Annotated in this window: 104 protein-coding genes and 1 pseudogene (1 of these 105 running past the window's edge); 60 read left to right on the forward strand and 45 right to left on the reverse strand. The window is 71.2% G+C overall.

Annotated elements, in window-relative coordinates:
* The 3 genes from CP983_RS23565 to CP983_RS23575 form a co-directional block, all read left to right on the forward strand.
* Positions 1–600: the 3' portion of an NADH:flavin oxidoreductase gene (locus CP983_RS23565; RefSeq protein ID WP_107906074.1), read on the forward strand. It extends 528 nt beyond the left edge of the window; only the last 600 of its 1,128 coding nucleotides appear in the window; its start codon lies off the left edge, out of view; the stop codon is at positions 598–600.
* Between the two features lie 28 nt (positions 601–628).
* Positions 629–1,489 (forward strand): metallophosphoesterase family protein, encoded by an 861-nt coding sequence (locus CP983_RS23570; protein ID WP_150501601.1) that lies wholly within the window; start codon positions 629–631, stop codon positions 1,487–1,489.
* A gap of 168 nt (positions 1,490–1,657) precedes the next feature.
* Positions 1,658–3,136, forward strand: a complete 1,479-nt coding sequence (locus tag CP983_RS23575; protein WP_125524024.1) for an MFS transporter — start codon at positions 1,658–1,660, stop codon at positions 3,134–3,136.
* 3 nt (positions 3,137–3,139) lie between these two features.
* Here CP983_RS23575 and CP983_RS23580 read toward each other — a convergent pair whose 3' ends face one another.
* From CP983_RS23580 to CP983_RS23595, 4 genes are read right to left on the reverse strand one after another with little or no spacing between them, the layout of a single operon-like run.
* Entirely contained in the window at positions 3,140–3,715 is a 576-nt protein-coding gene (locus CP983_RS23580) for a hypothetical protein (RefSeq protein ID WP_150501603.1), read from the reverse strand.
* A 38-nt stretch (positions 3,716–3,753) separates the two neighbouring features.
* Complete coding sequence (locus CP983_RS23585) at positions 3,754–4,287, reverse strand: DinB family protein (protein WP_150501605.1); 534 nt, start codon at positions 4,285–4,287, stop codon at positions 3,754–3,756.
* A gap of 26 nt (positions 4,288–4,313) precedes the next feature.
* Positions 4,314–4,517, reverse strand: a complete 204-nt coding sequence (locus CP983_RS23590; RefSeq protein WP_150501607.1) for a DUF397 domain-containing protein — start codon at positions 4,515–4,517, stop codon at positions 4,314–4,316.
* Entirely contained in the window at positions 4,501–5,340 is an 840-nt protein-coding gene (locus CP983_RS23595; RefSeq protein ID WP_150501609.1) for a helix-turn-helix domain-containing protein, read from the reverse strand. The genes CP983_RS23590 and CP983_RS23595 overlap by 17 nt, the downstream gene beginning before the upstream one ends.
* Positions 5,341–5,456: 116 nt before the next feature.
* Between CP983_RS23595 and CP983_RS23600 the strand changes: the two genes are divergently transcribed.
* Positions 5,457–5,720, forward strand: coding sequence for a hypothetical protein (locus CP983_RS23600; protein WP_107906067.1), 264 nt, complete (start codon positions 5,457–5,459; stop codon positions 5,718–5,720).
* Here the strand turns inward: CP983_RS23600 and CP983_RS23605 are convergent.
* Genes CP983_RS23605 through CP983_RS23615 form a run of 3 tightly spaced genes read right to left on the reverse strand, consistent with a single transcriptional unit; the run spans position 5,709 to position 8,461 of the window.
* Positions 5,709–6,539 (reverse strand): aldo/keto reductase, encoded by an 831-nt coding sequence (locus tag CP983_RS23605; protein WP_150501611.1) that lies wholly within the window; start codon positions 6,537–6,539, stop codon positions 5,709–5,711. The two genes, CP983_RS23600 and CP983_RS23605, sit on opposite strands and share 12 nt — an antisense overlap.
* 25 nt (positions 6,540–6,564) lie before the next feature.
* A complete protein-coding gene (murQ, locus tag CP983_RS23610) occupies positions 6,565–7,500 on the reverse strand; it encodes an N-acetylmuramic acid 6-phosphate etherase (RefSeq protein ID WP_150501613.1) in 936 nt (311 codons plus the stop codon).
* A 58-nt stretch (positions 7,501–7,558) separates the two neighbouring features.
* Entirely contained in the window at positions 7,559–8,461 is a 903-nt protein-coding gene (locus CP983_RS23615) for a MurR/RpiR family transcriptional regulator (protein ID WP_107906064.1), read from the reverse strand.
* 55 nt (positions 8,462–8,516) lie between these two features.
* On the opposite strand from CP983_RS23615, the gene CP983_RS23620 reads away from it, so the two are divergent.
* The 4 genes from CP983_RS23620 (at position 8,517) to CP983_RS23635 (ending at position 12,111) form a co-directional block, all read left to right on the forward strand.
* Entirely contained in the window at positions 8,517–8,903 is a 387-nt protein-coding gene (locus tag CP983_RS23620; protein WP_107906063.1) for a hypothetical protein, read from the forward strand.
* Positions 8,900–9,166 carry a DUF4031 domain-containing protein gene (locus CP983_RS23625; protein WP_268256227.1) on the forward strand — a complete coding sequence of 89 codons (267 nt, stop codon included), beginning with the start codon at positions 8,900–8,902 and terminating at the stop codon, positions 9,164–9,166. The genes CP983_RS23620 and CP983_RS23625 overlap by 4 nt, the downstream gene beginning before the upstream one ends.
* Positions 9,167–9,397: 231 nt before the next feature.
* Entirely contained in the window at positions 9,398–9,826 is a 429-nt protein-coding gene (locus tag CP983_RS23630) for a hypothetical protein (protein WP_150501615.1), read from the forward strand.
* Between the two features lie 65 nt (positions 9,827–9,891).
* Complete coding sequence (locus tag CP983_RS23635; protein ID WP_150501617.1) at positions 9,892–12,111, forward strand: tetratricopeptide repeat protein; 2,220 nt, start codon at positions 9,892–9,894, stop codon at positions 12,109–12,111.
* Positions 12,112–12,657: 546 nt separating this feature from the next.
* On the opposite strand, the gene CP983_RS23640 is transcribed toward CP983_RS23635, so the two are convergent.
* From CP983_RS23640 to CP983_RS23650, 3 genes are all read right to left on the reverse strand, one after another.
* On the reverse strand, positions 12,658–13,131 hold the full coding sequence (locus CP983_RS23640; protein ID WP_107906062.1) for a carboxymuconolactone decarboxylase family protein: 474 nt from the start codon (positions 13,129–13,131) through the stop codon (positions 12,658–12,660).
* Positions 13,132–13,244: 113 nt separating this feature from the next.
* Positions 13,245–14,351 (reverse strand): GNAT family N-acetyltransferase, encoded by a 1,107-nt coding sequence (locus CP983_RS23645; RefSeq protein ID WP_189748790.1) that lies wholly within the window; start codon positions 14,349–14,351, stop codon positions 13,245–13,247.
* Between the two features lie 27 nt (positions 14,352–14,378).
* On the reverse strand, positions 14,379–15,029 hold the full coding sequence (locus CP983_RS23650; protein ID WP_150501619.1) for an HD domain-containing protein: 651 nt from the start codon (positions 15,027–15,029) through the stop codon (positions 14,379–14,381).
* Between the two features lie 325 nt (positions 15,030–15,354).
* On the opposite strand from CP983_RS23650, the gene CP983_RS23655 reads away from it, so the two are divergent.
* Both CP983_RS23655 and CP983_RS23660 read left to right on the forward strand, forming a co-directional pair.
* Positions 15,355–16,029 (forward strand): maleylpyruvate isomerase family mycothiol-dependent enzyme, encoded by a 675-nt coding sequence (locus CP983_RS23655; protein ID WP_150501621.1) that lies wholly within the window; start codon positions 15,355–15,357, stop codon positions 16,027–16,029.
* A gap of 291 nt (positions 16,030–16,320) precedes the next feature.
* A complete protein-coding gene (locus CP983_RS23660) occupies positions 16,321–17,016 on the forward strand; it encodes a copper homeostasis protein CutC (protein ID WP_150501623.1) in 696 nt (231 codons plus the stop codon).
* Between the two features lie 66 nt (positions 17,017–17,082).
* Here the strand turns inward: CP983_RS23660 and CP983_RS45315 are convergent.
* A pseudogene (locus CP983_RS45315) lies at positions 17,083–18,035 on the reverse strand (helix-turn-helix transcriptional regulator).
* 242 nt (positions 18,036–18,277) lie between these two features.
* Between CP983_RS45315 and CP983_RS23670 the strand changes: the two are divergent.
* Positions 18,278–18,676 (forward strand): ANTAR domain-containing protein, encoded by a 399-nt coding sequence (locus tag CP983_RS23670; RefSeq protein ID WP_150501625.1) that lies wholly within the window; start codon positions 18,278–18,280, stop codon positions 18,674–18,676.
* 79 nt (positions 18,677–18,755) lie between these two features.
* Here the strand turns inward: CP983_RS23670 and CP983_RS23675 are convergent, their stop codons facing one another.
* On the reverse strand, positions 18,756–20,804 hold the full coding sequence (locus CP983_RS23675; protein ID WP_150501627.1) for a HelD family protein: 2,049 nt from the start codon (positions 20,802–20,804) through the stop codon (positions 18,756–18,758).
* 293 nt (positions 20,805–21,097) lie between these two features.
* Between CP983_RS23675 and CP983_RS23680 the strand changes: the two genes are divergently transcribed.
* Positions 21,098–21,277 (forward strand): hypothetical protein, encoded by a 180-nt coding sequence (locus CP983_RS23680; RefSeq protein WP_107906281.1) that lies wholly within the window; start codon positions 21,098–21,100, stop codon positions 21,275–21,277.
* 45 nt (positions 21,278–21,322) lie between these two features.
* Here the strand turns inward: CP983_RS23680 and CP983_RS23685 are convergent, their stop codons facing one another.
* Complete coding sequence (locus tag CP983_RS23685; RefSeq protein WP_107906057.1) at positions 21,323–22,966, reverse strand: DNA repair helicase XPB; 1,644 nt, start codon at positions 22,964–22,966, stop codon at positions 21,323–21,325.
* Positions 22,967–23,116: 150 nt separating this feature from the next.
* Here CP983_RS23685 and istB point away from each other — a divergent pair, with 150 nt between their 5' ends.
* On the forward strand, positions 23,117–24,337 hold the full coding sequence (istB, locus tag CP983_RS23690; protein WP_150501629.1) for an IS21-like element helper ATPase IstB: 1,221 nt from the start codon (positions 23,117–23,119) through the stop codon (positions 24,335–24,337).
* Here istB and CP983_RS23695 read toward each other — a convergent pair.
* From CP983_RS23695 to CP983_RS23700, 3 genes are all read right to left on the reverse strand, one after another.
* Positions 24,315–24,530: a hypothetical protein gene (locus CP983_RS23695; RefSeq protein ID WP_150501630.1), complete on the reverse strand. Its 216-nt coding sequence runs from the start codon at positions 24,528–24,530 to the stop codon at positions 24,315–24,317. The genes istB and CP983_RS23695 overlap by 23 nt on opposite strands.
* A 74-nt stretch (positions 24,531–24,604) precedes the next feature.
* Positions 24,605–24,733 (reverse strand): hypothetical protein, encoded by a 129-nt coding sequence (locus CP983_RS44980; RefSeq protein WP_093746457.1) that lies wholly within the window; start codon positions 24,731–24,733, stop codon positions 24,605–24,607.
* 186 nt (positions 24,734–24,919) lie between these two features.
* Positions 24,920–27,580 carry a helicase C-terminal domain-containing protein gene (locus tag CP983_RS23700; RefSeq protein WP_150501632.1) on the reverse strand — a complete coding sequence of 887 codons (2,661 nt, stop codon included), beginning with the start codon at positions 27,578–27,580 and terminating at the stop codon, positions 24,920–24,922.
* 208 nt (positions 27,581–27,788) lie between these two features.
* On the opposite strand from CP983_RS23700, the gene CP983_RS23705 reads away from it, so the two are divergent.
* From CP983_RS23705 to CP983_RS23715, 3 genes are all read left to right on the forward strand, one after another.
* The gene (locus CP983_RS23705) at positions 27,789–29,429 is read left to right on the forward strand and encodes a substrate-binding domain-containing protein (protein ID WP_150501634.1); all 1,641 of its coding nucleotides are present in this window, start codon (positions 27,789–27,791) and stop codon (positions 29,427–29,429) included.
* A gap of 74 nt (positions 29,430–29,503) precedes the next feature.
* Complete coding sequence (locus CP983_RS23710) at positions 29,504–30,514, forward strand: hypothetical protein (RefSeq protein WP_150501636.1); 1,011 nt, start codon at positions 29,504–29,506, stop codon at positions 30,512–30,514.
* Positions 30,515–30,668: 154 nt separating this feature from the next.
* Positions 30,669–31,295: an HAD family hydrolase gene (locus tag CP983_RS23715; RefSeq protein WP_107906051.1), complete on the forward strand. Its 627-nt coding sequence runs from the start codon at positions 30,669–30,671 to the stop codon at positions 31,293–31,295.
* On the opposite strand, the gene CP983_RS23720 is transcribed toward CP983_RS23715, so the two are convergent.
* On the reverse strand, positions 31,271–31,522 hold the full coding sequence (locus CP983_RS23720; RefSeq protein ID WP_030958132.1) for a hypothetical protein: 252 nt from the start codon (positions 31,520–31,522) through the stop codon (positions 31,271–31,273). The two genes, CP983_RS23715 and CP983_RS23720, sit on opposite strands and share 25 nt — an antisense overlap.
* A 165-nt stretch (positions 31,523–31,687) precedes the next feature.
* Between CP983_RS23720 and CP983_RS44985 the strand changes: the two genes are divergently transcribed.
* Positions 31,688–32,071: a cold-shock protein gene (locus CP983_RS44985; RefSeq protein WP_107906050.1), complete on the forward strand. Its 384-nt coding sequence runs from the start codon at positions 31,688–31,690 to the stop codon at positions 32,069–32,071.
* Between the two features lie 40 nt (positions 32,072–32,111).
* Here the strand turns inward: CP983_RS44985 and CP983_RS23730 are convergent, their stop codons facing one another.
* The 4 genes from CP983_RS23730 to CP983_RS23745 all read right to left on the reverse strand — a co-directional run bounded on the left by CP983_RS23730 (position 32,112) and on the right by CP983_RS23745 (position 35,650).
* Entirely contained in the window at positions 32,112–32,960 is an 849-nt protein-coding gene (locus CP983_RS23730; protein ID WP_189748787.1) for a 1,4-dihydroxy-6-naphtoate synthase, read from the reverse strand.
* Positions 32,950–33,651 carry a futalosine hydrolase gene (locus CP983_RS23735; RefSeq protein ID WP_150501638.1) on the reverse strand — a complete coding sequence of 234 codons (702 nt, stop codon included), beginning with the start codon at positions 33,649–33,651 and terminating at the stop codon, positions 32,950–32,952. Before CP983_RS23735 ends, CP983_RS23730 begins: the two co-directional genes overlap by 11 nt.
* Positions 33,621–34,094, reverse strand: coding sequence for a DUF2771 domain-containing protein (locus CP983_RS23740; protein ID WP_176576617.1), 474 nt, complete (start codon positions 34,092–34,094; stop codon positions 33,621–33,623). Before CP983_RS23740 ends, CP983_RS23735 begins: the two co-directional genes overlap by 31 nt.
* Positions 34,095–34,222: 128 nt before the next feature.
* Positions 34,223–35,650 (reverse strand): MFS transporter, encoded by a 1,428-nt coding sequence (locus CP983_RS23745; protein ID WP_107906047.1) that lies wholly within the window; start codon positions 35,648–35,650, stop codon positions 34,223–34,225.
* Between the two features lie 291 nt (positions 35,651–35,941).
* On the opposite strand from CP983_RS23745, the gene CP983_RS23750 reads away from it, so the two are divergent.
* Together CP983_RS23750 and CP983_RS23755 are read left to right on the forward strand one after the other, a co-directional pair.
* Complete coding sequence (locus tag CP983_RS23750; protein ID WP_125524981.1) at positions 35,942–36,868, forward strand: DUF3027 domain-containing protein; 927 nt, start codon at positions 35,942–35,944, stop codon at positions 36,866–36,868.
* Between the two features lie 146 nt (positions 36,869–37,014).
* Positions 37,015–37,746 (forward strand): DUF7873 family protein, encoded by a 732-nt coding sequence (locus CP983_RS23755; RefSeq protein WP_030967569.1) that lies wholly within the window; start codon positions 37,015–37,017, stop codon positions 37,744–37,746.
* 470 nt (positions 37,747–38,216) lie between these two features.
* On the opposite strand, the gene CP983_RS23760 is transcribed toward CP983_RS23755, so the two are convergent.
* Genes CP983_RS23760 through CP983_RS23770 form a run of 3 tightly spaced genes read right to left on the reverse strand, consistent with a single transcriptional unit; the run spans position 38,217 to position 41,493 of the window.
* Complete coding sequence (locus CP983_RS23760; RefSeq protein ID WP_150501641.1) at positions 38,217–38,873, reverse strand: contact-dependent growth inhibition system immunity protein; 657 nt, start codon at positions 38,871–38,873, stop codon at positions 38,217–38,219.
* A 24-nt stretch (positions 38,874–38,897) separates the two neighbouring features.
* Positions 38,898–39,383 (reverse strand): hypothetical protein, encoded by a 486-nt coding sequence (locus tag CP983_RS23765; RefSeq protein ID WP_150501643.1) that lies wholly within the window; start codon positions 39,381–39,383, stop codon positions 38,898–38,900.
* A gap of 7 nt (positions 39,384–39,390) precedes the next feature.
* On the reverse strand, positions 39,391–41,493 hold the full coding sequence (locus CP983_RS23770) for a PrsW family intramembrane metalloprotease (protein ID WP_229914811.1): 2,103 nt from the start codon (positions 41,491–41,493) through the stop codon (positions 39,391–39,393).
* Between the two features lie 280 nt (positions 41,494–41,773).
* Between CP983_RS23770 and CP983_RS23775 the strand changes: the two genes are divergently transcribed.
* From CP983_RS23775 to CP983_RS23785, 3 genes are all read left to right on the forward strand, one after another.
* Positions 41,774–44,896 carry a sacsin N-terminal ATP-binding-like domain-containing protein gene (locus CP983_RS23775; RefSeq protein ID WP_150501644.1) on the forward strand — a complete coding sequence of 1,041 codons (3,123 nt, stop codon included), beginning with the start codon at positions 41,774–41,776 and terminating at the stop codon, positions 44,894–44,896.
* Positions 44,897–45,079: 183 nt separating this feature from the next.
* Entirely contained in the window at positions 45,080–45,943 is an 864-nt protein-coding gene (locus tag CP983_RS23780; protein ID WP_107906043.1) for a DUF5707 domain-containing protein, read from the forward strand.
* Positions 45,944–46,134: 191 nt separating this feature from the next.
* Positions 46,135–47,034, forward strand: a complete 900-nt coding sequence (locus CP983_RS23785; RefSeq protein WP_150501646.1) for a hypothetical protein — start codon at positions 46,135–46,137, stop codon at positions 47,032–47,034.
* Between the two features lie 68 nt (positions 47,035–47,102).
* Here CP983_RS23785 and CP983_RS23790 read toward each other — a convergent pair whose 3' ends face one another.
* A complete protein-coding gene (locus CP983_RS23790) occupies positions 47,103–49,514 on the reverse strand; it encodes a cation-translocating P-type ATPase (protein WP_107906041.1) in 2,412 nt (803 codons plus the stop codon).
* 104 nt (positions 49,515–49,618) lie between these two features.
* A complete protein-coding gene (locus CP983_RS23795) occupies positions 49,619–49,918 on the reverse strand; it encodes a DUF2530 domain-containing protein (protein WP_107906040.1) in 300 nt (99 codons plus the stop codon).
* A 118-nt stretch (positions 49,919–50,036) separates the two neighbouring features.
* On the opposite strand from CP983_RS23795, the gene CP983_RS23800 reads away from it, so the two are divergent.
* Entirely contained in the window at positions 50,037–51,488 is a 1,452-nt protein-coding gene (locus CP983_RS23800; RefSeq protein WP_150501648.1) for an NCS2 family permease, read from the forward strand.
* 6 nt (positions 51,489–51,494) lie between these two features.
* Here the strand turns inward: CP983_RS23800 and CP983_RS23805 are convergent, their stop codons facing one another.
* The gene (locus CP983_RS23805; protein WP_150501650.1) at positions 51,495–51,677 is read right to left on the reverse strand and encodes a ribbon-helix-helix protein, CopG family; all 183 of its coding nucleotides are present in this window, start codon (positions 51,675–51,677) and stop codon (positions 51,495–51,497) included.
* A gap of 119 nt (positions 51,678–51,796) precedes the next feature.
* Between CP983_RS23805 and CP983_RS23810 the strand changes: the two genes are divergently transcribed.
* Complete coding sequence (locus CP983_RS23810; RefSeq protein ID WP_030951488.1) at positions 51,797–52,234, forward strand: MarR family winged helix-turn-helix transcriptional regulator; 438 nt, start codon at positions 51,797–51,799, stop codon at positions 52,232–52,234.
* Between the two features lie 27 nt (positions 52,235–52,261).
* A complete protein-coding gene (locus tag CP983_RS23815; RefSeq protein ID WP_125524991.1) occupies positions 52,262–53,611 on the forward strand; it encodes an MFS transporter in 1,350 nt (449 codons plus the stop codon).
* Positions 53,612–53,664: 53 nt separating this feature from the next.
* On the opposite strand, the gene CP983_RS23820 is transcribed toward CP983_RS23815, so the two are convergent.
* On the reverse strand, positions 53,665–54,183 hold the full coding sequence (locus tag CP983_RS23820) for a GNAT family N-acetyltransferase (protein WP_107906037.1): 519 nt from the start codon (positions 54,181–54,183) through the stop codon (positions 53,665–53,667).
* A gap of 25 nt (positions 54,184–54,208) precedes the next feature.
* Between CP983_RS23820 and thpR the strand changes: the two genes are divergently transcribed.
* Positions 54,209–54,781 (forward strand): RNA 2',3'-cyclic phosphodiesterase, encoded by a 573-nt coding sequence (thpR, locus tag CP983_RS23825; protein WP_125524993.1) that lies wholly within the window; start codon positions 54,209–54,211, stop codon positions 54,779–54,781.
* 131 nt (positions 54,782–54,912) lie between these two features.
* Here the strand turns inward: thpR and CP983_RS23830 are convergent, their stop codons facing one another.
* From CP983_RS23830 to CP983_RS23840, 3 genes are all read right to left on the reverse strand, one after another.
* Complete coding sequence (locus tag CP983_RS23830) at positions 54,913–55,908, reverse strand: aldo/keto reductase (protein WP_150501652.1); 996 nt, start codon at positions 55,906–55,908, stop codon at positions 54,913–54,915.
* A gap of 50 nt (positions 55,909–55,958) precedes the next feature.
* Positions 55,959–56,549 (reverse strand): Uma2 family endonuclease, encoded by a 591-nt coding sequence (locus CP983_RS23835; protein WP_150501654.1) that lies wholly within the window; start codon positions 56,547–56,549, stop codon positions 55,959–55,961.
* A 125-nt stretch (positions 56,550–56,674) separates the two neighbouring features.
* Positions 56,675–57,364 carry an SGNH/GDSL hydrolase family protein gene (locus tag CP983_RS23840; protein ID WP_125524996.1) on the reverse strand — a complete coding sequence of 230 codons (690 nt, stop codon included), beginning with the start codon at positions 57,362–57,364 and terminating at the stop codon, positions 56,675–56,677.
* 99 nt (positions 57,365–57,463) lie between these two features.
* On the opposite strand from CP983_RS23840, the gene CP983_RS23845 reads away from it, so the two are divergent.
* The 3 genes from CP983_RS23845 to CP983_RS23855 all read left to right on the forward strand — a co-directional run bounded on the left by CP983_RS23845 (position 57,464) and on the right by CP983_RS23855 (position 59,698).
* Entirely contained in the window at positions 57,464–58,432 is a 969-nt protein-coding gene (locus CP983_RS23845; RefSeq protein WP_107906032.1) for a WD40 repeat domain-containing protein, read from the forward strand.
* Positions 58,433–58,523: 91 nt separating this feature from the next.
* The gene (locus tag CP983_RS23850) at positions 58,524–59,150 is read left to right on the forward strand and encodes a hypothetical protein (RefSeq protein WP_150501656.1); all 627 of its coding nucleotides are present in this window, start codon (positions 58,524–58,526) and stop codon (positions 59,148–59,150) included.
* On the forward strand, positions 59,147–59,698 hold the full coding sequence (locus tag CP983_RS23855; protein WP_150501658.1) for a hypothetical protein: 552 nt from the start codon (positions 59,147–59,149) through the stop codon (positions 59,696–59,698). The genes CP983_RS23850 and CP983_RS23855 overlap by 4 nt, the downstream gene beginning before the upstream one ends.
* Positions 59,699–59,744: 46 nt before the next feature.
* Here the strand turns inward: CP983_RS23855 and CP983_RS23860 are convergent, their stop codons facing one another.
* Positions 59,745–60,524 carry a TetR/AcrR family transcriptional regulator gene (locus CP983_RS23860; RefSeq protein ID WP_150501660.1) on the reverse strand — a complete coding sequence of 260 codons (780 nt, stop codon included), beginning with the start codon at positions 60,522–60,524 and terminating at the stop codon, positions 59,745–59,747.
* A gap of 87 nt (positions 60,525–60,611) precedes the next feature.
* On the opposite strand from CP983_RS23860, the gene CP983_RS23865 reads away from it, so the two are divergent.
* The 4 genes from CP983_RS23865 (at position 60,612) to CP983_RS23880 (ending at position 65,262) form a co-directional block, all read left to right on the forward strand.
* Complete coding sequence (locus tag CP983_RS23865; protein ID WP_229914791.1) at positions 60,612–61,658, forward strand: ATP-binding cassette domain-containing protein; 1,047 nt, start codon at positions 60,612–60,614, stop codon at positions 61,656–61,658.
* The gene (locus CP983_RS23870; protein ID WP_107906028.1) at positions 61,655–62,476 is read left to right on the forward strand and encodes an ABC transporter permease; all 822 of its coding nucleotides are present in this window, start codon (positions 61,655–61,657) and stop codon (positions 62,474–62,476) included. The genes CP983_RS23865 and CP983_RS23870 overlap by 4 nt, the downstream gene beginning before the upstream one ends.
* A 211-nt stretch (positions 62,477–62,687) precedes the next feature.
* On the forward strand, positions 62,688–64,235 hold the full coding sequence (locus CP983_RS23875) for a cellulase family glycosylhydrolase (protein WP_150501662.1): 1,548 nt from the start codon (positions 62,688–62,690) through the stop codon (positions 64,233–64,235).
* A 64-nt stretch (positions 64,236–64,299) separates the two neighbouring features.
* On the forward strand, positions 64,300–65,262 hold the full coding sequence (locus CP983_RS23880) for an RpnC/YadD family protein (RefSeq protein ID WP_150501664.1): 963 nt from the start codon (positions 64,300–64,302) through the stop codon (positions 65,260–65,262).
* A gap of 66 nt (positions 65,263–65,328) precedes the next feature.
* Here the strand turns inward: CP983_RS23880 and serC are convergent, their stop codons facing one another.
* The gene (gene serC, locus CP983_RS23885) at positions 65,329–66,447 is read right to left on the reverse strand and encodes a phosphoserine transaminase (protein ID WP_107906026.1); all 1,119 of its coding nucleotides are present in this window, start codon (positions 66,445–66,447) and stop codon (positions 65,329–65,331) included.
* Between the two features lie 182 nt (positions 66,448–66,629).
* Between serC and CP983_RS23890 the strand changes: the two genes are divergently transcribed.
* From CP983_RS23890 to CP983_RS23900, 3 genes are all read left to right on the forward strand, one after another.
* Positions 66,630–69,542, forward strand: coding sequence for an FAD-binding and (Fe-S)-binding domain-containing protein (locus tag CP983_RS23890; protein WP_150501666.1), 2,913 nt, complete (start codon positions 66,630–66,632; stop codon positions 69,540–69,542).
* A gap of 298 nt (positions 69,543–69,840) precedes the next feature.
* Positions 69,841–70,965 (forward strand): lipid II:glycine glycyltransferase FemX, encoded by a 1,125-nt coding sequence (locus CP983_RS23895; RefSeq protein WP_150501668.1) that lies wholly within the window; start codon positions 69,841–69,843, stop codon positions 70,963–70,965.
* A gap of 143 nt (positions 70,966–71,108) precedes the next feature.
* Positions 71,109–72,050 carry an EamA family transporter gene (locus CP983_RS23900; RefSeq protein ID WP_150501670.1) on the forward strand — a complete coding sequence of 314 codons (942 nt, stop codon included), beginning with the start codon at positions 71,109–71,111 and terminating at the stop codon, positions 72,048–72,050.
* Between the two features lie 163 nt (positions 72,051–72,213).
* Here the strand turns inward: CP983_RS23900 and CP983_RS23905 are convergent, their stop codons facing one another.
* Positions 72,214–73,098 (reverse strand): hypothetical protein, encoded by an 885-nt coding sequence (locus CP983_RS23905; RefSeq protein WP_229914790.1) that lies wholly within the window; start codon positions 73,096–73,098, stop codon positions 72,214–72,216.
* A gap of 204 nt (positions 73,099–73,302) precedes the next feature.
* Here CP983_RS23905 and CP983_RS23910 point away from each other — a divergent pair, with 204 nt between their 5' ends.
* From CP983_RS23910 to CP983_RS23945, 8 genes are read left to right on the forward strand one after another with little or no spacing between them, the layout of a single operon-like run.
* Positions 73,303–74,097 (forward strand): TIGR03084 family metal-binding protein, encoded by a 795-nt coding sequence (locus CP983_RS23910; protein ID WP_150501672.1) that lies wholly within the window; start codon positions 73,303–73,305, stop codon positions 74,095–74,097.
* Positions 74,094–75,797, forward strand: a complete 1,704-nt coding sequence (locus tag CP983_RS23915; protein WP_150501674.1) for an acyclic terpene utilization AtuA family protein — start codon at positions 74,094–74,096, stop codon at positions 75,795–75,797. The genes CP983_RS23910 and CP983_RS23915 overlap by 4 nt, the downstream gene beginning before the upstream one ends.
* A complete protein-coding gene (locus CP983_RS23920) occupies positions 75,794–77,392 on the forward strand; it encodes an acyl-CoA carboxylase subunit beta (protein WP_150501676.1) in 1,599 nt (532 codons plus the stop codon). The genes CP983_RS23915 and CP983_RS23920 overlap by 4 nt, the downstream gene beginning before the upstream one ends.
* Before the next feature lie 10 nt (positions 77,393–77,402).
* Positions 77,403–79,247 carry an acetyl/propionyl/methylcrotonyl-CoA carboxylase subunit alpha gene (locus CP983_RS23925; protein ID WP_150501678.1) on the forward strand — a complete coding sequence of 615 codons (1,845 nt, stop codon included), beginning with the start codon at positions 77,403–77,405 and terminating at the stop codon, positions 79,245–79,247.
* A gap of 55 nt (positions 79,248–79,302) precedes the next feature.
* Positions 79,303–80,442, forward strand: coding sequence for an acyl-CoA dehydrogenase family protein (locus CP983_RS23930; RefSeq protein WP_150501680.1), 1,140 nt, complete (start codon positions 79,303–79,305; stop codon positions 80,440–80,442).
* A gap of 37 nt (positions 80,443–80,479) precedes the next feature.
* Positions 80,480–82,057 carry a 4-coumarate--CoA ligase family protein gene (locus CP983_RS23935; protein ID WP_150501682.1) on the forward strand — a complete coding sequence of 526 codons (1,578 nt, stop codon included), beginning with the start codon at positions 80,480–80,482 and terminating at the stop codon, positions 82,055–82,057.
* The gene (locus CP983_RS23940; RefSeq protein WP_150501684.1) at positions 82,054–82,788 is read left to right on the forward strand and encodes an enoyl-CoA hydratase family protein; all 735 of its coding nucleotides are present in this window, start codon (positions 82,054–82,056) and stop codon (positions 82,786–82,788) included. Before CP983_RS23935 ends, CP983_RS23940 begins: the two co-directional genes overlap by 4 nt.
* Positions 82,776–83,390, forward strand: coding sequence for a TetR/AcrR family transcriptional regulator (locus tag CP983_RS23945; protein ID WP_150501685.1), 615 nt, complete (start codon positions 82,776–82,778; stop codon positions 83,388–83,390). The genes CP983_RS23940 and CP983_RS23945 overlap by 13 nt, the downstream gene beginning before the upstream one ends.
* Positions 83,391–83,426: 36 nt before the next feature.
* On the opposite strand, the gene CP983_RS23950 is transcribed toward CP983_RS23945, so the two are convergent.
* Positions 83,427–84,947, reverse strand: a complete 1,521-nt coding sequence (locus CP983_RS23950; RefSeq protein ID WP_268256225.1) for a serine/threonine-protein kinase — start codon at positions 84,945–84,947, stop codon at positions 83,427–83,429.
* A 227-nt stretch (positions 84,948–85,174) separates the two neighbouring features.
* Positions 85,175–86,275, reverse strand: a complete 1,101-nt coding sequence (locus CP983_RS23955; RefSeq protein WP_107906014.1) for a citrate synthase 2 — start codon at positions 86,273–86,275, stop codon at positions 85,175–85,177.
* 356 nt (positions 86,276–86,631) lie between these two features.
* Here CP983_RS23955 and pdxH point away from each other — a divergent pair, with 356 nt between their 5' ends.
* Both pdxH and CP983_RS23965 read left to right on the forward strand, forming a co-directional pair.
* Entirely contained in the window at positions 86,632–87,321 is a 690-nt protein-coding gene (gene pdxH, locus CP983_RS23960; RefSeq protein WP_373309830.1) for a pyridoxamine 5'-phosphate oxidase, read from the forward strand.
* Between the two features lie 446 nt (positions 87,322–87,767).
* Positions 87,768–88,064 carry a hypothetical protein gene (locus tag CP983_RS23965; protein ID WP_107906013.1) on the forward strand — a complete coding sequence of 99 codons (297 nt, stop codon included), beginning with the start codon at positions 87,768–87,770 and terminating at the stop codon, positions 88,062–88,064.
* Between the two features lie 42 nt (positions 88,065–88,106).
* On the opposite strand, the gene CP983_RS23970 is transcribed toward CP983_RS23965, so the two are convergent.
* Positions 88,107–89,012 (reverse strand): LysR family transcriptional regulator, encoded by a 906-nt coding sequence (locus tag CP983_RS23970; protein ID WP_150501687.1) that lies wholly within the window; start codon positions 89,010–89,012, stop codon positions 88,107–88,109.
* A gap of 72 nt (positions 89,013–89,084) precedes the next feature.
* Between CP983_RS23970 and CP983_RS23975 the strand changes: the two genes are divergently transcribed.
* The 3 genes from CP983_RS23975 (at position 89,085) to CP983_RS23985 (ending at position 91,506) form a co-directional block, all read left to right on the forward strand.
* Entirely contained in the window at positions 89,085–89,495 is a 411-nt protein-coding gene (locus tag CP983_RS23975) for a RidA family protein (protein WP_150501689.1), read from the forward strand.
* The gene (locus CP983_RS23980; protein ID WP_373309828.1) at positions 89,488–89,928 is read left to right on the forward strand and encodes a GNAT family N-acetyltransferase; all 441 of its coding nucleotides are present in this window, start codon (positions 89,488–89,490) and stop codon (positions 89,926–89,928) included. Before CP983_RS23975 ends, CP983_RS23980 begins: the two co-directional genes overlap by 8 nt.
* A gap of 135 nt (positions 89,929–90,063) precedes the next feature.
* Positions 90,064–91,506 carry a PAS domain-containing protein gene (locus CP983_RS23985; RefSeq protein ID WP_150501693.1) on the forward strand — a complete coding sequence of 481 codons (1,443 nt, stop codon included), beginning with the start codon at positions 90,064–90,066 and terminating at the stop codon, positions 91,504–91,506.
* 46 nt (positions 91,507–91,552) lie between these two features.
* Here CP983_RS23985 and CP983_RS23990 read toward each other — a convergent pair whose 3' ends face one another.
* Positions 91,553–92,308, reverse strand: coding sequence for an SIS domain-containing protein (locus tag CP983_RS23990; RefSeq protein ID WP_150501695.1), 756 nt, complete (start codon positions 92,306–92,308; stop codon positions 91,553–91,555).
* Positions 92,309–92,657: 349 nt separating this feature from the next.
* Here CP983_RS23990 and CP983_RS23995 point away from each other — a divergent pair, with 349 nt between their 5' ends.
* Positions 92,658–93,350, forward strand: a complete 693-nt coding sequence (locus CP983_RS23995; RefSeq protein ID WP_004000347.1) for an iron-dependent transcriptional repressor DtxR — start codon at positions 92,658–92,660, stop codon at positions 93,348–93,350.
* Between the two features lie 692 nt (positions 93,351–94,042).
* Entirely contained in the window at positions 94,043–94,912 is an 870-nt protein-coding gene (locus CP983_RS24000; protein WP_030967445.1) for an alpha/beta fold hydrolase, read from the forward strand.
* Positions 94,913–95,041: 129 nt separating this feature from the next.
* Here the strand turns inward: CP983_RS24000 and CP983_RS24005 are convergent, their stop codons facing one another.
* From CP983_RS24005 to CP983_RS24015, 3 genes are all read right to left on the reverse strand, one after another.
* A complete protein-coding gene (locus CP983_RS24005; RefSeq protein ID WP_150501697.1) occupies positions 95,042–96,634 on the reverse strand; it encodes a transporter in 1,593 nt (530 codons plus the stop codon).
* Complete coding sequence (locus CP983_RS24010; protein WP_150501699.1) at positions 96,631–97,407, reverse strand: ABC transporter ATP-binding protein; 777 nt, start codon at positions 97,405–97,407, stop codon at positions 96,631–96,633. Before CP983_RS24010 ends, CP983_RS24005 begins: the two co-directional genes overlap by 4 nt.
* A 108-nt stretch (positions 97,408–97,515) precedes the next feature.
* On the reverse strand, positions 97,516–98,178 hold the full coding sequence (locus CP983_RS24015) for a bifunctional DNA primase/polymerase (RefSeq protein ID WP_125526825.1): 663 nt from the start codon (positions 98,176–98,178) through the stop codon (positions 97,516–97,518).
* Between the two features lie 318 nt (positions 98,179–98,496).
* Here CP983_RS24015 and CP983_RS24020 point away from each other — a divergent pair, with 318 nt between their 5' ends.
* Both CP983_RS24020 and CP983_RS24025 read left to right on the forward strand, forming a co-directional pair.
* Complete coding sequence (locus CP983_RS24020; RefSeq protein ID WP_150501701.1) at positions 98,497–99,882, forward strand: NsdA family TPR-like regulatory protein; 1,386 nt, start codon at positions 98,497–98,499, stop codon at positions 99,880–99,882.
* Between the two features lie 201 nt (positions 99,883–100,083).
* Entirely contained in the window at positions 100,084–101,934 is a 1,851-nt protein-coding gene (locus CP983_RS24025; protein WP_150501703.1) for a hypothetical protein, read from the forward strand.
* Positions 101,935–101,988: 54 nt separating this feature from the next.
* Here the strand turns inward: CP983_RS24025 and CP983_RS24030 are convergent, their stop codons facing one another.
* Complete coding sequence (locus CP983_RS24030) at positions 101,989–103,296, reverse strand: ABC transporter substrate-binding protein (protein WP_107906001.1); 1,308 nt, start codon at positions 103,294–103,296, stop codon at positions 101,989–101,991.
* A gap of 117 nt (positions 103,297–103,413) precedes the next feature.
* Here CP983_RS24030 and CP983_RS24035 point away from each other — a divergent pair, with 117 nt between their 5' ends.
* Both CP983_RS24035 and purU read left to right on the forward strand, forming a co-directional pair.
* Positions 103,414–103,914: an SCO4402 family protein gene (locus CP983_RS24035; RefSeq protein WP_107906274.1), complete on the forward strand. Its 501-nt coding sequence runs from the start codon at positions 103,414–103,416 to the stop codon at positions 103,912–103,914.
* An 82-nt stretch (positions 103,915–103,996) separates the two neighbouring features.
* Positions 103,997–104,878 (forward strand): formyltetrahydrofolate deformylase, encoded by an 882-nt coding sequence (gene purU, locus CP983_RS24040; RefSeq protein WP_030957250.1) that lies wholly within the window; start codon positions 103,997–103,999, stop codon positions 104,876–104,878.
* Positions 104,879–104,976: 98 nt separating this feature from the next.
* Here purU and CP983_RS24045 read toward each other — a convergent pair whose 3' ends face one another.
* Positions 104,977–106,236: a zf-HC2 domain-containing protein gene (locus tag CP983_RS24045; protein WP_150506834.1), complete on the reverse strand. Its 1,260-nt coding sequence runs from the start codon at positions 106,234–106,236 to the stop codon at positions 104,977–104,979.
* Between the two features lie 137 nt (positions 106,237–106,373).
* Positions 106,374–106,958 carry an RNA polymerase sigma factor gene (locus tag CP983_RS24050; protein WP_125526821.1) on the reverse strand — a complete coding sequence of 195 codons (585 nt, stop codon included), beginning with the start codon at positions 106,956–106,958 and terminating at the stop codon, positions 106,374–106,376.
* A gap of 357 nt (positions 106,959–107,315) precedes the next feature.
* Between CP983_RS24050 and CP983_RS24055 the strand changes: the two genes are divergently transcribed.
* Both CP983_RS24055 and CP983_RS24060 read left to right on the forward strand, forming a co-directional pair.
* Positions 107,316–107,696 carry an STAS domain-containing protein gene (locus CP983_RS24055; protein ID WP_107905997.1) on the forward strand — a complete coding sequence of 127 codons (381 nt, stop codon included), beginning with the start codon at positions 107,316–107,318 and terminating at the stop codon, positions 107,694–107,696.
* Positions 107,697–107,857: 161 nt separating this feature from the next.
* Entirely contained in the window at positions 107,858–108,370 is a 513-nt protein-coding gene (locus CP983_RS24060) for an EF-hand domain-containing protein (RefSeq protein WP_107905996.1), read from the forward strand.
* A gap of 2 nt (positions 108,371–108,372) precedes the next feature.
* Here CP983_RS24060 and CP983_RS24065 read toward each other — a convergent pair whose 3' ends face one another.
* A complete protein-coding gene (locus tag CP983_RS24065; protein ID WP_150506836.1) occupies positions 108,373–109,881 on the reverse strand; it encodes a class I adenylate-forming enzyme family protein in 1,509 nt (502 codons plus the stop codon).
* A gap of 163 nt (positions 109,882–110,044) precedes the next feature.
* Between CP983_RS24065 and CP983_RS24070 the strand changes: the two genes are divergently transcribed.
* The 3 genes from CP983_RS24070 to CP983_RS24085 all read left to right on the forward strand — a co-directional run bounded on the left by CP983_RS24070 (position 110,045) and on the right by CP983_RS24085 (position 113,057).
* The gene (locus tag CP983_RS24070) at positions 110,045–111,178 is read left to right on the forward strand and encodes an acyl-CoA dehydrogenase (protein ID WP_150501705.1); all 1,134 of its coding nucleotides are present in this window, start codon (positions 110,045–110,047) and stop codon (positions 111,176–111,178) included.
* Between the two features lie 3 nt (positions 111,179–111,181).
* Positions 111,182–112,087: an acyl-CoA dehydrogenase family protein gene (locus tag CP983_RS24075; protein WP_150501707.1), complete on the forward strand. Its 906-nt coding sequence runs from the start codon at positions 111,182–111,184 to the stop codon at positions 112,085–112,087.
* Positions 112,088–112,595: 508 nt separating this feature from the next.
* Positions 112,596–113,057 (forward strand): ATP-binding protein, encoded by a 462-nt coding sequence (locus CP983_RS24085; protein ID WP_125526830.1) that lies wholly within the window; start codon positions 112,596–112,598, stop codon positions 113,055–113,057.
* Positions 113,058–113,306 lie beyond the last annotated feature (249 nt).

The following is a 113,306-nucleotide window of genomic DNA, read 5'->3' on the forward strand; positions in this document are numbered from 1 at the left end:
GAGATCCACGGCGCCCACGGCTACCTCGTCGACCAGTTCCTGTGGGAGGGCACCAACCGCCGCACGGACGCCTACGGCGGTGACCCCGTCGCCCGTGCGGCCTTCGGCGCGGAGATCGTGGCCGCCGTACGCGAGCGCGTCTCCCCGGACTTCCCCGTCATCTTCCGCTACTCGCAGTGGAAGCAGGAGGCCTACGACGCCCGTCTCGCCGAGACCCCCGAGGAGCTGGAGGCCATTCTGGCCCCGCTCGCCGCGGCCGGCGTCGACGCCTTCCACGCCTCCACCCGCCGCTACTGGATCCCGGAGTTCGACGGCTCCGACCTCAACCTCGCGGGCTGGACCAAGAAGCTGACCGGCAAGCCCGCCATCACCGTCGGCTCGGTCGGCCTGGACGGCGAGTTCCTGGGCGCCTTCGCCGGCCAGGGCTCCGGGCTCAAGGGCATCGACGACCTCCTGGACCGTCTGGAGTCCGAGGAGTTCGACTTCGTCGCCGTCGGCCGCGCGCTGCTCCAGGACCCCGAGTGGGCGGCGAAGGTGCTGGACGGCCGCTTCGGCGAGCTGGCGCCGTACGACGCGGCGTCGCTGAAGACCCTGAGCTGAGCCCCGACTCGCGGCTAACGTCGGAGAGATGAGGATCCTTCATCTCTCCGACACCCATGTGGAGAAGTCCGACGCCCCCAACAAGTACGGCGTCAACGCCACCGACTCGCTCCGGCTGATGCTCGCCGAACTGAGGCACCTGCGGGCCGTCGACGCGATCGTCGTCACGGGGGACATCGCGGACGACGGCGCCGTGGAGGCGTATACGGCGGTACGCGAACTGGTGGGCGAGTTCGCGCGCCCGCTCGCCGCACCGGTCTTCTACACGACCGGCAATCACGACGAACGCGTGGCCTTCGGCAAGGTGCTCGGCAGCGGCCATGCGGAGCCGGAGCTGGTGCTCGACTCCGAGGCCGGTGAGCGGGCGGCCGTGACCACGGTCGGGGGCGTGCGGTTCGTGACCCTGGACTCGCTGGTGCCGGGCAAGGTGCACGGCCATCTGGGCGCGGACCAACTCGACTGGCTGAAGCGTGTGTTGAGCACCCCGGCCGAGCGGGGCACCGTGCTCGCCCTCCACCACCCGCCGATCGCCCTCGACATCTCGGCGACCCAGCCGGTCTTCGGCCTGCGCGACCCCGGCGACCTCGCCGAGGTGATCCGGGGCAGCGACGTACGCCTCGTCCTGGCCGGGCACTACCACCTCCAGCTCTTCGGCTTCCTGGCCGCCGTGCCCGTCTGGGTCACCCCCGGCGTCGTCAGCCGCGTCGACCTGACGACGGCACCCGGCACGGAACGCGTGGTGCGCGGCGCGTCGGCGTCCCTCCTTGAGCTGGACGGCCCGGACGGCCCCCTGTTCCACACCTTCCATGCCCGCGACCCCCGGGCGCACGAGACGGTGTACGAGCTGGACGAGGGCCAGGTGCGGGCGCTCATCGAGCGGGAGGGCTGAGCCGGCCCGGGTCCCGCCTCCGGCCCTGGATGCGCCCCGCATCCGTTCGGGCAGGGGGCGTGACCTGCGTCGCTTGAGTAAGTCAATCAACTGACTTAAGGTTGCCCAGGTCAATCAGTCAGTTCGATCAGGCACCCTTCCTGCTCGTACGCCCACGGAGGCCCCGCCATGTCCCACGCCCCTGCTCCTCCCGCCGAGGCGGGGGCCGGCGCCCCGCCCCGGTCGAACGCCGTGGTGGCGGTGCTGGCCTTCGCCGGAATCGTCGTCTCGCTGATGCAGACGCTGGTCATCCCGATCGTCCCGGAGCTGCCGAAGCTGCTGGACGCCCCGGCCTCCGACACCGCCTGGGCGGTCACGGCGACGCTGCTCGCCGCCGCCGTCGCGACACCCGTGATGGGCCGTCTCGGCGACATGTACGGCAAGCGGCGGATGCTGCTGGTCAGCGTCGTCATGCTGATCGGCGGCTCGGTGGTCTGCGGCCTGAGCGACGCCCTGGTCCCGATGATCGTCGGACGGGTGCTCCAGGGTCTGGCCTCCGGTGTGATCCCGCTCGGCATCAGCATCATGCGCGACGAGCTTCCCGCCGAGCGCCTCGGCTCGGCCACCGCCCTGATGAGCGCCTCCCTCGGCATCGGCGGCGCCCTCGGCCTGCCCGCCGCCGCGCTCATCGCCGACAACTTCGACTGGCACGTCCTGTTCTGGACGTCGGCCGGTCTGGGTGTCGTGGCCCTCGGGTGCGTGCTGCTGTTCGTGCCCGAGTCGAAGGTGCGCACCGGCGGGCGCTTCGACCTGGTCGGCGGCATAGGTATGGCCGTCGGGCTCGTGTGTCTGCTGCTCGGCATCTCCAAGGGTGCCGACTGGGGCTGGACCAGCGGCACGACGCTCGGTCTGTTCGTGGCGGCCGTGCTGATCCTGCTCGCCTGGGGCTGGTGGGAGCTGCGCATCGAGCAGCCGCTGGTCGACCTCCGTACGACGGCCCGCCGGCAGGTGCTGGTCACCAACCTGGCCTCGATCGCGGTGGGCTTCGCGATGTTCGCGATGAGCCTCGTCCTGCCGCAGCTCCTCCAGCTCCCCGCCCAGACCGGCTACGGCCTCGGCAAGTCGATGCTGGTCGCGGGCCTGTGCCTGGCGCCGTCCGGCCTGGTCATGATGGCCACGGCCCCGGTGTCGGCGGCCATCTCCCGGGCCAAGGGCCCCAAGGTCACACTGATGATCGGTGTCCTGATCGTGGCCGCGGGCTACAGCCTCAACATCGTCCTGATGTCCCAGGTCTGGCACTTCATCCTGGTCGCCTGCGTCATCGGCGCGGGCATCGGCTTCGCCTACGGCTCCATGCCCGCCCTGATCATGGGCGCGGTGCCCGCGTCGGAGACGGCCGCCGCGAACAGCCTCAACACGCTGATGCGCTCCCTCGGCACGTCCACCGCGAGCGCCGTCGCGGGTGTGATCCTCGCCCAGATGACGACGGACTTCGGCGGCTACGCCCTCCCGTCCGAGAACGCCTTCAAGGTGGTCCTCGCGGTGGGCGCCGGCGCGGCACTGCTGGCCTTCGTCGTGGCGTCCTTCATCCCGCGCCAGGGGTCGGCCGCCGCCGGGGCGCCCGTGGCACAGCCGGCGTCGGAGCCGGCGCGAGCGACGGCGAAGTAGCCGCTACAGATTGCCCAGCGGCTCGATGTCGACCTTCACCGGAGTGCCCCACACCCGCAGCACCTCGTAGTCGGTGAACTCGTGCACGAGCCGGTAGGCCATCGCGGGACGCGGGCCGCGACGCTGGGCGGCGATGTACAGCTCGGCCTCCCGGCGGTCGCGGCGCGGCGTCCCGCACAGCTGCCACTCCTGCCCGTTCCACAGCTCCGGCAGCCAGCGCTGCTGGGGCTGCGGGCGGTCACCGCGGACGCCGTAGCGGGACGGCACCGGGTGCTCGGGCGCCTGCGGGGCCGCCGGGCCCGAGCCGCCGTACTCGGAGCGGCGGGCCGATCTGCGCCGGGTCTCGCACAGCAGGCACAGGTCCGGCGCCGCGGGGTCCACCGGGCCGCCCGGGTGCTCCGGACACCGGGTCGTCCGGGCGGCCGTCGAGACGCTCTCGTCGAGCAGATCGATGGCGCGGCGCAGATCCGCCTTGACCTCGTGCAGCCGGGCGTCCGGCGTGTCGGCGGTCAGGGCCTCGCCGTGCTCGCCGAGCAGGCGGAGGGCTCGGCCCAGTGCCGTCAGTTGGGCGTGGTTCATACGACCCAGTGTGCAGCCCCACGCCCGTACACCGTCCGTCAGCCCATGCTCTTCGCGCCGTCCAGGGACTCCCGGATGATGTCGGCGTGGCCGGCGTGCTGCGCCGTCTCGGCGATGATGTGCAGCAGCACCCTGCGGGCCGACCAGCGCGCGCCGGGCTCGAACCACGGGGCCTCCGGCAGCGGGTGGGAGACGTTCAGGTCGGGCAGGTCCGCGACCAGCTTGTCGGTCACGGCGGCCACTTCCTCGTACGCCGCCAGGACGCCCTCCAGCGTCTCGCCGGGCAGCATCCGGAAGTCGTCGGCCCGCTTCGCGAAGTCCGCCTCGGTCATGTTCTTGAAGTCGCCCATGGCCGCCGGGCCCCGCTGGATGAATTCCGCCCAGTTCCGCTCCGTCGACGTGACGTGCTTGATCAGGCCGCCGACACACAGCTCACTGGCCGTGCTCCGCTGCCCCGCCTGATAGTCGGTGAGGTCCCGGGTGGTGAACCGCAGGAAGTGCCGGTGCTTGGCCAGCGTCTCCAGGAGGTCGGAGCGCTCGTCGGTGACGGTGTTGTTCGAGGTCTCGTTCATGACCCCTACGGTAGGAACCGTTTAGGTCAGATCCTGACCGCATTGACGAAGGCGGCCCAAACGGATGCGGGAAATATGAGGGCTGGGCCGTGGGGGGTCTTGGAGTCGCGGACGGGGACGACGGTGGGGAAGTCGTGGGTGACTTCGAGGCAGTTGTCACCCCCGCCGCCGCTGTAGCTCGACTTGTGCCATGTGGCGGCGCTCAGGTCGTGGTCAGGGATGCTCGTCATGGGAGTAATCCTGGGCCAACGCATCGATCAAGGCCAGGGACTTCTCGGGCGAGAGTGCTGCGGCCGCGAGGAGTTCGTAGGTGAACTTCATGTGGGCGACGGTGGCCGGGTCGTCCTCCAGTCGTCCGGTGCCGACCCCTTCGAGGTAGGCCAGTGGAGGGGCGTCCTCGAACTCCATCAGCTTCAGGGGCCCCTTCATCGCGGCGTGCGCACCAGCGCTGAACTGCAGCACCTGCACGATGACCCGGTTCCGGCGAGCCAGGGCCGCGATGTGGCGCAGGGCTTCGGCCATGACGGAACGGCCGCCGGTCACCCGGCGCAACGCCGCCTCGTCGAGCACGGCCCACAACAAGGGCTTTGTTGGGTGATCGAGCAGCCGGGTCCGCGCCATCCGACCCTCCACCCACTCCTCGATGATCTCCTCCGGCGCGATGGGGTCGTACGCCCGGTTCACGGCCCGTGCGTACGCGGGCGTCTGGAGCAGTCCGGGGATCAGCAGCGGTGCGTACTCCCGGATGGCCGTTGCCTCGGTCTCGGCTTCCGCGGCCTCCGCGAAGTGCTCCGGATACTTCGACTTCGACGCGGCCCTGAAGTTCCGCTGGAAGAAGTCCCCCGTACCCAGTGCTTCGTCCAACAAGCGGGCCTGTTCTGGCTGGATCCGCCGCGTGCCTGCCTCCAGTTGCCCGACGAACGAGCCGCTGGCGAACAGCAGTTGGCCCAGCTTCTCCTGGCTGAGGCCCGCCTTCTCGCGGGCGTGCCGCAGCTCCGCGCCCAGCAGCGCGCGCGGCGATGAGGATGGATCCAGGTCCTTGGGTCCCGGCACGGCAACTCCCGGTCGTACAGCAGAGATTGTTGGGGCGCCCCCTCTGGCCAGGTTAGAGGCGAGATCGCCACGCTGTGTTGTGAACGGTGAACTCTGCGTGGAGAGGTGGATGAGGCGTGCGGTCGACCGAAGAAGTCGTGGCGTTGCTGCGGGAGGCCCTCGGGGGCGTGGGAGTCGTGTTGCCGTCCCTGTGCGTGGACCCGGTGACCGGCGCCGGTGAGGAGCCGTTCGCCCTGGTGCAGTTGGGGCGGTGCAATGTGCGCACGGCGGAGCGGCTCGTGGCGGTGTTGCGCGGGGAGCCGTTGGAGCCGGCGCCGGCGAAGGAGGAACTGCTGGAACGGGTCCGGCGGGTCAACCGGGCCGGGAGGTTACCGCGTTAGGCGGTCGTACTGGTCCTGGCCGAGGTGTACGGCGGCCGCTCCGAGGTTCTCCTCCAGGTGCGCGATGCTCGACGTGCCGGGGATCGGGACGATCACCGGTGAGTGGGCGAGGAGCCAGGCGATGGCGACCTGGGTCGGGGTGGCGTCGAGTTCCTTCGCGATCGTGGCGATCTGCTCCGACTGCGCACCGGAGGCGCCGGCCGCCACCGGCCGCCACGGCAGGAAGGCGATACCGGCTTCCTCGCACACCTTGAGGACGGGCTCGTGCTCGCGGTCGAGGAGGTTGTACCGGTTCTGGACGCTCGCGATGTCCACGACGGCGCGGGCGGCGGCGAGTTCGCCCTCGTCGACCTCGGAGAGACCGATCCGGGCGATCTTGCCCTCGTCGCGCAGGTCGCGGAGGGCGCCGAGCTGGTCGGCCAGGGGGACGCCGGGGTCGAGGCGGTGGAGCTGGAGCAGGTCGATCCGGTCCAGGCGGAGGCGGCGCAGGGCCTCGTCGACCTGTTCGCGCAGTTCGTCGGGGGCGCCGGCGTACCGCCAGCCCTGGTCGGTGGTGGTCTGACGGAACCCGACCTTCGTGGCGATGGCGAGGTCGTCCGGGTAGGGGTGCAGGGCCTCGGCGAGGAGATCCTCGTTGGCGCCCCAGCCGTACATGTGGGCCGTGTCGATCAGCGTGACGCCGAGTTCCACGGCCCGCCGGGCGACCGCGACGGCGGCGGCCCGGTCCTGCGCGGGCTCCGGCCGCAGATGCATCGCCCCGAACCCGAGCCGTCGTACTTCCAGATCGCCGCCGATGAGGAACGTCTCCGATGCCGTCATGTGGCCACGCTAGCAGCGGAGTTGGTCATTCCCCCGCCGATTTCAGAGCCGCTCGCAGATGGCCGTCGGAGTCGGTCAGGAGCTGGGTCGCGGTGGGTCCGTCCGTGTCGGCGAGGAGGATCAGGATGGCCGTCTTCACCTCGCCGCCCGCCTCCGTCAGGGCCCGTTCGATGTCGGGGTCGGTCGCGCCGGTGGCGAGGGCGACGATACGGCGGGAGCGGGCGCGGAGCTTTTCGTTGGAGGCGCGGACGTCGACCATGAGGTTCCCGTAGGTCTTGCCGAGCCGGATCATCGTGATCGTCGACAGCATGTTGAGCACGAGCTTCTGGGCGGTGCCGGCCTTCAGCCGGGTCGAGCCGGTGAGCAGCTCCGGGCCCACGACGACCTCGATGCCGTGCTCGGCGGCCGCGGCGAGGGCGCTGCCCGGGTTGCAGGACAGGCCGATGGTCAACGCACCCTGGCGGCGGGCGTGTTCGACGGCGCCGACGGCGTACGGGGTGCGGCCGGAGGCCGAGATGCCGACCACCGTGTCGTCGGGGGTGAGTACCAGGGCGTCGAGGTCGGTGCGGGCCAGGTCCTTGGAGTCCTCGGCGCCCTCGATCGAGGTGACCATCGCCTCCGGGCCGCCCGCGATGAGGCCGACGACCTCGGTGGGGTCGGTGTTGAAGGTGGGCGGGCACTCGGAGGCGTCGAGGACCCCGAGGCGGCCGGCGGTGCCGGCACCGGCGTAGACGAGCCGCCCGCCGCGTGCCATGCGCTCGGCGACGGCGTCGATGGCGGCGGCGATCTCGGGCAGCCGCGAGGCGACGGCGGCCGGCACGGAGGCGTCCTCGCCGTTCATGAGCCGGGCGATGTCGAGAGTGGGGAGCTGGTCGATCTCGGCGAGCTCGGGCCGGAACGCCTCCGTGGTCAGGGTGTCCAACTCGGCACGGAGGTTGCGGGGGGTGGGTGCGGAGGTCATGGGACAGACGGCTCTTTTCGACTTCGGTGCGGTGACCCGCAACCGGCGGACCTACGGTCTAACGACGATGCCGATGCGCCAGTGCCTCGTAGGACGCGGCGAGCGCCGGCGCCGCCGTGTCGTACGTCCGCTGGGCCACCCCCACGAACAGGCAGTCCACGACGAGCAGTTGACTGGTCCGGGACGACATCGCGGCGGGCCGCAACTCGCTCTCCCGGGCCGTCGAGGTCGTGAGGATGTGGTCGGCGTACTGGGTCACCGCCCCGTCCGGCCGCCCGGTGATCGCGACGGTCGTCGCCCCGTGCTCGAAGGCGACCCGCAACGGCTCGATGACGTCACCGGTGGACCCGGAGTGCGTGATGGCGATGGCCACGTCACCGGCGCGCAGCTGCACAGCGTTCGTCACGGCGAGATGCGGATCGCTGTGCGCGTGGGCTATCAGGCCTATCCGCAGCAGCTTCTGCGCCAGATCCTGCGCGACGAGCCCCGACGCCCCGACGCCGTACACGTCGATCCGGCGGGCCGTGGCGGCGGCCGACACCGCCGCGCCCAGCTGGACCGTGTCGAGCCCGGCGGCCGTGTCGGCGAGGGTCTGCTGCTCGTCGTAGGCGAGCTTGGCGACGACGTCCGCGATGGGGTCGTCCACCGCGATGTCGGTCGTGATGGCCGGGGCGCGGCCCGACTGCTGCTGGGCGGCGAGTCCGGCCAGGGCGAGGCGCAGGTCACGGTAGCCGGGGTAGCCGAGGAGGCGGGCGGTGCGCACGACCGTGGCCTCGCTGGTGCCGGTGAGTTCGGCGAGGCCGGTGACGGTGAGGGCCGCGCAGCCCGCCGGGTCGTTCGCGACCGCTTCGGCGACGCGCTGCATGGAGCGGGTCATCGACGGGGCGAGCGTGCGGACCTTGGCCGCGAGGGCGGCGGGCGCGGGAGCGCGGTCGAAAGTTTCCTTCACTTCATGAGGCACACTTGAAAGGTATTTTCAGATCCGGGGCGTGGTCAAGAGTGCGCACAATAGGAGCATGGAACCCGTCACTCCGCTGGAACAGGCGCTGCACACCGCCCGCGCCCTCGTGCTCGCCGACCTGGTCGCGGGCGAGGCCGCCGAGGCGGACGTCGTGTCGCTGGTCGAGGAGGCGGTCGTACAGCGGCGCTGGTGGGTGGAGCAGTGGCCGGACGGCGTGGAGTACGTGGCGGGGCTGGTCGCCCAGGACGTACAGGACGCGCTGCTGGACCGGTTCGGGCGCTGGCCGCTCTGCCCGGTGTGCGGTGACGGCGACCCGCACGCGCTGGAGGTCGAGCCGGAACTGGGGCCCGATCCGCACTGGGTGTGCCATCAGGCGGGCGTGAAGGTCGCGGCGGTCGGCTCGCTGGGTCCGGCGGCCGCGGGCGGGACGCCGGCCTCGTGATCTACATCGACCCGCCCACCTGGCCGGGACACGGCCGGATGTGGTCGCACCTCGTCAGCGACCTCTCGTACGACGAACTGCACACGTTCGCCGAGAAGTTGGGCGTGCCGAGGCGGGCGTTCGAGCGGGACCACTACGACATACCCTCGCACCGGTACGCCGACGCGGTGCGCGCCGGCGCGGTGGAGGTCAGCAGCCGTGAGGTGGTGCGGTTGTTGCAGGGGGCGGGGCTGCGGAGGCCGAAGGGGCGGGACTGGGGCTGACGCCTCCTCGCCGCAGGCCCGGCCGGTGTCCAGCGCGGCTCGCCGCAGGCGGGCCCATGCACCGCCGGTCGGGCATGTGAACGAGACGGATCCCATTCCGAGTCGCGCCCATTGGTGCTCCTGGCAGTCCGCTTCTGAGGGGATTCAGACAGGTGAATGATGGCATGTACATAAAAGCCCGACATCTGTACGGGAATGGTTTCCTGTGTGGATAATCGGACGAGGGGTGCCATGGACGCAGTCTTGTCGGCAACAGGCGCCGCAGTCGTCCGAGCGATCAGCCAGGACAACGGGGACCGGCTGAGCCAGGCGGTGGTGGAGCTGTGGCAGAGGTTCAGGCCGCATGAGGCGGCGGGGATCGAGGCGGACCTCATGGAGTTACGACAGGCCGCCGCAGAAGTCGGCTCAAGCCCGGATGCCTCCGGGTGGCGCGCCCTGGAAGGCCTTTGGCGGCTCAGGTTCCGGCAACTGGCGCAGAGCAACTCCGCCGGCACAGCCCAACTGCTCCGCTTCCTCGATCAGCGACTCGCTCCGCTGCTGGCTGCCGCTGAGCGAGAAGCGCCGCACCCTGTGACGCTCGAGGCCCGTGCCTCGGGCCATGCGGTGGTCTTTCAGGCAGGCCGGGATCAGCGTGTCACCTACAGGGATTCCGACTCGTGACGCGGAGTCCTGATTCCGGACGGCCGGCCTCGGTTCGTCTTGACGGTGCGGCCGACGGTCGCGGAATGGTCTTCCAGGCTGGGCGGGACATGTACGTCCGCCTCGATGCCGCGTCCCGGTCCACTGCGGTGGTTCTGCCCGTGGTCCCTCTCCAGGACGCGGTTCAGCCGCTCTTCATCGGGCGCGGCGGTGAACAGCAGCAGTTGGAGAGCCTGTTCAGCTCTTCTTCGGAGTCCACCGCCATCGTGGTGTCGGGACTCGCGGGTGTGGGGAAGACGGCTCTGAGCTGGCACGCGGCAGCCCGCGCGGTCGAACGGGGGCTGTTTCCGGGTGGTGCCGTCATGGTCAATCTGCACGGCTACGAACCAGAGCTGGCGCTGGAGGCGGCGCAGGTCTTCGGCCCGCTGTTGCGTGCGCTGGGCCAGTCACCCGCGGACATCCCCGCACGAGCCGGTGAACAGGCTGCGGCCTACCATCACTTGCTGGCGCAACGTGCCGCGGGCAACGAACCCGTCCTCCTGATCTTGGACAACGCGTCCAAGGCGGGCCAGATCACGGATCTCCTACCCGTTTCGGCGACGCACCGTGTCGTGGTGACCTCACGCGACCTGCTCGCCCCGCGCATACGCGGCGCGCGCAGTGTGCGGCTGACAGCTCTTCCACCAGCGCAGGCGGCCGAGCTGCTGGCTGCATCGGTGATCCGGCACACTGCGGACAAGGTGATGCCGGCGCACCAGGAATCGATCTCCGCTTTGGCCGCTCTGTGCGGAAACCTTCCCCTGGCCCTCGAAATCGTGTCGGCGCTACTGGCCGAGGCCGCCGACCCGGGACAACTGGTCGAAGACCTTGCGGACACCCATACGAGACTGTCTTTTCTGGACGACGGTGAGCGAGCTGTCCGGGCCGCCTTCGACCTGTCGTTTGTCCGCTTGAACGGCGATGAGGCGACCTGCTTCACCTTCCTGTCGCTGAATCCAGGACCGGAGCTGGCGACTGATGCCGCGGCGGTTCTCTTCGACCGCCCACAGCTGCAGACACGACGGGCGCTGTCGGCTCTGCGCCGGGCTCACCTGTTGGAGCCGGGCACGACGTCCGACCGCTGGAGCATGCACGACCTTCTCCGTCTGTACGCAGCTGAAGTGCTCGCTCAACGTGAGACGGCGCAGACCCGTGACGAGGCGTTGGAAAGGATTCTGCGGCACTACAGCGCGCGTGTGCGGACCGAGGAACGGTGCTTCTATCCACCGCAGCAAACAGGCGCCGTTCACGACGAGCGATGGGTGACGCGGCGTCAGCAGGCTATCGACTGGTTCGACATTGAGCTGCCCAACCTCGTCGGAGCGGTCAGCCGTGCGGCCGCCATGGGATTCGCCGACCTGTCGGTCCGGACCGCTGCCCATCTCTTCCACTACTTCGATCACTACCGTCTGTGGCCGGAGTGGGAGGCGACGCACCGGGCAGCTCTCGTCGCCGCGCGCCAGAGCGGTGACGAGGTCGGGCAGGCTCAGCTGCTCTGCAGCCTGGGACTGCTCCTGCGTGAACAGCATCGAACAGAAGAAGCCCGACAGGCACAGAGCGAGAGTCTGGAGCTGGCCCGCCGTACTTGTGACACCGTGCGGGAGGGATGGGCCGCCGTCCACCTCGGAGGTGTCCTGCACGACATGCGCCGCTACGAGGACGCTGCCACCATCCTTGGCGAAGCGGTCAGCGTCTTCGCCGGGTTGGGCGACGCTCATGGCGAAGCCTGGGCCCACCAGAACCTGGGCTCGGTGCATGCCGCCCTGGGACGGACGAACGATGCCATTATCGCGTACGAAGGGAGCATCCGCGTACGGGCGGAGGCGGGCGACTCCTACGGCGCCGTGTTCACCTGGACCCAGCTCGGGGCCGCGTACGCGGCGGCTGGTCAGCTGGAGCAGGCCGGCGACTGCCTGCAGCGCAGCATGGATCTCTGTCGACATCTTGGCTATGACGACGAACTTGCCTTGGCCCAGGGCCTGATGAGCAGTGTATGCACCTTCATGAAGCGTTCTGAAGAGGCGGACGAACACCGCAATGCCTCCTTCGCGTCCATCCGCGCGGTGTCCGATCTGCACAAGAGCGTCATCGCCTTCAGCGAGTTGGCCGCGCAGCAAGCGGCTGTCGGAGACACATCGGGAGCCGGGTTCTCCTATCGGGAGGCGCTTGACCTGCTGGGGGTCGAGGAAGATCCGCAACGGAGCCTCAGTGATCAGGTAGCCGACGAGATACACCGAGCCGAGATTCGTACGACGTCAGCGACGTGAGGAATCCCTTCAGTGTTCCTTCAGGAGGCACAGATGGCAGCTCATCCGGTCCGGTGGACGATCGCCGTAGTGGCAAGCGTGACGGTGTTTTGCTTGTGCCTATGGGGGGCGCATGCTGTACGTCTCGGCTGGATGCCCAGTGACGAGACGGACCGATGGAGCATCGCGGCGACATTCGCCACCGTGAGTGCCACTGTCGTCGCCGCCGCACTTGGCTGGTGGGCCCAGTACAAAGCGCCGTCTCCCGGTGCAGCGCCGCCCCGGATCGCGCAGCGGGCGAAAGTCGTGGGGCAGGGCCACGTGGAACAGGTCGGCGGCAGCCGGAACATGCCCCCGGGCTTGTCTCGCAGCCCGGAACCACCTCATCAGGTCGAGCAACACGCAGAAGCTTCCGGCAGCGGAAGGATCTCCCAGGCCGGAGGCGATCAATACATCGACGCACCTGGTCCAGTGCAGCCCTGACAGAAGCGATCTGGTCCTCCTCCGGGAAGAGGAGGACCAGAGGGCTGCGGCAGGCCGGGCCTCAGGTCTTCTGGCCGACGGGTCCTAGGCGAACTGGCCGGGCTGGTAGGAGCCCGCCGGCTGCTGGACGATGACGTTCATCCGGTTGAAGGCGTTGATCAGCGCGACCAGGGACACCAGCGCGCCGAGCTGCTCCTCGTCGTAGTGCTTGGCGGCGTTCTCCCAGACGTCGTCCGGTACGCCGCCGGCCGCGTCGGCGATACGGGTGCCCGCCTCCGTCAGCTCCAGCGCCGCGCGCTCGGCCTCGGTGAAGACGGTGGCCTCCCGCCAGGCGGCGACGAGATTGAGACGGACGGTGTCCTCGCCGGCGGCCACGGCGTCCTTGAAGTGCATGTCGGTGCAGAAGCCGCAGCCGTTGATCTGGCTGGCGCGCAGGGTCACCATGTTCTGCGTCGCGACGGGCAGCGACGAGTCGTGGATCACCTTGCCCGCGGAGGCGATGTACTTCACGAACTTGCCGACGGTCGGGATCTCAAGGGCGTTCAGACGTGCGCTCATGGTGAACTCCTCAGCCGTTGCTGGTAGCCGTTGTGGGTGGTTACACAGCTATGACGGAGGGGTCCGGCCCGTTGTGACCGGAAGAAATGTGACCTGGGTCACTACCTCTGGCGTCAGGCGCTCCGGCGGACGTAGAGCCTGAGTTCGCGGTCCATGTCCCGTTCCTCGTACGCCGTGCGCTCCTCCTCGACGCTCGCCCGGACATAGCCCGCGCGGGTGGCGACGCCCTGCGAGGGGGCGTTGTCCTCGTGGATGGCCGCGATGAGTCCGTGTGCCTCGTCGCCCGTCAGCGAGTGGTCCGACAGGGCGCGCAGGGCCTCGGTCGCGTAGCCCTGGCCGCGGGCGGCCTCGGTGAGGTCGTAGCCCACCTCGGCATGGCCCTCCTCGTCCGGTACACCGTGGAAGCCGATGCCGCCGATCGCGCGGCCGTCCTCCCGGCGTACGAGAACGAACAGCCCCCACTCGGGCCGGTGCACTCCCTCCCCGTACGCCTTCACGACCATGCCCGCCGCGTCCCGCGTGCCCTGGAACGGGCCGCCGTCGACCCACTCGAAGCCGCCGTCGCCGCCGGTGTGCAGGTCGGTGGCGGCGGCGGGGGTGACGCCCTGGAGGGTGAGGCGGTCGGTGGGGATGACGAGGTTGTTGTTCCAGCGCCACTCGGTGACGGGCGGACGGCCCGGGAGGTCGCCGCGGCCGGTGGCCCACAGCAGGGTGCGCCAGTGGTCCGGGCCGGGGCGGACGTGCGGGAAGATCGTCGTGAGGACGAACTCGGCGAGTTCGGCGGGCGGTTCGTACGTCAGCCCGAGGCCCTCGGCGATGTCGTGCGTGTGCAGCAGCACCTCTGCGATCCCCATCGCGGCGTAACCCTCGCGGTTCGCGCTGCGGAAGGGGTACGGGTGGAAGGCGCGGACCTCGTGGGGCGTGGCGCGGATCGCGGCGGAGAACAGGGCGCCGCCCATCTCGACGACCTGGATCAGGCCCTCGTTGTCCGTGCCCTCGTCGAGGGTGATCTCGAAGGGCACGTACGCGTCCTGGGCGCGGGCCGCCAACTGCCCGGCGTAGCCGACGAGGTCCTCGGCGATGTGGAACGCCGTCCTGTGACAGCTCCACTTCAGCCGCCCGGCCGGTACGGCCTCCCAGTCGCGGTCCGCCGCGGAGCGCAGCAGTGCCACGCAGCTCGCCACGGCCTCGGTCACGCGTTCCCCGCCCATGTGTCGCATGTGCGGCAGGCTACGGGCCCTCATCGGTCAGGGCGACAGCATTTCCAGCTCGCCGGCGAGGTTGTAGCGGGCCGTCGCCTCCCACTCCTTCCTGCCGTGCGGGGTGCGGAACAGGCTCGGCAGGTCGAGGAGTTGGCGCAGGATCGCGGCACGCCCCTCGCGGAAGGCGTCGCTGGGGACGAAGTGGTACTCCTCGCGGACGGCGGCCGTGTAGGCGGCGTACGTGGAGGGCGGCGCGGCGAGGATCGCGAGGTCCGCGTCGCACAGGACCTGGCCGTCGCGGTCGTCCGGCGCGGGGTCGTGGGTGACGGTGAGTCGCACGAGCCGGGCGACCTCGGCGGTGCGGTCCGCTGGGACGCCGGCCTCGGTGAGCGCGCGTTCGGCGAGCCGGGCGGAGCGTTCCTCGTTCTCCGAGCGGTCGGGGAGGTAGACGGCGTCGTGGAACCAGGCGGCGAGCCGTACGACGTCCGGGTCGTCGGCATACCCGGCCAACTCGTCGACGCGGTCGAGAACCGCGGTGAGGTGGGCGAGGGTGTGATACCGGCGCTGGGGTTCCTGCCAGCGGGTCAGAAGGGCGTCGGCGTAGGGGGTGGGGGCGGGGGCGGTGAGGGGGGAGCGGGCCGAGTCGAGGGTGCGGGTGAAGCGGGTGCGGAGGGCGTCCGTGTCGAGGTCGGGCATGGGGTCATTGTGGTGGGTCGGGGGCGGGGAGGGTCGTGTTCGGGTGCGGGTGGGTGGGGGCTGGTCGCGCAGTTCCCCGCGCCCCTGGGGGGTTGCGGGGCCGTCGGTTGTTTGGTTGGCGCTTCGATGGCGGCCGTGCGCGGTTCCCCGCGCCCCTGGGTGGGTCGACTCACGTGGGTCGGGGCGGTGCCGCTCGCGTGCCGGTTCGTGAGCGCCGCAAGGGGCGCGGGGAACTGCGCGACCGGCCACGACGGACCCGCGGACGACCGACGGGCGGTCGCGGCACCGCTGCGGTGCTGTCGGTGGAGCACCTAGCTTGGAGGGCATGACTTCTGCTGACGTGCACGACGTACGGGATCCCGGGCTGCCGGGGCGGCTGCTGGTCGTCGAGCGGGATGCGCTGGTGCCGCTGTTGCGGGGGAGGCCGGCGGCGGATTTCGCGCTGCCGACGGTCGCGTGTCCGGGGTGGTCGGTGCGGGATGTGCTGGCGCACTGCTCGGCCGCGTTGATGCGGGTGGTCGAGGGGCGGTTCGAGGAGGGGGTGTTCTCGCCCGAGTGCAACGACCGGGACATCGCCGAGCGGGCCGAGTGGAATGACGCGCGGGTCGTGGACGAGCTGGAGCGGGGGATGACCGAGGCGGGGCCGGTGATCGCCGGGGCGGGCGGGGCGCTGGACGGTGTCGCGCTCGGGGAGTGGGTGCATGCCGGGGATGTGCGGGAGGTGCTGGGGGCGCCGGGGGCGTATGCGGGGGACGGGCTGCCGGACGCGCTGCGGCTGCTCACGTGGCTGACCCGGGAGCGGCGGCTCGTTCCGGTCCATGCGGACGTCGACGACGTCGATGAGCCGTTGCGGCTGGGCGACCCGACGGCGCCGCGGCCTCCGGCCCGGTACATCGGGGATGCGGCGACGCTGGTGCGGCTGTATGCGGGGCGGGCCGTGGAGGGGGCGGGGTTCGAGCTGGTGGGGGTCGAGGCGAAGGAGTTGAACATCTTCGGGTGAGTGAGGAGAGGTTCGGGGGGTGCTGGTCGTTGCGGGCTGCGGGTGGGTGGGGGCTGGTCGCGCAGTTCCCCGCGCCCCTGGGGGGTTGCGGAGCCGTTGGTTGATGGCTCGGCCGTTCCCGGCGTCCATGGGGGGGGTGCGGAGCCGTCGGTTGATCGGTTGGCCCGGCAATGGTGGCCGCGCGCGGTTCCCCGCGCACCTGGGGTGATTATTCGAGGCGTAGGGTGGGATTGGACTAGACCTGTTTGGGCTAGACCTTTAGCGTCGTCCAATGCCGAGGAATGGGGTCCCATGAGCAAGCGTGCAGTCCTGGAGGTGATCGCCCTCGGCGTCGAGGACGCGGTCGCCGCCCAGGCCGGAGGTGCGGATCGGCTCGAACTGGTCACCGACATGGCGGCCGACGGGCTGACCCCGCCGGTGGAGACGTTCGCCGGCATCCGTGCCGCCGTCGACATCGACCTGCGCGTGATGCTGCGGCTGGCGGACGGTTTCGCGGTCGGGGACGTCGAGCGGGTGGTGCGGACGGCACGCGCGATGCGGGACGCCGGCGCCGACGAGTTCGTGCTCGGGTTCCTCGACGCCGACGGCGGGGTCGATCTGGAGGCCGTCGAACGGGTCGTGGGCGTGCTCGGCGGCTGCCGGTGGACCTTCCACCGTGCGATCGACCGCGCCGCCGACCGGGACGCCCTGCGCAAGCAGCTGGACGGGATGCCGGGACTGGACACCTACCTGACGGCCGGCTCGGCCGAGGGCGTGGACGACGGTCTGCCCACTCTCCTCGCCGAGGCGGTCAGGGGCGGCGAGCCCGGGTACGAGCAGCGGATCCTGGTCGGCGGCGGCCTGCGCCTCGACCACGTCCCGACCCTTCTGGACGCCGGCATCGACGCCTTCCACATCGGCGGCGCGGCCCGCCCGGAGGGCTGGACCGGGCCGGTGTCGGCGACGGCGGTGGCGGAGTGGCGAGCGGTGCTGGACGGGGGCGCGTAGCCGATCGCGGTGGAAACCGGTCGCTCGATCCGACGCCCTCGGCTTGGGTGCCGTGCCCCCGGCGCGTCAGGAGCCGTGCAGGGTGCGGTGCGGTGAGTGGCCGTAGCACTCGCGGTAGAGGGCGGCGAAGCGGCCCGGGTGGTGGAAGCCCCAGCGGGCCGCGATCTCGGTGACCGTGACGCCCTCGCCCGGGTCGGCGGCGAGCAGGGCCTCATGGGCGTGCGAGAGCCGCACCGTGCGCAGATGGGCGAGCGGCGTGGTGTCGAGGTGCCGGCGGAAGGCGTACTGCAGCGCCCGGACGGTCACATGGGCCGCCTCGGCGATCTCGGCGACGGTGACGGGCCGGTCCGCGTGGTCGTCGATGTGAGTCAGCGCCCGGCGCAGCGCTGCCGGGTGGGCGTCCTGACGGTCGGAGCCGGTCGGCTCGGTCAGCGCCGAGTTCGGGAAGGTGGCCAGGAGCTCGCGGCGAGGTGCTGGGCGGCGGTGGAGGCGACCAGCGGCTGGTCGGCGACGGCGGGCACGGCCAGCACGTGATCGCGCAGATGGACGATGGTCTGCCGCAGCCGGTCCGCCGCCTCCCGTGAATGCGGCCGGTGGCCGGTCAGCCGGACCGCACCGCCCCCGGTCGCCCCTGCGGCGACCTGGCTCAGCAGGGCCGGGTCCAGCATGGTGATGTTGTAGCGGGCACCGCAGACCCGTCCCTCGTACGGCAGCTCGGGAGGCGCGAAGTACACCACGTCACCGGGTCCGAAGGAGTCCCGTACACCGTGGACCGTGTGGTCCTCGATGGTGCCCTCGTGCATGAGGCACAGACAGATCCGGCCCAGGGGGGTGACCGAGTAGCTCATGTCGAAGTCCAGATCGAGCTCGTCGACACTGACCGACTCGATGGCATTGCGTTCGATGCGGGCCCGGCCGGCCCCGGTGCTGCCGTTGCCGATGCGCATCCTGGCGTAGGCGCGGCTGAGGAACTCCTCGGTGCGCCCCATGTCGTCACTGTCGAATGTGAGCGTCTGCACGCGCTGCCCATTCACTCGCCACGGATCGTCCTTCCCTCGCAGGCGACGTCGGTCCGATTTCTCGTACCCGCGTTCCGGCCCCGGACGCCCGCCCCGGTCCTTTCGTTTTCCGGACGGCCGGCCGTGATGTCGTTCGCTGCGCGGCTGGTGGCAGCCGTACCTGACGACGGAGGGTGGAAAGGATCGGTGCCGTCGCCCACGGGCCACCGCTCGGCGGGCACGGGAAGGCGGAGCGGACGTACATGACGGACAACAAGGACCTGCTCGACAAGATCGCGGCACTTCAGCGGGAAGTCGAACAGCTGCGCCACGCCCTGGTCTCGCACGCCGTCGTCGACCAGGCCATCGGCGTACTCCGCGCGGTGCACGGCCTGGACGGCCAGGAGAGTTGGGACGTGCTCCAGCGGGTCTCCCAGAACACCAACGTCAAGCTGCGGGAGGTCGCCGAGGACGTCCTGCGGTGGGCCGCCTCCGGGCGGCTGCCGGACGGGATCGACCCGGCCCTGCGCGAGGCGGTGACCGCCGTGGGCCCCACCCTGCGCAGGCCCGTGCTCGCCCCGGGACACCGAGGTCCGCGGGGAACCGCGCGACCGGCCCCCAGCGGCGCCGAACAATGGGCCGACGGGGCTGCAACCCCCTAGGGGCGCGGGGAACTGCGCGACCAGCCCCCACGCACCCGCACCTCACCACTCTCCGGCACCACCCCAGACCCCCCGGCCGTCACCCCAACTGCACCGGCAACCCCGCCCCATGCACCACGACCAGCCCCGACACCGCCCTCGTCAGCGCGACATACAACCGTCGCAGCCCCGTCCGCTCGTCCGGCTCCCCGTCCACCACCGCCTGGGGCTCGTCCAGGAGGACGTAGTCGTACTCCAGGCCCTTCGCCAGCGACGCGGGGACCAGGGTCAGGCGGGTCTGCCGGGTCGTCTCCTCGCCGGGGGCGAGGTACGTGAGGCCCGCCTCGGCCAGGGCCTCGGACAGCGCCGGAATCCGGGCGTCCGCGGCGATCAGGCCGATCGACCCCTCCTGGCGCAGCAACTCCCCGCAGGCGGAGACCACTTCGGCCGTCCCCGAGACCTCCCGGACCTCGAAGAACCCGGGGTTCTCACGGATCGACGCCACCGGCGCCAGCCCCGGCGCGATGTGCGGGAGGAGACGCGAGGCGTACGCGATCACGTCCGTCGGGACACGGAACCCGGCCGTCAGCTCCTCGATGACCCCCTCCGACTTGCCGAGGTGGGCCAGCGCCTCGTCCCAACTGCGCGTCGCCCACGGTGTCGTGCCCTGCGCCAGATCGCCGAGGATCGTCGCCGAACCGGTCGTGCAGCGACGCCCCACCGCCCGGTACTGCATGGGGGAGAGGTCCTGCGCCTCGTCGAGGACGACATGGCCGAGCGAGGCCGTGCGGGACACGAGGTCGTTCACCTCGTCGATCAGCACCGCGTCCGCCGCCGACCACTTCGCGGACTTCACCGACCGCACCGGCTTCGCCCACAGGATCGTCTTCTGCTCCTCCTCGGAGAGGATCTCCGCGGCGTGCCCGGCCAGGAAGTCCGCGTCCGTCAGCAGCCGCAGCACCAGCTTCGCCGGGTCCACCGGCGGCCAGATCGCCTTCACGGCCGCCTTCACCGCGCTGTTGCGGGCCACCGCGTCCTGCACCCGGTCGTCCGGCGCCTCACCGGACCGCTCCATCTGCACCAGCACGGCGTGCGCGATGCGCTGCGGAAGCGCCTCGCGGGCGGCGCCGTACCGGATGCCCCGGTCCAGCAACTCCCTCACGGTCTCTTCAAGTTCGTACGCCGGGACCCGCCACCGCCGCGATCCCCGTACGACGACAACCGGCTCCGTCGGCACGGTCACGTGCGAATAGACCGCGCGCCGCAGCACCTCCGCCATCCGCGCGTCCCCCTTGACCACCGCGGCCGTCGCGTCGTCCGCGCCGCGCACCTCGACATGGGCGACCAGGTCGTCGACCGTGGCCTGGCGGACCGACAACTCGCCCAGCGCCGGGAGCACCTGCTCGATGTAGTGCAGGAAGGACTTGTTCGGCCCGATGACGAGGGTGCCGGTGCGGGCGAGCCGCTCGCGGTGGGCGTAGAGGAGATAGGCGACCCTGTGCAGGCCGACCGCCGTCTTCCCGGTGCCCGGGCCGCCCTGCACGCACACGGTCCCGCCGAGCCCGGACCGTACGATCTCGTCCTGCTCCGGCTGGATCGTCGCCACGATGTCGCGCATCGGGCCGACGCGCGGGCGCTCGATCTCCTGCTGGAGCAGCTTGCTGGTGCGGGCCGCCTCGGCGGGGTCGGAGAGGTGCTCGTCCTCGTACGCTGTGAGATCGCCGCCGGTGTACCCGAAGCGGCGGCGCAGCCCGATGTCCAACGGGTCCTTCTTGGAGGCCCGGTAGAACGGCTGTGACACCGGCGCACGCCAGTCGATGACCATCGGGTCGCCCTCGGCGTCGTGCACATGCCGGCGCCCGATGTAGAAGCGCTCGCCCTCGGCCCCCTCCGCCTGCTCGGCGCCGGGTGCGTGCAGGTAGTCGAGGCGGCCGAAGAACAGCGGGGTGTCGCTGAGGTCGGCGAGTGCCTTGATGCGGTCGTCGATCTGGCGGGCGAGGACCTCGGCGTTGACCCAGTTCGCGGTGACGTCGCTGATGTCGAGGGACTCGACGTCCTCCCGCATGGCGCGCAGGGCGGCGCGGGAGCCGGCGAGGTGGGAGCGCTCTCGGGACAGCGGATCCAGGGGGTCGTCGACGGGCGTGGACAAGGGGGTGCCTCCGGAGGACCTGCGTGATGGGTGAGAGAGCCGGCCGGTTTCCGTCCGGTCGGCAGCACTCCGTGAACGGAGGCGGGCAAGAGCGGAGATTTTAGGTGAGTGCGCGAGTCGGACGCCAATGAGTTTTCGGCCCCTCCGGACCCTGTACCCATGCTCCGACCCCTAGGGGACGCGGCCCTCCTCCTTGGGGGTACGCGGTCCGTCCCGAGACGTACGCGGACGGTGCGCGGCTTCGGTCCGCAGGCCGATGCGGCCTTTATGTCCGCGAACGCATCATGGAAGACATGAGCGCAGCAACCATTCACCCAGCCCCCGCGGGCGCCCGCGGAGCGACCGCGCTCCAGGGGAGCCACCGTCATCGCTTCGGCGAAGCCCTGCGCGCCGTCAGGGTGTTCGCGGGCGCGGCCTTCGACGTGATCGTCCTCGGCGAGTACGGAGAGGAAGCGGGCGTCCGCCATAAGTGACCGTCCGCGTCAAGTGACCGTCCGGCGGGCGCCCGTCCCGGCCCGCTATCCCTCCGCGAGGATCTCGTCGGCGTCCACGATCCGGTACGCATAGCCCTGTTCCGCCAGGAAGCGCTGGCGATGGGCGGCGAAGTCCTGGTCGATCGTGTCGCGGGCGACCACCGAGTAGAAGTGCGCCTTGTGGCCGTCGGCCTTGGGACGCAGGACCCGGCCGAGGCGCTGTGCCTCCTCCTGGCGCGAGCCGAAGGTGCCCGAGACCTGGATCGCGACCGTGGCCTCCGGCAGGTCGATCGAGAAGTTCGCGACCTTGGACACCACCAGGACGCTGATCTCGCCCTCCCGGAAGGCGCCGAAGAGCTTCTCGCGCTGCGCGTTGGAGGTCTCGCCCTTGATCACGGGGGCGTTCAGATGCTCCCCCAGCTCGTCGAGCTGGTCGATGTACTGGCCGATGACCAGGATCTGCTGTCCCGCGAACCGCCGGACGAGGGCCTCGGTGACCTTCCGCTTGGTGTCCGTCGTCGCGCAGAAGCGGTACTTCTCCTCCTGCTCGGCGGTGGCGTACGCCAGCCGCTCGGACTCGGTGAGATTGACGCGCACCTCGACGCAGTCGGCGGGCGCGATGTACCCCTGCGCCTCGATCTCCTTCCACGGCGCGTCGAACCGCTTCGGGCCGATCAGCGAGAACACGTCCGACTCGCGCCCGTCCTCCCGGACCAGGGTCGCGGTCAGGCCGAGCCGGCGGCGGGCCTGGAGATCGGCGGTGAACTTGAAGACGGGCGCCGGGAGCAGGTGCACCTCGTCGTAGAGGATGAGGCCCCAGTCGCGGGAGTCGAAGAGCTCCAGGTGCGGATAGACACCCTTCCGCTTCGTCGTCAGCACCTGGTACGTGGCGATGGTGACGGGCCGGATCTCCTTGCGCGTCCCGCTGTACTCGCCGATCTCCTCCTCGGTGAGCGACGTCCGCTTCATCAGCTCGTGCTTCCACTGCCGGGCCGAGACGGTGTTCGTGACGAGGATGAGCGTGGTCGACTTCGCCTGCGCCATGGACCCGGCGCCGACGAGGGTCTTGCCCGCGCCGCAGGGCAGGACGACCACGCCGCTGCCGCCGTGCCAGAAGTTCTCCACGGCCTGCTTCTGGTAGGGCCGCAGCGCCCAGCCGTCCTCGTTCAGCTCGATCGGGTGCGCCTCGCCGTCGACGTAACCGGCGAGGTCCTCGGCGGGCCAGCCCAGCTTCAGCAGCGTCTGCTTGATCTGCCCGCGCTCGGAGGGGTGCACGGCCACGGTGTCCGGGTCGATGCGCGGCCCGACGAGCGGTGCGATCCGCTTCGAGCGCAGCACCTCCTCCAGCACCGGCCGGTCGGTGGAGGTCAGGACGAGGCCGTGCGTGGGGTGCTTGGAGAGCGTGAGGCGGCCGTAGCGGTCCATCGTGTCGGCGATGTCGACCAGCAGCGCGTGCGGCACGGGGTAGCGGCTGTACGTCACCAGCGCGTCCACGACCTGCTCGGCGTCGTGCCCGGCCGCGCGCGCGTTCCACAGCCCGAGCGGGGTGACCCGGTAGGTGTGGATGTGCTCGGGAGCCCGCTCCAGCTCCGCGAACGCCGCGATCGCCCGACGGCACGCGTCGGCCTGCTCGTGGTCGACCTCCAGGAGCAGGGTCTTGTCCGACTGGACGATCAATGGTCCGTTCACGTGGGTCCGTCCTTCCGCTCACCACTCGACCAAACGTCCAGTGTGCCTGATCGTTCCCCAAGCCCCGCAGGAGTCCTGCGGAGTCCTACAGGATGTCTTTTCATTCCTGTGAGTGGTGTGGTTTCACCTATACGGCGGCGGCTGCGAAGAATGCCGAACGTGCAGGCCATCGATCGTGAACCGTCCCCGCCGACCACCACCCTCGGATTCGCCCTGTTCGCCACCCGCTGGTTGCAGGCACCGCTCTACTTCGGCCTCGTCGCCGCTCAGGGGGTGTACGTCTACAAATTCTTCAATGAACTCTGGGCCTTAATTCTCCGCTGTGTGACCGGGCAGGCCACTGAGACGTACGTCATGCTCGCCGTGCTCAAACTCGTCGACGTCGTCATGATCGCGAACCTGCTGATCATGGTGATCGTCGGCGGCTACGAGACCTTCGTGTCCCGCATCGGCCTCCAGGGCCACCGCGACCAGCCCGAATGGCTCTCGCACGTCAACTCCAACGTACTGAAGGTCAAGCTCGCCACCGCCATCGTGGGCATCTCCTCCGTCCATCTGCTCCAGATGTTCGTGGACGTCCACCGCACCTCGCACCACTCGCTGATGTGGGGCACGGTCATCCACATGGCGTTCATCGCCTCGGCGGCGATCCTGGCGTACATGTCGGGGCCGATGGCCGCGCAGGCCGAGCGGGCCCATCAGCAGACCCCCCACCACGAGCCCGTCCCCGAGGCGCCCGCCGCGAAGGTCTTCGTGCCGGCGCAGTCCGGCCCGCGCGAGGACGCGCCGAGCGCGGAGGAGCGGCTGCGTGCCGCCGGGTTCCCCGCCCGCAAGCTGCTTGAGGACTTCGACTCCGAGCACCCGCGCGCCTTCGACCGGGAGACCGTCGCCCGGCTCGGCAAGCTGGACTTCGTCACCGCCGGACGCAACGTGGTCTTCGTGGGAGCGCCCGGCACCGGCAAGACACACCTCGCCGTCGGGCTCGGGGTGCGGGCCTGCCAGGCCGGGCACTCGGTGCTGTTCGCGAGCGCGGCCGAGTGGGCCGCAAGGCTGGCCGCGGCCCGGGACGCCGGACGGCTCGCGCGGGAGCTGACCGCCCTCGACGCGCACGCCCTGCTGATCGTCGACGAGGTCGGCTACACGCCCTTCGACCCGGAGACCGCGGCGCTCTTCTTCCAACTGGTCGCGCACCGCTACGAGCGGGCCTCGCTCATCGTGACCAGCGACCGCCCGCTCGCCCGCTGGGACGAGGTCTTCGGCGGCCCCTCGGCCCTGGCGATGGCGGACCGGCTGGCCCACCACGCCGAGCTCGTACGGATCGAGGGCGAGAGCTACCGGATGCGCCGCGCTACCTCAGCGTGGGCAGACTGACGTTGTTGATCAGCGGTCCTTCGATGGTGAGTCCCTCGGTGACCAGGGACTCCCCACCGGCCACCGGGAGCGGCAGCGGCAGCGAGGGTGCCGCGGCGGCCGCGGGCGCGAGGGCCGTGACCAGGGCCGCGGCCGTCGAGAGAACGGCGACGGACAGGGCGGTGCGGCTGCGGGCGGTGCGCTCGGAACGCATGGGGACCTCAGAACCTTTCGGTGGGGGGAGGGCGGGCCGGCCCTGGTTCGCCGGGACCGGCCCCATGGAGTGCGTCAGACCTGCGGGGTCTCGACCACCAGCCCGGCGATGTCGACGCTGACCGCGGCGGCCTGCGTGGTGAAGGCACCGATCATCAGGGCCGCGGCGGCCAGGACGGTGGCGAGACGACGCGCTGTGCGCATGGGACAACTACCTCTCTGTTGCGCTCACTTGAGCGTGATCAGGACACCGGGTGGCTGCCCTGCGCCATGCGTCGCAATGCGGAAAGATCCGAAAGGTCCCTCAAGAGTCGGAAAAGCTCGGCGTGGCGTGCATGAGTCGCCGCGTACGCCCGGACGAGTGAGCCGGGCGGGCCGGCCCGGCCGTCCTCAGATCTGGTCGTCCGCGAGTTCGGCGACGCCCGTGATCCGGTGCAGCGGGTACGTCCGCACCTCGTCCGCCGTGTGGTCGTACGCCGTCACGAACCCGCCCTCGACCCGTACCGGCGCGATCACCCGCTGGCTCGCGGAGCCCTCGGCGTTGACGTAGCCGATCCACAGCGACTCGCCGGTCAGGACGGCGGCCTGCATGGTGGCGAGGGTCTCGGCGGGGGTGGTGCGGGGCAGCTCGCCGCCGGTCATCGCGGTGGCCGCCCCGCTCGGCTTGCGCGGTGTCGTGGAGGCGAGGTCGCCCGCCCGGATCGCGCGGACCGCGGCGGCCAGCAGCGTGGCGTCCGGCGTCGGCGGGCCGTCCGGGACCGGCTCGGGGGCCGAGCGCGGCGGGGTGCGGTGGGCGTCGGCGCGGGTGATCAGGACGTCGCCCTCCGCCGACTCTGCGGCCGGCGCGAAGCCCATCGCGCGCAGGCCCTCCAGCAGGCCCGCCGGGTCCGCCTGGGCGGCCAGCACGGTCGGCGCCAGCCGGCGCAGCCGCAGACCGGCGGCCCGCTTGTCGGCGAGGATCTCGTTCAGCACCGCGTCGTCGTCGCAGCGGACGTACGCCGACGCGGCGCCCACCCGCAGATGGCCGTGCCTGCGCGCCACGTCGTCGATCAGATACGCCAGCGGCTGCGGCACCGGGGTACGGGAGTGCTCGGCGAGGAAGGCGTGCAGGTCGGAGGCGCTGCGCCCGGCGTCAAGCGCGCGGCGCACCGAGCCCGGCGTGAACCGGTAAACCGTCGCGCCGCCCTTGGACTCGACGTCCGCGAGCACACCCAGCGTGTCGGCGAGCGGCCGCCGCAACGGCCCCGGCGCCACGGCCGTCAGGTCGGCCTGGAGCAGGACGTGGTCCAGCGGCTCGGGCAGCAGCGGGGCGAGCAGCCGGGCCGCGGCAGCGGAGGCGACGGCCTGCTCGACGGGAGAGAGCGGCTCGGACGGGCCCGCCGGGCGGGGGTGCTCGTGATGGACGGGGAGCTTGTCGCCGGGGCCGGTGGAGGCGCCGGCGGGCGGGGTCGGCCCCGCGGGGGTGGCGTCGTGAGTGGTCGCCGTGGTCGGGTCGGTGGTTGCCCCGGTCGGGCCGGTGGCCGACGGCCCGGTGCTCCGGCCCCGGCCTCCCGGCTGCCCGCCGGGCCCCGCCTCGGGCGCCCCCAGCAGCGCCCGCCCCTGCGCCGACAGTGCCCCTCGGCCCGTCACGCCGAGCAGTTCCGCCTCGTTCAGCGTCCACCGGGCGAGCCGGGCGCGCAGGTCGTCGTCGCGCTGCGGGCCGCGCAGCGGACGCTCCCAGCGCAGCCGGGCCAGCACCGACTCGGGCGCCGGGGACGCGCCCTGCGGCAGTCCGGCGAGCAGCGTCAGCACCCGGTGCCGCACCTCGGGCGCGGCGGAGCGGTCCAGGCCGGGGCCCAGCGCCGACAACGTACGGTCCTTGGCGTCCCGCCCGCCGACCACGCCCGCCGTCCGCGTCGCCGCGAGCCACGACTCCGCGAGCCGGGCCCAGCGCTCGGCGGCGGGCTGCTCCAGCCACTCGTCGTAGGCGGGCGTCGCCGCGAACCGTTCGTCGGCCTCGCCGTCGGAGGCCAGCAGGCCCGCCGCGTAGGCGAGTTCGGTCCAGAAGGCGGCCACCGGCTCGGGCACGTCGAGGGCGACGGCGGTGCGCTTGAGGTCGCGCACGCTCAGACCGCCGGCGCGCAGCACCGCGGGCCCGCCCTCGTGCCAGTCCTTCAGCAGCTCCTCGACGGTGGCCAGCGCGGTGTACGCCTGCCCCGCCGCCGTCGTGTCCACAACCTGTGGACCGTGCGTCGAGGCCGGCTCGACGGGCGGCGGCAGCGGCTCGGTGGCGCGGTGCGCGCGGCCGGAGCGCAGGTGCAGGGCCACCTCGCGGGGGAGTACGACCGTGCCGGGCGCCGTCGGCAGCAGGAGGCCGCGGTCGAGGAGCCAGCGCAGGCGGGCCGCGGGGTCGGCGGTGACCTGGCCGTACGGCGGCCCCCAGACCAGCCGGGCGAGGACCTCGCGGGACTCCTCCGGGGCGTGGGCGAGCAGCGCCGTCATGCGTGTGCGGTCGGTGAACAGCGCGGTGAGCGCCGACACCGCGGACACCGCGTCGTGGGTCGACGGCAGCCCGGCCGTGGTGACGATCTCCTGGATACGGCCCGGCGACATGCCCGCCGTCGCCTCCTGCACGGTCGGCCCGAGGCCCGTGGGGGAGGGGTGCTGCGGGGAGGGCGTGAGCAGCTCGCGCGCCGTGCGCACCAGGCGCAGCCGGTCGTCGGCGCCCCACACCAGGGCCTGCTCGCGCAGGGTGCCCAGGGCGTGCGGCAGCGCTCCGGTGACCACCGGGTCGCCCTCGTCGCCGGCCATCAGGGCGAGCAGCTCGTCGTAAGTCGCCGGGTCCGTCGCCACGGCCAGCGCCTCCGCCGTCTGCAACGCGAAACGGTCCAGCCGCTCCAGGGCGCGCACCACCGAGGCCCGGGTGCCGGCGCGGGTCGCCAGCTGGGTCAGGTCGGTCGGGACGGGGGTGATGAGGTCGGGCCGGCTGCGCAGAAGCATGGTCAGCGAGGCGTCGTCCCGCACACGGAGATCCTCCGCGAGGGAACGGGGCGGTGTGGCCGGGTCGCTCATCCTGCCCACGTTAGCGGGTCGCCTCCGGCGGTCGGGCCCACGACTGCGAGGCCGGATCGGGTCCCCCGGGCGAACAGAACGTTTCGCAGATGACCCCCGGATGAACATCGTCCGGAGGATTCCAGTGTCCCTGGCAACACCTCGCCCCCACTGGTCACGCTGGGCTCCCGGTCAACTACTTCACGGCTCAAGGGAATTGGGGGACGCCATGAGCGAGCAGGCCGAGCAGTGGATCGCGATCCTGAGTCTCGCGTTTCCCGTGGCCGCGTTCCTGTGGGAGTTCGCCGTCGTCGGCCGCAAGCGGCTCGGCTACCGGGTGCAGATGGACACCCTCGCCGCGGACGCGGCCGACAAGCCGTACGCCGACGTGCTCGGGGACATGCGGCACGACGGCCACCAGCTCAAGGATCCCTCGTTCGTCCTGCTGCGCATCGAGAACGCCGGATCGACCAAGATCGTCTCCGAGGACTACCTGGCCGACCCCGCCGACCCCTACGGCATCAAGGTCACCTTCCGCGACCGCCGCGTCGCCGCCGTGGTCCTCACCGACCCCAGCAACAACGCGCTGCGCGACTTCTTCTTCGAGGAGGTCACGGAGGGCGACAGCGTCCGCACCGTCGCCAAGCCCGGCTTCCGCCGCAACAACAACGCGGTCGACCGCACCGGCACCATCAGGCTCCCGAAGGTGACGCTGCCCCGCGGCGCCGAGTACAAGGTGCTCGTCGTGCTGGAACGCTGGCCCGCGGACACCGGCACCGACCCCTTCCCGGACCCCGTCGTCCAGGGCACCGACGGACAGGAGCGCTGGTACGACCCGCTGATCCGGCTGCTGAGGCTGAAGGCGACCAGGACCGAGAGCCATGTCTTCGCCTCCCGGCCCGCCTGGTGGGTCATCTGGATCCTGATCGCGGCCGTCGCCGTACAGGCCAACTTCACGCTCTTCGTCCGCGAGGACAAGCGGCCCCCGCTGGACTGCGTCAAGGGCACCCTGTACCTGCACGGCTCCACCGCCTTCGCGCCCGCGGTCAGGGCCGCCGCCCAGGACTACCTCGCGCGGTGCGACGGCGCGGACGTGCACATCCCGCTCGCCGACGACACCTTCAAGGGCAGCACCGACGGCGTCACCGACCTCGACAAGGCCGGCAAGGAGGCCGGGATCCCCGTCGGAGAGGGCCTGCGCGACCACCTCGCCTTCACCGACGGCCTCGCCTCCGACGGCCACCCCCGGCTGATCCCCAGACCCGTCGCGCTCTCCGTCTTCACCCTCGTCGTCAACAAGGACGCCGGCGTGGAGAACCTGAAACTGGACCAGATACGGGACGTCTTCGCGGGCCGCGTGAAGAACTGGTCCGACATCGGCGGCAACGACGTACCCGTCCACCTGGTCAACCGCGACCCCGGCTCGGGCACCCGCAGCACCCTCGTCGCCAAGGTCCTCGCCGGCAAGGAACCGCCCCAGTTCACCGAGACCGACTGCGCCGCCCTCGACCCGAAGCGGTACGGCCGCTGCGAGGTCACCAGCACCGACACCATGCTGAACACCACCGCCTCGACCCCCGGCGCCGTCGGCTACAGCGAGGCCACCGCCGTGGCCGGCCACCGGGCCGCGGACGGGCTGGTCAAGGTCACGATCGACGGCAGGCAACCGACCGCGGAGGGCGTCGGGGCCACCAACTACCCGTACTGGCAGACCGAGTTCGCCTACACCTACGGAGAGGCCCCGGCCGGCTCCGTCGCCGCGGCCTTCCTGAACTTCCTCACCCAGCAGAGCGGCCGCGACATCCTCCGCGATCACGGCCACGGCCTGTGCTCCGAAGTGCAGAACTCGGGCGAGTGCCGCCCGGCCTGAGCCACCTCACCTGTCCTGTCCTGCGCTAACGTCGTCCCCCGGGCATCCAACGCACGCACCCCGGAGGGGACTTCGTGGGGATCGAGAGCGACCAGGTCGTCTACGAGTATCTGAGCCGCGTCGGCGACGTGGCGCAGCAACGGCAGCTGCCGTCGTCCACCCGTATGCGCCTGGTGAACGAACTTCGCGGCGAGATCGACCGGCGGCGTGCCAAGGCGCCCGTCGACAACCCCGCCGCCGTCCGCCGCATCATCGCCCGCCTCGGCACCCCGGACGAGGTCGTCACGGCCGCCGGGGGTACCTCCTCAGGGGGAGGCACCGCCTCCGCCCCGCGGCCGCCGGTCGCCCCCGTGCCCGTACAGCCGACGAGCCGCGACGAGGACGCCGGTGAGAGGCGCCCCAAGGGGCGGCTGCGCCGGATCGTGCCGCGCCCGCGGCCCGCCGAGCCCACCGCGGCCCGCGACGACGCGCCCGCGCCGCCTCATCTCGCGAGCACCGCGGACCTCGGCGACAGCGCCGTCCAGCCGGACTGGTGGCGGGTCGACAGCAGCCCCTTCGGCCCCGGCGAGGACGTCCCGGGGTTCGTCGGCGGCATCGAGATCCCGGAGATGCTCAGGCGCCCACCCGCGAAGGACGAGACGCCGAGGAAGCCGGAGCCCGTCGAGGAGCCGGCCGCACTGGAGAAGGCCGAGGAGGACGAGTCGAAAGGCCGCCGCCGCTTCCTCCGCCGGCCCACCCTGCCCTCCGGCCGCTGGAGCAACCCGCTCCTGCTCATCGCCGCCGCCCTGCTCGTCGCCGGCGCCGTCCTCGGCAACCTCCTCGCCCTGCTCCTCGGCTGGCTCATCGCCTGGGGCTCGCGCCGGCTCAGCGACGCCGAGACCAAGTGGGCGGTGATCATCCTGCCCGCCCTCTCCCTCACCGCGGGCGTGGTCTGGCTCTGGGGCCGCACCAACGACCGCTGGGGTGCCCCCATCACCGAGGGCCACACGAACACCGCGATCGCCGAAACCTGGCCCTGGGTCCTGAGGGCCGCGGCGGTGGCATCGGCCCTGTTCATCGTCTGGCGCTCACAGAAGCAGCGGTAACTCTCCGACGGGGGTCGAGGTGGCCCACCCAGGGGCGCGGGGAACTGCGCGACAAGCCACGAATCACCCGCAGCCGCCATGCGACGAGCAGGCCCGAGGCGCTGGGCGCACATCACACCCACCCGGCGTCTGCCGACACGGCCACCTGGGCACAATGGCCCATATGGCACTCACCGTCGGCTTCGACCTCGACATGACCCTCATCGACTCCCGCCCCGGCATCCACGCCTGCTACGTCGCGCTGGCCGAACGCACAGGGACATACATCGACGCCGACCTGGCGATCACCCGCCTCGGCCCGCCGCTGGAGGAGGAGCTGATCAACTGGTTCCCCGCGGAGCGGACCGCGGCGATCGCCGACCAGTACCGCGAGATGTACCCGGCGATCGCCATCACCGCGACGCCCGCCATGCCCGGCGCCCGTGAGGCGATAGCCGCCGTACGCGCCGCCGGCGGCCGCGCGATCGTCGTCACCGCGAAGTACGAGCCGAACGCCAAGCTGCACCTGGAACACCTCGGCATCGACCCGGACGCGGTCATCGGCAACCTCTGGGCCGAGCAGAAGGCCGAGGCCCTGCGCGAGTACGGCGCGAGCATCTACGTCGGCGACCACCAGGGCGACATCCGTGCCGCCCGCGCCGCCGACACCCTCGCGGTCACGGTGGCGACCGGGCCGTACAGCGCCGAGGAACTCGGCGCGCTCGGCGCCGATGTCGTCCTCGCGGATCTCACGAAGTTCCCGGACTGGCTCGCCGGTTACCTCGAGGCGCCGCGCGCCTGACGCCTTCCGGCCGCGATCGATCGGAACACTCCGGCGCCGGCGACGAGGAATCCGACGCCCATCAACATGCTCAATCCGAACATGTATGTCGGAAATGGCGTCGTGCCGAGCAGGAACGGGGCCACCGTGACCAGAGTGGCCACAGCACCGATGAAGAACAGGACCGCGCCGGCACGGATCAGTCGGTCGCCGGGAGCGGCGGAATTCGTTTGGGTTTTGTCACGCACCGGACCAGGGTAGTTCCCTGCGCGAGGGAACTACCGGGCGACGTCTTGTCACCCGCCCGGGGACCATTAGCCTTGGTACCGGCGGGTCGTGGTCGACCCGCTGTAGTGCTATCAAGAGCCGTTTTCCGAAGCAGTTTTCCGACGAGTACGAGGACGAGGACAGACGTGCCTACCGGCAAGGTCAAGTGGTTCAACAGCGAGAAGGGCTTCGGCTTTCTCTCCCGCGACGACGGCGGTGACGTCTTCGTTCATTCCTCGGTCCTCCCCGCCGGAGTTGACGGACTCAAGCCGGGACAGCGGGTGGAGTTCGGAGTCGTCGCCGGTCAGCGTGGTGACCAGGCACTCTCGGTCGTCATTCTCGATCCGACCCCGTCCGTCGCGGCCGCCCAGCGCAAGAAGCCGGACGAGCTCGCGTCCATCGTCCAGGATCTGACGACCCTCCTGGAGAACATCACGCCGATGCTGGAGCGGGGCCGCTATCCCGAGAAGACCGCCGGCAAGAAGATCGCCGGTCTGCTTCGCGCGGTCGCCGACCAGCTCGACGTATAGAGCGAGGACCCGCCGGGAACCTGGCGGATTCCAGGGATTTCTAGAGGAAATCCAGTGCACCCGGGCCGAGGGGCGGTACCAGTCCCTCGGCCGCGGCACGTGTGAGCAGTCCGCGTACGGCGGCATAGCCGTCCTCGCCGAGGTCGGCCGTGAACTCGTTGACGTACAGGCCGATGTGCTGGTCCGCGACGGCCGGGTCCATCTCCTGGGCGTGCTCCATGACGTAGGCGCGGGAGGCCTCGGGGTCGTCCCAGGCGGCGCGCACCGACGTACGGATGGAGTCCGCGAGACCGGTCAGCGTCCCGGCTCCCAGCGACCGCTTGGCGATGATCGCCCCCAGCGGGATCGGCAGCCCGGTGGTGTCCTCCCAGTGCTCGCCCATGTCGGCAAGCTTGTTGAGCCCGTAGTTCCGGTACGTGAAACGCGCCTCGTGGATGACGAGTCCCGCGTCGACCTTCCCGTCCCGCACCGCCGGCATGATCTCGTGGAACGGCATCACCACGATCTCGCCGACCCCGCCGGGGATCGTGTCGGCGGCCCACAGCCGGAACAGCAGATACGCCGTCGACCGCTCGCTCGGCACCGCGACCGTGCGGCCCGTCAGATCGACGCCCGCCTCCCGCGTCAGCACCAGCGGCCCGCAGCCCCGGCCCAGCGCACCGCCGCAGGGCAGCAGCGTGTACTCGTCGAGGACGTACGGCAGCACCGCGTACGACACCTTCAGCACGTCGAACTCGCCGCGCTCGGCCATGCCGTTGGTGATGTCGATGTCCGCGAAGGTGACGTCCAGCGCGGGGCCGCCGGGGACGCGGCCGTGCGCGAGGGCGTCGAAGACGAAGGTGTCGTTCGGGCAGGGGGAGTACGCGATCTTCAGCGGCTCACTGGTCATGTGGGTTCCAACTCTCCAGTACGGGCGCGAGCTTCCCGAAACCGTCCGCCAGCGCGGCCAGCGCGTCGCCGATGCGCCACACGGCGCGGTCGCGGGGGCCCACCGGGTTGGAGATCGCGCGCAGCTCCAGCACCGGCGTGCGGTGCGCGCCCGCGGCCTCGGCGACGCCGAAGCCCTCCATGGCCTCGGCCAGGGCGGTGGGGTGGCGCTCACGCAGCCACGCGGCCCGCACGGCGGTGCCGGTCACGGTGGAGACGGTGAGGACGGCGCCGGGGCGGGCGGCGGTGGCGGCCGCGATCTCCCGTACGAGTGCTTCCGGCGGACGGTGGGTGACGGTGCCGAAGCCCAGCTCGGTGACCGGCAGGAAGCCGTCCGGGGTTTCCGCGCCGAGGTCGGCTGCCGTGATCTCGTCGGCGACGACGAGCGAGCCGAGGGGGGCGTCGGGGGCGAAGCCGCCCGCTATGCCGGCCGAGACCACCAGGTCGAAGGGGGCGCCTTCGAGGGCGGCCCGGGTGAGGGCGGTGGCCGTGCCGGCGGCCGCCAGCGCGGGGCCGACACCGGCGGCGATCACCTCGGCGCCGGGCAGTGCGAACGCCCCGGCCACCGCGTCCCGCTCGGCGGGGACCGCGGTGGCTACGAGAACACGGACGACAGACGTGGTCAGCTGTCCTTTTCCAGCTTGAAGGACCACAGGCCCGTCACGTTCTGCTCGCCCTCCTTGATGGTCACCAGCGTGGAGTCGCCGCTGGCGCCGTACTGGGCGTTGAAGAACACGCTGCCCGGGACGGTGCGGTAGGTCTTGGTGCTGGAGTCGGTGAGCGGCTGGCCGTTCATCAGGATCGTCCAGCCCTCGTCGGCGATGTCCGGGTCGACACCGAAGCGCACGGTGTCGTCCGGGTCCACCTTGATGGACTCGATGTCCTTGTCCTTCAGGCACTGCGCCAGGTCCGTGGTCTTGAGGGTCTCGCCCTCACCACCGCAGGTGGCCTCCGAGTGCACGGAGGCGGTGCCGACGGTGACCGTGGCCAGCGGCGTCGGCTTGTCGCAGGCCGACAGGACGAGCAGTCCGGCGGAAACGGCGCCGGCGGCGGCGAGCGCGCGGCGGCGTCGCACAACGGATTGCAGCGTGGTCATGGGCGAAGGCTATCGGGCGCGTGCAGCCGTCCGACTACGTGGGGGGCGGCGTGCCGTATGTCACGACGGTGCCGGGGTGTGCGTCACCGTGCCGCCGCGACCGTGCCTCACCGCGTCGCCGGGACGCGTCAGCTCACCGGTGGGCGCGCGTGGCCGCCGTGCCGGGCCGAGCCGAGCAGGCCCTTGACGGTGGTCAGCCAGCCCGTGGCGACGATCGCGGCGCCGACCAGCAGCCCCAGCGAGCCCTTCAGCGGCAGCACGATGCCGATGGCGCCGCCGAGCACCCAGCACACCTGGAGCAGCGTCTCGGAGCGCGCGAAGGCCGACGTACGCACCAGCTCCGGCACGTCCCGCTGGATCAGCGCGTCCAGGGACAGCTTGGCCAGCGCCTGCGCGAACCCGGCGACCGCCGCGAGGCCGGCCACCATGACGGCGCCGAAGAAGATCGCGGCCGTGATCGCCACGGCCACCACGAAACCGACGACGGTCACGATGATGATCTCCGGCGCCCGGGACCGCAGCCACGCCCCGACCGACGTGCCCAGCGCGTTGCCGGTGCCGGCCGCGACCGCGACTATGCCCAGCGACACGGCGGCGCTCTGGCCGGACATCGGGTGCTCGCGCAGCAGGAACGCGAGGAAGAAGATCAGGAAGCCGGTGAGGCAGCGGATGGAGCAGTTCGCCCCGAGGGCGTGGGTGACGGCGATGCCGACCGTGCGCAGGCCGGGCCGCTTGACCGGCTGGCGGTGCGGCCCGTGCAGATGCTGCTCGTCGGCCGCGAGGAGGGCGGTGTCCTCGCCCTTGGCCGAGTCGACCTTGTGCGGCAGCGTGAAGGACAGGAACGTACCGGCGATGAAGATCACGAAGGCGCCGTACAGCGGCCAGCGCGGTCCGATCGCCTGGAGCCCCGCGCCGATGGGCGCGGCCACACCGGTGGCCAGGAGGCCGCCCAGGGTGACTCTGGAGTTCGCCTTCACCAGGGAGAAGCGTGGTGGCAGCAGACGGGGCACCACGGCGCTTCTGACGACCCCGTACGCCTTCGAGGCGACCAGCACCCCGAGAGCGGCCGGATAGAGCTGCAGATCGCCGCTGACGACCGCGCTGGACAGCACCAGGGCGAGCAGCGCCCGGGCCAGCATCGCGCCCGCCATGGCCGCGCGGCGGCCGTGCGGGAGGCGGTCGAGGAGAGGACCGATCACGGGGGCGAGGAGCGTGAAGGGTGCCATCGTGATGCCGAGGTAGAGCGCGACGCGCCCGCGGGCCTCGTCGGTGGGGACCGAGAAGAACACGGTGGAGGCGAGGGCGACGGTGATCATCATGTCCCCGGCGCCGTTCACGCCGTGGAGCTCGATCAGCTTGCCGAGGCCGGACTCGCCGGCGCCCTGCGCGTGCGTGGCCTTGCGGATTCCGCGCGCGGGGCCGGTGAGCGGGAAGTGCAGGGCACGGCCCACCGCGCGGAGGGAGCCGCCGATCCGGCCCGTTCCGCCACCTCGATTGCGGCCGCCCTTGGCCCCACCGACACCGGTGGCTCCCTGGGGCGACCTCGCGGTTGCCACGACGCAATAGTGCCCCGAGATGGGGGTGGGTAGTGCGGTTACGGCGCGTATGGAGGTCAAGCTCTCCTGCTCGGCGGGCGCCGCGGAGCGCCGAGAAGCAACGTCGGTGTAGGCCCAGCGGCCGCGAACAGGTAGCGTGCGTATCTCAGCCATCCCGCACAATGGATGACGTAGGTGCGCCCGAGCGCGATTCGGACGCGGACGTCGACGCGGCCCACAGGTCCGCTCCGTTCGCTCCGCCGCCTTCAGGCAGCCGCACCCGAGAGACGGCGTAGGAGAGAAGCGATACCTGTGAGCGCAGCGACAACGCGAAGCCGCACCCCCGACCGTCTGTGCGCCGAGGCCGTCGACCTCGCCCGCAGTGCCGCCGAGGAGGCCGCCGCGCCCGGCGTGGTGGGCGAGCACGCGGGACTGTCCTCCGAGGGCGACCGCGTTGTCACGCACTTCTTCGAGTGCAAGGAGCTCGGGTACCGGGGCTGGCGCTGGGCCGTGACGGTGGCGCGGGCGTCGCGGGCGAAGTTCGTGACGCTGGACGAGGTGGTCCTGCTGCCCGGCCCGGACGCCCTCCTCGCGCCCGAGTGGGTGCCGTGGAGCGAGCGGCTGCGTCCCGGCGACATGGGCCCCGGCGATCTGCTGCCCACGGACGCCGAGGACCTGCGCCTGGAGCCCGGCTACACGGGCGAGGACGAGCCGGCACCGAACGCGCCCGTCTCGGAGGAGATGGCGGAACTGGTCGAGGCGGAGGACGCCGAGGTCACCGCCGGCGCCCCCGCGAACCTGCCCATGGCCCCCTCCCGTGGCTCGATCACCTCGGTCGCCGAGGAGCTGGGCATGCGCCGCGCCCGCGTCCTGTCCCGCTACGGCCTGCACGTCGCCGCGGACCGCTGGGAGGAGTCGTACGGCGCGAAGACCCCCATGGCCCAGGCCGCCCCCGCGTCCTGCGTCAGCTGCGGCTTCCTCACCCCGATCGGCGGCTCCCTGGGCCAGGCCTTCGGTGTGTGCGCGAACGAGTTCTCCCCGGCGGACGGCCGGGTCGTCTCCCTGACCTACGGCTGCGGCGGCCACTCCGAGGCAGCGGTCATGCCCAAGCCGCCGCGCCCGGCTCCGCCGGTGATCGACGAGACCCGCGTCGACCCCTTCCCGCTGCGCCCGTCCCCGGACTCGGGGTCGGTGTCGGTGGGGGCGGACGGGGATTCAGCGGAGCTGGGGCACTCGTAGGCTTCGGGTTCTTGAAGTCGCGGACGCGGGCGACGAGTTCGGCGCACGCACCGAATCCGTCACTCCCGTCTGCGGGCTGATCGATAAAGCGAGTGCGGGTGTTCGAGTCGGCGCGGTAGGTTCCTGCCTGTTCGAAGGGGGACCACGTGACGAAGCTGAACCAGATCATCGCCGTCGAAAAGGGCGTCAAGAGCAAGTCGCTCCAGGACATCACCGCGGCGCACCACAAGGTGCAGAAGCCCGCGCTGCTGGCCGGTATCTCGCGTACGTACCAGCCGAAGGACGAGGAGGGCGAGCAGCTGCCGCCCGAGTCCACGCGCGTGCAGGTGCAGGCGGAGGACGTGCTGCGTGAGATGTCCGCCTCGCTGACCCGGCTGTTCGACGTGACCGCGACGAAGGACTGGGCCAACTGCTCGGCGCGTGCCGACGTCACGGTCGACGGGCGGACGATCGTCGCGGACGTACCGGTCAGCTACCTCCTGTTCCTGGAGAAGCAGCTCACCGACCTGCACACTTTCGTCAAGAAGCTTCCGACGCTCGATGCCGCCGAGTCCTGGTCCCACGACCCGTCCACGGACTGGTGGAAGACGGACCCGGTCCGCACGATCCGTACGAAGAAGGTCCCGCGCAACCACGTCAAGGCGGAGGCGACCGAGAAGCACCCGGCGCAGGTCGAGGTGTACTACGAGGACGTGCCCATCGGGTACTGGACGACCGTGAAGTTCTCCGGGTCCCTCCCGGCGCGGCGGGTCAACGAACTGGTGGAGCGGGTCGAGAAGCTCCAGCAGGCCGTGAAGTTCGCGCGCGAGGAGGCCAATGGCGCCGAGGTCACCGACCAGCGGGTCGGCGACGCGGTGTTCGGCTACCTGTTCGGCTGACGCCGGCCGCGGGTAGCATCCACGATCGCCCCCGCGTGCGAGCGCGGGGGTGCGCAACAGGCGCGGGCCGGGATTGAGGACCGGTTCGCGTGATGAGCGCAAGCTGAAGCTGAAGTTCAGCCTGAAGAAGCGGTGACAGTGAAGGTTCGAATCCTTCCCCCGGCATTACGACGCCCGTCCGGGCCGGGGTAGCCCAATATGGCAGAGGCAGCCGCGATCAATCTCAGACTCTCGCTCCAGTCTCAGCATTGCCGCCGATCGCCGGATCGACCGGGGCCGGACGAACGCCGTCGGATGCGAGTTCGAATCTCGCCTGCAGCTCTTTCGTGCTGCGGTAGTTCAAAGGAAGAACACGACGGCCTGATGACTGATCCGTCCTCTTAAACGCCGCCGGCGTGCGCAATTGGGTGGCATCCCCAGGGGCCCGGGAGCTGGATACGACTCCCGGGCTCCGCCACGCTCCGGGCCCCCTACGCCACAGTGATGCGCCGGCGGATCAGTTCCAGCCATTCCCGGAGTGACGTGCCCTGCGGCGGCAGAAGGTCGAGACCCAGCGCTGTGGTCGCCGTGTCGAGTTCCTGGTCGGAGGACACCATCGTCAGGAGCTCGGTGATCTCCTGCGCCGCTTGGACGCGGTCATCCGGTTCGGCTTCGCTGACGTACTCATCGATGGCCGCTTCGGGAGATGCGTAGAACTCCGAGTAGTTCTGGTGCAAGTAGGCGCCGAGGAACTGGCTCAGCGCGGGGAGGCGCTCGTTCCATTCCCAGGCGTTCTGCGGGTTCAACTGTGGGACTCGTGATGGGTCTTGCAGGAACCGGCGGAGGTGTTCCCGTGTGATGCGCAGGCAGTCCTCCACGCTGGTGCCCATCGGAGGGCGGATGTGCGGAATGTTCTCCACGTCATCCGCGATCTCTTCGGAGAAGAGTCCGACGGAGAGTAGCTCATCGATCTGCTGGACGGCTGTTGTCGCTCGGGCCGGATCACGGGCGGCGATTCGAAGATACGAGGCCAGGCCGGGGCCCGGGGTCTCTGCCGTGTCGGTGAATGTGAAGCCGGTGTACGCGTACGCCTCCAAGAGGTCGCTGAGTTCGTAGAATCGCGGCTCAGCCGGGAATTCCTGACTCATGGCTTGCTCCAGGGCTGAGAGTCTCTAGCGTTCGCGTCTGATCAGTGAGGTGTATGCGCCGAAAGTCGGAACCGGCTCCCAGTTGGAGGAGACGTCGACTCCGTTGCGGATTTCCTTCGCTTCGTCGCCCTCCTCCTCGACCGTGCGATGGATGACGCCATCAGTGGTGAACTCGTATGTCTCGGTGCGGTCCGCGTCCGCGTACCCGCCTCGGTCCTGAGAATTTCCGTAACTGTGCGAGGTCGCTGTTTCCAGGAAGAAGGATCCGTTGATGAGCGTGAACGTGTAGTCCAGAGTGTCGCGGCCGTATTCGTCCATGAAGACGGCCGAGGCGTATCCCGTCTCCAGACGCATTTCAACGCGCAGGGTCGGTGCGGACTGCTCGGTGAGGGAGGCGACAGCGGTGTACAAATCGCCGGAGGCGTGCCGGGCCTGAGCCTGGGCGGGTGTCAGCGGGGTCATGGGCGTCTCGGCGAGGTTGTTCCACTGCTCGCAGTAGGTCCAGATCATGGCTGATTCAGCCCGTGCCCTTCGGTAGCCGGTAGACGAAACCCTGTACGTCTCGGATTATCACGCCGTGGTTCGCTGCTTCCTTGAGCGCCCATTCTGGCACAGGGGCCGACTGGACGGGGACTTCCAGATAGTATTTGCCCTTCAAGGGCTTTCCGATCAACTGTGGGTATTCCGCGCGGGCCTTTGGCGTGTCAGGGATCTTCGTTCCCGCCTTGTACTTCTGCTGGATCTCGCGCAGATAATCCTTGAACGACTCCGGCTTGATCTTCGATATCTGAGTCTGCTTGCGAGAGACGATCTCCTTGCCGGGGCGGTACGAGTCGAGGTACTTACCGTTTTCCAGGTAGACCTCATTGGCCGGATAACGCGGCCAGTTGTCCTGGTTGAATTCTCGCCCCTTGTTCCACTTGTCGCGCAGCCACTGCGGTACGCCGCCGCCGTTGCCCGCGCCCGGCTCACCCGTACCCGTTCCTTCGGCGCCGACCGCCATCAGCACGGCGCCCGCGGTGCCCAGGAGCCCGGCGTTCAGGGCTGCTTCGGCTGTCAGGGCGGTGACTGCCCCGCCTCCTGCCAGGGCGAAGCCTCCCGGGGGGAACAGGGCCAGGAGGGAGAGGAGGATGAGGGCGAAGCCGAGGTAGGTCAGGAAGGTGTTGAGGGCGTCGAGGAGGTGGAGGGTTCGGATGGTGGCGCCGTCGGGGCCCGCTTCGCCCAGGGCTCGCCAGAGGAGGAGGGTGCCCGTGGTTCCTGCGCCTAACGCCGTTGCGAGGCGGAAGCGGTGGGCCGCCAACACCTCCCCCAGGGGCTGCGCCGACGCGAGTCGCCAGGTGCGTAAGAGCGTGACCAGTTGGTAGGCGATCCACGCCAGGGCGGCCATGGCGAAGCCCATGAGGATCTTCGGGCCCGCGCCCGTGCTGAAGAACTCCTGCAAGGCGGCGGTGGAAGTGAACGAGCCGACGCCCAGGAACAGCAGTGACGGCAGCATCAGCACGCAGGGGATCAGGACCAGCCAGCGCCCGCGGGAGCGTCTCGCCGCTCGGGTCGCCCTCAGCCAGGCCCGGATGTCCAGCGCCCGCCACGCGCGCCGGTTGTCGGACGCGTCCATCCGGGCCGTGATCCCCGCGACCACGCCACGCAGTTCGGCAGTGGACTCGGGCGGCGCCGACGCGACGGCGTACAGCAGGGAACGCCGCAGCCTGACGTAGCGCAGGACGATCAGCAGGCTCCAGGGCAGGCGCCAGGCGGCGTAACGCAGCAGGGCCCCCGCGCTGTCGCCGTCGGTGCGTTCGGAGGCGAGCAGTACGCCGGGTACGGCGGCCTTGCCCCGGTGCAGCCGGCGCAGGTCCGCGGCCATGGCGACGGCCAGGCACAGCAGGGGTGCCGCCCACGCCGCCCCGTTCAGGGATTCGAGCCAGTCCCTCGCCGCGCCGGAGTGCTCCTGCACCGCGTAGTTGTTCACCGTGTGGTGGACGACGGCTGCCGCGATCGGGAGCACCGACAGCAGGCGCAGCCAGCGGCGGGCGCGCCACAGCAGCCCCACGCCGAAGCCGGCCAAGGCTGTGAACACCAAGTGCGTGAAGGTCTCCGTCGCCGGAGGGCCGCCCACGTCCAGCTGGCTGAACGGCGCCGGCAGCCAAGCCGTCAGCACCTGCCCCGGGCCCGGCACATACGGCGGGGACAGGCTGTCGGGGACGATCCAGCCCTCGCCGCGAGGAATCGCCCGGTCCGCGTCGAGGCCGAACCGCAGCACCGCCTCCAGCAGCCCGAACCCGGCACCCAGCGCCGCACCCACCACCACGAAGTCGGTGAGCCCCCACTGCCGGCGGACCCGCAGGCTCAACCCCGCCAGCAGCAGCGGGGTGACCTTGAGCAACTCCTCCACCCAGGGAGCCACGGTGTAGCCGGTGGTGTTCACCACAGACACCAGCGACCGCCCCGACTGCTCCGCGTAGATCCGGGTGTAGGCGAGCTGCACCAGCGCCGTCGTCACCCCGCACCCGTACACGCCCACCGCGAGCGCCAGCAGCACGGTCGACAGGCGCACCGAACGCGTCGGCCAGGAGACCGCGAACAGCTGGAGCACACCCCAGAGGGCGGCCACCGCCATCATCAACGTCACGCCAGGCCCCCGATGCACTGGAACAGCATTTGATTCGCGATCGTGAACGCGATGCTAGGTAGCCAACTGCCGTTACTGCAAGGGAGTTGTGAGACGGATGCGGCGGCTTGGCGTGATGATCGCTGTCGTGAATCGCGGGGCGGTCACCGATCCACCGGACCCGGGCCGCCGGGCCGGTCCACGGAATGCCGTCCCGGTGCCGAGCCGGTGGGCGGCGCGGGCGGGTCTCGTGGGCGGTACCTTCATCATCACGCCGATGAGGAGAGTCAACGTGAGCAAGTTCGTGCAGCCCGCGGCCGAGGGCGCCGACCCGTTCGGTACGGCCCGTCTGCGTCGCGGCGTGCTGGATGCCTGGGCGACCAGTCCGGCCCGTTTCCGGGAGGACGCCAACGCCGAGGAGGACCTCGTCCTCGGCGGGTACCGGGACCGGCTCGTCGTCGAGCTCGCTCAGAACGCCGCCGACGCCGCGGCCCGTGCGGGCGTCGCGGGGAGACTGCGGTTGACGCTCCGGGAGGGCGTCCTCGTCGCCGCCAACACCGGCGCCCCGCTGGACGCCGCCGGTGTCGAGTCGCTGTCCACCCTGCGCGCCTCCGCCAAGCGTGACTCGGCCGCCGTCGGCCGGTTCGGCGTCGGGTTCGCCGCCGTCCTCGCCGTAACGGACGAGCCCGCCGTCGTCGGACGGCACGGCGGTGTGCGGTGGGCGCTCGCCGAAGCGCGCGAGCTGGCCCAGGAGACCGCCCGGCACAGCCCGGGGCTGGGGGACGAGATCCGGCGGCGGGACGGACATGTGCCGCTGCTCCGGCTCCCGTTCGCCGCCGAGGGCACCGCCCCCGATCCGTACGACACGGCCGTCATCCTCTCCCTGCGCGACAGCGCCGCCGCCGACCTCGCCGAGCGCCTGCTGCACGCCGTCGACGACGCGCTGCTGCTCGCCCTGCCCGGCCTGGAAGAGGTCGTGATCGAGGTCGGCGAGGGCGAGTCGCGCACGCTGCGCCGCCGCGTCGACGGCCCCTTCACCGTCGTCGAGGACTCGCTGGCCGGCGTCACCCATTGGCGTACGTCCGCCGCGCACGGCCCGCTCACGCCCGAACTCCTCGCCGACCGGCCCGTGGAGGAGCGGCTGCGCCCCCACTGGTCGCTCACCTGGGCCGTGCCCGTCAACGCCGCCGACAGCACCCCCGACCGGCCCCGCACCGCCCCGGTCGTGCACGCGCCGACGCCCAGCGACGAAGCCCTCGGCGTCCCCGCCCTGCTCATCGCCTCCCTCCCCCTCGACACCACCCGCCGGCACGCCGCGCCCGGCCCGCTCACCGACTTCCTCGTGCAGCGCGCGGCCGACGCCTACGCCGAACTGCTCACCGAATGGCGCCCGGTGAGCGAGGGCGTCATCGGCCTCGTGCCCGGCCCGCTCGGCAAGGGCGAACTGGACGGGGCCCTGCGCCAGGCCATCCTGGAGCGGCTGCCCCGGGTCGCGTTCCTCCCGCCCGCCGTGGAGCCGCGCGAGGTCGACTCCGAGCTGCCCGAGTCCCTCAGGCCGCGTGACGCCGAGGTCGTCGAGGGCGCGGGCGCCGACACCGTGCGGGTGCTGGCCGAGGTGCTGCCCACCCTGCTGCCCGCCGGGCTCGAACGGCGGGTGGAGCTGCGCACCCTGGGCGTCGCCCGCGTCCCGCTCACCGACGCGATCGACCGGCTCGCCGGGCTGGAGAAGGAGCCCGGCTGGTGGCGGCGGCTCTACGACAGCCTCGCCGGCGTCGACCCGGACCGGCTCTCCGGGCTGCCCGTGCCCCTGGCCGACGGCCGTACCACCATCGGCCCCCGCCAGATCCTGCTGCCCACCCCCGACGCGGCCCGGGTCGAACCCGAGGTCCTGGCCCGCCTAGGCCTCAAGGTCGCCCACCCGGACGCCGCGCACCCGCTCCTGGAGAAGCTCGGCGCGCTGCCGGCCACGCCCCGCGCGGTCCTCACCACGCCCCAGGTGCGCGCCGCGGTCGCCGCCTCCCTCGACGACGACGGCGGGCTGAGCTGGGAGGAGGACGCGCCCGACGCCGAGGAACTGGCCGACACCGTCCTGGCGCTGGTGCGCGACGCCGGCCTGGAGCCCGGCGACGAGCCCTGGCTGGGCGCCCTCGCCCTGCCCGACGAGGAGGGGGAGCTGGTGCCGGCCGGTGAGCTGGTCCTGCCCGGCAGCCCCTTCGCCGAGGTCATGCGGGAGGACGAACTCGCCGCCGTCGACGCCGAGCTGGCCGGGAAGTGGGGCGAGCAGCCGCTGGCGGCCTGCGGCGTCCTCGCCAACTTCGCCCTGGTCCGCGCCACGGACGTCGTCCTCGACCCGGACGAACTGGAGCCCCGCGAGGGCGACTTCGCCGAGCCGGACGACGCCGGCCTGCTGGACGCCGTCGACGTCTGGTGCGAGGACATCCTCGACCGGTTCCCGGACACGCCCGTACCGCCGGTCGCCACCGAGCTGATCGCCGTACGCGACCTGGACCTGGTGGACGACGACAAGTGGCCGCAGGCCCTCGCCCTGCTCGCCCAGCCCCCGCTGCGGGACGCGCTGACCCAGCAGGTGCGGATCCTGCTGCCGGACGGCACGCACGAGGTCGTACGGCCGTACACCGCCTGGTGGCTGCGGGGGAACCCGGTGCTGGACGGCCGCCGTCCCGCGGGCCTGCTCGCCGCCGGCGGCGACCCGCTGCTGCGCGGCCTTTACGACGAGGCCGACGCGACCGGATTCGACGACGAGCAGGTGCTGCGGGCGCTCGGCGTGCGGACCTCCGTCGCCGCGCTGCTCGACGAGCCGGGCGGCGCCGCCGAGCTGCTGGACCGGCTCGCCGACCCGGACCGTGCCGTGACCTCCGCCCAACTGCACGCCCTCTACGGGGCGTTGGCCGATCTGGACCCCGAGCAGGTGACCCTGCCGGACGAGCTGCGGGCCGTGGTGGACGGGCGGGTCGAGGTGGTGGACGCGGCGGACGCCGTGGTCGTCGACTCGCCCGACCTGCTGCCGTTCACCGCGGGCGTCCCGCTGCTGCCGGTGCGGCCGGCGCGGGCCGCCGAGCTGGCCGAGCTGTTCCAGGTGCGGCGGCTGAGCGAGTCCGTCACGGGTGAGGTGGACTCCGAGGGCACCGAGCACGACGTACCCGAGCCGGTACGGGTGCTGCTCGGGGCGCGCACCCCCGCCTCGTACGTGGAGCACGAGGAACTCGTCGTGGACGGCGTCGAGATCGACTGGCGGCTCACCGACGACGGGGTGCTGCACGCGGCGACCCTGGAGGGCGTCGCCGCGGGGCTGGCCTGGGCGGCGGGGCAGTGGCCGCGGCGGTTCGAGGTCGCGGCGCTGCTGGAGGACCCGTCGCGGACGGCGGAGCTGGCGCGCGACCGCTGGTTCGACTGAGCCGGAGGTGTACGGGCCCTGATCGAAGGGCCCGTACATATTTTCTTCACCACCCGTACAACCTTTCGTCGCCATCGCCGATCTGATCATCCGAGCCAACTGGCTTCACGATCATTTGGGCCCGATCGGCGGCGAACCGCACGGAACGTCCGCGGCCGGGCCCCTTCTCCTCCTGGGGAACGCATGCGTATTCGAGCCACCGTGGCCGCCGTCTCCGGCGCCCTGGCCCTCTCCGCCCTGGCCGTTCCGGCCGCCCAGGCCGGCAATGACAGCGACGTGGCCGCGAACAAGCCGAGCGCCGCCGAGCGCTTCGGCAGCTCCTCGAACCGGTCGGCGTTCAGCGCGGCCGCTGCCGCCGAGGCCCTGCCCGTCGTGTCCAAGGTGACGATCAACTCCGGCACCGCCCTGGCCGTCGGCACCACGTACGCCAAGACCTTCACCGTGTCGGTGACGGCCAGCCACGCGACCGGCATCCAGGACGCGTACGTCGACCTGTGGCACGGCACCGACCTCGACAACATCGACGGCCTGCTGATGGCGAACGAGGACGCCGCCACCTGCACCGCCTCCAGCGCCACCACGTCGACCTGCAAGCTCACCATCACGGCCACGCCGGGCAGCGACCTGTACATGAACGCCCTGGCCGGCACCTGGCACGTGACCGCCGGTGCGCTCGCGGGCGACGGCAGCATCTACTGGAACGACTTCCACACGACCCACAAGGTCCAGCGCTACTCGAAGCTGACGGTCAACGCCTCGCCGGAGCCGGTGAAGAAGGGCAAGACCATCACCGTCACCGGCAAGCTCTCGCGGGCGAACTGGGAGGACTTCAAGTACCACGGCTACACCAACCAGTCGGTGAAGCTGCAGTTCCGCAAGAAGGACAGCAGCACCTACACCACCCTGAAGACCATCAAGTCGAACTCGACGGGTGAGCTGAAGACGACCGTCACCGCCTCCACCGACGGCTACTTCCGCTACAGCTTCGCGGGCACCACGACCACCCCGGCGGTCAACGCCACGGGTGACTTCGTCGACGTGCAGTAGTCCGTACGGCAGGCCGTGCGTCACGAACTCCCGGGAGCCGTCCGGGGGTTCGTGACGAAGGTCACGAAGATTCCCCGCGAGGGAGACAACCGCCGACCCCGGGCGCGTATCTGATCACATGGGTCAACAGGCCTCACGATCACCGGGCCCCGACGTGACCAGCGGGGCCCCTTTCCGTACCAGGGGAACGAATGCGCATCAGAGCCACCGTGGCCGCCGTCTCCGGCGCCCTGGCCCTCTCCGCCCTCGCCGTCCCGGCCGCCCAGGCCGACGACTTTGCCGCCTCCCGCGCGGACGTCGCGAAGGTGCGTCAGGCGGCGCACGCCGCGTCCGCCAGGGCCGCGGGCAAGCCGTACGCCCTGAACGTCTCCTTCTCCGACTTCAAGATCGCCAAGACGGTCAAGGCCGGCACGACCAACCACGTCGCCACCACGGTCACCTACACGCTGACCCACGGCGCGGACGTCGACATCGCCGCCCGCGACTTCGTCACGGACCCGATCATCTACCGGGGTTCCTACACCGCGCCGGACAACATGCTCTACGGCAACAAGCCGGCCAAGTGCACCGCGACGAACGCGACCACCGCCACCTGCAAGGGCACCATCGACGTCTACCCGGGCGACCACGAGCTGCGCAACACCGACGCCGGCACCTGGCGCGCCGCCGCCGAGGCCACCGCGTTCAACGGCCAGGACCCGGCGGGCGAGACCTTCGACATTACCAAGGTCGGCTACAAGGGCCAGAGCGGTCTCGGCAGCACGCTGATGCAGCGCTTCTCGAAGCTGACGGTGGACGCCTCGCCGGAGCCGGTGAAGAAGGGCAAGCCCATCACGGTCACCGGCAAGCTGTCCCGCGCCAACTGGGACCGCGGCACGTACAACGGCTATGTCGAGCAGCCCGTGAACCTTCAGTTCCGCAAGAACGGCAGCAACACCTACACCACGGTCAAGACCGTGAAGACCAACGCGACGGGCAACCTGAAGACCACGGTCACCGCCGCCCAGGACGGCTACTTCCGCTTCACCTTCGCGGGCACCACGACGACTCCGTCGGTCAATGCGACGGGCGACTTCGTAGACGTTCGGTAGGACAACCCCCTAGGGGCGCGGGGAACTGCGCGACCAGCCACAGCTGACGCGCAGCGACCCACGACGCTTCACCTGCCTGAGCCCAGCGCAGCGGGCCGGCGGTCGACCCACCGCCACGCGAGTTCCAGGACGACCGCCGCCCCCGCCGAGATCCCCACCGCGATCCACGGCATCGTCATCCCGACCAGCTTCAGCGCGAAGAACTCCTGAAGCCAGGGCACCACCAGCACCAGCAGGAACCCGAGCCCCATCGCGGCCACCAGAATGACGCGCCACCAGGTGTAGGGCCGGGCGATGATGGCCAGCACCCACATCGAGATCAGGAACAGCGTCAGCGTGGCGACGCTCGTCTCGGCGTCCAGAGAGCCCTCGCCCGTGTAGTAGTGCCGCGCGATCAGATACGTCCCGAAGGTCGCCACCGCGGCCACCACCCCGCCCGGGATCGAGTACCGCATGACCCGCCGCACGAAGTGGGGCCGTGCGCGCTCCTTGTTGGGCGCGAGGGCCAGGAAGAACGCGGGCACGCCGATGGTGAGGGTGGACAGCAGGGTCAGATGGCGCGGCAGGAACGGGTACTCCACCTGCCAGAACACCACCATCAGGGCCAGCAGCACCGAGTAGACCGTCTTGACCAGGAACAGCGTCGCCACCCGGGTGATGTTGCCGATCACCCGGCGCCCCTCGGCCACCACCGACGGCAGCGTCGCGAAGCTGTTGTTCAGCAGCACGATCTGCGCGACGGCCCGGGTCGCCTCCGACCCCGAGCCCATGGCCACGCCGATGTCGGCGTCCTTCAGGGCGAGGACGTCGTTCACGCCGTCGCCGGTCATGGCGACGGTGTGTCCGTGGGACTGGAGCGCGCCCACCATGTCCTGCTTCTGCTGCGGGGTGACCCGCCCGAACACGGTGCCCTCGTCCAGTGCCGTCGCCATCCCGTCCTTGTCGCGGGGCAGCGTGCGGGCGTCGACGGTGGTGCCGGTCAGGCCCAGCTTGTTCGCCACCGCCCCCACCGACACCGCGTTGTCGCCGGAGATCACCTTGGCCCGGACGTTCTGGTCAGCGAAGTAGCGAAGGGTGTCGGCGGCGTCGGGCCGCAGCCGCTGCTCCAGTACGACGAGGGCGGCCGGCTTCGCTCCGTCGGCCACCTCGGGGTCGCCGAGGTCGCGGCGGGCCCGGGCCAGCAGCAGCACCCGCAGCCCCTGCTCGTTGAGGCGATCGGTTTCGGCCAGGGCCGGGTCGTCGGGGGGCAGCAGCACATCGGGGGCGCCCAGCAGCCAGGTGCCGCCCTCGCCGTCGCCCTCGCTGAAGGTGGCGCCGCTGTACTTGCGGGCGGAGGAGAAGGGCAGCGACTCGGTGCAGCGCCAGTCCTCGGCGTCCGGGTAGGCGTCGATGACGGCCTTCAGGGAGGCGTTCGGGCGGGGGTCGGACTCGCCCAGGGCGCCGAGCACCTTGCCGACGTACGCCTCGTCGCTGCCGTTCAGGGGGCGCAGCTCGGTGACGTCCATGCCGCCCTCGGTGAGGGTGCCGGTCTTGTCCAGGCAGACGGTGTCGACGCGGGCGAGGCCCTCGATGGCGGGCAGCTCCTGGACGAGGCACTGCTGGCGGCCGAGGCGGATGACGCCGATCGCGAAGGCGACGGAGGTGAGCAGCACCAGGCCCTCGGGGACCATGGGCACGATGCCGCCGACGGTCCGGGCGATGGAGTCGTCGAGGTCCTTGTTCTTCACCACGAGCTGCGTGATGATCAGGCCGATCGCGGCCGGGACCATCATCCACGTCACGTACTTGAGGATGGTGGAGATGCCGGAGCGCAGCTCGGACTGGACGAGGGTGAAGCGGGACGCCTCCTCGGCGAGCTGGGCGGCGTAGGCCTCGCGGCCGACCTTGGTGGCCTGGAAGGCGCCGCCGCCCGCGACGACGAAGCTGCCGGACAGGACGGGGTCGCCGGGCTGTTTGACGACCGGGTCGGCCTCGCCGGTGAGCAGCGACTCGTCGATCTCCAGACCGTCGGTCTCCACGCACACGCCGTCCACCACGGCCTTGTCGCCGGGCCCGATCTCGATCAGGTCGTCCAGCACGATGTCCGACGTGCCGACCCGGGCGGCGACGCCGTCCCGCCGCACGGTGGGCCGAGCCTCGCCGATCACCGCGAGGGAGTCGAGGGTCTTCTTCGCCCGCCACTCCTGGATGATCCCGATGCCGGTGTTGGCGAGGATCACGAAGCCGAACAGGCTGTCCTGGATCGGCGCGACGAACAGCATGATCAGCCAGAGCACGCCGATGATCGCGTTGAACCGGGTGAAGACGTTGGCGCGGACGATCTCGGCCATCGAGCGGCTGGAGCGCACGGGCAGGTCGTTGATCTCGCCCCGCGCGACCCGCTCGGCCACCTCGGCGGCGGTCAGCCCGCCCGACGCCACCCGGACGGCGGCAGGGTGCACGGCGTTGCCCACTTCGGTGCCCGCGTCGGCATGCGTCATGCATTCGACGGTACGTGCGGATTTACGCCTTCACCCGCCGAGTGGGCGGAAGTTCCGACTTGGGGAGGACGGGGTGTCGTGCCCTGGTTGTAGGGCGCGTTGCCTCAGGACGACTGGGGTTCGCCGGTCGTTTCCCTGGGCTCGGCGGGAGCGGCGGCCGCCCGCTTGAGAGCCGCGTCGCGCCGGCGGACGTACCAGATGCCGATCAGTCCGAGTCCGCCGCCGGCCAGGCAGGTCCACACCCACCAGGTGTGGCCGTGGTCGTCGAACCAGCCGTAGAAGGGGAGCTGCACGAGGAAGAGGACGAACCAGATGACGGTGCCGCCGACGATGGTGGGGACGACCGGCCCCTCCAGGGGCTCCGGCGCCTCGTGCTTGATGGGTCCCGTGAAAAATCCGGCCATGGAGGACAGCTTACGAGGCGATCAGGTCTACGCGCGGAGATAGCCGATCGAGGCTTTATATGTTCATACTGAAACGGTTTGTGTCTGACCACTTCTCTTCGTAGGAAACAACAAAAGCATGCCCACCTCGGCTCCTGCCAAGGCCCCCACCCCTGAACAGCCGGGAGCCGGGCCCACCTACGGCGCACTCGACCGCTACTTCAAGATCTCCGAACGCGGCAGCACGCTGCCCCGCGAGATCCGCGGCGGTTTCGCCACCTTCTTCGCGATGGCGTACATCATCGTGCTGAACCCGATCATCCTCGGCAGCGCGAAGGACATGTACGGCAATCAGCTGGACAATGGCCAGCTGGTCACCGCGACCGCCCTGACGGCCGCCTTCACCACGCTGCTGATGGGCGTCATCGGCAATGTGCCGATCGCGCTCGCGGCCGGTCTGGGCGTCAACTCGGTCGTCGCGCTCCAGCTCGCGCCCCGGATGTCCTGGCCGGACGCCATGGGCATGGTGGTCCTCGCCGGATTCGTGGTCATGCTGCTGGTCGCCACCGGTCTGCGCGAGCGCGTCATGAACGCCGTGCCCTACAGCCTGCGCAAGGCCATCTCCATCGGTATCGGCCTGTTCATCATGCTGATCGGCCTCGTGGACTCCGGCTTCGTCTCGCGCATCCCGGACGCCGCCCACACCACGGTCCCGCTCCAGCTCGGCGCCGACGGTCACCTCAACGGCTGGCCGGTCCTCGTCTTCATCCTCGGCGCGCTGCTCACCCTCGCGCTGATCGTGCGCAAGGTCCCCGGCGCGATCCTCATCTCGATCGTCGCGATGACCGTGCTCGCCGTCGTCATCGAGGCCGTCGCGGACGTGCCGTCCTGGGGCCTGACGACCCCGAAGTGGCCCGGCAACCCCTTCGACAGCCCCGACTTCGGTCTGATCGGGCAGGTCAGCCTGTTCGGCGGCTTCGACAAGGTCGGCGCGCTGACCGGCGTCCTGTTCGTCTTCACCGTCCTGCTGTCCTGCTTCTTCGACGCCATGGGCACGATCATGGGCGTCAGCGACGAGGCGAAGCTGACCGACGCCCAGGGGCAGATGCCGGGCATCAACAAGGTCCTGTTCGTCGACGGTGTCGCCGTCGCCGCGGGCGGTGCCAGCTCCTCCTCGGCCACCACGGCCTTCGTGGAGTCCACGGCCGGCGTCGGCGAGGGCGCCCGTACCGGCTTCGCGAACGTCGTCACCGGAGCCCTGTTCGCGGTGGCGCTGTTCCTCACGCCGGTCGCCACCATGGTCCCGTCGCAGGCGGCCACCCCCGCGCTGCTCGCGGTCGGGTTCCTGATCCTGGCGAACTCCGTCAAGGAGATCGACTGGGCCGACTACACGATCGCGGTCCCGGCCTTCGTGACGATGGTGATGATGCCGTTCACCTACTCGATCACCAACGGCATCGGCATGGGCTTCATCACCTTCGCGGTGCTGCGCCTGGCCGCCGGGCGGGGCAGGGAGGTGCCGGTGGCGATGTACGTCGTCTCCGCCGTCTTCACCTTCTACTACCTGATGCCGGCGCTGGGCCTGACGTAGCGGGGCTCAGGTGAGGCCGTAGAACTTCTCGGTCTCGTCGACGGCAGACTTGAACCGCTCGTCGAAGTCATCACGGATGAGCGTCCGGACCACATAGTCCTGGACGCTCATTCCTCTTTTCGCCGCATGCTCCTTGAGTCGCTCGAGCAGCTCGTGGTCTATCCGCAGGCTGAGCACGCTGGTCCCCATGAACACGAGGGTTGCCTCATCCACGGGCCCGATGGGTCACGTTCCGCCACCGGATCACCCGGATGAGTGACACCGTACCGGGTGGTCTTTAGTCAGGGTAATGAGTTACTCTAAAGAACATGTCGGACCTTACCCATGGCGACGACGGTGCCGCCGTGAACTCCCTGCGCTCCGCCGTGATGCGACTGTCGCGCCGGCTCAAGCACCAGCGGGTCGACGAGTCGCTGAGCCCCACCGAGATGTCGGTGCTGGGCACCCTCTCCCTCTGCGGCAAGGCCACCCCCGGTGAGCTCGCCCGCAAGGAGCACGTCCAGCCGCCGTCGATGACCCGCATCGTCGCGCTGCTGGAGTCCAAGGGCCTGGTCCGGCTGGAGCCGCACCCCGAGGACCGGCGCCAGAAGGTCGTCACGAAGACGGAGCAGGCCGAGGCGATGCTCGAGGAGAGCCGCCGCAAGCGCAACGCCTTCCTGGCCACCCTGGTCGAGGGCCTGGACGAGGACGAGTGGGCGAAACTGCGCGCCGCCGCCCCCGTGCTGGAGAAGCTCGCGCATCTGTAAGCAGTCGTCGCAAGGAGGCGAACACTTTTGAGTTCGGGACCCGGAGCAGCTTCCGCACCCGCACCGACCGCACCTACTACCCCCTCCGGCCCCCGCAAGTCCTCGATGTTCAGCTCGCTCAAGGTCCGGAACTACCGGCTGTTCTTCCTCGGCCAGGTCGTCTCCAACACCGGCACCTGGATGCAGCGCATCGCCCAGGACTGGCTGGTCCTCAGCCTCACCGGCTCCGCCACGGCCGTCGGCATCACGACGGCCCTCCAGTTCCTGCCGATGCTGCTCTTCGGCCTCTACGGCGGCGTCCTCGTCGACCGGCTGCCCAAGCGCCGCACCCTGCTCTTCACCCAGTCGGCGATGGCCGTCACCGGCATCGCGCTGGCCGTCCTCACCCTGACCGGACACGTCCAGGTCTGGCACGTCTACCTGGCCGCCTTCGCCGTCGGTCTCGCGACCGTCGTCGACAACCCGGCCCGGCAGTCCTTCGTCTCCGAGATGGTCGGCCCCGACCAGCTCCAGAACGCGGTCAGCCTGAACTCCGCGAACTTCCAGTCGGCCCGGCTGGTCGGCCCCGCCGTGGCCGGCCTGATGATCACGGGGGTCGGCACCGGCTGGGCCTTCCTCGCCAACGGGCTGTCCTTCGTGGCGCCCATCGGCGGTCTGCTGCTGATGCGGGCGCGGGAGCTGTACCCCGTCCAGCGGGCGCCGCGCGGCAAGGGGCAGCTGCGGGAGGGCCTGCGGTACGTCGCCGGGCGCCCGGAGCTGATCTGGACCATCGTCCTCGCCGGGTTCGTCAGCACCTTCGGCTTCAACTTCCCCGTCTATCTGTCCGCCTTCGCCGACGACGTCTTCCACGCGGGCGCCGGCTCCTACAGCCTCTTCAACACGCTGATGGCGGTCGGCTCGCTGGCGGGAGCCCTGCTCGCGGCCCGGCGCGGCACGGCCCGGATGCGGGTGCTGGTCGCGGGAGCGGTGGCCTTCGGCGCGATGGAGATCGTCGCCGCGTTCGCGCCCTCGCTGTGGCTGTTCGCCCTGCTCATGGCGCCGATCGGGATGTTCGGCATGACGGTGAACGTCACCGCCAACTCGAGCATCCAGATGGCCACCGACCCGAGCATGCGGGGCCGGGTGATGGCCCTGTACATGATGGTGTTCATGGGCGGCGCGCCGCTGGGCGCCCCGATCGCCGGCTGGATCACGGACGCGTACGGCGTCCGGGCGGGCCTGGCGGTGGGCGGCGCGATCACTGCCGCGGCCGCCGTGACGGTCGCCCTGGCCCTGGCCCGGGTGGGCGGCCTGCGTCTTTCGGTGGGCTGGAACCGCGGTCACCCGCACGTCCGGTTCGTGCCGCGGGAACAGGAGCAGCTGGCCGCGGCTGCGTGAGTCGCAGGAAGAGGGCCGGGCGCGAAGCCCGGCCCTCTTCGCGTCGGACCGGGTCACACCCGGCGGGCCAGCACCTGCCCCGGCCAGTCGTTCGTCCCCGCGTAGGTCTCGGTGCGGACGAAGCCGTTGTTCTCGTAGAAGCGGACGAGCTTGCCGTCGTCGCCCGCGTAGCAGTCCACCCGCAGCAGCGAGACGCCCGCCCGCCGGGTCGCCTCGGCGGCGTGGGCGAGCAGGGCGCCGCCCGCGCCGTGCCCCTTGAAGCGGCGGTCGGAGGCGAGCCAGTGGATGTAGCGCTCGGGCTCGCCGGGCGGCGGGAGGTGGGACAGGGAGGGGCCGGGCGAGTCGGTGAGGGTGAGGCAGGCGGCCGGCACGCCGTCGACCTCGGCGACGAAGAGGCTGCCCTCGTCCACGTTCCTGGTGACCGACTCCACGGTTCTCGGGTTCTGCGACAGCGGCTTCGTTCCCCACTGCCCCGTGCGCCCCTGCCCGACCAGCCACTGAACGCAGCTGTCGAGCATGCCGAGTATCACGGGGATGTCGCCGGGCCCGCCTTCTCTGATGGTGATCGACATCCCCTCATGGTGCCAGGCTGGACCCATGAGACTCTTCGCCGCCGTGCTGCCGCCGCCGGACGTGACCAGTGAACTGGCCTCCGAGGTCGCCGAGTTGAGGAAGCTCCCCGGCGCGGACGGGCTGCGCTGGACCGGCAGTCCCGGCTGGCACTTCACCCTCGCCTTCTACGGCGAGGTCGACGACGACCTCGTCCCGGAGCTGTCGGAGCGGCTGGAGCGGGCCGCCCGGCGTACCGCCCCCTTCCCGCTGGCCCTGCGCGGCGGCGGACAGTTCGGGCACGGGCGGGCCCTGTGGGCGGGCGCCGAGGGCGACCTTGAGACCCTGCGGCTGCTGGCGGACCGCAGCGAGGCCGCGGCACGCAAGGCAGGGATCCCGATGGGCGACCACCGCCGCTACAAGCCGCACCTCACGGTGGCCAGGAGCCGGTCGGCGGTGGACGTACGCCCGTACCTGACCGCGCTCGACACGTTCACCAGCCGCACCTGGACGGTGGACGAGCTGGTGCTGATGCGCAGCAGCCTGCCGACGTCCGGCGTCCCGGGCGAGCAGCCCCGCTACGAGGCGGTCGCCCGCCGGCCGCTCGGAGGCGCCCGTTAGGCTCGAAGGCGTGGACCCGAAAACCCGGAACCGGATCATGGCCGGTGCGCTTGTGCTGATGTTCGTGCTGGTGGCGCTGGCGGCGGCCCTCGGCAAGTGACCGAGCGCCCCCGCCGCGCCCGCGCGCTCGCCTACCAGGCGAACGCCTCCGGAGACGGCCCGGGGCCCGGGAAGATCTCTTCCAGCCCCGACAGCAGCTCGTCGCCCAGCTCCAGCTCGACCGCCCGCAGCGCGGACTCCAGTTGCCCCGCGGTGCGCGGGCCGACGATCGGGCCCGTCACGCCCGGACGGGTGAGCAGCCAGGCCAGCGCGGCCTCGCCGGGCTCCACGCCGTGCTTGTCGAGCAGGTCCTCGTACGCCTGGATCTTCGCGCGTACGGCCGGGTCGGCCAGCGAGTCGGCGGCACGGCCGGAGCCGCGGCGGCCGCCCTCGACCTCCTTCTTGATCATGCCGCCGAGCAGACCGCCGTGCAGCGGCGACCAGGGGATGACGCCCAGCCCGTACTCCTGCGCGGCCGGGACGACCTCCATCTCGGCGCGGCGCTCGAAGAGGTTGTAGAGGCACTGCTCGCTGACCAGGCCGATGGTGCCGCCGCGCCGGGCGGCGGTCTCGTTGGCCTGGGCGATCTTGTAGCCGGGGAAGTTGCTGGAGCCCGCGTACAGGATCTTGCCCTGCTGGACGAGGACGTCGATCGCCTGCCAGATCTCGTCGAAGCCGGTGGCCCGGTCGATGTGGTGGAACTGGTAGACGTCGATGTGGTCGGTCTGCAGCCGCTTGAGGGAGGCGTCCACGGCACGGCGGATGCTCACCGCCGACAGCTTGTCGTGGTTGGGCCACGCGGCGTTGCCGTCCGGGGCCATGTTGCCGTACACCTTGGTCGCGAGGACGACCTTGTCGCGGCGCTCGCCGCCCTTCGCGAACCAGTTGCCGATGATCGTCTCGGTACGGCCCTTGTTCTCGCCCCAGCCGTACACGTTCGCCGTGTCGAAGAAGTTGATGCCGGCGTCCAGCGCCGCGTCCATGATCGCGTGACTGTCCGCCTCGTCCGTCTGCGGACCGAAGTTCATGGTGCCGAGGACGAGCCGACTGACCTTGAGTCCCGTGCGTCCGAGCTGCGTGTACTCCATGAAGTGCACGCTAGCCAGGTGGAGTGCGCTCTAGGCAAGCGACTTGAGTTCTAGTCGCGGGGGAACGTGGCCGTGTCGAGGGTGAGGTCGAGGAGGGTGTGGGTCAGATCCATCCGCTCGCCGAAGTCGAACCTGGAGTCGGTGCGGTACTCGCCGTCCTTGGGGTCGGAGAAGAGGTGGCAACGGCCCTGGTAGGGATCGGCGATGAGGTAGACGGGAACCCCGGCGTCCGCGTACGCGGCCTTCTTCGGGCCATAGTCGTTCATGCCGGTCCCGCGGGAGATGACCTCGGCGACGAACTCGACGTCCTCATGGCGCCAGCCGCGCTCCGGGTCGCGTTCCGCGTCGTCACGCAGCTTCATCACGTCGGGGCAGAAGCCGTTCTCGAAGCCGGGGAAGTCGATGCGTACATCCGTCTTCACGTTGATGTCCCTGCCGAACCTGTCCTCCAGCGCGTGGATGATCCGGCGAGTGATCTCCCAGTGCGTGTCCCGCTGCGGCACCATGTGGACGGCCCCCTCGACCACCTCAACTTTGTATCCTTCGGGGACCATCCGCTCAATCAGCTCGAACCATTCGTCCAAGCGCTTGGTATTGGCGTCGGTATCGGCCATCTCGATCCTGTCTTCCAGGACGGTCATCGTGGCGCTCCTCCCCGGCTGCTCCTCACGAGTGCGGCCGCGCGGTACAACGATACGCACAGTGACCGCGACACGGAGAGGAAGCTCACATGCGTCGCGGCCATCGACGATCCCGCCGTCGGCCGTCAGACGGAGTCGGCCTCGTACGGCTCGCCCAGGTCCCACGCCTGGTACATCGCCTCCGCGAAGCCCTGGGCGATCTTGTGCTCGCCGGTCGTGTTGGGGTGTGTGCCGTCGTAGGTGTCGAGGTGGATGTCGTACGAGAGGGGCGGGGAGGCCAGGAGCAGTGGGGAGCGGGGCTCGTCCAGGTCTGCGACCGTCTTCGCCAGCAGTTCGTTGAAGCGGGCGACCTCGGCGGCGAAGGGCGCGTCCGACTCGGCGCGCACGTTCGGGATCACCGGCATCACCACCATCCGCACACGCGGATTCGCCGCCCGCGCCGCGGCCACGAAGTCCCGCGCGTTGTCCGCCGTCTGCTCCGCGTTGGTGTAGAAGCCCAGGTCGATCAGGCCCAGCGAGACCAGCAGCACGTCGGCCCGGCACGAGCGCACCGCCTCGCCGATCAGCGGCCCCATGTGCAGCCAGCCCTCGCCCCAGCCGGCCAGATGGGCACGGGGGAACGCCGGGTCGCAGTCGGCGTACTCGTAGGACGTCGGCGCGTCCGCCGCCTTGTCGTACAGCGTCTCGCGCGGCCCGACGAGGGCGAAGGGACCGCCGTAGGTGTCGCGCAGGTGCTGCCACATGCGGTAGCGCCACGTGTGTTCGCCGGCGCTGCCGATGGTCATGGAGTCGCCGACGGGCATGAACCTGAGCATCCGCTCATGATGGACGATCGCTACCTGTCGGTAGTGGCGGGCGGGGTGTGAAGCCTGCCACGCCGCCCGAACGGTCGGAGCGGATGGCAGGCTTGGGGCATGCGCCGACCGCTCGCCATTCTCGCCGGAGTCCTGCTCACGGGTGCCTTCACCCTGCCCGCCTCGGCCGCCCCCGGGGACGAGGACTTCACGATCAAGGACCCCCGCATCACGGAGTCCAGCGGCCTGGCCGCCTCACGTCAGCACCCGGGCATCTACTGGACGCACAACGACCAGGACACCGGCGCCTATCTCTACGCAGTGGACAGCAGCACCGGCGAGACCGTCGCGACGATCACCATGACGGGCGTCGGCACCCCGCGCGACGTGGAGGCGATCTCCATGGGCCCGGACAACCAGCTCTACGTCGGCGACATCGGCGACAACGACGGTGTGCAGTGGCCGTACGTCTGGATCTACCGCCTGCCCGAGCCCAAGACGCTCAAGGACCAGACGATCAAGGCCACTCAGTACGTCGTGAAGTACACCGACGGCACCCGCGACGCCGAGTCGATGGTCGTGCACCCCAGGACCGGGCGGGTCTACATCATCGACAAGCACGAGGACGGCGGGCACCTGTACGAGGGTCCGGCCGAGCTCTCCCCGTCCGGCACGAACGTCTTCAAACCCACCGTCCCCGTCGACATGTGGGCCACCGACGCCGCCTTCTCCCCGGACGGCCGCACCCTCGCCGTACGCGGCTATCTCGGCGGCATCGCGTACGACTGGAACGGCGGCAAGCTCAAGCGGCTGGAGCGCATCAGCGTGCCGCTGGGCCAGGGCGAGTCCGCCAGCTACTCGCCCGACGGCAGCAAGCTCATGCTCGGCATGGAGGGCGCCGGCAGCGCAGTCGTCGCCGAGGACGCCCCCGGCGCCGCGGGATCCTCCGACTCCGCCACGGGCAGCGGCAGTTCGGCCTCCGGGGACGACGGCGACGCCTCCGGCAGCAACCTCAAGGTAGGCGCCATCGCCCTGGGAGCCGCCTGCGTCGTACTGTTCGCGCTGCGCCGGTTGTTCCGGCGGAGGTGATGACGCAGGTGAGACGCGGGCGGTCGGGTGGTGCCTGATAGCGTCGGCGGGCCCGGCCGTCGATCTTGCCCGAAGGAACTTCCCGCTCCCCATGGACAGTCCGCCCCCGGCCCCCGACGTCGCGCAGGTGCTCCGGCACAACCGCACGCTGGTGTACCGGCACTTGGCCACGCGCCTCGCACTGGCCGCCGCCCTGTTCGCCGTCCCGTTCGCCGCACACGGCGTCGGCTATGACGCCGCCCTCCCCGCGTTCGGCATCCCGGCCGCCTTCTTCGTGCTGATCTTCCTGTTGCTGCGGCTGCGCCACGGGTCGCGGATGAAGGTGTGCGCGAAGGTGCTGCACACCTACCCCCTGGAGTACCGCAACCGGGTCGTCCGCAAGGGCTCCCGGTGGATGTACCTCGGCACGGTGCACACCGTCCGGCTCACGGTGCGCGGGCAGCACGGCGCGCCTTCGCTGCGCGCGCTGAGCGCCTCGACGAGGCGCCGCTGGCCGAAGGAGGCCGAGCAGGGCGGCGCCTGGTTCGCCGGTGACCCGGCCTTCGGCGGCGTCATGGTCCTGCCGGAGAGCCATGACATGTTCTTCGTGCAGCCCGCCGACTGGCAGGAGTACGAGCAGGAGCGCGCCCTGGCCGAGCCGCGGCGCCGGGACCTTGCCGAACAGGCGGGAATCTCCGCCCTGTTGGAGAAGGAACCGAACATCATGGTGGGCGGATGAAGCGCGTCCTCGGGTGGGTGTGCGGTGTCGCCCTGGCCCTCGTGACCGGCCTGTGGTGGGTCACGGCGACCTCCGACCTCGCCCTGTCCGCCGGGCTGTACGGCACCCCCGGCACCTACAAGGTAGACAGCTGCTACGACGCCAACCCTTACGGGAAGAACTCCCGTTACGACTGCGACGGGGACTTCACCCCGGACGGCGGCACCGCCGGCGATGCCGACTCCGTGACCTTGAGGGACACCGGGCGCGACTACGCGGACGGAACCGAGTTCGACGCGCGGCACGGGGTTGCCTCCGAGACGGTCCAGCGGGTCGGGTTCTGGGGCGTCGTGGGCGAGCTCTGGCAGGTGGCGATCTGTGTGACCGTCCTCGCGATCCTCGGATACCAGGCGATCAAGCCACGTGGACAGGCCGCCCGCCGTGAAAGCCACCGCCGGGAGCCGTCGAGGCGCCAGACCGTGGCCGACCGGGTGGGGTACGCCGTCCTGGTCGCCGTCCCGGTGGGTCTCCTGAGCTGGATCGCCATGATTGCGGAACCGACGTCGTAGGGCCTGTCGGCAGGCCGCAGCTGTACGGCTGTGTCCCGTCAGCGGGCTACGCCTCGTCCGCGCGGCGCGCGACGAAGGTCTCCAGGCCGTCCAGGATGCGCTGCAGGCCGAACTCGAAGTGGTCGAAGTCGGGGCCCCAGGTGTTCTCGTCCAGGGACGCCATGAGGGGGAAGCGGCCGGAGGCCAGGACCTTCTCCAGCATCGGGGTCTGGGCCTCCCAGAACTCCGTGTCCGTCAGGCCCGTCCGGCGCTCCGCGTCCAGCTGGTACAGCTGGGTGCGCGCGGCCCCGACGACGTACCCGTCGATCATGATGATCGCCGAGACCAGCTCGGGGTCGGACAGCCCCATCGGCTTGATCCGGGTGAGCACCTTCTCCATGCCGTCGAGGGCGCTCGGGCCGAGGATCGGCCGGGACTGGTTGACCTGGAGCAGCCAGGGGTGGCGCTGGTACAGGGCGAGGGTCGCGCGCCCCATGGCCGCGAGCGCCGAACGCCAGCTGCCGTCGCCGAGGTCGGCCGGGTTCTCCGAGGGCCGCTGGACGCGGTCCAGCATCAGGTCGAGCAGCTCGGCCTTGCCGGGGAGATAGCGGTACAGCGACATCGTGCCGGTGCCCAGTTCGGCCGCGACCCGGCGCATCGACACCGACTCCAGCCCCTCGGCGTCCGCGACCCCGACGGCCGCCTCCACGATCTGGTCCAGCGTCAGCGTCGGCTTGGGCCCGCGGCTCGGCCGCCGGCCGGTGTCCCACAGCAGCTCCAACGTGCGGACGATGTCGCCGCTGCCGCTGGTCTCCGTACCGCTGGTGCCGCCCTTGCCGCTCGTCATGCACTTCAGCTTAAGTCCTCCGGGAAAAACTGGGTACGGTGTACGCGCAATCGGGTACGGTGTACTCAGTTACCGAAAGGGGGACCCATGGAGCACGGACACGACGACGGATACGCGGTACTCGCCGAGGGGTTGGAGAAGCGCTACGGCGACAAACGCGCCCTCGACGGCTTCGACCTGGCCGTCCGCGAGGGCACGGTGCACGGCCTGCTCGGCCCGAACGGCGCCGGCAAGACCACCGCCGTACGCATCCTGTCCACGCTGGTCAGGCTGGACGGGGGCCGGGCGAGCGTGGCCGGACTCGACGTGGCCCGGCAGTCGCGCGAGGTACGGGCACGCATCGGACTCACCGGGCAGTACGCCGCCGTGGACGAGGTGCTCACCGGCCGGCAGAACCTGGAGATGTTCGGCCGGCTCTTCCATCTGGGCGGCAGGCGGGCCAAGTTGCGCGCCACCGAGCTGCTGGACCAGTTCGACCTGACCGACGCCGCCGACAAGGGCGTCGGCGGCTACAGCGGCGGCATGCGGCGCCGCCTCGACCTCGCCGCCTCGATGATCCTCGCGCCGGCCGTGCTGTTCCTGGACGAGCCGACGACCGGGCTCGACCCGCGCAGCCGCGGTGAGGTCTGGGAGTCCGTACGGGCGTTGGTGGCGAGCGGCACGACCGTACTGCTGACCACGCAGTATCTGGAGGAGGCCGACAAGCTGGCCTCCCAGATCACCGTCATCGACCAGGGGCGGAGCATCGCCGACGACACCCCGGACGGGCTGAAGAACCTCGTCGGCGGCGACCGTATCGAGGTCGTGGTCGCGGAGCGGTCCGACATCCCGCGGGTGGCGAAGGTGGTCGCCCGGGTCTCGGACGGCGAACCCGAGTCGGAGGAGGGCGAGTTGCGGGTGCACGCGCCCGTCATCGACCGGGTGTCCGCCCTGACGGAGGTCGCCCGCACCCTCCAGGACGAGGGCGTCCAGGTCGAGGACATCGGGCTGCGCAGGCCGAGCCTCGACGACGTGTTCCTGCGGCTGACCGGGCACCGCGCCGAGAAGGCGGACGGGGCGGGGGAGTCGGGGAACGCCGGGAGTGCCGGCAAGGCCGAGCAGGCCGTCGACACCGAGAAGGGGGCCGTCGTATGACCGCCGTCGACCTGACCGTCCCGGCCACCCGCAGCCGTACGTACTGGGCGCTCGCCGATGTGTGGAACATCGTCCGGCGCGGCCTCACCCACTACCAGCGCCAGCCGGTCAACATCGCCTGGCAGCTTGGCTTCCCGATCCTGTCCGTCCTCCTCTACGGCTATGTCTTCGGCAGCGCGATGAAGGTGCCGGGCGGCGGGGACTACAAGGACTTCCTGATGCCGGGCATGTTCGTGATGACCATGGCCTTCGGCTTCATCAACACCGCGACGGTCGTCGTCTACGACTCGACCAAGGGCGTCATCGACCGCTTCCGCTCGATGCCGATGTCCTCGTCCGCGGTGGTCGCCGGGCGCGGGGTGACGGATCTGATCATCGCCTGCGCGGAGTTGGCGATCATGATGCTGACCGCCTTCGCGATGGGCTGGCGCCCGGACGGCGGATTCGGCTTCCTCGGCGCGTTCGGGCTGCTGCTGTGGCTGCGGTTCGCGCTGATCTGGATCGGGGTGTGGCTGGGCCTGCTGGTGCCGAACCCGGAGGCGGCGGGCGGACTGTTCGCCGTGGCCTTCCCGCTGACGATGATCTCCAGCATCTTCGTCGCGCCGCAGCTGATGCCGGACTGGCTGGGCTGGGTGGCGGCCTGGAACCCCATCTCGTCCACCGCCGCGGCCGCCCGCGACCTGTTCGGGACGCCGGTCGGGGGCGGGGACTCCTGGGTCGAGCAGCACGCGCTGCTGATGGCCGGGGTGTGGCCGGTGATCCTCACGGCGATCTTCCTGCCGCTGGCGGTACGGAGGTTCCAGAAGCTGAGCCGGTGACGGCCGGCGCATCGAGTGACGCGGAGGGCCGGTCGACGCGCCGAGTGGCGCGGAGGCCGGCCCGTCGTACGGAGGGGCAGGGGGCGGCCGCTGCATCAAGTGACGCCGGGGCTCTTGACGTGTTCATGCGACCTGACTTCCATGGGAGGTGCGGGATGTGGGAGCGCTCCCACTCGTTCCGGACCCGCGCCTCCCGAGAGGAAGCAGCGACATGTTCGGCAGCTTGCGAAGAGCGCTGTGTGCGGTGGCGGCGGGGATTCTGTTACCGCTGGCGGGGGCCGGTGTGCAGCCGGCAGGTGCGGCGGAGCCCGGCGCCGGCGGGCGGACGGTCCGTGCGGCGGAGGCCGGCGCCGGCTACTGGCACACCAGCGGCCGGCAGATCCTGGATGCCGCCGGGCAGCCGGTCCGGGTCGCCGGGATCAACTGGTTCGGCTTCGAGACCGGCAACAACGTCGTGCACGGCCTCTGGTCACGCGACTACAAGAGCATGATCGACCAGATGAGGTCGCTGGGCTACAACACGATCCGCATCCCCTTCAGCGACGACATCCTCAAGAGCTCCACCGTCCCGAACAGCATCGACTTCTCCGGCGGCAAGAACGCCGACCTCCAGGGGCTGGGCTCGCTCGGCGTCCTGGACAGGATCGTGGCGTACGCCGGCCAGAGCGGCCTGAAGGTCGTGCTCGACCGGCACCGCCCGGACGCGGGAGGCCAGTCGGCGCTCTGGTACACGGCCGCGGTGCCCGAGTCGACCTGGATCGCCAACCTCAAGGCGCTGGCGACGCGTTACAAGGGTCAGGACACCGTCGTAGGCATCGACCTGCACAACGAGCCGCACGATCCGGCCTGCTGGGGGTGCGGCGACACCGCGCGCGACTGGCGCCTGGCGGCCCAGCGGGCGGGCAACGCGGTGCTGTCCGTCAACCCCGACCTGCTGATCTTCGTGGAGGGCGTCCAGACCTTCAACGGTGTCTCCGGCTGGTGGGGCGGCAACCTCATGGGCGTCGCGCAGTACCCGGTGCAGCTGGACGTGCCGGGCCGGCTCGTGTACTCCGCCCACGACTACGCCACGAGCGTGGCCCAGCAGAGCTGGTTCAGCGACCCCACGTTCCCCGCCAACATGCCGGGGATCTGGGACAAGTACTGGGGCTACATCTTCAAGCAGAACATCGCCCCCGTGTGGGTCGGCGAGTTCGGTACGACGCTCCAGTCGACGACGGACCAGAAGTGGCTGGCGGCGCTGGTCGACTACCTGCGGCCGACGTCGACGTACGGCTCCGACTCCTTCCACTGGACCTTCTGGTCCTGGAATCCCAACTCCGGTGACACGGGCGGCATCCTCAAGGACGACTGGTCGACGGTGGACACCGCGAAGGACGGCTACCTGACGAGCATCAAGGCTCCGGGCTTCCCGACGGGCGGCGGAGGCGACCCGGACCCCGACCCCGGTCCCGGCACCGCGGCATGCGCCGCCACCTACACCGTCACCAGCGACTGGGGCGGCGGCTTCAACGCCGAGGTGAAGGTCACCAACACGGGCACCGCCCCGGTCAACTCCTGGAAGGTCACCTGGACCTGGCCCACCACCCGCCAGATCACGTCCATGTGGAACGCGACCCACACCCAGAGCGGCCAGACGGTGACAGCGACCAACGCCACCCACAACGGCACGATCGCGCCGAGCGGTTCAACGACCTTCGGCTTCGGCGGCACCCCGGGAGGCGGCCCGACACCCACGCTGACCTGCACCACAACATGAACGAAGGGCGCCCGGCCGTCGCCGGGCGCTTCGTTTGTCATAGGCCACCGGCATGTTCACTCGTATGGCTGAGGCCACCTCGAATGCCCGCGATTGGCGTGTCCGCTTGATTACTTTCCGATACATGGTCAGTTCACAGCATGACGCCGTACATCGGATCTTCCGACAGGAGCCGGATCTCTTAGCCCGCCTCGTGCCGGAGACAGGCGTCAAGTTCCCCGAGTACAGCTCGATCGAGCCGCTCGACACGGATCTCACCGAGCTCAGGCCCTTGGAGCGTCGGGTGGACAGCTTCTTCCGGGTCCGTACGGCCGACGACGAAGGCGGGTTTCTGCTCGCTGTCGAGTCGCAGACCAAGCCGGACCCGGACAAGCACAACAGCTGGACGTATTACCTGGCGCACATGTACGCCAAGTACCGGTTGCCACCGATTCTGGTGGTGGTGTGCCGGGACAAGAAGACGGCGGCGTGGGCGGAGGAACCCATCTGTATCGGCCGCCATTTCCACACGAGCATGAAGGTCTTTCCACTGGTCCTGGGGCCGAACGGCGTGCCTCCGGTCACCGACCCGGAGGAGGCCGCGAAGGACCTGGCCCTCACCACATTTTCTGTGCTTGTGAACGCCAAGGAGCCGGGCCTGCTTGCCATACTGGACGCGGTGGCGCCGGTGGTGGGGCCCAACGTGGACTGGGCGGAATTCATGGAGGCCGGTCTGGACGAAGGTCCGGCCCGCGATCACTGGAGGAAACTGATGGCCGTGTACACCCCGAACTTCCCCGGCTTCGGCAGCGTGATGGAGGAGGCGTGGATCCGAGTCCACTCCGACGGTGAGGCGAAGGGCAAGGCCGAGGGCAAGGCCGAGGGCAAGGCCGAGGACATCCTTCGGGCTCTTGAAGTGCGGGGTGTCGAGGTTTCCGAGTCCGTCCGGGAGCGGGTGATGGCCTGCGTCGACCTGGATCAGCTGGGGACTTGGTTCGACCGCTCCCTGACCGTGGAGACCGCCGAGGGACTGTTCGCCGAGGCGTAAGCGACCAAGCAAAAGGCGCCCGGCGGTGGATTGCCGGGCGCCCCTCGTGTGTCGTGGGAGAAGTGGTTACAGCTTCTCGATCACGTAGTCCACGCACTTCGTCAGTGCCTCGATGTCCGCCGGGTCGATCGCCGGGAACATCGCTACGCGGAGCTGGTTGCGGCCGAGCTTGCGGTAGGGCTCGGTGTCGACGATGCCGTTGGCGCGGAGGACCTTGGCGACGGCCGCCGCGTCGACCTCGTCGGTGAAGTCGATCGTGCCGATGACCGCCGAGCGCTTGGCCGGGTCCGTGACGAACGGGTTGGCGTACTTGATGTCCTCGGCCCAGCCGTACAGCGTGCGGGCGGAGGTGGCCGTGCGGCGCACCGCCCAGTCCAGGCCGCCCTGGCCGTTGATCCACTCCAGCTGCTGGTTCAGCAGGAAGAGGGTCGAGAGGGCCGGGGTGTTGTACGTCTGGTTCTTGCGGGAGTTGTCGATCGCCGTGGGCAGCGAGAAGAACTCCGGGATGTGGCGGCCGGACGCGTGGATGCGCTCGGCGCGCTCGATCGCGGCCGGGGAGAAGACGCCGATCCACAGGCCGCCGTCGGAGGCGAAGGACTTCTGCGGGGCGAAGTAGTAGACGTCCGTCTCGGAGACGTCGACCGGCAGGCCGCCGGCGCCCGAGGTGGCGTCGACCAGGACCAGCGCGCCCTCGTCGGCGCCGGCCACGCGCTTGATCGGCATGGCCACACCGGTGGACGTCTCGTTGTGGGTGAAGGCGTAGACGTCGACGCCGGCCTCGGCGACCGCCTCCGGGTGCGTGCCCGGGTCGCTGGTGATGACGTCGGGCTCGGCGAGCCACGGGGCGAGCTTGGCGGCCTTGGCGAACTTGGAGCTGAACTCACCGAAGGTGAGGTGCTGCGACTTGTTCTCGATCAGGCCGTGCGTCGCGATGTCCCAGAACGCGGTGGAGCCGCCGTTGCCGAGGATCACCTCGTAGCCGTCCGGCAGCTGGAACAGGTCGCGGATGCCCTCGCGCACCTGGCCGACCAGGTTCTTGACGGGTGCCTGGCGGTGGGAGGTACCGAGGAGGGAGGCTCCGGTCGCGGCCAGCGCGTCCAGCGCTTCCGTCCGCACCTTGGAGGGGCCCGCGCCGAAACGTCCGTCGGCGGGCTTGATGTCAGCGGGAATCTGGATCTCAGCCACGGGGTGAGGTTAGCCGTTCCGGGAAACCTGGGTGAAACCTCGTCCGTCGGGTGAGACGGCGTTTCGGTGGCCGTCACCCTGCGGGGCTGCCGCCCCCGGACCCCGCTCCCGCCCGGAACGTGCCTCGCCCTCGAACGCCGGACGGGCTGATCGATTACCGGCCGGGCTGATTGAGTGGACGTATGTCGGAACTTGAGGCAGAGCTGCGCAAGGCCGTCCGGGGTGAGGTCGGGTTCGACGTCACCTCTCGGGCGTTGACGACGATGGACGCCTCCAACTACCGGCGAGTGCCACTCGGTGTGGTCGCACCACATGACGCCGACGACGTCGCCGCCGTACTGGAGGTGTGTCGGGACCACATGGTGCCGGTGGTGGCACGGGGCGGCGGTACATCGATCGCCGGTCAGGCCACCGGCACCGGCATCGTCCTGGACTTCACCCGGCACATGAACGGACTCGTGTCCCTGGACCCGGACACCCGCACCGCCGTCGTCCAGCCCGGCCTCGTCCTCGACCGGCTCCAGGAGGCCGCCGCCCCGCACGGCCTCCGCTTCGGACCCGACCCCTCCACCCACAGCCGCTGCACCCTCGGCGGCATGATCGGCAACAACTCCTGCGGCTCGCACTCGGTGGCCTGGGGCACCACCGCCGACAGCGTGCGGGAGCTGGACGTCATCAGCGGGCGCGGGGAGCGGCTGCGGCTCGGACAGGACTGGGCCGGCGCGCCAGAGGGACTGCGGGAGGTGGTGGACGGGGAACTGGCCCGGCTGCGCACCGGCTTCCCCGAGCTTCCCCGCCGCATCTCCGGCTACGCGCTCGACGCGCTTCTGCCCGAGAACGGCGCCGACGTCGCCCGTTCCTTCTGCGGCAGCGAGGGCACCCTCGGCATCGTCACCGAGGCGGTCGTACGGCTCGTCGAGGCGCCACGCGCGCGTGCGCTCGCCGTGCTGGGGTACGGCGACGAGGGCGCCGCCGCCGAGGCGGCTGCCGGGCTGCTGCCGTACGGGCCGCTGACCGTGGAGGGCATGGCCGCCGACCTGGTGCCCTCGGCGCACGTGCTGCCCAGGGGCGGCGCCTGGCTGTTCGTCGAGACGGGCGGGGAGTCGCAGGACGAGGCACGCGCGCGTGCGGAGGCGATCGTGCGGGCCGCCGACGTCGTCGGATCGACGGTCGTCACCGACCCGGGCGGGCAGCGGGCCCTGTGGCGCATCCGGGAGGACGCCAGCGGCACGGCGACCCGGATGCCGGACGGTGGGGGCACCTCCCTGCTTGAGCGAAGCCGAAAGCTCGGGGGAGAGGCGTGGCCCGGCTGGGAGGACTGCGCGGTGCCGCCGCAGCGGCTCGGGGCGTACCTGCGGGACTTCCGCGCGCTGCTGACCGCGCACGGGCTGCGCGGGACGCCGTACGGGCACTTCGGGGACGGCTGCATCCACGTCCGTATCGACTTCGACCTGCTGACGGAGCCGGGCGTCGCCGCCTTCCGGCGGTTCTCGGAGGAGCTCGCCGAGGTCGTCGTGGCGCACGGCGGCTCGCTGTCCGGGGAGCACGGGGACGGGCAGGCGCGTGCCGAGTTGCTGCCGAAGATGTACGGCCACGACATGGTCCGGCTCTTCGAACGGGCCAAGGGGGTCTGGGACCCCGACGACCTGCTCAACCCCGGGATGCTGGTGCGCCCGGCTCCCCTCGACGCCGACCTCCGCTTCTCCGTCCTGCCCCGTGAGCCCGTGGACGTCGCCTTCGGCTACCCGGCCGACGGCGGCGACTTCTCGGCGGCCGTACGGCGCTGCGTCGGGGTCGCCAAGTGCCGTACGACATCGGCGGCCGGCCCGGCCGTCATGTGCCCGTCGTTCCGGGCGACCGGCGAGGAGGAGCACTCCACGCGCGGGCGTGCCCGGCTGCTGCACGAGATGCTCGCCGGGGAACTGGTGACCGACGGCTGGCGCTCGACCGAGGTGCGTGACGCCCTCGACCTGTGCCTGGCCTGCAAGGGCTGCCGGTCCGACTGCCCGGTCGAGGTCGACATGGCCACGTACAAGGCGGAGTTCCTGCACCACCACTACGAGGGCCGCAGGCGCCCGGCCGCGCACCACAGCATGGGCCGGCTGCCGCAGTGGCTGCGTCTCGTGGCACGCACGCGTACCGCTCCGCTGGTCAACGTGCTCGCCGCCGTCCCGCCCTTTGCGTGGGCGGCGAAGCGGCTCGGCGGGATCGCGCCGGAGCGGGACATCCCGCGGCTGGCGGCACGGACGTTCAGCCGCTGGTGGGAGCGGCGGGAGAAGGCCCCCGTCGGCACGGGCGGCGACCTCGTCCTCCTGTGGCCGGACACCTTCACCGAGCACCTGTCGCCGAACGTGGGGCAGGCGGCCGTACGGGTGCTGGAGGCGGCCGGGCTGCGGGTGGCGCTGCCGCCGACGGTGCGGTGGCGGACGCCGTCCGGGGGCGGGGAGGAGGTGACCGTGGCGATGGATCCGGTGTCGCTGCTGCGCGGCCGGGAGCGGGTGTGCTGCGGCCTGACGTACATCTCCACGGGGCAGCTCGACCGGGCCCGCGCGGTGTTGCGGCGCACGCTCGACCTGATGGAGCCGGTGCTGGGGACGGCCGCGCCGGTCGTGGTCCTGGAGCCGAGCTGCGCCGCGGCCCTGCGCTCGGACCTGCCGGAACTGCTGCACGACGATCCGCGGGCCCGTCGGCTGGCCGACCGTGTCCTGACCTTCGCGGAGGCGCTGGAGCGGCACGCACCCGACTGGACGCCGCCGCGCGTCGAGCGGCCTGTGGTCGGCCAGACCCACTGCCACCAGCACGCGGTGCTGGGTGACGCGCCCGATGGCCGTCTGCGCGAGGCGGCGGGTCTCGCCGGGGAGCTGAGCGGCGGCTGCTGCGGTCTCGCGGGCAACTTCGGCTTCGAGAAGGGGCACTACGAGGTGTCGGTGGCGTGCGCGGAGGAACAGGTGCTGCCGGCGGTGCGGGGAGCGGGGGAGGGGGCGGTGGTGCTGGCGGACGGGTACTCCTGCCGGACCCAGCTGGAGCAGTTGGCCGGGGTGCGGGGGCGGCATTTGGCGGAGGTGTTGGCGGAGGGGCTGGGGGCGTCCGGGTAGGTGGGGGACGCGGGTGGTGACGGCTCGTACCGGTCCGCGGGGGAGTGGGGGCTGGTCGCGCGGTTCCCCGCGCCCCCAGGGGGTTGCAGGGCCGTCGGCTGATTGTTCGGCCTGGCGGGGGCCGGCCGTGCGCGATTCCCCGCGCCCTGGGGGGTGTACGCCGATCGTGAGGGGGCGGGCGTACGAGGTGAGCTCGTGCGGGGGCCCGCATAGGCTGGATGATCACCAGCTTGTTCGACCTCTGAGGTCGCGGCCGTCGACCCCCCGGCCGCCTCGCCCGGCACCGACAGGAGCCCCCATGCCCCTCCTCCTCCGGCCCATCACCCGCGACGAGCATCTGGCCTTCGTCGCGGCCCGCCCGTCCGCGAGCCATATGCAGGTCCCGTCCTGGGGCGACGTGAAGCCGGACTGGAGAGCGGAGAGTGTGGGCTGGTTCGACGGGGAGGGGCGCATGGCGGGCGCGGGGCTGGTGCTCTACCGGCCGCTGCCGAAGCTGAAGCGCTACCTGGCGTATCTGCCCGAGGGCCCGCTGATCGACTGGCACGCGCCCGACCTCGTGGAGCGGTGGCTGGAGCCGATGCTCGCGTATCTCAAGGGCCAGGGCGCCTTCTCCGTGAAGATGGGCCCGCCCGTCGTCGCGCGGCGCTGGAACACCGAGGCCGTGAAGGCGGCCATCGCCGACCCGGCCGCCCGCCGGCTGCGGGACGCGGAGCCGACGTCGTACGAACCGGGCGCCCAGGACATCGCCGACCGGCTGCGGCGGTCCGGCTGGCGGCAGACCGAGCCGGGCGGCGAGGACGGCTTCGCCGCCGGGCAGCCGCGCTACGTCTGCCAGGTGCCGTTCGCCGGCCGGACGCCGGACGACATCCACCGCGGCCTCAACCAGCAGTGGCGGCGCAACATCAAGAAGGCCGAGAAGGCGGGCGTGAAGGTCGTGCAGGGCGGCTACGAGGACCTGCCCGTGTTCTACGACCTCTACGTCGAGACCGCCGAGCGCGACCGTTTCATCCCGCGCCCGCTGCCCTACTTCCAGCGCATGTTCACCGCCCTCACCGCCGAGCACCCCGACCGGATGCGGCTCTACCTCGCCCACCACGACGGCGACACCCTCGCCGCCGCCACGATGCTGACCGTCGGCGAGCACGTCTGGTACTCCTACGGCGCCTCCACCAGCCGCAAGCGCGAGGTCCAGCCCAACAACGCCATGCAGTGGCGAATGATGACCGACGCCCATGAACTCGGCGCCGCCGTCTACGACTTCCGAGGCATCACCGACACGCTGGAGGAGTCCAACCACCTGCTCGGCCTGCTGCGGTTCAAGGTGGGCGCCGGCGGTGAGGCGATCGAGTACCTGGGGGAGTGGGACTTCCCGCTCAACCGGATGCTGCACAAGGCGTTGGACCTGTACATGGCGCGCCGCTGATTCCCGGCCCCCCGGTCCAGCCGTCCAGCCGTCCACACTCTGGGACAGTGGCATAACGGGTTCACACACCTGACGGAGTCCACTACCCTGGACTCGGAAGTGCAGTGCGATGAACGAACCCGAGTCGAGCCCCTGGAACGCCCGTGAGTACCCCTGACGCCGCCACGCCCTCACCGACCCTCACCAGGGCCGTCCCTGAGCCGTCGGCCGGTGCCCCGCGTCGCTGGGGCTCGCTCGGTCCCGTGGGCCTGGTGCTGGCCGGCGGGATCTCGGTGCAGTTCGGCGGCGCCCTCGCGGTGAGCCTGATGCCGCGGGCCGGTGCGCTCGGTGTGGTGGCGCTGCGGCTGCTGGTCGCGGCGATCGTCCTGCTGGTGGTCTGCCGCCCCCGGCTGCGCGGTCACTCCCGCACCGACTGGAGCACGGTGATCGTCTTCGGCATCACCATGGCCGCGATGAACGGCCTCTTCTACCAGTCGGTCGCCCGCATCCCCCTGGGTCCCGCGGTCACCCTGGAGGTCCTCGGCCCGCTCGCCCTCTCCGTCCTGAGCTCGCGCCGCGCCGTCAACTTCGTCTGGGCCGGACTCGCGCTCGCCGGTGTCTTCCTCCTCGGCGGCGGAGGCTTCGGCAGCCTCGATCCCATAGGTGTCGTATTCGCCCTGGCTGCCGGCGCCATGTGGGCGGCCTACATAATCTTCAGCGCCCGCACGGGCCGACGCTTCCCCCAGGCCGACGGACTCGCCCTCGCGATGGCGGTGGGAGCCGTACTGTTCCTGCCCCTGGGCATCGCCGAGTCCGGTACGAAGCTCACCGACCCGGTGACCATCGGGCTGGGCGCGGCCGTGGCGATCCTCTCCTCGGTCCTGCCCTACACCCTCGAACTCCTCGCCCTGCGCCGCCTGCCCGCGGCGACCTTCGCCATCCTGATGAGCCTGGAACCGGCCGTCGCCGCCACCGCCGGCTTCCTCATCCTCGACCAGGCCCTCTCCGCGCTACAGGCCCTGGCCATCGCCCTGGTCATCGCGGCGAGCATGGGAGCGGTGCGGACCCAGGTGGGACGGGGGCGCGCGAAGACCGTGACCAGTTGAGGCGGCAGCGCTCCAGGGCACGGCACAGCGCCAGCGCTTCACGCGGTGGCGGAGGAGGACGACTTGCGAGTCGAAGGTGCGGGTCTCGACGAGAACACCACCTTCGGAACCGACAGCAAGACCGTCGGACGCTGTAGGACCCATAGCGACTCGCGGAGCCGATTCAGCGCATCAGCAGGTCCCGGACGGCCAGGCCGTACCGAGTGCGCAGGCGGCGCAGTTCCCACAGGCCCACCGCTGTGACGGAGACCGGGGCGCCCAGGATGAACACGTACCGGATCAGGGCCGGCACGCCCGGGTGGGCGCCGGTGAGCACGTCGATCAGCGCCATCTCCCACGCCAACGCCATGATCAGCAGCGGCGGCACCGTCTCGTGGATGTCCGCGGTGCGGAACACGTGCTGGACGGCGAGTCCCACGCCCCAGACGACGAAGGGCATCACCCAGAAGAGGATGAAGAGGGTGGCCACAAGCTGGATGATCTTCATCGCCGTCAGCGAGCCCTCCGCGAGAGGGCTGCCCTTGTAGAACCCCGAGAGCACGACGATCGGGAAGACGGAGGCCGCCGCCATCATGGCCACGATCGCGCCGAAGCACCGCCCGGCCCGGCGCAGCAGGTCCCGTCGCGCCGCCGGAGCGGCCAGGCCGTACAGGATGCCGACAATGACCGGGAGGGTCGCCGCCAGCGCCAGGGCACTGGTCCACGACTTGTCGACCTGCTCGCTCGCCGTATCGCTCAGCTTGGTGGAGAGCTTGTAGGTGTAGGACATCCACAGGAACGCGCCTACGCCGACCCAGGTCCTGATCTTCCGCATCCGGGCCACCTCCGGGTCCGAGACGATGCCCGGCCGTGACGGTGTGAAGACCCTGCGCGCGGTGTGGATGGGGCCGATCCGCCGCCGCAGCCGCGTGATCGGCCCGCCCGGCGGCGGCACCGGCGGCCCCGGGTAGGGCGGCTGGGGCTGGGGCGGCACGTAGGGCTGGGGCGGCTGCGGCGGGTAGGGCTGTGGCCCCTGGGGCGGCTGTCCGCCCGGGTTCCAGTTGCTCATCGTTCGTCCCCCGATATGCGAGTTGGCGCCGCGATGGGCGCGATCGCCGAGTGTATTGAGCACACAGCGTCCGCACAGCCCTCACCCCCGGTCGTGCACGGAACGACCGCAATTATGCAAGCGTGCTTGCTTGTTTTCTTGGGCGCTGCCATGCTCCTCACCGCACCACCCCGCACACCGCCGTGCCCCGAGGGGAGCGCACCCGTGTCCGATCCGACGCCCGTGTTCGACGATCTGCGCGAGGAGAGCGAGGAGCTCGAACGGCTCGTGGCCGATTCGAGCCCCGAGCAGTGGGCGCTCGCCACACCGGCGCCCGGCTGGACCGTCGCCCACCAGATCGCGCACCTTGCCTGGACGGACCACTCGGCGCTGCTGGCGGTGACCGACGTGAAGGCGTTCCACGAACTGGTGGAGGAGGCGCTGCAGTCGCCGGGGTCCTTCGTCGACAACGGGGCCGAGGAGGGCGCCGCGCTGCCGCCCGCCGAACTGCTGACGCGGTGGCGGGAGGGAAGGGCCGCCCTGGACACGGCGTTGCGCGAGGCCCCGCCCGGCACCAAGGTCCCCTGGTACGGCCCACCCATGTCGGCCGCCTCCATGGGTACGGCCCGGCTCATGGAGACCTGGGCCCACGGTCAGGACATCGCCGACGCACTCGGTGTGGTGCGCACACCCACCGACCGGCTCAGGCATGTGGTGTGGATCGGAGTACGCACCCGTGACTTCGCCTTCGGTGTGAACGGGATCCCGACGCCGTTCGAGGAATTCCGCATCGAACTCGTCGCACCCTCGGGCGAGTTGTGGACGTACGGCCCCGAGGACGCCTCGCAGCGGGTCACCGGCCCCGCGCTCGACTTCTGTCTCCTGGTCACCCAGCGCGCCCACCGCTCCGATCTCGCGCTGCGCGCCGAAGGCCCGGACGCCGACCGCTGGTTCGACATCGCCCAGGTCTTCGCCGGCCCACCCGGAGAGGGCCGCGCGCCGAAGGGGGCGACCCGGTGACGCGGCAACCCGGCCCGCTGCGCATCGGCAACGCCTCCGGCTTCTACGGTGACCGCTTCGACGCCATGCGCGAGATGCTCACCGGTGGCGAACTGGACGTCCTCACCGGTGACTACCTCGCCGAGCTCACCATGCTGATCCTCGGCCGCGACCGGCTGAAGGACCCCGGCGCCGGATACGCCCGCACCTTCCTGCGGCAGCTGGAGGAGTGCCTCGGCCTGGCCCGGGAGCGCGGCGTGCGGATCGTCGCCAACGCGGGCGGCCTAAACCCGGCCGGACTGGCGGACGCCGTACGGCAGCTGGCCGACCGGCTCGGCCTGCCCGTGCGGGTCGCCCATGTGGAGGGCGACGACCTCACCGCCGCCCACCCCGGCAGCCTCGCCGCGCACGCCTACCTCGGCGGCTTCGGGATCGCCGCGTGTCTGCGGGAGGGCGCCGACGTCGTCGTCACCGGCCGGGTGACCGACGCGGCCCTCGTCACCGGACCCGCCGCCGCCCACTTCGGGTGGGGACCCGGCGACCACGACCGGCTCGCGGGAGCCGTGGTCGCCGGACATGTGCTGGAGTGCGGGGCACAGGCCACCGGCGGCAACTACGCCTTCTTCCACGAGGCCGCCAGGAGCGGCAGGGATCTGCGCCGCCCCGGCTTCCCGCTCGCCGAGCTGCACGAGGACGGCACCTGCGTCATCACCAAGCACCCCGGCACCGGCGGCTTCGTCGACGTCGGCACGGTCACCGCCCAACTGCTGTATGAGACGGCGGGCGCCCGCTACGCCGGGCCGGACGTCACCGCCCGCCTGGACACCGTGCGCCTCACGCAGGACGGACCGGACCGCGTCCGTGTCGAGGGCGTGCGGGGCGAGGCTCCGCCGCCGACGCTCAAGGTCGGCGTCAACCGCCTCGGCGGCTTCCGCAACGAGGTCGCCTTCGTGCTCACCGGCCTCGACATCGAGGCCAAGGCCGACCTTGTGCGCGAGCAGCTGACCGACGCGCTCGCCAAGTCGCCGCCCGCCGAGGTCCGCTGGGACCTGGTGCGCACCGACCGGCCCGACGCCCCCAGCGAGGAGACGGCGAGCGCGCTGCTGCGGCTCGTCGTGCGCGACCCGTCCCAGGAAGCCGTCGGCCGGGCCCTGAGCGGCGCCGCGATCGAGCTGGCGCTCGCCAGCTACCCCGGTTTCCATGTGCTGGCCCCACCTGGAAAGGGCTCGCCCTATGGGGTCTTCGAGGATGTGTACGTCCCCCAAGGTGGCGTCGACCATGTGGCCGTCCTCCATGACGGACGCCGGATCCCTGTGCCGCCGGCCCACGACACCGTCGTACTCGACGAAGTGCCCGAGCCGCCGTTGCCGCAGCCGCTGTCGCACGGGCACACCGCGCGGGCTCCGCTCGGGCTCGTCGCGGGTGCCCGCAGCGGGGACAAGGGCGGGAACGCCAACGTCGGCGTCTGGGTGCGTTCGGACGACGCCTGGCGGTGGCTGGCCCATGAGCTGACGGTCGACCGGTTCCGGCAACTGATCCCCGAGAGCGGCCGGCTGAAGGTCACCCGGCACCCGCTGCCCCACCTCCGCGCCCTCAACTTCGTCGTCGAAGGAATCCTCGGCGAGGGCGTCGCCGCCCAGCACCGCTTCGACCCGCAGGCCAAGGCCCTCGGCGAATGGCTGCGCTCCCGCCACCTGGACATCCCGGAGATCCTGCTGTGACCGTGCTGCCGTCCACACTGGACACCACCGGCTCCGACTACCGGGCCAACCGCGAGACGATGCTCGCCAAGCTCGCCGAACTCGACACCGAGCACGCCAAGGCCCTCGCCGGCGGCGGCCCCAAGTACGTCGAACGGCACCGTAAACGCGGCAAGCTGCTCGCCCGTGAGCGCATCGAGCTGCTCTTCGACCCCGATACCCCGTTCCTGGAGCTGTCGCCGCTGGCGGCCTGGGGCAGCGACTACGCCGTCGGCGCGTCCCTCGTCACCGGCATCGGGACCGTCGCGGGCGTGGAGTGCCTGATCACCGCCAACGACCCGACCGTGCGTGGCGGGGCGAGCAACCCCTGGTCGCTGAAGAAGGCCCTGCGCGCCAACGACATCGCGCTCGCCAACCGGCTGCCGGTCGTCAACCTCGTGGAGTCCGGCGGCGCCGACCTGCCGTCGCAGAAGGAGATCTTCATCCCCGGCGGCGCGATCTTCCGGGACCTGACCCGGCTGTCGGCGGCCGGGATCCCCACCGTCGCGGTCGTCTTCGGCAACTCGACGGCCGGCGGCGCGTACGTCCCCGGCATGTCCGACCACGTGATCATGGTCAAGGAGCGCGCCAAGGTGTTCCTCGGCGGCCCGCCCCTGGTGAAGATGGCGACCGGCGAGGAGAGCGACGACGAGTCCCTCGGCGGTGCGGAGATGCACGCACGCGTGTCGGGTCTCGCGGACTACTTCGCCGTCGACGAACCGGACGCCCTGCGCCAGGCGCGGCGCGTCGTCGCCCGCCTCAACCACCGCAAGGCGTACGGCGATCCGGGCCCGGCCGAGCCGCCCAAGTACGACACCGACGAGCTGCTCGGGATCGTGCCGGGCGACCTGCGCACCCCCTTCGACCCGCGCGAGGTCGTCGCCCGGATCGTCGACGCCTCCGACTTCGACGAGTTCAAGCCGATGTACGGCACCAGCCTGACCACCGGCTGGGCCTCCCTGCACGGCTATCCGGTCGGCGTGCTCGCCAACGCCCAGGGAGTCCTGTTCAGCGAGGAGTCCCAGAAGGCCGCCCAGTTCATCCAGCTCGCCAACCAGCGCGACATCCCGCTGCTGTTCCTGCACAACACGACCGGCTACATGGTGGGCAGCCAGTACGAGCAGGGCGGCATCATCAAGCACGGCGCGATGATGATCAACGCGGTCAGCAACAGCCGCGTGCCGCACCTCTCGGTCCTCATGGGCGCGTCCTACGGCGCCGGCCACTACGGCATGTGCGGCCGCGCCTACGACCCCCGCTTCCTGTTCGCGTGGCCCAGCGCCAAGTCGGCCGTCATGGGCCCGCAGCAGCTCGCCGGCGTCCTGTCGATCGTCGCCCGCCAGTCGGCCGCCGCGAAGGGGCTGCCGTACGACGAAGAGGGCGACGCGGCGCTGCGGGCCATGGTGGAGCAGCAGATCGAGTCCGAGTCCCTGCCGATGTTCCTGTCCGGGCGGCTGTACGACGACGGGGTCATCGACCCGCGCGACACCCGCACGGTCCTCGGCATGTGTCTGTCCGCCATCCACACCGCGTCCTACGAGGGCGCGCGCGGTGGCTTCGGCGTCTTCCGGATGTGAGGGATCACCAGTGATCACTTCTGTACTCGTGGCCAACCGGGGCGAGATCGCCTGCCGGGTCTTCCGCACCTGCCGTGAGTTGGGAATCCGGACGGTCGCCGTGCACTCGGACGCCGACGCGAACGCCCTCCACACACGCGTGGCCGACACCGCGGTACGGCTGCCGGGCGCGGCGCCCTCCGACACGTACCTGCGCGGCGACCTGATCGTGAAGGCGGCGCTGGCTGCCGGCGCGGACGCCGTGCACCCCGGCTACGGCTTCCTCTCCGAGAACCCCGGCTTCGCCCGCGCGGTCCTCGACGCCGGACTCACCTGGATCGGGCCGGCCCCGGAGGCGATCGAGGCGATGGCGTCCAAGACGCGCGCCAAGGAGCTGATGGGCGTCGAGCCGCTGCGCGAGGTCACCGAGGCCGACCTGCCGGTCCTGGTGAAGGCGGCCGCGGGCGGCGGCGGCCGCGGCATGCGGGTCGTAAGGCGACTCGCGGACCTGGACGCCGAACTGGAGGCCGCGCGCGCCGAGGCCCACAGCGCCTTCGGCGACGGCGAGGTCTTCGTCGAGCCCTACCTGGAGGACGGCCGGCACGTCGAGGTGCAGATCCTCGCCGACACCCACGGCACGGTCTGGGCCCTCGGCACCCGCGACTGCTCCCTCCAGCGACGCCACCAGAAGGTGATCGAGGAGGCTCCGGCACCCGGCCTGACCCCCGAACTCACCGATTCCCTGTACGAGATGGCCGTACGCGCCGCGCGGGCCGTCGGCTACGTCGGCGCCGGCACCGTCGAGTTCCTCGTCGCCGGCGACACCGCGCACTTCCTGGAGATGAACACCCGCCTCCAGGTCGAACACCCCGTCACCGAGGCCGTGTACGGCGTCGACCTGGTCGCCCTCCAGCTCCGTGTCGCCGAAGGGCTCGCCCTCGACGACGAACCGCCACACGCGCGTGGCCACGCCGTCGAGGCCCGCCTGTACGCCGAGGACCCGGCCCACGACTGGGCCCCGCAGACCGGCACCCTGCACCGCCTCGCGGTCCCCGACGGCATCCGCCTCGACACCGGCTTCACCGACGGCGACGAGATCGGCGTCCACTACGACCCGATGCTCGCCAAGGCCGTCGCCCACGCCCCCACCCGCGCGGAGGCGATCCGCGCCCTCGCCGGGGCCCTGGAGCGCGCCGCCGTCCACGGCCCGCCCACCAACCGCGACCTCCTCGTCCGCTCCCTGCGGCACAAGGAGTTCACGACCGCCCGCATGGACACCGGCTTCTACGAACGCCACCTCACCGAACTCACCGAGCCGGCCCCCGCCCTGCACGCCGCCCTCGCCGCGGCCCTCGCCGACACCCACGCACGCTCCCGCTTCGGCGGCTTCCGCAACGTCCCCTCCCAGCCCCAGACCAAGCGCTACGCGGTGGCCGGCGAGGTGATCGAGGTCCACTACCGCCACACCCGCGCGGGCCTGGAGGCCGACGGAGTGCGCGTCGTGCACGCCGACGCGTCCCTGGTCGTACTCGAAGTGGACGGCGTACGGCGGAACTTCGAGGTCGCCCGCTACGGCGACGAGATCCACGTCAACACCACCCGCCTGACCGCGCTGCCCCGCTTCCCCGACCCCACGGCCCAGCACGCGCCGGGCTCCCTTCTGGCCCCCATGCCGGGAACGGTCGTCCGCGTCGCCGACGGCCTGACCGAGGGGGCGACGGTGGAGGCCGGCCAGCCCCTGCTGTGGTTGGAGGCGATGAAGATGGAACACAAGATCACAGCCCCGGCCGCGGGCACGCTGACGGCTCTGCGCGCCACCACAGGACAACAGGTGACGGTCGGCGTCCTGTTGGCGGTAGTACAGCCAACCGCTTAGGGGCGCGGGGAACTGCGCGAGCAACCACACACAACCCGCACCCGGGAGGAGTCCCATGCCCACCACTCTCGAAACCGATGAACACAAGGCACTACGAGCCGCGGTCGCCGCCCTCGGCAAGCGCCACGGCCGCGAATACGACCGTGAAGCCCTCTGGTCCGAAGCAGCCAAACTCGGCTACCTCGGCGTCAACCTCCCCGAGGAGTACGGAGGCGGAGGCGGCGGCATAGCCGAACTCTCCATCGTCCTCGAAGAACTCGGCGCCGCGGGCTGCCCCCTGCTGATGATGGTCGTGTCCCCGGCGATCTGCGGCACGGTCATCGCCCGCTTCGGCACCGAGGCACAGAAACGCGAGTGGCTCTCCGGCCTCGCCGACGGCACCCGCACCATGGCCTTCGGCATCACCGAACCCGACGCCGGCTCCAACAGCCACCGCATCACCACCACGGCCCGCCGCGACCCGGACACCGGGGGCTGGCTCCTGACCGGCCGTAAGGTGTTCATCTCCGGCGTCGACATCGCCGACGCCACCCTCATCGTCGGCCGCACGGAGGACGCCCGCACCGGCAACCTCAAGCCCTGCCTGTTCATGGTCCCGCGCGACGCCGAAGGCTTCACACGCCGCCGGATCGACATGGAACTCAGCGCCGCCGAGAAGCAGTTCGAGCTGACCCTCGACGACGTACGGCTCCCCGCCGACGCCCTCGTCGGCGACGAGGACGCAGGGCTCCTCCAGCTCTTCGCCGGCCTCAACCCCGAACGCATCATGACGGCCGCGTTCGCGATCGGCATGGGCCGCTACGCCCTCGCCCGCGCCATCGAGTACGCCCGCGACCGCACCGTCTGGAAGGCCCCCATCGGCGCCCATCAGGCCATCGCGCACCCCCTGGCGCAGGCCCACATCGACCTGGAACTGGCCCGCCTGATGATGCAGAAAGCGGCCCACCTCTACGACGTCGGCGACGACGTCGGCGCGGGCGAGGCCGCCAACATGGCCAAGTACGCGGCCGGGGAGGCCTGCGTGAAGGCCGTCGACCAGGCCGTGCACACCCTCGGCGGGAACGGCCTCACGCGCGAATTCGGGCTCGCCTCGTTGATAACCGCGGCACGCGTCTCTCGTATTGCTCCGGTGAGCCGGGAGATGATTCTCAACTACGTCTCCCACCAGACCCTGGGCCTGCCCAAGTCGTACTGACCGGCGCCCGTCCGGCACCGTGTCGCGAGGAGGAACCGTGTTCCGCAGCGAGTACGCAGACGTCCCGGCCGTAGAACTGCCCATTCACGAGGCCGTACTGGGCCGGGCCGCCGAGTTCGGGGACACACCCGCGCTCATCGACGGCACGGACGGCACCACCCTCACCTACGAACAGCTCGACCGCTTCCACCGGCGCATAGCCGCCGGCCTCGCCGAGGCGGGCGTGCGCAAGGGCGACATCCTCGCCCTGCACAGCCCCAACACGGTCGCCTTCCCCACCGCGTTCTACGCCGCCACGCGCGCGGGTGCCTCCGTCACCACCGTGCACCCGCTCGCCACGCCCGAGGAGTTCGCCAAGCAGCTGAAGGACTCGGCGGCCCGCTGGATCGTCACCGTCTCACCGCTGCTGGAGAGCGCACGCCGGGCCGCCGAACTCGCGGGCGGCGTCCAGGAGATCTTCGTGTGCGACAGCGCGCCCGGACACCGCTCGCTCATCGACATGCTGGCCTCCGCCGCCCCCGAGCCACAGGTCGACATCGACCCCGTCGCGGACGTCGCGGCTCTGCCGTACTCCTCCGGCACCACCGGCGTCCCCAAGGGCGTGATGCTCACCCACCGCCAGATCGCCACCAACCTCGCCCAGCTCGAACCGGCGATCCCGGCAGGACCCGGCGACCGCATCCTCGCCGTACTGCCCTTCTTCCACATCTACGGCCTCACCGCCCTGATGAACGCGCCCCTCAAGGTCGGCGCCACCGTCGTCGTCCTGCCCCGCTTCGACCTGGAGACCTTCCTCGCGGCCATCCAGAACCACCGCATCACCGGCCTGTACGTGGCCCCGCCGATCGTCCTGGCCCTCGCCAAGCACCCGCTGGTCGCGCAGTACGACCTGTCGTCGCTGAAGTACATCGTCAGCGCCGCGGCGCCCCTGGACGCCAAACTCGCCGCCGCCTGCTCGCAGCGCCTCGGCCTGCCACCGGTCGGCCAGGCCTACGGCATGACGGAACTGTCCCCCGGCACCCACGTCGTCCCGCTCGCCGCGATGCAGGACGCGCCCGCCGGGACCGTCGGCCGGCTCATCGCCGGCACCGAGATGCGCATCGTCTCCCTCGACGACCCCGACAAGGACCTCGGCACCGGCGAGTCCGGCGAGATCCTCATCCGCGGCCCCCAGGTCATGAAGGGCTACCTCGGCCGCCCCGACGCCACCGCCGCGATGATCGACCCCGACGGCTGGCTGCACACCGGCGACGTCGGCCATGTCGACGCCGACGGCTGGCTGTTCGTCGTGGACCGCGTGAAGGAGCTCATCAAGTACAAGGGCTTCCAGGTCGCGCCCGCCGAACTGGAGGCACTCCTGCTCACCCACCCCGGCATCGCGGACGCGGCTGTGGTCGGCGTCTACAACGACGACGGAAACGAGGTGCCGCACGCCTATGTGGTCCGCCAACCCTCCGCGACCGACCTCAACGAGGGCGAGGTCATGATGTACGTCGCCGAACGCGTCGCCCCCTACAAGCGGGTCCGCCTGGTCACCTTCATCGACGGCGTACCGCGCGCCGCCTCCGGCAAGATCCTGCGCCGCGAACTGCGCGCGCCGAAGGAGAGCACATGACGCTGATCGGCCGCACCCGCACGCGCGGCGTTCAGACCCTGAGCCTCGACTCCCCGGCCACCCGCAACGCGCTGTCCGCGGCGCTGGTGGGCGAGCTGGCCGACGCGCTGACGGACTGCGCCAAGGACGCCGACGTACGCGCCGTCGTCCTCACCCACACCGGCAACACCTTCTGCGCCGGCGCCGACCTGCGCGACCCTCCGGATCCGGAAGCGCTGGTCGGACTGCTCCGGCAGATCGTCGAGCTGGGCAAACCGGTCGTCGCCCGCGTCACCGGCCACGTCCGCGCGGGCGGCCTCGGCCTGCTCACGGCCTGCGACATCGCCGCCGCCTCCCGCGAGGCCACCTTCGCCTTCACCGAGGTCCGCATCGGGGTGGCCCCCGCCGTGATCTCCCTGCCGGTCCTGCCACGCGTGGACCCGCGCGCCGTCGCCCGCTACTACCTCACCGGCGAACGCCTCGACGCGCCCGAGGCCACCCGGATCGGCCTGCTCACGGCGCAGGGCGACGACGTCGACGCCGTACTGGAACCCGTCCTGGACGGCCTGCGCAGGGCCGCACCCCAGGCCCTGGCCGAGACGAAGGCGCTGCTCACGGCTAAGGTGCTGGAAACCTTCGACCGGGACGCGGCGGACCTGACCGCACTCTCGGCCCGGCTGTTCTCCTCCGCCGACGCACGCGAGGGGATGACGGCCTTCCTCGAACGACGGGATCCGCAATGGGTGGTGTGAGCACAGTCGGCGACCGCGTGGACCGCGTGCCCAAGCAGGACCGCAGCCGCGCCACCCGCCAACGCCTCCTGGAAGCCGCCGTGGCCTGCCTCGCCGAACACGGCTGGGCGGGCTCCACGGTCTCCGTCGTCGCCGAACGCGCCGGCGTCTCCCGGGGCGCGGCCCAGCACCACTTCCCGACCCGCGAGGACCTCTTCACGGCGGCCGTCGAGTACGTCGCCGAGGAACGCTCCACCGCCCTGCGCGCCCTGTTCCCCGAGGGCGCTGCGGGCGACCGCCGGGCCGTCGTCTCCGCCCTGGTCGACCTCTACACCGGGCCCCTGTTCCGCGCGGCCCTGCACCTGTGGGTGGCCGCGTCGAACGAGGAGCAGCTACGGCCCCGGGTCACCGAGCTGGAGGCCCGGGTGGGCCGGGAGACCCACCGGATAGCCGTCGACCTGCTCGGCGTCGACGAGTCCCACCCAGGCGTCCGCGAGACCGTCCAGGGCGTGCTGGACATGGCACGCGGCCTGGGCCTGGCCAACCTCCTCACCGACGACGCCGGGCGCCGCGACCGCGTGGTGGCGCAGTGGGGCCTGCTGCTGGACGAGGCACTGGGCTGACGGCGTCGCCCCTCGCGTGTCGCCGGACGGCCGCCGTCAGTCGTCGTCGCCCTCGTCGTCGTCACCGTCGTGCCGCGCGTCGCGCTGCCGCTCCTGCTCGCGCTTCTCCTGCTCGCGCGTCTTCTGCTCCCGCCGCTCCTCGTCGTCCCGCGCCTCGCGGTCGGCGGTCGCCGAGGTGATCGGCGACGGGTTCGACTCCAGCGGCGACACGGAGGTCGTGGGGCTCGGGCCGGGCGAGGTGTCGGACTTCGTGCTCTCCGCGGCGCTCTTGTCGGGGGAGAACCACAGCATTCCGAGCAGCATCGCGGCCACGAACAGCGCCGCCGCGGCGACCGTGATCAGCAGATTCCTCGCGCCCGAGCCGGACGCCGCGCGGGGACGGGAGCGGGTCCGGGACCCGGCGCGGGTGGGGGAGGCGCCGTGCGATCCGGCGCGCGAGAGGGAAGCGCCGTGCGACCCGGCGGGGGACGCCGAGTGCGATCGGGCGGGGGACGCCGAGTGGGACCGGGTGGTCGACGCCGAACGTGACCGGGCGGCGGACGCCGAGCGCGACCGGTTGTGGGCACGGCCCTGCCCACCGCGGGGCGACGGCGTGCCCTGGTTCGAGGGCAGCGCGTACGTCGTCGGGTGGCTGGTGCCGCCCCTCCCGTCCGGGCCGGGGCCGCCGACCGCCGGGACCGGCGACGGGCGGGACGGAGCCGTCACCTCCGGCAGCGGCTCGGAACGGCCCAGCCAGGCGCCCTCCGCGAACCAGTCGGCGGCCTGCTGGGCGGCCGGCCGGTGCTCGGGCTCCTTGGCGAGGAGACCGAGTAGATAGTTCTCGAAAGCGGGCGGCAGACCTGCGGCACCCAGCTCGCGCGGCGGCACGGGAGCCGCGTCGAGATGCTGATGCAGGATCGCCACGGCGGAGTCGGCCTGGAACGGCGGACGCCCGGTCAGCAGCTGGTAGAGCACACAGCCCAGCGCGTACACGTCGGAGGCCGGACCGGCCGGCTTGCCCAGCGCCCGCTCCGGGGCGAGGTACAGACTCGTGCCGACGATCTGCCCGGTCGCGGTGAGCGCGGCCCCCGGGTCGTCGACGAAGCGGGCGATGCCGAAGTCACCGATCTTGAGGGTGCCGTCGGCGTCCAGCAGCAGATTGCCGGGCTTGATGTCCCGGTGGACGATGCCCTGCCGGTGCGCGGCGGCGAGCCCCGCCGCGGCCTGCGCGGCCATCCGCGCCACCCGCTCCGCCGGCTGTGCCCCCGACTGCGTCAGCAGCAGGGCCAGATTGTCGCCCTCGACGAGCTCCATCACCAGGAAGAGCCGGTTGTCGTACTCGCCGAAGTCCCGCACACCCACCACGTTCGGATGGTCGATCCGCGCGGCGGTCTGCGCCTCCAGCCGGAACCGGGACGTGGCCGTGGGGTCGGAGTCCTGCGGCAGCAGCAGCTTGACGGCGACATTCCGGCCCAGCGTCTCGTCGTAGGCCCGCCAGACCTCCCCCATGCCGCCGCGCCCGATCGACTCGCCCAGCCGGTAGCGGCCCGCTATCAGCACCTGTTCCCCATCCCTCATGCCGTAAGAGATCTCGACGCCGCAGGCCGTAACTCACCACGCAGGGACGGGTGATGGTGGGATGCCGCAGCCGCCCCAGCATACTGGCGGAGTGGATCAGTCACGTTCCGTGTGCCGTCATCGACCGGCCACGGCAGGCACGGAGCGCCCGCCGCGAGCGGCACCACGCGAAGCGCTACGGCCCGCGTGATGACCGGCCCGCCGGAGGGGAGGGGGGTGCGTGGGGCTCAGTGCGCGATGTCCGCGTAGCCCTCGATCTCGCGCGGGTTGCGGGAGCCCGGACCCACATAGCGCGCCGAAGGGCGCACCAGACGGCCGGTGCGCTTCTGCTCCAGGATGTGCGCCGACCAGCCCGCCGTACGGGCACACGTGAACATCGACGTGAACATGTGCGCCGGGACCTCGGCGAAGTCCAGGACGATCGCCGCCCAGAACTCGACGTTCGTCGCCAGGACACGATCCGGACGACGGGCGTGGAGCTCCGCCAGAGCCGCCTTCTCCAGAGCCTCGGCGACCTCGAAGCGGGGCGCGCCCAGCTCCCGTGCGGTACGCCGCAGCACGCGGGCCCGCGGGTCCTCGGCGCGGTACACGCGGTGGCCGAAGCCCATCAGGCGCTCGCCGTTGTCGAGGGTCTGCTTCACATACGCCTCGGCGTCGCCCGTGCGCTCGATCTCCTCGATCATGTGCAGGACGCGGGAGGGCGCGCCGCCGTGCAGCGGGCCGGACATGGCACCCACGGCACCGGAGAGCGCGGCGGCCACGTCGGCGCCCGTGGAGGCGATGACGCGGGCGGTGAAGGTGGAGGCGTTCATGCCGTGCTCGGCGGCGGACGTCCAGTAGGCGTCGACGGCGGCCACGTGCTTGGGGTCGGGCTCGCCGCGCCAGCGGATCATGAACCGCTCGACGACGGACTGGGCCTTGTCGATCTCGCGCTGCGGGACCATCGGCAGGCCCTGCCCGCGCGCGGACTGGGCGACGTAGGACAGGGCCATGACGGCGGCGCGGGCCAGGTCCGCGCGGGCCTGCTCCTCGTCGATGTCCAACAGGGGCTTCAGGCCCCACACGGGGGCGAGCATGGCGAGCGCGGACTGTACGTCGACGCGGATGTCACCGGAGTGCACGGGGATCGGGAACGGCTCGGCCGGCGGCAGCCCGGGACGGAAGGCCCCGTCGACGAGCAGCCCCCAGACATTGCCGAACGAGACATGGCCGACCAGGTCCTCGATGTCGACGCCCCGGTACCGGAGGGCGCCGCCCTCCTTGTCCGGTTCGGCGATCTCCGTCTCGAACGCGACGACTCCTTCGAGCCCGGGTACGAAATCGGACATCAGGCGGCTCCTCGTGATGTGTGCGACGGATGGGGTTGTGGGTGGAGCGAGTGGGTGGAACGAGAGCGAGTGGGTGGAACGACCACATGTCAGTCGGCGGAGACGGGCGCACACCCGGTGGATCCACGGTCATGGGCTCGAAGCCCGGCCTTGCGGGACTTCGAACCCCTGTCGACTCGCGGTCCGGGGGCGTACCCCTGTGATGCCCCGTGCGGCTGGCGGTCATCCAACCGGAACGGCATCAGAACGATAACCCTCAGTGCCACCTTTTGGGGAGCCCTGCGGCACTGAGTGCCATCTGGTGGTGAAGGGCACCGCGCCGGACGACGCCCGTTCGGATACGGCAAGATGACCGCGTGACCGACCGAGACGCCGTCGCCTCAGATCCCGCCGAGCCCGCGCCCGACCCCGCCGCGATGCGCAAGCACTACCGGGCCGAGGGCCTCGCCGAGGCCGACCTGGCCGCCACTCCGGTGGCCCAGTTCGCCCGCTGGTTCAAGCAGGCCGCCTCGGAGGCGCACCTCTTCGAGCCGAACGCGATGATCGTCTCCACCGCGGACGCCGACGGCCGGCCCAGCTCCCGCACGGTGCTGCTGAAGCAGTTCGACGACCACGGCTTCGTCTTCTTCACCAACTACGGCTCCCGCAAGGGCCGCGACCTCGCCGAGAACCCGTACGTCTGCCTGCTCTTCCCCTGGCACCCGATGGCCCGCCAGGTCATCGTCACGGGCGTCGCCCGGCGCACCGGACGCGACGAGACCGCCGCCTACTTCCGCACCCGCCCGCACGGCTCCCAGCTCGGCGCCTGGGCCAGCACCCAGTCCTCGGTCATCCCCTCCCGCACGGAACTCGACACGTCGTACGCCGACCTCGCCGCCCGCTACCCCGAGGGCGAACAGGTCCCGGTCCCCCCGAACTGGGGCGGCTTCCGGGTGGCCCCCCAGACGGTCGAGTTCTGGCAGGGCAGGGAAAACCGCCTGCACGACCGCTTGCGCTATGTGGCGGAGCAGGACGGCGGGTGGCGGGTGGAGCGGCTGAGTCCGTGAGGCTGGGGCGACACAAGGCCCCAGGACAGCAGGCGACCCGCGAGCCTGGTCCTCCATTGGAGGAGCCGGTCGGACGTACCGGCGGCCCGCGGGTCGGGTGACTGCTTGGAAATGGGCCGGCTGCACGCGTACCTCACGTGCTGGTCCGGCACCGCACTGCGTGTGGTGGCGGGCCGCTAGCCCGCAGCCACCTCGTACGTCCGGGTTTCAATCATTTACCCGATCACCTCCTTTCCTACGTAAGGCACACCCTAGGAACCGGCCGGGCGGCGATCAACTGCTTTTTCGAATGGTTGATGCCGACGATTCCGGGCGGGCGGACCATGCCCGTATGTCCGACTCGCGGCGTAAAGACTAGAATGTCTGACGATGTGCGATGTGTTCTGAGATCCGCCTCTGGCGTCACTTGATCGACCGTTGCCCACCCAATCGATAGGCGGCACCCGATGATCGGCGTGCTCGTGACTTTCACGCAGACCGAAAAGTTCGATCGTTCAGCCCTCGCAAAGGTCGCCGGCGAACTCCGGGGACCGTTCGAAGGCATGGCCGGCCTTCGCTTCAAGAGCTTCATGCTCGGCGAAGACGGCATTCAGGCCAGGAACTTCTACGTATGGGATGACGAGGACAAAGCCCGCGCCTTCTTCACGGAGGAGCTCGTCGGCAAGGTGACGGGGGTTTATGGCGTCCCGCCCAAAATCGAATACCTCGACATCATGGAGTTCGTCGACAACTCTGGTGCCTGACCGGGCCGTTTGACGGATGAGGATCGCGACTCGATACGCGCCCTAGGCCGCCATCGTCGCCAGCAGATTGCTCACCAGCGGATCTGGGTCGTCCCGGCGCGAGGCGACTGCCACCCGCGTGTGTTCCGTGGTCGGCGTGACGGGGCGGAAGGCGGTGCCCCTGAGGCGGATTCGGTGGATGCTGGTGGGGGCCAGGGAGACGCCGAGGCCCGCTTCCACGAGGGCGCAGACCGTCTGCCATTCGACGGCCTCCTGGGTGACCCGGGGGGTGAAGCCGGCCGTGGAGCACAGGGCCGTGATGCGGTCGTGGAGGCCGGGGCCCGCCTCGCGGGGCAGGAGGACGAACGGGGAGTCGGCCAGGTCGTGCAGGGCCACGGTGCGCTGGGCGGCCAAGGGGTGGGTCGTGGGGAGTACGGCCACGAAGGGTTCCGTGAGGATCGTGCGGAAGGCGAGCGCGGGGTCGTCGTCCGGGGGTTCGCGGAGCAGGCCGATGTCGATCGTTCCGGCGTGCAGGGCGGCCAGTTGGGGTGCCGTGGTCATCTCCCTGATGTCCAGGTGGACGTCGGGGTAGCGCTCGCGGTGGGTGCGCAGCAGGCCCGGCAGGACGGTCAGGGCGAGGGAGGCCGCGAAGCCGATGCGGAGGGTGCCGGTGCGGCCGGTGGCGACCGCGCGGGCGGCGGCGAGGCCGTCCGCGAGGGCTTCGAGGGCGTGGCGGGCGGCCGGGAGCAGGGCGTGGCCGGCGGGGGTGAGGGCGATGCGGCCGGGGGTGCGGGTGAGCAGGGGGTGGCCGACCTTGGCCTCGAGGCGGCGGATCTGCTGGCTCAGGGGCGGCTGGGCGATACCGAGGCGGGCCGCGGCGTGGCCGAAGTGGAGTTCCTCGGCGAGGACGGCGAAGGCGTGGAGCTGGGGGAGGGGGAGTTCGGGGCGCTCGGGCTCCTCGGTGGCCATATCTCCAGAGGTATCACGAGGCCGCATGCCGCGTATTGGACGTATTGTCGCCGGCTGCCTAGCGTGCCGGGCATGACGGAGCGGCAGGTGGGGCGGCGGGCGGTGCTGAGCGGGTCGGTCTTCGAGGAGGAGATCGGGTACGCGCGTGCCGTGGTCGACGGGGACTGGGTGCATGTGTCGGGGACGACCGGGTTCGACTACGCGGCGATGACGATCTCCGAGGACGTGGTGGAGCAGGCGGAGCAGTGTCTGCGGAATGTGGGGGCCGCGCTGGAGGCGGCGGGCAGTTCGTTCGCCGAGGTGGTGCGGGTGCGGTATCTGCTGCCGGAGCGTGCGGACTTCGAGCCGTGCTGGCCGGTGCTGCGGCGGTACTTCGGTCAGGTGCGGCCGGCGGCGACGATGATGGTGTGCGGGCTCGCGGATCCTCGTATGAAGATCGAGATTGAGGTGTACGCGCGCAGGGGAAATGGCACATGTGTCTGATCTTCGGATTGTTCCGGTGGACGGCGAGGCGATGCTTCAGGAGTGGCGCCACGTCCACAACGTGATCGTTCCTCCCGCGGCCATGGATCTGGGTGAGGTGCGCAAGCGCAGCAGGCGGTACCGGCTGCGGAACGCGTACGTAGGAGATGTGCTCGTCGGCTGCTCGACCGTACGGCCGCCGGCGGGCGAGGACGCGGTGGCGACCGTCATCGCGCGCGTGCTGCCCGAGTACCGGGGGCACGGGTACGGCACGAGACTGTTCCGGCACGGGCTCGCGTACGCGCGCGTGCTGGGCGCCAAGGTGATCGAGACGTGTGTGTCGGCCGACAACGAGGACGGGCTGCGGTTCGCGAAGGCGTGCGGGTTCGTCGAGACCGATCGGTACGTGGTGGAGGGCGGGCCCGATCTGTGGGTGGACCTGCGATTGGCCTAGGGGTACATCGGCTCGTACAACGATTCCTTCAATCTTGGGGAACTCGGTGTGTGCTGGGTCACGTTCCAGTTAGATGATTGCGAGTGAGCGAACCGACGTGGTGTACGTACGGACGCAGCTTGGCAGGGGGTCCAGGTGAGTGCTTCCCGGCGTAGTGGGACCACCGACGAGCTGGGGCCGGACGAACCCGAGCGGGACGGTCCGGACGGTTCGGCGGGTGGTTCGGAGGGTTCGGCAGGCGGCTCCGATCTGTTGGCCGCCCTGCTGGACGGGATGGACGCTGCCCTGTGCGCCTTCGACGGCGACGGTGTCGTCACGCACTGGAACCGTGAGGCGGAGCGGATCCTCGGATGGACCGCGGCCGAGGCGGTGGGCCGGCAGGGGTTCGCCGGCTGGGCGGTGCGCGAGGCCGACGCCGAGGAGGTCGAGGGGCGGCTGATGTCCGCCATGGAGGCCCCCGGGCGGCAGGTGCACGAGTTCGCGCTGCTGACCAAGGATGGCGGGCGGGTGCTCGTGCGTACGCAGTCGGCGGCCGTGCGCGGGCCCGACGGGAAGCCCGCGGGCGTGTACTGCGCGTTCAGCGAGGTGCACGCGCAGATCGATCTGGAGCGGTCGATCGCGCTGAGCGAGGCGTTGTTCGAGGACGCGTCGTGGGGCGTGGTGCTGGTCGACGCGGATCTGCGACCGGCGGTTGTGAACGCTCACGCGGCTCGTGCGCTGGGCATCGGGCGTACGTCCGTGCTGGGGCGGCCGCTGGGTGAGCTGCTCGCGCAGGGGGTCGAGGAGCTGGAGAGCGCGCTCACGCACGTCCTGGCGGAGGGTGCGCCGCCGGCGCCGGCCGAGATCTGGGTGAGTGTGCGGACGCCGGACGGTGAGCGGCGTCGCTGCTGGCGGTGCGGTTTCGTACGGCTGGCGTCGCCGCTGGCGGAGGAGCCCGTGCCGCTCGGGGTGGGCTGGCTCTTCCAGGACGTGACGGAGGCCAAGCAGGCGGAGCAGGAGGCGGCGATGCTGCGCTTCCGCACCAATCAGCTGCACCGTGCCGCGCGGGCCGCCGCCGAGTGCGAGGACCCCGCGGAGGCGGCGACGGTGCATCTGGACTTCGCGCTGGCCGGGTTCGCCGATCACGCGCTGATCGACCGGGTCGCGGGCGGTGCGGTGCCGGATCAGACGGCGGGCGGGGAGACCCCGGATCCCGTACGGCTGGTCCGGGTCGCCGTGACGCCGTCCGGGGCGCCGGGTCCGAGCCGGCTGGGCGGGGAGGCCGGGTTGCCCGTGCGGTACGCGGAGGGGCATCCGGCGTTGCAGTGCGTGGCGCGGGCCGGGTCGGTGCGGGCGGACGCGGGGGAGTTGCCGGCGCAGCGGGCGCGTGAGTGGGCCGTGGCGCGGCAGTGGCCGGCGGACGCGGTGCACGTGCTGTGCGCGGTGCTGCGGAGCCGGGGCCGGACGCTGGGCGTCGTGACGTTCCTGCGCGGCTCGGGCCGGACCGCGTTCGGCCGCGGCGACGCGGTGTACGCGGAGGACGTGGCGGTACGGATCGCTGCAGCGCTGGATCTGGCGGGGGCAGTGGAGCGGGAGTAGCCCCCGCCCCGCCCGGCGACGCTCGCCAGGCCGGCCTCGTCCCGCCTCACTGCCGGTAGAAGATCCGGTCCCCGTACTTCTCGAACACCCGCCTGTTCCAGTCGTGGCCGCCGTCGACGTTGCCCGAGCGCAGGAGCGGGGGCTCGATGCCGCGGTCGGCCAGGGTGGCGGCCGCGGTGGCCATGACGGACTGGAGGAGGGCCGAGGTGACGACCGTGGACGCGGGGGCGAAGGGCGCGGGGATCGTGTCGAGGGTGAGCTCGGCGTCACCGATCGCGATCTTCGAGTCGAGGACGATGTCGCAGTGGTCCTTGAGGTAGGTCCCGGAGACATGGCGGGACGTCGTCTCCGAGGCGTACGCCACCGAGGTCACGCCGATGACGCGGACGCCGAGGGCGCGGGCGGCCATGGCCATCTCGACGGGGAGGGCGTTGCGGCCGGAGAGGGAGATGATCACCAGGGCGTCGCCGGAGCGCAGCGGAGAGCTTTCCAGGACCACGCTCGCGAGGCCGTCGACGCGTTCGAGGGCGGAGCCGAGGGTGGCGGGCATGACGTCTACGCCGACGACGCCGGGCACGGCCAGCAGGTTCATCAGGGCGAGGCCGCCCGCGCGGTAGACGACGTCCTGGGCGGCGAGGGAGGAGTGACCGGCGCCGAAGGCGAAGAGCCGGCCGTCGGCGGCGACCGTGTCGGCGAGCAGGGTGCCGGCCGCCTCGATGTTCTCGGCCTCCTCGTCACGGACCCGCTGGAGCAGGCCGATCGCGGCGTCGAAGAACTGGTCGGCCGGCGTGCTGTCGCTCATGCGGGGCCCTCCCGGGTCGCGGATGCGAATGTGTCGCGGATCACCGTGCGGTCTGGACCAGTGCGGTGTCAATACGGTGCGTGTGCCCCTGGCGCCTGTGCGGGTTCGGTCGGACGGGCGCAGTGCCGTCGGCGCGTCACTCCCGGTTCACTCCCGGTGCCGAAGCCGGTCGCGCACGGCCGCGGGGCCGCCGGGATACGGCCGGAGAGGGGCCGTACACCCCCTGGTTCCAACGGCTCGGCACGGTTGTCAGTGGTATCCGGCAGAATTGAGTGCAGGGCCAGCGCACGCGCCGCGGAGCTGTCTCGCTTCCGGCTGAGCTAATCGCAGAGCTAATCGAGGGGCACGTATGTCCGGACTGATCGACACCACGGAGATGTATCTCCGCACCATCCTCGAGCTGGAGGAGGAAGGTGTGGTCCCCATGCGCGCCCGGATCGCCGAGCGGCTGGACCAGAGCGGACCGACCGTGAGCCAGACGGTGGCGCGGATGGAGCGTGACGGGCTGGTGTCCGTGGCGTCCGACCGGCACCTGGAGCTGACGGACGAGGGGCGCCGGCTGGCCACCCGCGTCATGCGCAAGCACCGCCTCGCCGAGTGTCTGCTCGTCGATGTGATCGGGCTGGAGTGGGAGCAGGTGCACGCCGAGGCGTGTCGCTGGGAGCACGTGATGAGCGAGGCGGTGGAGCGCCGGGTGCTGGAGCTGCTGCGCCACCCCACCGAGTCGCCGTACGGCAACCCGATCCCCGGTCTGGAGGAGCTCGGCGAGAAGGACGGCGCCGACCCGTTCCTGGACGAGGGCATGGTCTCGCTGGCCGACCTCGACCCGGGTGTCGAGGGCAAGACCGTCGTGGTGCGCCGGATCGGTGAGCCGATCCAGACCGACGCGCAGCTGATGTACACGCTGCGCCGGGCGGGCGTGCAGCCCGGCTCGGTGGTGAGCGTGACCGAGTCCGCGGGCGGTGTGCTGGTGGGCAGCGGTGGTGAGGCGGCCGAGCTGGAGGCGGACGTCGCCTCGCATGTGTTCGTCGCGAAGCGCTGACCGGCGGCAGTCGTCCATCTCGAGTTCTCTCCCGTGTAATTCCCGGTAAGGGAGCGGGAGTTGTGGCGATCCGTCGATCTTTTCCATTCCAAGATTCAGTGCGCGGAATCGCAGCGCCCGGCGGATTCGCGTGCGAGGCTGTCGCGTGAGGCATATGACCTGAGGGCTCTTGGCCGTGACGGACAGTGATGCGTCCGGCCGGGGAGGGGGCGCGAGGATGTGCCGTGAACGTGGAGAGGGCCCCGGCGCCGTGTGGCGCCGGGGCCTGTCCTCCCCTGTGCTGACCTGGAGCCCCGAGCTCTCAAGGTCATCCCCTTCGGACCGGTTTCCCCGAGCGGTCCGCCTCCCGGTGAAGATCTCCCCTCGACGGTGGCGATCAATCCTTGGAGGGGGTCACTCGAATGAGGGGTGTTGTCCGCGCGACCCGGTCTTTCGAATAGGGGTTCGATAGTCTGCGGGGTGACGGGTCATGCGGAACGTGCGCTTCAGGAATGTGCGCATAAGATCACGTCAGACACACAGGACATGCACATCGCGTGCGGGGGCATCCACGACACGTGCGGCGCAGGTGACGCAGGTGGCCCAAGGTGCTCGCGGAGGCGACGGCAGATACGGCAGGCACGGCAAGCAGGACGCGGATGACAGGACCGTCCGACTCGCGCGGTCCGAGCGGATCTAGGGGGGCCAGACCGATGGCGCGGCGCATCGACGTGACCGGGACCGGCGGCGTACGTCTCGCGGCCTGGGAGTTCGGCGACCCTCCCAAGACCGACCCCGCGAAAGAGCACGACGGCCGGCTCGGTGTCCTGTTACTGCACGGCCTGATGGGCCGCGCCTCGCACTGGGCCTCCACCGCCCGCTGGCTCTCCGAGCGGCACCGCGCCGTCGCCCTGGACCAGCGCGGTCACGGCCGCAGCGACAAGCCCGCGCAGGCCGCCTTCACCCGCGAGGCATACGTCGACGACGCCGAGGCCGCCCTCGAACAGCTCGGCCTCGCCCCGGCCGTCCTCATCGGCCACGCCATGGGCGCGCTGACGGCCTGGCAGCTCGCCGCCAAGCGGCCCGATCTGGTGCGCGGCCTGATCATCTGCGACATGCGGGCCTCCGCGCTCGGCGCGGCCTCGCAGCGGGAGTGGTCGGACTGGTTCAAGTCCTGGCCCGTCCCCTTCGCCACGCTCGCCGACGTACGCAAGTGGTTCGGGGAGGACGACCCGTGGGTCGAGCGTCCCAACCCCGCCCGGGGCGAGTTCTACGCCGAGGTCATGCACGAGTGCGAGGACGGCTGGCGGCCGGTCTTCGTGCCGGACCAGATGCTGCGGTCCCGGGAGACCTGGGTGTACGACGCGCACTGGGAGGAGCTCACACAGGTGCAGTGCCCCACGCTCGTCGTGCGGGGGCTGGACGGTGAGCTCGGGCGGGCCGAGGCGCAGGAGATGGTGCGGGTGCTGCCGCGGGGGGAGTACGCGGAGGTGTCCGATGCGGGGCATCTTGTGCACTATGACCAGCCCGAGGGGTGGCGAGGGGCCATTGAGCCCTTTTTGGATGCGGTGCGGACAGGGTGATGCCGGGCGCCTTTGAGCTCGGTGTGTGTCGAGCGTTGGCGGCTGCGGGTGGTTCGTGGCTTGTCGCGCCCACGCGGCAGAGCCGCAAATCGAAACAGCCCCGCGCCCCTGAGGGGCGTTGCAGGACCGTCAGCCCTTGCTCACCGCCGTCAGGATTTCCGGGAGGCGGGCCGCCGTTCGTGGGGCCGCCAGGCGTAGGCCCAGGAGTGTGATCGCCGCCCCGTACGCAGCTCCGCCGGGCAGCAGCAGCCAGGTCCAGTCGTCCCCGCCCTCGCTGACGTTCAGCCAGATCGTCACGGCGAGGACGGGGGCGCACAGCAGGGCGGCCGCGATCATGCCGCCGAAGATGGAGATCCAGGCCAGCCCCGACTGCCCGGGAGCGACGTTCTTGTAGCCCTCCTGCGGGATGGAGTACGGGAATCGGGCCGACGTCCACGCGCCGGTCGCCAGCATCGCGCCGAGCAGGGCCAGGGACAGGCCCAGCACCTCCGGCAGCTTGGGCCAGTCGCCGATGAGCGCCGTCGTCAGGACCGTGACGAGGGCGGCGTAGGGCAGGGTGATGAGCAGCAGAGCCAGGGCCCGGCCACGCAGCTCGACGTAGGCGTCCCGGGGCGAGGAGATCGTCATCGCGACCATCCAGAACGCCGAGGTGTCCTGCCCGAACTGGTTGTACATCTGGATGCCGAGCATCCCGGCGGCGAAACAGGCGAAGTAGATCGAGCCGGTGCCCTGCAAGGCGTTGAACAGCGGCACGATCAGACCGATGGCGAGCGAGGTCACCCAGGCCGCCTTGGTCTTCGGGTCCCGCCACACGTAGCGCAGGCTGCGCTCCATGACGGTGCCGGTGCGCCCGGCCGGCAGCAGCCGGGAGAGGCCCGTCGAGGTCCGCTCCCGTACGGCGGACTCGCCGGCCGCCTGGAGCGTGGACCCGTCGGGGGAGGTCATCAGCCGGGTCAGATGGCGCGACCACACGGCGATCAGCCCCAGCAGGGCGCCCGCGCTCAAAGCGAGTTGGAGCGCCCCGATCCCGTACGACCCCGCGCTCACCGACTGCACCGCCCCGATCGCGGACGCCGGCGGCACCCAGCGCAGCACGTCCGCCGCCGGGTCGAGCGGTTCCAGGCCCGAGGCGCCGAGCCGTTGCGCGCCGAAGTTCACGACCTGCGCGCCGATCGCGATGACCAGTCCGCTCAGCACCGCCAGATCACGGCCCTTGCGACTGGTCAGCAGCCGGATGTTGGCGACGGCGACGGCCCGCGCGAGCGCCACGCACACCAGCAGGGCCAGGGCGACGGCGACGACCGCGACGACGTACGTCAGGGCGCCGTGCGCCACAGCGATCACCGAACCGGTGAGCAGGCACAGGGTGAACAGCGGGCCGATGCCGACCAGGGAGGCCACCAGCAGGGCCCGGACCAACGGGCGGGGGCGCAGCGGCAGCATCACCAGCCGCGTCGGGTCGAGGGTCTCGTCCCCGCCGGGGAAGAACAGCGGCATCACGGCCCAGCCGAGCGCGAGGACCGCGACCAGGATGACGACCACGGTGTCGGCGTGCGCGTGGCCGCGCAGCATGATCAGGCCCAGGAGTTGCAGCGCGGCGAAGAGGAGGGCCACCACGGCCGACGCGACGTATGCGGCCCGGCGGCCACCGGACTGCCGTAGTCCGTTGACGAGGAGCGACAGCTTCAGCCGGACGAAGACGCCGGTCACGTCGGTGCTCATCGCGCCCCGCCGCCCAGCCAGTCGAGGTCGGAGGCGGCGGCGTCGCGGCCGTTGGCGCCGACGAGTTCGAGGAACGCCTGCTGCAACGAGGCGGCCTCGCCGCGCACTTCGGTGAGCGGGCCGTGGGCCCTGATGCGGCCGGCGGCCATGACGGCGACCCAGTCGCACAGCGACTCGACCAGCTCCATGACGTGGGAGGAGAAGACGACGGTCGCGCCGGAGGCGGTGTAGCGCTCCAGGACGCCGCGGATGGTCTGTGCGGAGACGGGATCGACGCCCTCGAACGGCTCGTCCAGGAACAGCACTTCGGGATTGTGCAGCAGCGCCGCCGCGAGCCCGATCTTCTTGCGCATGCCGGTCGAGTAGTCGACGACCAGCTTGTGCTGGGCGCCCGCCAGATCGAGTACGTCGAGCAGCTGGGTGGCCCGCTTGTCGACCTCGGCGCCGGGCAGCCCGCGCAACCGCCCCGTGTACGCGAGGAGTTCCCGCCCGGAGAGCCGCTCGAACAGCCGCAGCCCCTCGGGCAGCACCCCGATCCGCGCCTTCACCTCGACGGGGTCCCGCCAGACGTCGTGCCCGACCACCTCGACGGACCCCTGATCGGGCCGCAGCAGCCCGGTCACCATGGAGAGGGTCGTGGTCTTCCCGGCACCGTTGGGACCGACGAGCCCGATGAATTTCCCGGCGGGCAGGTCAAGATCGATCCCGGCAACGGCAACCTGCTGCCCGAACCGCTTCCAGAGCCCATGAACGCGTACGGCGGCTGACGTCATGTATGAACCCTACGGTCAGGTGGCCCACCCAGGGGCGCGGGGAACTGCGCGAACAACCACGTACGACCCGCAGCCGCCGATCGACCGAACCCTGCAGACGGGAACGCGCTACCGGTCCCGCCCACAGGCGTAGGCGAGCGGCGAGATCAACTCCTCCGCATCCGGCAGCCACCGGTTCGCCGGCGTCGGCCGGCAGGCCCACTGCACGGCACCCCGCGACCCGAACCGCGTGGGCGGCCCGGCGACGTAGGCCCCCTCGCCGAGCGCCACCAGGTCCAGCGACCCGACCGACCACCCCAGCTTGCGCACCAGATCGGGAACCTTCACCGACGCACCCGGCAGCACGAAGAAGTTCATCCGGCGGTCCGGCGCCAGCGTCACCGGTCCCAGCGACAGCTCCATCCGCTCCATCCGGGCCAGCGCCAGGAACCCGGCCGTCTCCGGGACGGAGATCGCGTCGAAGGTGCGCCCCGTCGGCAGCAGGATCGACGCGGTGGGCTGCTTCTGCCACATCCGTCGCGCCACCGTCGCGCTCCCGGTCGCCTGTGACGCCCAGTCCGGGCGCGCGGGGTGCGCACCGGGCGCGGGGCAGGCGGCGTCACCGCACGAGCAGTACTGCACGCCGTCGACGGCCTCCAGCCAGGTCCCGGGGAACACGTCCCAGTGACGCTCCTCGGCATAGCGAACGGCGGTCTCCAGCAGCGTTTCGCCGCGCTGCTTGGGAATCTGTGCGGCTTCGGTGGCCGGGATCGTCTCTTCCACGCCCAACACAACTCCCGCACCCACCGCGGGTTACGGGCGTCGCGCGCGCGGGGGAGGAGCATTGATTTCTCATCTGGGGCGCATGGGTGCATGTGTGGGGGCGCGCGGGAGGATCGGCGGCCGGGTGTGGGTAGCCCACTGTGGGGTCGGCTTTCGCCTTTACCCCGGCAATCCTCACAAGCCTCGCATTTTCGGTATGCCGACGGGGCATTGATCTTCACGGCCGGATTCCTGCGGTGCACAGCCAGTGCCCCCGGGCCGGATCCGGCCGTGGAAGACACGTCAACTCGGTGCGTGGGCAGGCACCGCAGCCACAGGGGGTACGCCATGGCCGCAAGGCCTCTCGTCGCGCGACAGCCGAACGAACGGCTGCAGGCGCTCATCCAGGAAGCGGGCTGCTCGAACGCCGGGCTGGCCCGCCGGGTCAACATGTGCGGCGCCGAGCACGGTCTCGATCTGCGCTACGACAAGACGTCCGTGGCGCGTTGGCTGCGCGGACAGCAGCCGCGGGGACGGGCGCCGGCGATCATCGCCGAGGCGCTCGGCCGCAAACTCGGCCGTACGGTCACGATCGACGAGATCGGTATGGCCAACGGCAAGAATCTCGCGTCCGGCGTCGGCCTCCAGTTCTCGCCGACGGTACTGGGAGCCATCGAGCAGGTCTGTGAGCTCTGGCGCAGTGACGTGGGCCGCAGGGACTTCCTGTCCGGCTCGTCCGTCGCCGCGTCCGCGCTGGTCGAGCCCAGCCGCGACTGGCTGATCTCGTCCCCGGACTCGCAGGTGTCGCGCTCGGCGGGCCCACGTGTGGGGCAGTCCGACGTGCAGGCCGTGCGCGCGATGACACAGGCGCTGGTCGACCTCGACCACCAGTACGGCAGCGGGCATGTGCGCCCGGTCGTCGTGCACTACCTCAACAGCGTCGTCTCCGGGCTGCTGGCCGGCTCCTACCGCGAGGCGATCGGGCGGGAACTCTTCGCGGCCGTCGCGCGGTTGACCGAGCTCGCCGGGTACATGGCCGTCGACACCGGTCAGCCGGGGCTTGCCCAGCGCTACTACATCCAGGCGCTGCGTCTGGCGCAGGCGGCGGGCGACCGCGGTTACGGCGGCTATGTGCTGGCCGCCTCCATGAGCCACCTCGCCGCCCAGCTCGGCAACCCGCGCGAGATCGCGCAGTTGGCGCGGGCGGCGCAGGAAGGCGCACGGGGGCGCGTGACCCCTCGTGCGGAGGCCATGTTCCACGCGGCCGAGGCACGCGGGCACGCGTTGATGGGCGACGCGCGGGCCGCCCAGCTGGCGTCCGGGCGCGCGGTGGGCGCGCTGGAGTCGGCGGACGCGGAGTCCGGGGACGACCCGGCGTGGATCAAGCACTTCGACGAGGCCTACCTCGCCGACGAGTTGGCGCACTGCCATCGCGATCTCGGTCAGGCCGAGGCGGCGGCGCGCCGCGCGGAGGAGTCGCTCGCCGGGCTTCCGGAGACGAAGGCGCGACGCCGGGCCATCGGATATGTGTTGCTCGCCACAGCTCAGGTGCAGCAGCGCGAGGTCGAACAGGCCTGCCACACCGGCCTGAAGGCGGTCGAGCTCCTGGAGACCCTGCGCTCCAACCGCGGCGCCGAGTATCTGGAGGACTTCCAGCAGCGACTGGAGCCGTTCCGGGACGAGCCGGTGGTCAGGGAGTTCGGGGCACGTCTGGATCTTCAGGCGGCTGCGTGAAATCACCGGGCACCTACAGGTGAACGGCAGGAGAATGAAGATGCCGGCCGACTGAGGGGGACACAGACAGCGGTTGGGGGACCCGAGTGTCAGCGCGGTCACAGGGATCACGGTCACGTCCCGGGCTGCGTGGCACCCGGATCGGCGGAGCCGGTAGCGTGAGCCGACGATTCACAAGGTCCCCCATTAGTAGGAGCCCCGGTGACGCAGAGTGGACGGAGCGAGGAGCCCTCGGCGCGGCCCGCGCGCGAAGGCATCGTGCTGCCCTCCGACGGTGGTGAGCCGCTGCTGCCGGGTATGACGGGCGGCCAGGGCGGCCGGCCGACTTCGGTGCCGGCGACGCCGCCGACCGCACCCCCGCCCTCGGCACCGCCGGGCGGTCAGGCCTGGGGCACCCCTTGGGGACCCGAGCAGAACCCGCCCGCGCAGGGCCAGGCCTGGGGCGCGCAGCCCGGGCACGAGTGGGGCGGCCAGGGGCAGCAGCCGGGGCAGGCGCCCCAGCAGCCGGAGCAGGCGTATCAGCTGCCCCAGCAGGACCACCAGACGTACCAGTCACCCCAGCAGGACCAGCAGGCGTACCGGTCGCCCCAGCAGGATCACCAGGCGTATCAGTCGCCTCAGCAGGAACACCAGGCCTACCAGTCGCCGCAGCACGACCAGTCGTACCAGTCGCCGTCGCCGGCCCCGTGGGGCGCGGCGCCGGAGGCCGGGGGTGGCATGCCGGGCCAGCCGATGCCGCAGGACGGCGGGCTCTACGGCGGCGGGGCGCAGGGCCCGGCGGCCGGTGCGCCGTCGTACGGCCAGAGCGCGCCGGCCGGTTACGGACAGGGCGGGGCGTCGTCCGCGCCGCTGCCGCCCGAGGGCCGGCACGGGCAGGGCGCCGCGCTGCCGCCCGCCGGTGGCTTCGGAGCCCCGCTGCCGCCCGCCGACGAGGGCGCCACTCAGTACATACCCCCGGTCGCCGGTGGCCCCATGGGCGCCGACGACCAGGCCACCAGCTTCCTCCCGCCCGTCGCCGCGCCGGCCGCGGACGAAGGGGCGACGCAGTTCATCCCGCCGGTGGGACCGGGGGCGCTGCCGCCCGAGGTGTCCAGTGAGAGCACCCAGGTGCTCGGGCGGGCCGGGCAGGCCGGCGGCGCCGGGCCGATGCCGCCCGTCGCCGGGGACGCGGACGCCACGCAGTACATCCCGCCGGTGACCGACCGGCCGGGCGGCGGGGAGCGGCAGCCGCTGTCCGACTTCGACAACCTCTTCCGCAGCGACTCGGCCGGCCAGGCCCCCGCCGGGGCCACCCAGCACCTGCCGCGCTTCCAGCAGCCCCAGCCGCAGCAGCACCAGCAGGCGCCGGCGTTCTTCCCGCCGGGACAGCACGGTGGCGGTGACGACGACGACGGCGGACGGGGCGGCCGCGGTGGCCGTACCGGATCGCGGCTGCCGCTCATCGCCGCCGTGGGCGTCGGGATCGCCGTCCTCGGCATCGGCGCGGGCGCGCTGCTCGCCGGTGGGGGCGGGGACGACGACAAGGGCGAGGAGAACCAGCCCGTCTCCGCCACGGCCCCGGCGAACGAGGACTCCGCCTCGCCGTCCGCCGACCCGGCCGAGCAGCAGGCCGTCGCCCTGGACAAGCTGCTCGCCGACAGCGGCGACAGCCGTACGTCCGTGATCAACGCGGTGGACGCCGTGAAGTCCTGCGACAACCTCGGCAAGGCCGCCCAGGATCTGCGGGACGCCGCCCGCCAGCGCAACCAGCTGGTGACCGACCTCTCCAAGCTCTCCGTCGACCAGCTCCCGAACCACGCCGCGCTGACCGGCGCGCTGAACAAGGCGTGGCAGGCGTCGGCGTCCGCCGACAACCACTACGCGGCGTGGGCCGACCAGGTCGCCGGCAACAAGAAGCTGTGCAAGAAGGGCCAGGCCCGCTCCACCGGCCAGACCCAGGCCGGCAACCGCGCGAGCGGCACCGCCAGCGAGCAGAAGAAGACCGCGTCGGGGCTGTGGAACGAGATCGCGAAGAAGTACGGCCTGACGGAGCGGCAGCCGACCCAGCTGTAGTACCGGCGCGGACACCGGCCGCCCGCGGGAAGCGGGGCGGCCGGGTCGGCCGGGTCAGTTCAGGTCGGCGTCCTGGAGCGTCCTCGTCACGTCGATGAAGCCCTTGCGGGCCGCCACCAGCCGGCCGTCCCGGACGACCTGGAGGGTCACCGCGCGGTTGACCAGCCGGGGGAAGCCGACGGAGGCCAGGACGTCCTGGAACTTCCACTGCAGGGTCGGCGTCAGGCCGCCCGTGGGCACCTTCAGGCCCTCGTTCAGCGCGCCCCGCACGGAGTCGGCGGTCACCGCGCCGTCGCCGATCGACTCGACGACCTTCTTGAACACCGTGTAGGCGATCCACGTCGTCTGTACGCCGGCGTCCGCGGGGTCGATGCGGTTGTCGCCGAAGGCCTGCTCGCTGATGACCTTCTTCATCGGGTCCCAGCGCGGGTCGCTGGCGACCGGGTACCAGCCGGTGATGTACGAGCCGTCGTACGTCGACGCCCCGCCGGTCGCGTTGATCACGGTCTGGTCGACGCTGCCGAGGACGGTGGCGGTGCGCACCTCGGGATAGTCCTTGCGGGCGCGCCGGAAGGAGTCCAGGAAGGTGCTCGTGCGGTCGCCGAGGGCCGGCACCACGCAGCCCTTGTCGGACGCGGCGGTGGCGGAGTGGTTCAGCGCCCGCACCGACTGGGCGTCGTAGGAGGTGGCGTCCTCGTCGGCGAGCTGGTCGTCGGGCGCCGAGTGCCCAGCCGACCTGAGGCCGGAGTTGAGCAGCGGCGGCAGTTCGTCGCCCGCGATGGTGTCGGGCCGTACCAGGGCGACGGGGCCGCAGGAGCGGCCCAGCTCCCTGCCGAGGCCCGCAAGCAGGGTGGGCTGGCCGCCGTTGACGGGGTAGGAGAGCGGGCTGGTGAACTCGGCGTTGGTGACGCCGTAGCCGCCTATGTACGGGATGCCGGCGCCCTCCAGGGAGGGCAGGAAGGTGTCGCCGTACTGGCTGTAGGAGCCGACGACGGCGACGGCGTTCTCCTCGACCGCGCGGTCGGCGCACTTGGCGGCGGCCACGCTGTCGTTGTGGTCGTTGCAGGTGATGACCTTCAGCTTGCGGCCGCCGAGGCCGCCGTGGGCGTTGACCCAGCGGGCGTACGCCTGCGCGAAGGCCGGCATACCGGGCTTGTTGGTCGCCTTGGTGTCCTGCGGGGCCCAGGTCATCACGGTGATCGTGTCATCCCCGGAACCCCCCGTGGCACCGGGGATGACACCACATCCGACGGCGAGTGACGCACACGCCACCAGTGCTGCCGCAGAGCGAGCCGCTGCTCTGACGGGCCGATTGGTGATCTTGGGGAGGAGGGTGCTGCGCATGCGTGGCCTGCCGGTCATGGACACGCACGATTCCGCCACACAACAAACCTGCGCGTGACCCTCGGTTATCCAGAGGTGACCAGAAGGTGAATTACGGGGGCGGATGAGGCGCGAATGAACGGGAACGTACGATCGGTGACCGTGCAAGGTTCGGATAGCTCTTCCCGTCGCGGCCGTCGCTCATCCACCATGGGCGGCATGCCACTCAACGACATGCCGTGGTGGCGCTGGCGCAGCAATGTGCGCTCCGCGCTGCACATGCTCTCCGACCCGGTCTTCCAGCGGGACGTCTGGCTCGCCGGCGTCGACGGGTACGGCGACGTGACCGACGCCGTCTACCGCCTGGTCGAGGACACCTGGCTGGACAACTGGTCCGCCGAGAAGTACGTCGGCACGATATTCCGGGACTCGCAGGAGGCGGCGCTCGTCGACACCGCCGTGCTGCGGGTGCTGCGGATCATGCACCAGGTCGGCCCGGACGCGCCGGTCTCCGCCTACATGGAGAACCAGCAGTGGCCGGAGGCGGTGCGGGCGGCGCGGGACGCGCACGTCCGGATGGCCATGGCCGACGGCGACGACCCGGATGCCCCGCCGCGCACGCTCGAGGTGCTGCGGATCATGACGCGTTCCGCGTGACGGTCCGGCCGGTGCCGGGTGGGCGGTCCGGGTAGCGGGACGGCTGCCCGTCGGGGGCGTGGGATATGGGACCCTGTGCTGCATGAATGAGCAGTCCACCCGAGCCGCGGTCCCCGCCGAACAGTACGTCCTGACGCTGTCCTGCCCGGACAAGCAGGGCATCGTGCACGCCGTGTCGAGCTACCTCTTCATGACCGGCTGCAACATCGAGGACAGTCAGCAGTTCGGCGACCGTGACACGGGACTGTTCTTCATGCGGGTCCACTTCTCGGCGGAGGCGCCGGTGACCGTGGACAAGCTGCGCGCGAGCTTCGCGGCGATCGGTGACTCCTTCCACATGGAGTGGCAGATCCACCGGGCCGAGGAGAAGATGCGGGTCCTGCTGATGGTCAGCAAGTTCGGGCACTGCCTGAACGACCTGTTGTTCCGCGCCAGTATCGGGGCGCTGCCGGTGGAGATCGCCGCCGTGGTGTCCAACCACACCGACTTCGCCGAGCTCGCGGGGTCCTACGACATCCCCTTCCACCACATCCCGGTGACCAAGGACAACAAGTCCGAGGCCGAGGCGCAGGTTCTGGAGATCGTGCGCGAGGAGGGTGTGGAGCTGGTCGTGCTGGCCCGCTACATGCAGGTCCTCTCGGACGACCTGTGCAAGCAGCTGAGCGGGCGGATCATCAACATCCACCACTCGTTCCTGCCGAGCTTCAAGGGTGCGAAGCCGTATCACCAGGCGCACACCAGGGGCGTCAAGCTCATCGGCGCCACGGCCCATTACGTCACCGCGGACCTCGACGAGGGGCCGATCATCGAGCAGGAGGTCGAGCGGGTCGGACACGACGTCACCCCGGACCAACTGGTCGCGGTCGGGCGGGACGTGGAGTGCCAGGCGCTGGCGCGGGCCGTGAAGTGGCATGCGGAGCGTCGGATTCTGCTGAACGGGCGACGGACGGTCGTGTTCGCCTAGCAGCTCGGGTTCGGCTGTTGCGTCGGCGGCCGCGGCTCGTTCGTGGTTGCTCGCGCCCCCACTCACCCGCAGTCGCCGACGAAACCGCAACCGACGCCTCACATCCGGCTCAGGCTCGCCGCGGCGAACAGCACATCCCGGATCGCCGTGCGGTCGCCGACCTGCCCGGCCGCGGCCTCCTCCGGCGGCACATGCCCCGCCGCCAGCCGGCAGAACTCCGCGCCGTCCAGCGCCACATGGGCCACCTCGTGCTCCGCGGAGCCCACCGCGGCCGGCGAGTCCAGCGGGATCAGCCACTCGCCGCCGCCCGAACCCTCGATCTCCAGCCGCAGACTCCGGCCGGGCTCGCCGGCAGGCACCAGGTGGCGGTGGGGACCCGGTGGCGGGGACGCGAGACCGGCCTGGCGGCGGGCCGACAGCACCGTCGGGAGCATGCGGGCCGCCAGGTCCACCATGTGGTGCAGATCGCTGCCGGACGGCGGCTCGTACGGGTAGTCCACCGCGTCGGCGATGTCCTCGGCATGCACCCACGTCTCGAAGGCGCGGTCCAGCATCGCGTCGTGCAGCGGCAGCTCGAAGTCGCCGTAGGGCACGGACAGTCTGCCGGTGCCGCCGCCCGTGAAGGACACCGTGCGGACCAGGTCGTGGCTCTGCTCCCGCCAGGGCGCGCGCACCGCGCGCGTCGGCGGGTAGTGCGAGGCCCGCCAGTACGCCTCCGTGCGTCCGGACGGGGTCGCCCGGTCCGCGGCCACCTCACCCATCGGGTCCGCGAGGCCGAGCGCGACCGCCACCAGCCCGTCCACGGTCAGCAGATGCGCGATGACCCCGGCGACGGTCGTACGACGGCTCGTGGGCTCGTCCCCGCGGAACCACCGCAGCCGCACGGGCGCGTGCCACTCGGCGTCCCCGAAGTCCTGGAGCAGGGCGTCGAGCCGGGCCGCCTCCGCGTCGTACGGCGTCGCCCACGCGGGCACCGGGATGCGCGGCGGGCGCCGCTCCAGGCAGCCCGCCAGGACGCGGGCGCGCAGGGACGGGTCGAGGTCGAGGCTCTCGGAGGGGTGCAGCAGGCCGACCGCCTCACGCAGCCGCAGCGCCTCGTCCGCGCAGGAGCCGCAGCCGCCGAGGTGTTCCTCCACGGCAGCGGTCTCCTGGGGCGAACAGGCGGCCAGCGCCCACGCGCCGAGCAGCGACTTCAGCACGCGGTGGTCCAGGACGAGCGGCGCGGGCCGCGGCACGGCGTCGGGCAGCGGGCGTCCGGTGTCCTCGACGGAGGCCCGGGGCAGGGGTATGCGGGGCGGCCGGTCCGGTTCCGGCTTCGTCGAGGGGTGCTTGTCGTCGCCGTCGCCGCTGCTGTTCATGCCGTCGGCCGCGCGGTTGGAGTCCGCGGGGTCGTTGTCCTCCTGGTCCTTGTGTGCGTCGCCGTGGGAAGAGTCGTCGTACGGCTTGTTGTCGTCGTTGTCATCGTTGTCGTACGCCTCGAAGCGTCCGGCCTCGTTCACGCCGCACCCCCGTATCCCGGTGGCGCCCCCGGGGCGGTTCCGGCGTCGTGGGCGGTGGACAGCAGCTGGAGGCCCAGGCGCAGCCGGCGGCGGGCCTCGTCCTCGGTGACGCCGAGGTCGGCGGCGGTCTGGCGGTAGTCGCGGCGCTGGAAGTAGGCCAGCTCCAGGGCGGCGCGCAGCGGCACGGGCATGGACTGGACGATGTAGTCGGCGCGGGCGGCGACCGAGGCGTGCCGCACCTTGCGCTCCAGCTCCTCCGTGGAGCCCTGGCCGGCCTCGGCGAGCGCGGCGGTCTCGGTGGCGCGCAGCCGCTGCACGGCGAGCCGGTGGGTCAGCCTGGCGACCCAGGAGCGCAGCGGGCCCTGCTTGGGGTCGTAGGCGTCCGGGTGCTCCCAGACATGGGCGAAGACGTCGCGGGTGACGTGGTCGGCGGCGCGCTCGTCGCCCAGCACGGTGTGGGCGAGGCCGTGCACGAGCGAGGCGAACCGGTCGTAGAGCTCGCCGAGCGCGGCCGCCTCGCCGCGCGCCAGCCGCTGCTGCATCTTGCGGTCCCAGCGGGGCGGTGCGTCCTTCTTCGCCATAAGGCCCCCCTCACCGGTCCGTCCCGGTCCAGCGTGCGTGTGCCGTCTCCACGAATGTAGTCGGCACGGTCGGACGCGCACGCCCCTTTGTCGCAATGTGCGCCCCTTGTAGAGCCATGGCTGGTGACACACCTCGCACTCGTGATAGAGGGCTCTTCGCACTCCGGTGGAGAGGCTCGCGTCGCTCGGCTACCCGGTCACCACATGATCAGACACGATCGAACAGGATCGAATGCGATGGGAACAAGCCTTTTCTGAACGGTGACCGTTTTCTGGAGGGCGTTTCAGGGAACAGCCGCTGGGCAGCCGCGCTGCAAGGAAGCGTAGGTGTCGCTTCCGTTTCAGCGAGCGAGGGGCATGGTGGTGACGTTCAAAGTGACCGGCGGCGAGCGCGGCGACTGGGCCGTGCTCCAGGTGTCGGGCGAGCTGGATCTGGTGACCTCGCCCGGATTGCGCCAGCACATCCACGACGTGGTGGCCGAAGGACGTCACGACCTCGTCCTCGACCTCTCCGAGGTCCTGTTCTGCGACTCCAGCGGCGTCGGCGTGCTCATAGCCGCCCGCCGGCTGATCCGCTCCTGCCAGGGCAGCCTGCGGCTGATACTCCCGGCGCAGGGCGCGGCGGAGGGGTCGCACGTGAACCGGGTCCTCGGCGCGCTGGGCGTGCGCCGGCTCTTCGACGTGCACCCCGACCTGGCCTCGGCGGTCAAGGACGAGGCCGGACCGCTGTCCGCCTGAGCACCCGCCCCGCGTACGCCGTTCCGCACGTCAGTGCCACATCGTTGTCCCAAAATTCCCCCGGTCTTGGCACAACGGCCCCTTTCCCGCGCCCGGACGGCCCCTGACGTCGTACGCTCCGTGACAGATGCACCCGACGAAGTGAGGCGGCCCGAAAAGACATGGTCAGCAGCGAGTACGAGCGCAGGATCGCGGCCCGGTTCGCCGGCTTCGACCAGGACGGCAACGGCTACATCGACCGGGAGGACTTCGTCGGGGCGGCCAAGGCGCTGCTCGCGGAGTTCGGCACCACGGCGCGCTCCGACAAGGGCCAGGCCCTGTACATCGGTGCCGAGGCCTTCTGGCAGGGCATGGCCGGGATAGCGGACCGCGACGGCGACCAGCGGATCACCCGCGAGGAGTTCGTGAACGGCGCGGTCAAGCGCCTGCGCGACAACCCGGACCGGTTCGCCGAGATCGCCCGTCCCTTCCTGCACGCCGCCCTCGCCGTGGCCGACCCCGACGGCGACGGAGCCGCCACCGTCACCGACACCGCGCGCGTGCTGGTCTGCCTCGGTGTGCCGCAGGACGTGGCGCAGGCGGCCGCCGGCACGCTCGACACCGACGGCGACGGCAAGGTGGCCGAGGGAGAGGTCGTCACGGCCTTCGCCCGCTACTTCACTGTCCCCGAGTAGCCCTACGACCCCGACGAGTACCGCTCCCTGAGCTTGTACTTGAGCACCTTCCGCAGGGTCTCGTTGCGCGGAAGGGCGTCCACCACCTCCAGCTGCTCAGGCAGCTTGTGCGTCGACAGCCCTTCCCCGCGCAGATACGACGTCAGCGCCTGAAGGGTCAGCTCCGGCGCGCCGGCCGGCTGTTCCACGACCGCGCAGACCCGCTCCCCGCGCTCGGGGTCCGGCAGCCCGATCACCGCCACGTCGCCGACGGCGGGATGCCGGTGCAGCAGGTCCTCGATCTCCTTCGCCGAGACGTTCTCGCCCTTGCGGATGATGACGTCCTTCAGACGGCCGGTCAGCACCAGATGCCCGCTGCCGGTCAGACGCCCGAGATCGCCGGTGCGCAGGAAGCCGTCCTCGTCGAAGGCCGCCGCGGTCTGCGCCGGATCCAGATAGCCCCGGCACACCGCCTCCCCGCGCAGCCGTACCTCCCCCTCGACGATCCGGATCTCCATCTCCCGCGGCGGCCGTCCCTCCGTCGTCGCCAGGTTCTCCGCGGTGTCGTCCGGCGCGCCCATCGTGATCATCGGCACCTCGGTCATGCCGTATCCGTGGGTCAGTTGCACGCCCATCTCGCGGACCACCGCGTGGTAGACCTCCGGCGGCTTCGGCGCCCCGCCGCCCGCCAGCAGCCGCAATGTGGGGACGGCCTTCGCGCCGTCCGGCTGCCTGCGCTGCTCGGCGAGGAACATCGAGTAGAACGCCGTCGAGCCGCCCGCGATCGTGACGCCGTGCCTTCGGTACCCCGCCAGCGCGTCGGGCATCGCGAACTGCTCGAACAGCACCGCGGGGAAGCCGTACAGCAGGACCATCACCATGTAGTCGGGGCCGCCTATGTGGGCGTAGGGGAAGGCGATCGAGCCGACGTCTGCGGACGTGGGGCGCAGGGCGTGCCCGAGGCAGGAGCCGCCCGCGATCAGCGAGCGGTCGGTGTGCAGGACGCCCTTGGGGTCGGAGGTGGTCCCCGAGGTCCAGTAGATCCAGCGCACCGAGGTGCCCTCGGCGGGCGGCGGGGGCAGTACGGCCGGATCGCCGTCGGGCAGGGTGCCGTACGCCTCGAAGATCCCCTTCGCGCCGAGGCGGCGGGCCATCTCGGTGTGGTCGAAGCCCCGCCACACCCCCGGCACCGCGAAGAACTCCGCCTTCGACTCCCGCAGCGCGAAGCCGACTTCGCGGTCCCGGTAGAAGGGGATGACCGGCGACTGCACGGCGCCGATGCGGGCCAGCGCGAAGGACAGCAGGGCCGTCTCGATACGGGTGGGCAGCTGCCAGGCGACGACCGTGCCGGGGCGTACGCCCATGTCGTACAGGCCGGCCGCGACGCGTTCGGCACGCGCGTGCAGCGCGCCGAAGGTCAGCGTGCGGTCGTCCTGGAGGAGGACCGGGCGGTCGGGGCTGACGTCGGCGCGGCGGGCGAGGAGATCCCAGAGGGTGCGGGAGGAACTCAGGGCGTGCGCGGTGTCGTTCATGACGGCCCCCTGCCACCAAGCGGTCGTGGTGTCCATCGGAACTGACGGTCTGTCAGATCGTGGGCAGAGCGTAGGGCGGGATGCCTTGTCGGTCCAGGGGTGCGGGACTTAGCCTTCCCGCAGAGCTGTATCTGACGGTTCATCAGATATGGAGGAGCGCCACATGGACCTCGCGTACACGCCGGACGAGGAGGAGTTCCGGGCCCGGCTGCGGGAGTGGCTGGCCAAGGCGCTGCCGACACTGCCGCCGAAGCCGTCCCCCGAGGACTGGCCGGGGCGCCGCGCCCACGACCTCGGCTGGCAGCGCATGCTCCACGACGCCGGGTACGGCGACGTCCACTGGGACGCGTCCCCGACCCTGCGGCTGATCTTCCTGGAGGAGACCGAGAAGGCGGGCGCCCCCTATGTGGGCGCGGGCTTCGTCGGGCTGCTGCACGCCGGGCCGACCATCGCCGCCGAGGGCACCGACGAGCAGCGGGCGCGCTGGCTGCCCCCGATCCTGCGCGGCGAGGAGGTCTGGTGCCAGGGCTTCAGTGAACCGGACGCCGGGTCCGACCTCGCGGCACTGCGCACGCGTGCGCGCAGGGACGGCGACGACTACGTGGTCAGCGGCTCCAAGATCTGGACCTCGCACGCCGAAGTCGCCGACTGGTGCGAGCTGTTGGTGCGCACCGACCCCGACGCCCCCAAGCACCGCGGCATCAGCTGGCTGGCCATGCCCATGGACGCCCCCGGCATCACCGTACGGCCGCTCAAGACCCTCGCCGGCACCACCGAGTTCGCCGAGATGTTCCTCGACGAGGTGCGGGTGCCGGTCGCCAACCGGGTCGGCGAGGAGAACGACGGCTGGCGCGTGACGATGGTGACCCTGTCCTTCGAACGCGGCACGGCCTTCGTGGGCGAAGTGGTCGCCTGCCGCCGTGTGCTGCGCGAACTCGCCGCCGAGGCCCGCGGGAACGGCCGCTGGGACGACCCGGTGCTGCGCCGCAGGCTCGGGCGGCTGAACGCCGAGTTCCGGGCGCTGTGGCGGCTGACGCAGTGGAACGTCAGCGAGGCGGAGGCCGCCGACGGCATACCCGGCGTCGGGGGTTCGGTTTTCAAACTGAGGTACTCGCACGCCCGCCAGGAGCTCTTCGACGCCGCCGCCGAGGTGCTGGGGCCCGCCTCGCTGGACCTCGACCGGCCGTGGATGTCCGACCGGCTGTCCTCGCTGTCGTACACCATCGCGGCCGGCACCTCGCAGATCCAGCGGAACATCGTGGGCGAGCGGATTCTCGGGCTGCCGAAGGAGCGATGACGGATGCGTTTCCAACTGACCGAGGACCAGCGGGCGTTGCGGAGCGGGGTGCGGGAGCTGCTGGCGCGGCGGTTCGGGCCGGAGCAGCTCAGGGCCGCCGTCGAGGCGCCCGGGCGACTTCAGAAGGGGCTGTGGCGGGAGCTCGGCGAGGCCGGGTTCTTCGCGCTGCGGCTGCCCGAGAGCCAGGGCGGCGTGGGACTCGGCCTGCCCGAGGCGGTGTTGGCCTTCGAGGAGGCCGGGCGGGCGCTCCTGCCGGGGCCGCTCGTGGCCACCCACCTCGCGGCGGCCGAGGTGCCGGGCGCGGCCACCGGCGAGACGGTCGTGACGGACGTCGGCGGATGCGGCCTTGTGGAGTGGCTGTCGGCGGCGGACGTCGTGCGGGGCGACGACGGCGGGGCCGTACCGCTGCGGTCGGTCGATCCGCTGACCCCGCTGCACCGGGTGCCCGGCACCCCTTCTTCTCCCTGGGCTGCCGAAGCACCCGGCGCCGACCCCGCCGCCGTGCTCCTCACCGCCGCCGAACAACTGGGCAGCGCCACACGCGCGTGCGAACTCGCCGCGCAACACGCCCGGACGCGTGAGCAGTTCGGCCGGCCGATCGGAGCCTTCCAGGCGGTGAAGCACCTGTGCGCGGAGATGCTGGTGCGCACCGAGACCGCCCGCGCCGCCGTCTACGCGGCCGCCGTCACCGCCGACCCTGCCGACATCGACACCGCGCGGCTGCTCGCCGACGACGCCGCCGTGCGCGGCGCCCGCGACTGTCTCCAGGTGCACGGCGGCATGGGATTCACCTGGGAGTTCGAGGTCCATCTCCATCTGAAGCGCGCATGGGTGCGAACGCACCGTACGAGCGATGCTACGGAGAGTGAGGAGCGGTTGGCTGCCGAGCTTCTCGCCGGTTCGGGCTGAAGGCCCCTGGTCTGCGGTATCGCCGACGGCCCCGAATTGGATGTCACGGATCGTGGCATACCGGAATTACGGAGCGTTGATATCGGGTTGTGTCCTACGTGTGACTCGTCACGGCCTGGAGTCGGGCGTTCGCTCCGGTACCTTGTGTGAGATGCGAGTGGTTCCGAGCACGAGCCATGCCGGAGTTGCCCTTGAGGCGGCTCCGGATCCGGCGGTGCGCGCCGCTGTTCGCAAGGCGCGTGGGCGGTCTGCCCCAGCCTGTTCGACTCCCCGGGACAAGCGTCGCACAGTATGCCGCACGGGTACTCCTTCACGCTGGAATATGCCCGAAGCGCTTGTTGGGGTGACTGTACGTCAACCATGCTGTCAGCTAAGGGATTCACGTTCCGTGACCCTGGCTCCGGCCATTGATCTGGTCATGAAAAGAATGGCTAGGATCGTGGCCCTCGTGAGGCGCGGGGCTTTGTGTCCGCCGGTTCGGATGGTGTGAGCGGTGCAGGTGCTTCAAGTGCAGCTGGAGATCCGGCCCGACCCCGCTGAGGTGGGGCGAGCCCGGCGGTGGGCCCGCTCCCGGCTCGCCGGGTCCGGGATAGGCGCCGACGAGCCGCTCGCGGAGACCCTGATCCTGCTCGTGTCCGAACTGGTCACCAACGCCGTCGTGCACACCGGCTGTCCGGCCGTGCTGCGCCTGTCACTTCCCGGAGCGGCCCAGGACGCCGCCACCGTCCGCCTGGAGGTCGCCGATCGCAGCGGCCGTGCTCCCGTGCCGCGCTGCGCCGACGGTGACGCCACCGGCGGCCGGGGCCTCGCCCTCGTCGACGGCCTCGCGGACCGGTGGGGCTGGTGCTCCGAAGGTGGCGGCAAGCGGATCTGGTGCGAACTGGACCGTGACGCCGACTCGCAGAGCGCCACCGCGGCCTACGGCAGCGGATCCTCGGCCTACGAAGGGCTCGCGTACGAGGCGGTGTGACGGGCGCACGGAGCGGTAACTCCGGCGGATTCGGAGCACGGTTGCAGAGAGCGCTGTCCCCTCAGCTCGGGTATGTCTGGATGCGCCCGGGCATGCTTCTGTGCGCGCCTTCGAGAAATCGGGCGTAAGTAACAAATCCCCGAGTGGGTGTTGACGCCGCGTGTCCGGTTGATCACGCTTGTGGTCAGCGATTCGCCGTGAGGGGACGGCGAGGGCTTCGGTGGCGGAAGCCCTTGTCGAGAGCGGGTC

The organism is Streptomyces chartreusis (assembly GCF_008704715.1).
Taxonomy (GTDB): Bacteria; Actinomycetota; Actinomycetes; order Streptomycetales; family Streptomycetaceae; genus Streptomyces; species Streptomyces chartreusis.

Coding starts and splice junctions, on each gene's coding strand:
- CP983_RS24060 (WP_107905996.1), top strand. CDS start 107,858: ATGGTCAGCAGCGAGTACGAGCGCAGGATCGCGGCCCGGTTCGCCGGC.
- CP983_RS23790 (WP_107906041.1), bottom strand. CDS start 49,514: ATGACGCATGCCGACGCGGGCACCGAAGTGGGCAACGCCGTGCACCCT.
- CP983_RS23990 (WP_150501695.1), bottom strand. CDS start 92,308: ATGAGCGACAGCACGCCGGCCGACCAGTTCTTCGACGCCGCGATCGGC.
- CP983_RS23785 (WP_150501646.1), top strand. CDS start 46,135: ATGCGCATCAGAGCCACCGTGGCCGCCGTCTCCGGCGCCCTGGCCCTC.
- CP983_RS23955 (WP_107906014.1), bottom strand. CDS start 86,275: ATGTCCGATTTCGTACCCGGGCTCGAAGGAGTCGTCGCGTTCGAGACG.
- CP983_RS23645 (WP_189748790.1), bottom strand. CDS start 14,351: ATGCGACACATGGGCGGGGAACGCGTGACCGAGGCCGTGGCGAGCTGC.
- CP983_RS23880 (WP_150501664.1), top strand. CDS start 64,300: ATGGCTGAGGCCACCTCGAATGCCCGCGATTGGCGTGTCCGCTTGATT.
- CP983_RS23810 (WP_030951488.1), top strand. CDS start 51,797: ATGTCGGACCTTACCCATGGCGACGACGGTGCCGCCGTGAACTCCCTG.
- CP983_RS23655 (WP_150501621.1), top strand. CDS start 15,355: ATGACTTCTGCTGACGTGCACGACGTACGGGATCCCGGGCTGCCGGGG.
- CP983_RS23605 (WP_150501611.1), bottom strand. CDS start 6,539: ATGACGGCATCGGAGACGTTCCTCATCGGCGGCGATCTGGAAGTACGA.
- CP983_RS23650 (WP_150501619.1), bottom strand. CDS start 15,029: ATGCCCGACCTCGACACGGACGCCCTCCGCACCCGCTTCACCCGCACC.
- CP983_RS23620 (WP_107906063.1), top strand. CDS start 8,517: ATGGAACCCGTCACTCCGCTGGAACAGGCGCTGCACACCGCCCGCGCC.
- CP983_RS23975 (WP_150501689.1), top strand. CDS start 89,085: ATGACGGAGCGGCAGGTGGGGCGGCGGGCGGTGCTGAGCGGGTCGGTC.
- CP983_RS23630 (WP_150501615.1), top strand. CDS start 9,398: ATGGACGCAGTCTTGTCGGCAACAGGCGCCGCAGTCGTCCGAGCGATC.
- CP983_RS23860 (WP_150501660.1), bottom strand. CDS start 60,524: ATGACGAGCGGCAAGGGCGGCACCAGCGGTACGGAGACCAGCGGCAGC.
- CP983_RS23740 (WP_176576617.1), bottom strand. CDS start 34,094: ATGACCACGCTGCAATCCGTTGTGCGACGCCGCCGCGCGCTCGCCGCC.
- CP983_RS23680 (WP_107906281.1), top strand. CDS start 21,098: ATGAGCGCAGCAACCATTCACCCAGCCCCCGCGGGCGCCCGCGGAGCG.
- murQ (WP_150501613.1), bottom strand. CDS start 7,500: ATGACCTCCGCACCCACCCCCCGCAACCTCCGTGCCGAGTTGGACACC.
- CP983_RS23640 (WP_107906062.1), bottom strand. CDS start 13,131: ATGAGCGCACGTCTGAACGCCCTTGAGATCCCGACCGTCGGCAAGTTC.
- CP983_RS23695 (WP_150501630.1), bottom strand. CDS start 24,530: ATGCGTTCCGAGCGCACCGCCCGCAGCCGCACCGCCCTGTCCGTCGCC.
- CP983_RS23770 (WP_229914811.1), bottom strand. CDS start 41,493: ATGATGGCGGTGGCCGCCCTCTGGGGTGTGCTCCAGCTGTTCGCGGTC.
- CP983_RS23835 (WP_150501654.1), bottom strand. CDS start 56,549: ATGACCGTCCTGGAAGACAGGATCGAGATGGCCGATACCGACGCCAAT.
- CP983_RS23950 (WP_268256225.1), bottom strand. CDS start 84,947: ATGAGGGATGGGGAACAGGTGCTGATAGCGGGCCGCTACCGGCTGGGC.
- CP983_RS23840 (WP_125524996.1), bottom strand. CDS start 57,364: ATGCTCAGGTTCATGCCCGTCGGCGACTCCATGACCATCGGCAGCGCC.
- CP983_RS23850 (WP_150501656.1), top strand. CDS start 58,524: ATGGACAGTCCGCCCCCGGCCCCCGACGTCGCGCAGGTGCTCCGGCAC.
- CP983_RS23995 (WP_004000347.1), top strand. CDS start 92,658: ATGTCCGGACTGATCGACACCACGGAGATGTATCTCCGCACCATCCTC.
- CP983_RS23580 (WP_150501603.1), bottom strand. CDS start 3,715: ATGAACCACGCCCAACTGACGGCACTGGGCCGAGCCCTCCGCCTGCTC.
- CP983_RS23715 (WP_107906051.1), top strand. CDS start 30,669: ATGGCCCATATGGCACTCACCGTCGGCTTCGACCTCGACATGACCCTC.
- CP983_RS23800 (WP_150501648.1), top strand. CDS start 50,037: ATGCCCACCTCGGCTCCTGCCAAGGCCCCCACCCCTGAACAGCCGGGA.
- CP983_RS23795 (WP_107906040.1), bottom strand. CDS start 49,918: ATGGCCGGATTTTTCACGGGACCCATCAAGCACGAGGCGCCGGAGCCC.
- CP983_RS23940 (WP_150501684.1), top strand. CDS start 82,054: ATGACGCTGATCGGCCGCACCCGCACGCGCGGCGTTCAGACCCTGAGC.
- CP983_RS23930 (WP_150501680.1), top strand. CDS start 79,303: ATGCCCACCACTCTCGAAACCGATGAACACAAGGCACTACGAGCCGCG.
- istB (WP_150501629.1), top strand. CDS start 23,117: ATGCCGAACGTGCAGGCCATCGATCGTGAACCGTCCCCGCCGACCACC.
- CP983_RS23760 (WP_150501641.1), bottom strand. CDS start 38,873: ATGAGTCAGGAATTCCCGGCTGAGCCGCGATTCTACGAACTCAGCGAC.
- CP983_RS23965 (WP_107906013.1), top strand. CDS start 87,768: ATGATCGGCGTGCTCGTGACTTTCACGCAGACCGAAAAGTTCGATCGT.
- CP983_RS24000 (WP_030967445.1), top strand. CDS start 94,043: ATGGCGCGGCGCATCGACGTGACCGGGACCGGCGGCGTACGTCTCGCG.
- CP983_RS23705 (WP_150501634.1), top strand. CDS start 27,789: ATGAGCGAGCAGGCCGAGCAGTGGATCGCGATCCTGAGTCTCGCGTTT.
- CP983_RS23905 (WP_229914790.1), bottom strand. CDS start 73,098: ATGAGCAACTGGAACCCGGGCGGACAGCCGCCCCAGGGGCCACAGCCC.
- CP983_RS24045 (WP_150506834.1), bottom strand. CDS start 106,236: ATGAACAGCAGCGGCGACGGCGACGACAAGCACCCCTCGACGAAGCCG.
- CP983_RS23585 (WP_150501605.1), bottom strand. CDS start 4,287: ATGAACGAGACCTCGAACAACACCGTCACCGACGAGCGCTCCGACCTC.
- CP983_RS24020 (WP_150501701.1), top strand. CDS start 98,497: ATGGCCGCAAGGCCTCTCGTCGCGCGACAGCCGAACGAACGGCTGCAG.
- CP983_RS23875 (WP_150501662.1), top strand. CDS start 62,688: ATGTTCGGCAGCTTGCGAAGAGCGCTGTGTGCGGTGGCGGCGGGGATT.
- CP983_RS24030 (WP_107906001.1), bottom strand. CDS start 103,296: ATGACCGGCAGGCCACGCATGCGCAGCACCCTCCTCCCCAAGATCACC.
- CP983_RS23700 (WP_150501632.1), bottom strand. CDS start 27,580: ATGAGCGACCCGGCCACACCGCCCCGTTCCCTCGCGGAGGATCTCCGT.
- CP983_RS24070 (WP_150501705.1), top strand. CDS start 110,045: ATGGACCTCGCGTACACGCCGGACGAGGAGGAGTTCCGGGCCCGGCTG.
- CP983_RS23970 (WP_150501687.1), bottom strand. CDS start 89,012: ATGGCCACCGAGGAGCCCGAGCGCCCCGAACTCCCCCTCCCCCAGCTC.
- CP983_RS24075 (WP_150501707.1), top strand. CDS start 111,182: ATGCGTTTCCAACTGACCGAGGACCAGCGGGCGTTGCGGAGCGGGGTG.
- CP983_RS24055 (WP_107905997.1), top strand. CDS start 107,316: ATGGTGGTGACGTTCAAAGTGACCGGCGGCGAGCGCGGCGACTGGGCC.
- CP983_RS44980 (WP_093746457.1), bottom strand. CDS start 24,733: ATGCGCACAGCGCGTCGTCTCGCCACCGTCCTGGCCGCCGCGGCCCTG.
- CP983_RS24065 (WP_150506836.1), bottom strand. CDS start 109,881: ATGAACGACACCGCGCACGCCCTGAGTTCCTCCCGCACCCTCTGGGAT.
- CP983_RS23575 (WP_125524024.1), top strand. CDS start 1,658: ATGTCCCACGCCCCTGCTCCTCCCGCCGAGGCGGGGGCCGGCGCCCCG.
- CP983_RS23730 (WP_189748787.1), bottom strand. CDS start 32,960: ATGACCAGTGAGCCGCTGAAGATCGCGTACTCCCCCTGCCCGAACGAC.
- CP983_RS23660 (WP_150501623.1), top strand. CDS start 16,321: ATGAGCAAGCGTGCAGTCCTGGAGGTGATCGCCCTCGGCGTCGAGGAC.
- thpR (WP_125524993.1), top strand. CDS start 54,209: ATGAGACTCTTCGCCGCCGTGCTGCCGCCGCCGGACGTGACCAGTGAA.
- CP983_RS23830 (WP_150501652.1), bottom strand. CDS start 55,908: ATGGAGTACACGCAGCTCGGACGCACGGGACTCAAGGTCAGTCGGCTC.
- CP983_RS23590 (WP_150501607.1), bottom strand. CDS start 4,517: ATGACGAGCATCCCTGACCACGACCTGAGCGCCGCCACATGGCACAAG.
- CP983_RS23895 (WP_150501668.1), top strand. CDS start 69,841: ATGCCCCTCCTCCTCCGGCCCATCACCCGCGACGAGCATCTGGCCTTC.
- CP983_RS23865 (WP_229914791.1), top strand. CDS start 60,612: ATGGAGCACGGACACGACGACGGATACGCGGTACTCGCCGAGGGGTTG.
- CP983_RS23635 (WP_150501617.1), top strand. CDS start 9,892: ATGGTCTTCCAGGCTGGGCGGGACATGTACGTCCGCCTCGATGCCGCG.
- CP983_RS24010 (WP_150501699.1), bottom strand. CDS start 97,407: ATGACGTCAGCCGCCGTACGCGTTCATGGGCTCTGGAAGCGGTTCGGG.
- CP983_RS24005 (WP_150501697.1), bottom strand. CDS start 96,634: ATGAGCACCGACGTGACCGGCGTCTTCGTCCGGCTGAAGCTGTCGCTC.
- CP983_RS23570 (WP_150501601.1), top strand. CDS start 629: ATGAGGATCCTTCATCTCTCCGACACCCATGTGGAGAAGTCCGACGCC.
- CP983_RS23890 (WP_150501666.1), top strand. CDS start 66,630: ATGTCGGAACTTGAGGCAGAGCTGCGCAAGGCCGTCCGGGGTGAGGTC.
- CP983_RS23765 (WP_150501643.1), bottom strand. CDS start 39,383: ATGATCTGGACCTACTGCGAGCAGTGGAACAACCTCGCCGAGACGCCC.
- CP983_RS23780 (WP_107906043.1), top strand. CDS start 45,080: ATGCGTATTCGAGCCACCGTGGCCGCCGTCTCCGGCGCCCTGGCCCTC.
- CP983_RS23870 (WP_107906028.1), top strand. CDS start 61,655: ATGACCGCCGTCGACCTGACCGTCCCGGCCACCCGCAGCCGTACGTAC.
- purU (WP_030957250.1), top strand. CDS start 103,997: ATGAATGAGCAGTCCACCCGAGCCGCGGTCCCCGCCGAACAGTACGTC.
- CP983_RS23855 (WP_150501658.1), top strand. CDS start 59,147: ATGAAGCGCGTCCTCGGGTGGGTGTGCGGTGTCGCCCTGGCCCTCGTG.
- CP983_RS23805 (WP_150501650.1), bottom strand. CDS start 51,677: ATGGGGACCAGCGTGCTCAGCCTGCGGATAGACCACGAGCTGCTCGAG.
- CP983_RS23820 (WP_107906037.1), bottom strand. CDS start 54,183: ATGTCGATCACCATCAGAGAAGGCGGGCCCGGCGACATCCCCGTGATA.
- CP983_RS23845 (WP_107906032.1), top strand. CDS start 57,464: ATGCGCCGACCGCTCGCCATTCTCGCCGGAGTCCTGCTCACGGGTGCC.
- CP983_RS23945 (WP_150501685.1), top strand. CDS start 82,776: ATGGGTGGTGTGAGCACAGTCGGCGACCGCGTGGACCGCGTGCCCAAG.
- CP983_RS24050 (WP_125526821.1), bottom strand. CDS start 106,958: ATGGCGAAGAAGGACGCACCGCCCCGCTGGGACCGCAAGATGCAGCAG.
- CP983_RS23670 (WP_150501625.1), top strand. CDS start 18,278: ATGACGGACAACAAGGACCTGCTCGACAAGATCGCGGCACTTCAGCGG.